Origin of the sequence: Agitococcus lubricus (assembly GCF_003051055.1) — a bacterium.
Taxonomy (GTDB): Bacteria; Pseudomonadota; Gammaproteobacteria; order Pseudomonadales; family Moraxellaceae; genus Agitococcus; species Agitococcus lubricus.
Map to the genome: position 1 here is coordinate 169,477 of NZ_QAON01000003.1, position 115,343 is coordinate 284,819.

Annotated in this window: 99 protein-coding genes, 1 tRNA gene and 1 pseudogene (2 of these 101 only partly in view); 66 read left to right on the forward strand and 35 right to left on the reverse strand. The window is 42.6% G+C overall.

All coding sequences use genetic code 11. From position 1 onward, the window contains the following. The 4 genes from C8N29_RS04590 to fabA all read right to left on the reverse strand — a co-directional run. Positions 1 to 588, reverse strand: the 5' portion of a protein-coding gene (locus C8N29_RS04590) for a putative solute-binding protein (protein WP_107864864.1). The gene continues 531 nt to the left of window position 1, outside the view; 588 of the gene's 1,119 nt are visible here — the first part of the coding sequence; the start codon lies at positions 586 to 588; its stop codon lies off the left edge, out of view. Between the two features lie 429 nt (positions 589 to 1,017). After that, on the reverse strand, positions 1,018 to 2,079 hold the full coding sequence (locus C8N29_RS04595) for a putative solute-binding protein (RefSeq protein WP_107864865.1): 1,062 nt from the start codon (positions 2,077 to 2,079) through the stop codon (positions 1,018 to 1,020). Positions 2,080 to 2,508: 429 nt separating this feature from the next. Continuing rightward, complete coding sequence (gene fabB / locus C8N29_RS04600; RefSeq protein ID WP_107864866.1) at positions 2,509 to 3,726, reverse strand: beta-ketoacyl-ACP synthase I; 1,218 nt, start codon at positions 3,724 to 3,726, stop codon at positions 2,509 to 2,511. Positions 3,727 to 3,793: 67 nt separating this feature from the next. Continuing rightward, positions 3,794 to 4,306, reverse strand: coding sequence for a bifunctional 3-hydroxydecanoyl-ACP dehydratase/trans-2-decenoyl-ACP isomerase (gene fabA, locus C8N29_RS04605; RefSeq protein ID WP_107864867.1), 513 nt, complete (start codon positions 4,304 to 4,306; stop codon positions 3,794 to 3,796). A gap of 496 nt (positions 4,307 to 4,802) precedes the next feature. Between fabA and C8N29_RS04610 the strand changes: the two genes are divergently transcribed. From C8N29_RS04610 to C8N29_RS04635, 6 genes are all read left to right on the forward strand, one after another. Next, positions 4,803 to 5,552, forward strand: coding sequence for an electron transfer flavoprotein subunit beta/FixA family protein (locus C8N29_RS04610; protein ID WP_107864868.1), 750 nt, complete (start codon positions 4,803 to 4,805; stop codon positions 5,550 to 5,552). Position 5,553: 1 nt separating this feature from the next. Continuing rightward, on the forward strand, positions 5,554 to 6,483 hold the full coding sequence (locus C8N29_RS04615; RefSeq protein ID WP_107864869.1) for an electron transfer flavoprotein subunit alpha/FixB family protein: 930 nt from the start codon (positions 5,554 to 5,556) through the stop codon (positions 6,481 to 6,483). A gap of 78 nt (positions 6,484 to 6,561) precedes the next feature. Continuing rightward, positions 6,562 to 7,365 carry an MOSC domain-containing protein gene (locus C8N29_RS04620; RefSeq protein ID WP_107864870.1) on the forward strand — a complete coding sequence of 268 codons (804 nt, stop codon included), beginning with the start codon at positions 6,562 to 6,564 and terminating at the stop codon, positions 7,363 to 7,365. Positions 7,366 to 7,484: 119 nt separating this feature from the next. Beyond that, positions 7,485 to 8,159, forward strand: a complete 675-nt coding sequence (locus tag C8N29_RS04625) for a DUF6901 family protein (RefSeq protein ID WP_107864871.1) — start codon at positions 7,485 to 7,487, stop codon at positions 8,157 to 8,159. A 262-nt stretch (positions 8,160 to 8,421) separates the two neighbouring features. After that, a complete protein-coding gene (locus C8N29_RS04630) occupies positions 8,422 to 9,102 on the forward strand; it encodes a DUF6901 family protein (RefSeq protein WP_107864872.1) in 681 nt (226 codons plus the stop codon). Positions 9,103 to 9,105: 3 nt separating this feature from the next. Continuing rightward, positions 9,106 to 9,546, forward strand: a complete 441-nt coding sequence (locus tag C8N29_RS04635) for a hypothetical protein (RefSeq protein WP_107864873.1) — start codon at positions 9,106 to 9,108, stop codon at positions 9,544 to 9,546. Here C8N29_RS04635 and C8N29_RS04640 read toward each other — a convergent pair. After that, on the reverse strand, positions 9,543 to 10,556 hold the full coding sequence (locus C8N29_RS04640) for a transporter (RefSeq protein WP_107864874.1): 1,014 nt from the start codon (positions 10,554 to 10,556) through the stop codon (positions 9,543 to 9,545). The two genes, C8N29_RS04635 and C8N29_RS04640, sit on opposite strands and share 4 nt — an antisense overlap. A 790-nt stretch (positions 10,557 to 11,346) precedes the next feature. Here C8N29_RS04640 and topA point away from each other — a divergent pair. The 4 genes and pseudogenes from topA to C8N29_RS04660 form a co-directional block, all read left to right on the forward strand. Beyond that, positions 11,347 to 13,950: pseudogene (gene topA / locus C8N29_RS04645) on the forward strand (type I DNA topoisomerase); the annotation flags it as partial. Positions 13,951 to 14,021: 71 nt separating this feature from the next. Further along, positions 14,022 to 14,525, forward strand: coding sequence for a DUF6586 family protein (locus C8N29_RS04650; RefSeq protein ID WP_107864876.1), 504 nt, complete (start codon positions 14,022 to 14,024; stop codon positions 14,523 to 14,525). A gap of 1 nt (position 14,526) precedes the next feature. Beyond that, positions 14,527 to 14,817, forward strand: a complete 291-nt coding sequence (locus tag C8N29_RS17150; protein ID WP_239986957.1) for a hypothetical protein — start codon at positions 14,527 to 14,529, stop codon at positions 14,815 to 14,817. A 236-nt stretch (positions 14,818 to 15,053) separates the two neighbouring features. Further along, entirely contained in the window at positions 15,054 to 16,313 is a 1,260-nt protein-coding gene (locus C8N29_RS04660; protein WP_107864877.1) for an FAD-dependent oxidoreductase, read from the forward strand. On the opposite strand, the gene C8N29_RS04665 is transcribed toward C8N29_RS04660, so the two are convergent. Then, on the reverse strand, positions 16,270 to 17,328 hold the full coding sequence (locus tag C8N29_RS04665; protein WP_107864878.1) for a transcriptional regulator CypR: 1,059 nt from the start codon (positions 17,326 to 17,328) through the stop codon (positions 16,270 to 16,272). The two genes, C8N29_RS04660 and C8N29_RS04665, sit on opposite strands and share 44 nt — an antisense overlap. Positions 17,329 to 17,462: 134 nt before the next feature. Here C8N29_RS04665 and C8N29_RS04670 point away from each other — a divergent pair, with 134 nt between their 5' ends. The 4 genes from C8N29_RS04670 (at position 17,463) to C8N29_RS04685 (ending at position 21,592) form a co-directional block, all read left to right on the forward strand. Beyond that, positions 17,463 to 17,783 (forward strand): 2Fe-2S iron-sulfur cluster-binding protein, encoded by a 321-nt coding sequence (locus C8N29_RS04670; protein WP_107864879.1) that lies wholly within the window; start codon positions 17,463 to 17,465, stop codon positions 17,781 to 17,783. Positions 17,784 to 17,878: 95 nt separating this feature from the next. After that, entirely contained in the window at positions 17,879 to 19,339 is a 1,461-nt protein-coding gene (locus C8N29_RS04675) for a cytochrome P450 (protein WP_107864880.1), read from the forward strand. Between the two features lie 142 nt (positions 19,340 to 19,481). Beyond that, on the forward strand, positions 19,482 to 20,702 hold the full coding sequence (locus tag C8N29_RS04680; protein ID WP_107864881.1) for an NAD(P)/FAD-dependent oxidoreductase: 1,221 nt from the start codon (positions 19,482 to 19,484) through the stop codon (positions 20,700 to 20,702). 65 nt (positions 20,703 to 20,767) lie between these two features. Beyond that, positions 20,768 to 21,592: a class I SAM-dependent methyltransferase gene (locus C8N29_RS04685; protein ID WP_107864882.1), complete on the forward strand. Its 825-nt coding sequence runs from the start codon at positions 20,768 to 20,770 to the stop codon at positions 21,590 to 21,592. Here the strand turns inward: C8N29_RS04685 and C8N29_RS04690 are convergent. The 6 genes from C8N29_RS04690 to C8N29_RS04715 form a co-directional block, all read right to left on the reverse strand. Beyond that, on the reverse strand, positions 21,560 to 22,951 hold the full coding sequence (locus C8N29_RS04690; protein WP_107864883.1) for an ATP-binding protein: 1,392 nt from the start codon (positions 22,949 to 22,951) through the stop codon (positions 21,560 to 21,562). The two genes, C8N29_RS04685 and C8N29_RS04690, sit on opposite strands and share 33 nt — an antisense overlap. 2 nt (positions 22,952 to 22,953) lie before the next feature. Next, positions 22,954 to 23,619 carry a response regulator gene (locus C8N29_RS04695; RefSeq protein ID WP_107864884.1) on the reverse strand — a complete coding sequence of 222 codons (666 nt, stop codon included), beginning with the start codon at positions 23,617 to 23,619 and terminating at the stop codon, positions 22,954 to 22,956. 33 nt (positions 23,620 to 23,652) lie between these two features. After that, positions 23,653 to 24,555, reverse strand: a complete 903-nt coding sequence (locus tag C8N29_RS04700) for an FAD:protein FMN transferase (protein ID WP_107864885.1) — start codon at positions 24,553 to 24,555, stop codon at positions 23,653 to 23,655. Between the two features lie 97 nt (positions 24,556 to 24,652). Continuing rightward, entirely contained in the window at positions 24,653 to 25,924 is a 1,272-nt protein-coding gene (locus C8N29_RS04705; RefSeq protein ID WP_107864886.1) for a DUF3570 domain-containing protein, read from the reverse strand. Continuing rightward, positions 25,915 to 26,142 (reverse strand): DUF4266 domain-containing protein, encoded by a 228-nt coding sequence (locus tag C8N29_RS04710; protein WP_107864887.1) that lies wholly within the window; start codon positions 26,140 to 26,142, stop codon positions 25,915 to 25,917. The genes C8N29_RS04705 and C8N29_RS04710 overlap by 10 nt, the downstream gene beginning before the upstream one ends. A 31-nt stretch (positions 26,143 to 26,173) precedes the next feature. After that, complete coding sequence (locus C8N29_RS04715; protein WP_107864888.1) at positions 26,174 to 26,620, reverse strand: TlpA disulfide reductase family protein; 447 nt, start codon at positions 26,618 to 26,620, stop codon at positions 26,174 to 26,176. A gap of 240 nt (positions 26,621 to 26,860) precedes the next feature. Between C8N29_RS04715 and dsbD the strand changes: the two genes are divergently transcribed. Then, positions 26,861 to 28,720, forward strand: a complete 1,860-nt coding sequence (gene dsbD / locus C8N29_RS04720; RefSeq protein ID WP_107864889.1) for a protein-disulfide reductase DsbD — start codon at positions 26,861 to 26,863, stop codon at positions 28,718 to 28,720. 42 nt (positions 28,721 to 28,762) lie between these two features. Here the strand turns inward: dsbD and C8N29_RS04725 are convergent, their stop codons facing one another. Both C8N29_RS04725 and C8N29_RS04730 read right to left on the reverse strand, forming a co-directional pair. Then, positions 28,763 to 29,839 carry an MBL fold metallo-hydrolase gene (locus tag C8N29_RS04725; RefSeq protein WP_107864890.1) on the reverse strand — a complete coding sequence of 359 codons (1,077 nt, stop codon included), beginning with the start codon at positions 29,837 to 29,839 and terminating at the stop codon, positions 28,763 to 28,765. Positions 29,840 to 29,843: 4 nt separating this feature from the next. Further along, a complete protein-coding gene (locus C8N29_RS04730) occupies positions 29,844 to 30,617 on the reverse strand; it encodes an SDR family oxidoreductase (protein WP_107864891.1) in 774 nt (257 codons plus the stop codon). A gap of 167 nt (positions 30,618 to 30,784) precedes the next feature. Here C8N29_RS04730 and C8N29_RS04735 point away from each other — a divergent pair, with 167 nt between their 5' ends. Both C8N29_RS04735 and C8N29_RS04740 read left to right on the forward strand, forming a co-directional pair. Then, positions 30,785 to 31,453: a TetR/AcrR family transcriptional regulator gene (locus C8N29_RS04735; RefSeq protein ID WP_107864892.1), complete on the forward strand. Its 669-nt coding sequence runs from the start codon at positions 30,785 to 30,787 to the stop codon at positions 31,451 to 31,453. Positions 31,454 to 31,535: 82 nt separating this feature from the next. Then, complete coding sequence (locus C8N29_RS04740; protein ID WP_107864893.1) at positions 31,536 to 31,871, forward strand: protein tyrosine phosphatase family protein; 336 nt, start codon at positions 31,536 to 31,538, stop codon at positions 31,869 to 31,871. An 8-nt stretch (positions 31,872 to 31,879) separates the two neighbouring features. Here C8N29_RS04740 and C8N29_RS04745 read toward each other — a convergent pair whose 3' ends face one another. Both C8N29_RS04745 and C8N29_RS04750 read right to left on the reverse strand, forming a co-directional pair. Continuing rightward, positions 31,880 to 32,590, reverse strand: coding sequence for an energy transducer TonB (locus C8N29_RS04745; protein WP_170106889.1), 711 nt, complete (start codon positions 32,588 to 32,590; stop codon positions 31,880 to 31,882). After that, complete coding sequence (locus tag C8N29_RS04750; RefSeq protein WP_107864895.1) at positions 32,590 to 34,686, reverse strand: TonB-dependent receptor; 2,097 nt, start codon at positions 34,684 to 34,686, stop codon at positions 32,590 to 32,592. The genes C8N29_RS04745 and C8N29_RS04750 overlap by 1 nt, the downstream gene beginning before the upstream one ends. A gap of 303 nt (positions 34,687 to 34,989) precedes the next feature. On the opposite strand from C8N29_RS04750, the gene C8N29_RS04755 reads away from it, so the two are divergent. The 6 genes from C8N29_RS04755 to C8N29_RS04780 all read left to right on the forward strand — a co-directional run bounded on the left by C8N29_RS04755 (position 34,990) and on the right by C8N29_RS04780 (position 40,410). After that, a complete protein-coding gene (locus tag C8N29_RS04755; protein WP_107864896.1) occupies positions 34,990 to 36,492 on the forward strand; it encodes a DUF4331 domain-containing protein in 1,503 nt (500 codons plus the stop codon). A gap of 13 nt (positions 36,493 to 36,505) precedes the next feature. Next, positions 36,506 to 36,733: a hypothetical protein gene (locus C8N29_RS04760; protein WP_107864897.1), complete on the forward strand. Its 228-nt coding sequence runs from the start codon at positions 36,506 to 36,508 to the stop codon at positions 36,731 to 36,733. Positions 36,734 to 36,839: 106 nt separating this feature from the next. Then, complete coding sequence (locus tag C8N29_RS04765) at positions 36,840 to 37,937, forward strand: tetratricopeptide repeat protein (RefSeq protein ID WP_107864898.1); 1,098 nt, start codon at positions 36,840 to 36,842, stop codon at positions 37,935 to 37,937. Beyond that, positions 37,934 to 39,034 (forward strand): HupE/UreJ family protein, encoded by a 1,101-nt coding sequence (locus C8N29_RS04770; protein WP_107864899.1) that lies wholly within the window; start codon positions 37,934 to 37,936, stop codon positions 39,032 to 39,034. The genes C8N29_RS04765 and C8N29_RS04770 overlap by 4 nt, the downstream gene beginning before the upstream one ends. A gap of 138 nt (positions 39,035 to 39,172) precedes the next feature. Further along, complete coding sequence (locus C8N29_RS04775) at positions 39,173 to 39,715, forward strand: sigma-70 family RNA polymerase sigma factor (RefSeq protein WP_107864900.1); 543 nt, start codon at positions 39,173 to 39,175, stop codon at positions 39,713 to 39,715. Then, entirely contained in the window at positions 39,712 to 40,410 is a 699-nt protein-coding gene (locus C8N29_RS04780) for an anti-sigma factor (RefSeq protein ID WP_107864901.1), read from the forward strand. Before C8N29_RS04775 ends, C8N29_RS04780 begins: the two co-directional genes overlap by 4 nt. A 96-nt stretch (positions 40,411 to 40,506) precedes the next feature. On the opposite strand, the gene C8N29_RS04785 is transcribed toward C8N29_RS04780, so the two are convergent. Genes C8N29_RS04785 through C8N29_RS04800 form a run of 4 tightly spaced genes read right to left on the reverse strand, consistent with a single transcriptional unit; the run spans position 40,507 to position 44,380 of the window. Continuing rightward, entirely contained in the window at positions 40,507 to 41,259 is a 753-nt protein-coding gene (locus tag C8N29_RS04785; protein ID WP_107864902.1) for a class II aldolase/adducin family protein, read from the reverse strand. A 16-nt stretch (positions 41,260 to 41,275) separates the two neighbouring features. Next, entirely contained in the window at positions 41,276 to 42,118 is an 843-nt protein-coding gene (locus C8N29_RS04790; RefSeq protein WP_170106890.1) for a CopD family protein, read from the reverse strand. Then, the gene (gene copC / locus C8N29_RS04795) at positions 42,111 to 42,464 is read right to left on the reverse strand and encodes a copper homeostasis periplasmic binding protein CopC (RefSeq protein ID WP_170106891.1); all 354 of its coding nucleotides are present in this window, start codon (positions 42,462 to 42,464) and stop codon (positions 42,111 to 42,113) included. Before copC ends, C8N29_RS04790 begins: the two co-directional genes overlap by 8 nt. 35 nt (positions 42,465 to 42,499) lie before the next feature. Then, positions 42,500 to 44,380, reverse strand: coding sequence for an MFS transporter (locus C8N29_RS04800; protein WP_107864905.1), 1,881 nt, complete (start codon positions 44,378 to 44,380; stop codon positions 42,500 to 42,502). Positions 44,381 to 44,565: 185 nt separating this feature from the next. Here C8N29_RS04800 and C8N29_RS04805 point away from each other — a divergent pair, with 185 nt between their 5' ends. The 24 genes from C8N29_RS04805 to C8N29_RS04910 all read left to right on the forward strand — a co-directional run bounded on the left by C8N29_RS04805 (position 44,566) and on the right by C8N29_RS04910 (position 71,714). Then, complete coding sequence (locus C8N29_RS04805) at positions 44,566 to 46,356, forward strand: autotransporter assembly complex protein TamA (RefSeq protein WP_107864906.1); 1,791 nt, start codon at positions 44,566 to 44,568, stop codon at positions 46,354 to 46,356. Next, positions 46,357 to 50,400, forward strand: coding sequence for a translocation/assembly module TamB domain-containing protein (locus tag C8N29_RS04810; protein WP_107864907.1), 4,044 nt, complete (start codon positions 46,357 to 46,359; stop codon positions 50,398 to 50,400). A gap of 213 nt (positions 50,401 to 50,613) precedes the next feature. Then, positions 50,614 to 52,194, forward strand: a complete 1,581-nt coding sequence (locus tag C8N29_RS04815) for a phosphoethanolamine transferase (protein WP_107864908.1) — start codon at positions 50,614 to 50,616, stop codon at positions 52,192 to 52,194. Between the two features lie 296 nt (positions 52,195 to 52,490). Beyond that, positions 52,491 to 54,404: a threonine--tRNA ligase gene (gene thrS / locus C8N29_RS04820; RefSeq protein ID WP_107864909.1), complete on the forward strand. Its 1,914-nt coding sequence runs from the start codon at positions 52,491 to 52,493 to the stop codon at positions 54,402 to 54,404. Positions 54,405 to 54,498: 94 nt separating this feature from the next. Beyond that, a complete protein-coding gene (gene infC, locus C8N29_RS04825) occupies positions 54,499 to 55,059 on the forward strand; it encodes a translation initiation factor IF-3 (protein WP_107864910.1) in 561 nt (186 codons plus the stop codon). A gap of 119 nt (positions 55,060 to 55,178) precedes the next feature. Continuing rightward, entirely contained in the window at positions 55,179 to 55,376 is a 198-nt protein-coding gene (rpmI, locus tag C8N29_RS04830) for a 50S ribosomal protein L35 (protein WP_107864911.1), read from the forward strand. An 18-nt stretch (positions 55,377 to 55,394) separates the two neighbouring features. Then, positions 55,395 to 55,751 carry a 50S ribosomal protein L20 gene (gene rplT / locus C8N29_RS04835; protein ID WP_107864912.1) on the forward strand — a complete coding sequence of 119 codons (357 nt, stop codon included), beginning with the start codon at positions 55,395 to 55,397 and terminating at the stop codon, positions 55,749 to 55,751. 195 nt (positions 55,752 to 55,946) lie between these two features. Next, on the forward strand, positions 55,947 to 56,963 hold the full coding sequence (gene pheS, locus C8N29_RS04840) for a phenylalanine--tRNA ligase subunit alpha (RefSeq protein WP_107864913.1): 1,017 nt from the start codon (positions 55,947 to 55,949) through the stop codon (positions 56,961 to 56,963). Positions 56,964 to 57,126: 163 nt separating this feature from the next. Further along, positions 57,127 to 57,552 carry a hypothetical protein gene (locus C8N29_RS04845; RefSeq protein ID WP_107864914.1) on the forward strand — a complete coding sequence of 142 codons (426 nt, stop codon included), beginning with the start codon at positions 57,127 to 57,129 and terminating at the stop codon, positions 57,550 to 57,552. 88 nt (positions 57,553 to 57,640) lie between these two features. Then, the gene (pheT, locus tag C8N29_RS04850) at positions 57,641 to 60,019 is read left to right on the forward strand and encodes a phenylalanine--tRNA ligase subunit beta (protein ID WP_107864915.1); all 2,379 of its coding nucleotides are present in this window, start codon (positions 57,641 to 57,643) and stop codon (positions 60,017 to 60,019) included. Positions 60,020 to 60,035: 16 nt separating this feature from the next. Then, on the forward strand, positions 60,036 to 60,338 hold the full coding sequence (locus tag C8N29_RS04855; protein WP_107864916.1) for an integration host factor subunit alpha: 303 nt from the start codon (positions 60,036 to 60,038) through the stop codon (positions 60,336 to 60,338). Beyond that, positions 60,319 to 60,780 (forward strand): MerR family transcriptional regulator, encoded by a 462-nt coding sequence (locus C8N29_RS17475; RefSeq protein ID WP_107864917.1) that lies wholly within the window; start codon positions 60,319 to 60,321, stop codon positions 60,778 to 60,780. Before C8N29_RS04855 ends, C8N29_RS17475 begins: the two co-directional genes overlap by 20 nt. A gap of 9 nt (positions 60,781 to 60,789) precedes the next feature. Continuing rightward, the gene (locus C8N29_RS04865) at positions 60,790 to 61,224 is read left to right on the forward strand and encodes an acyl-CoA thioesterase (RefSeq protein WP_239986958.1); all 435 of its coding nucleotides are present in this window, start codon (positions 60,790 to 60,792) and stop codon (positions 61,222 to 61,224) included. A gap of 45 nt (positions 61,225 to 61,269) precedes the next feature. Beyond that, positions 61,270 to 61,346 (forward strand) — tRNA-Pro (locus C8N29_RS04870). A 398-nt stretch (positions 61,347 to 61,744) separates the two neighbouring features. Continuing rightward, complete coding sequence (locus tag C8N29_RS04875) at positions 61,745 to 62,053, forward strand: IS1 family transposase (protein ID WP_170106892.1); 309 nt, start codon at positions 61,745 to 61,747, stop codon at positions 62,051 to 62,053. Between the two features lie 47 nt (positions 62,054 to 62,100). Then, the gene (locus C8N29_RS17285) at positions 62,101 to 62,229 is read left to right on the forward strand and encodes a hypothetical protein (protein ID WP_275656197.1); all 129 of its coding nucleotides are present in this window, start codon (positions 62,101 to 62,103) and stop codon (positions 62,227 to 62,229) included. Beyond that, positions 62,229 to 62,375 (forward strand): hypothetical protein, encoded by a 147-nt coding sequence (locus C8N29_RS16735; protein ID WP_170106893.1) that lies wholly within the window; start codon positions 62,229 to 62,231, stop codon positions 62,373 to 62,375. The genes C8N29_RS17285 and C8N29_RS16735 overlap by 1 nt, the downstream gene beginning before the upstream one ends. An 89-nt stretch (positions 62,376 to 62,464) precedes the next feature. Further along, the gene (locus C8N29_RS04880; protein ID WP_107864919.1) at positions 62,465 to 63,118 is read left to right on the forward strand and encodes a hypothetical protein; all 654 of its coding nucleotides are present in this window, start codon (positions 62,465 to 62,467) and stop codon (positions 63,116 to 63,118) included. 189 nt (positions 63,119 to 63,307) lie between these two features. After that, complete coding sequence (locus C8N29_RS04885; RefSeq protein ID WP_107864920.1) at positions 63,308 to 63,505, forward strand: helix-turn-helix domain-containing protein; 198 nt, start codon at positions 63,308 to 63,310, stop codon at positions 63,503 to 63,505. 63 nt (positions 63,506 to 63,568) lie between these two features. Then, positions 63,569 to 65,134, forward strand: coding sequence for a type I restriction-modification system subunit M (locus C8N29_RS04890; protein WP_107864921.1), 1,566 nt, complete (start codon positions 63,569 to 63,571; stop codon positions 65,132 to 65,134). Further along, positions 65,134 to 65,736: a protein adenylyltransferase Fic gene (gene fic / locus C8N29_RS04895; RefSeq protein ID WP_107864922.1), complete on the forward strand. Its 603-nt coding sequence runs from the start codon at positions 65,134 to 65,136 to the stop codon at positions 65,734 to 65,736. The genes C8N29_RS04890 and fic overlap by 1 nt, the downstream gene beginning before the upstream one ends. Positions 65,737 to 65,747: 11 nt before the next feature. Then, positions 65,748 to 66,893 (forward strand): restriction endonuclease subunit S, encoded by a 1,146-nt coding sequence (locus tag C8N29_RS04900; protein WP_204509279.1) that lies wholly within the window; start codon positions 65,748 to 65,750, stop codon positions 66,891 to 66,893. Next, on the forward strand, positions 66,890 to 68,548 hold the full coding sequence (locus C8N29_RS04905) for an RNA-binding domain-containing protein (RefSeq protein ID WP_107864924.1): 1,659 nt from the start codon (positions 66,890 to 66,892) through the stop codon (positions 68,546 to 68,548). Before C8N29_RS04900 ends, C8N29_RS04905 begins: the two co-directional genes overlap by 4 nt. A gap of 67 nt (positions 68,549 to 68,615) precedes the next feature. After that, positions 68,616 to 71,714, forward strand: a complete 3,099-nt coding sequence (locus tag C8N29_RS04910; protein ID WP_107864925.1) for an HsdR family type I site-specific deoxyribonuclease — start codon at positions 68,616 to 68,618, stop codon at positions 71,712 to 71,714. Positions 71,715 to 71,993: 279 nt separating this feature from the next. Here the strand turns inward: C8N29_RS04910 and C8N29_RS04915 are convergent, their stop codons facing one another. The 3 genes from C8N29_RS04915 to C8N29_RS04925 are packed head-to-tail and all read right to left on the reverse strand — an operon-like array spanning position 71,994 to position 73,284. Then, positions 71,994 to 72,449 (reverse strand): hypothetical protein, encoded by a 456-nt coding sequence (locus C8N29_RS04915; protein ID WP_107864969.1) that lies wholly within the window; start codon positions 72,447 to 72,449, stop codon positions 71,994 to 71,996. Then, positions 72,436 to 72,813 carry a type II secretion system protein gene (locus C8N29_RS04920; RefSeq protein WP_107864926.1) on the reverse strand — a complete coding sequence of 126 codons (378 nt, stop codon included), beginning with the start codon at positions 72,811 to 72,813 and terminating at the stop codon, positions 72,436 to 72,438. Before C8N29_RS04920 ends, C8N29_RS04915 begins: the two co-directional genes overlap by 14 nt. Next, positions 72,814 to 73,284 carry a type II secretion system protein gene (locus C8N29_RS04925; protein ID WP_107864927.1) on the reverse strand — a complete coding sequence of 157 codons (471 nt, stop codon included), beginning with the start codon at positions 73,282 to 73,284 and terminating at the stop codon, positions 72,814 to 72,816. A gap of 280 nt (positions 73,285 to 73,564) precedes the next feature. Here C8N29_RS04925 and C8N29_RS04930 point away from each other — a divergent pair, with 280 nt between their 5' ends. From C8N29_RS04930 to C8N29_RS04955, 6 genes are all read left to right on the forward strand, one after another. After that, positions 73,565 to 75,784 carry an FG-GAP-like repeat-containing protein gene (locus tag C8N29_RS04930; RefSeq protein ID WP_170106894.1) on the forward strand — a complete coding sequence of 740 codons (2,220 nt, stop codon included), beginning with the start codon at positions 73,565 to 73,567 and terminating at the stop codon, positions 75,782 to 75,784. A 12-nt stretch (positions 75,785 to 75,796) separates the two neighbouring features. Then, entirely contained in the window at positions 75,797 to 80,401 is a 4,605-nt protein-coding gene (locus C8N29_RS04935; RefSeq protein ID WP_107864929.1) for an RHS repeat-associated core domain-containing protein, read from the forward strand. An 11-nt stretch (positions 80,402 to 80,412) separates the two neighbouring features. Next, positions 80,413 to 80,595, forward strand: a complete 183-nt coding sequence (locus tag C8N29_RS04940) for a hypothetical protein (protein WP_107864930.1) — start codon at positions 80,413 to 80,415, stop codon at positions 80,593 to 80,595. A 721-nt stretch (positions 80,596 to 81,316) separates the two neighbouring features. Then, positions 81,317 to 81,592: a type II toxin-antitoxin system TacA family antitoxin gene (locus tag C8N29_RS04945; RefSeq protein ID WP_107864931.1), complete on the forward strand. Its 276-nt coding sequence runs from the start codon at positions 81,317 to 81,319 to the stop codon at positions 81,590 to 81,592. Continuing rightward, a complete protein-coding gene (locus tag C8N29_RS04950; protein ID WP_107864932.1) occupies positions 81,579 to 82,070 on the forward strand; it encodes a GNAT family N-acetyltransferase in 492 nt (163 codons plus the stop codon). The genes C8N29_RS04945 and C8N29_RS04950 overlap by 14 nt, the downstream gene beginning before the upstream one ends. A 275-nt stretch (positions 82,071 to 82,345) precedes the next feature. Beyond that, positions 82,346 to 82,687, forward strand: coding sequence for a hypothetical protein (locus C8N29_RS04955; RefSeq protein ID WP_107864933.1), 342 nt, complete (start codon positions 82,346 to 82,348; stop codon positions 82,685 to 82,687). Between the two features lie 108 nt (positions 82,688 to 82,795). Here C8N29_RS04955 and C8N29_RS04960 read toward each other — a convergent pair whose 3' ends face one another. Genes C8N29_RS04960 through gspG form a run of 8 tightly spaced genes read right to left on the reverse strand, consistent with a single transcriptional unit; the run spans position 82,796 to position 90,815 of the window. Further along, positions 82,796 to 85,195 carry a secretin and TonB N-terminal domain-containing protein gene (locus C8N29_RS04960; protein WP_107864934.1) on the reverse strand — a complete coding sequence of 800 codons (2,400 nt, stop codon included), beginning with the start codon at positions 85,193 to 85,195 and terminating at the stop codon, positions 82,796 to 82,798. Then, positions 85,192 to 85,818, reverse strand: coding sequence for a hypothetical protein (locus C8N29_RS04965; protein WP_107864935.1), 627 nt, complete (start codon positions 85,816 to 85,818; stop codon positions 85,192 to 85,194). The genes C8N29_RS04960 and C8N29_RS04965 overlap by 4 nt, the downstream gene beginning before the upstream one ends. Then, complete coding sequence (locus C8N29_RS04970; protein WP_107864936.1) at positions 85,818 to 86,399, reverse strand: hypothetical protein; 582 nt, start codon at positions 86,397 to 86,399, stop codon at positions 85,818 to 85,820. Before C8N29_RS04970 ends, C8N29_RS04965 begins: the two co-directional genes overlap by 1 nt. After that, positions 86,396 to 86,929, reverse strand: a complete 534-nt coding sequence (locus C8N29_RS04975; protein ID WP_107864937.1) for a hypothetical protein — start codon at positions 86,927 to 86,929, stop codon at positions 86,396 to 86,398. Before C8N29_RS04975 ends, C8N29_RS04970 begins: the two co-directional genes overlap by 4 nt. After that, the gene (locus tag C8N29_RS04980) at positions 86,929 to 87,693 is read right to left on the reverse strand and encodes a hypothetical protein (protein WP_107864938.1); all 765 of its coding nucleotides are present in this window, start codon (positions 87,691 to 87,693) and stop codon (positions 86,929 to 86,931) included. Before C8N29_RS04980 ends, C8N29_RS04975 begins: the two co-directional genes overlap by 1 nt. After that, positions 87,674 to 89,206: a GspE/PulE family protein gene (locus C8N29_RS04985; protein ID WP_107864939.1), complete on the reverse strand. Its 1,533-nt coding sequence runs from the start codon at positions 89,204 to 89,206 to the stop codon at positions 87,674 to 87,676. The genes C8N29_RS04980 and C8N29_RS04985 overlap by 20 nt, the downstream gene beginning before the upstream one ends. Next, complete coding sequence (locus C8N29_RS04990; RefSeq protein WP_107864940.1) at positions 89,203 to 90,399, reverse strand: type II secretion system F family protein; 1,197 nt, start codon at positions 90,397 to 90,399, stop codon at positions 89,203 to 89,205. The genes C8N29_RS04985 and C8N29_RS04990 overlap by 4 nt, the downstream gene beginning before the upstream one ends. Beyond that, entirely contained in the window at positions 90,399 to 90,815 is a 417-nt protein-coding gene (gspG, locus tag C8N29_RS04995) for a type II secretion system major pseudopilin GspG (protein WP_107864941.1), read from the reverse strand. The genes C8N29_RS04990 and gspG overlap by 1 nt, the downstream gene beginning before the upstream one ends. A gap of 413 nt (positions 90,816 to 91,228) precedes the next feature. Here gspG and C8N29_RS05000 point away from each other — a divergent pair, with 413 nt between their 5' ends. The 4 genes from C8N29_RS05000 to C8N29_RS05020 all read left to right on the forward strand — a co-directional run bounded on the left by C8N29_RS05000 (position 91,229) and on the right by C8N29_RS05020 (position 105,073). After that, on the forward strand, positions 91,229 to 100,549 hold the full coding sequence (locus C8N29_RS05000) for an FG-GAP-like repeat-containing protein (protein WP_107864942.1): 9,321 nt from the start codon (positions 91,229 to 91,231) through the stop codon (positions 100,547 to 100,549). Positions 100,550 to 100,620: 71 nt separating this feature from the next. Next, complete coding sequence (locus C8N29_RS05005) at positions 100,621 to 103,719, forward strand: transglutaminase-like domain-containing protein (protein WP_107864943.1); 3,099 nt, start codon at positions 100,621 to 100,623, stop codon at positions 103,717 to 103,719. Positions 103,720 to 104,466: 747 nt separating this feature from the next. Beyond that, on the forward strand, positions 104,467 to 104,883 hold the full coding sequence (locus C8N29_RS05015; protein WP_204509271.1) for a PIN domain-containing protein: 417 nt from the start codon (positions 104,467 to 104,469) through the stop codon (positions 104,881 to 104,883). Beyond that, entirely contained in the window at positions 104,873 to 105,073 is a 201-nt protein-coding gene (locus tag C8N29_RS05020; RefSeq protein WP_170106895.1) for a hypothetical protein, read from the forward strand. The genes C8N29_RS05015 and C8N29_RS05020 overlap by 11 nt, the downstream gene beginning before the upstream one ends. Before the next feature lie 307 nt (positions 105,074 to 105,380). On the opposite strand, the gene C8N29_RS05025 is transcribed toward C8N29_RS05020, so the two are convergent. From C8N29_RS05025 to C8N29_RS05030, 3 genes are all read right to left on the reverse strand, one after another. Then, complete coding sequence (locus C8N29_RS05025; protein ID WP_107864947.1) at positions 105,381 to 105,584, reverse strand: hypothetical protein; 204 nt, start codon at positions 105,582 to 105,584, stop codon at positions 105,381 to 105,383. 140 nt (positions 105,585 to 105,724) lie between these two features. Continuing rightward, a complete protein-coding gene (locus C8N29_RS17290; protein WP_275656198.1) occupies positions 105,725 to 105,847 on the reverse strand; it encodes a hypothetical protein in 123 nt (40 codons plus the stop codon). Between the two features lie 153 nt (positions 105,848 to 106,000). Then, positions 106,001 to 107,146 carry a GNAT family N-acetyltransferase gene (locus tag C8N29_RS05030; RefSeq protein WP_107864948.1) on the reverse strand — a complete coding sequence of 382 codons (1,146 nt, stop codon included), beginning with the start codon at positions 107,144 to 107,146 and terminating at the stop codon, positions 106,001 to 106,003. Between the two features lie 159 nt (positions 107,147 to 107,305). Here C8N29_RS05030 and modA point away from each other — a divergent pair, with 159 nt between their 5' ends. Genes modA through modC form a run of 3 tightly spaced genes read left to right on the forward strand, consistent with a single transcriptional unit; the run spans position 107,306 to position 109,409 of the window. Next, positions 107,306 to 108,076 (forward strand): molybdate ABC transporter substrate-binding protein, encoded by a 771-nt coding sequence (gene modA / locus C8N29_RS05035; RefSeq protein ID WP_107864949.1) that lies wholly within the window; start codon positions 107,306 to 107,308, stop codon positions 108,074 to 108,076. Then, positions 108,077 to 108,781 carry a molybdate ABC transporter permease subunit gene (modB, locus tag C8N29_RS05040; RefSeq protein WP_204509272.1) on the forward strand — a complete coding sequence of 235 codons (705 nt, stop codon included), beginning with the start codon at positions 108,077 to 108,079 and terminating at the stop codon, positions 108,779 to 108,781. Continuing rightward, the gene (gene modC / locus C8N29_RS05045; protein WP_107864950.1) at positions 108,774 to 109,409 is read left to right on the forward strand and encodes a molybdenum ABC transporter ATP-binding protein; all 636 of its coding nucleotides are present in this window, start codon (positions 108,774 to 108,776) and stop codon (positions 109,407 to 109,409) included. Before modB ends, modC begins: the two co-directional genes overlap by 8 nt. Here the strand turns inward: modC and C8N29_RS05050 are convergent. Next, positions 109,399 to 109,773, reverse strand: a complete 375-nt coding sequence (locus C8N29_RS05050) for a winged helix-turn-helix domain-containing protein (protein WP_107864951.1) — start codon at positions 109,771 to 109,773, stop codon at positions 109,399 to 109,401. The two genes, modC and C8N29_RS05050, sit on opposite strands and share 11 nt — an antisense overlap. Before the next feature lie 417 nt (positions 109,774 to 110,190). Here C8N29_RS05050 and C8N29_RS05055 point away from each other — a divergent pair, with 417 nt between their 5' ends. The 6 genes from C8N29_RS05055 to C8N29_RS05080 form a co-directional block, all read left to right on the forward strand. Further along, entirely contained in the window at positions 110,191 to 111,177 is a 987-nt protein-coding gene (locus C8N29_RS05055) for a sulfate ABC transporter substrate-binding protein (protein WP_107864952.1), read from the forward strand. A 154-nt stretch (positions 111,178 to 111,331) separates the two neighbouring features. Next, positions 111,332 to 112,354 carry a porin gene (locus C8N29_RS05060; RefSeq protein WP_107864953.1) on the forward strand — a complete coding sequence of 341 codons (1,023 nt, stop codon included), beginning with the start codon at positions 111,332 to 111,334 and terminating at the stop codon, positions 112,352 to 112,354. A gap of 107 nt (positions 112,355 to 112,461) precedes the next feature. Continuing rightward, the gene (locus C8N29_RS05065) at positions 112,462 to 113,022 is read left to right on the forward strand and encodes an RBBP9/YdeN family alpha/beta hydrolase (RefSeq protein WP_107864954.1); all 561 of its coding nucleotides are present in this window, start codon (positions 112,462 to 112,464) and stop codon (positions 113,020 to 113,022) included. A gap of 238 nt (positions 113,023 to 113,260) precedes the next feature. Next, the gene (cysT, locus tag C8N29_RS05070) at positions 113,261 to 114,082 is read left to right on the forward strand and encodes a sulfate ABC transporter permease subunit CysT (protein ID WP_107864955.1); all 822 of its coding nucleotides are present in this window, start codon (positions 113,261 to 113,263) and stop codon (positions 114,080 to 114,082) included. Between the two features lie 2 nt (positions 114,083 to 114,084). After that, positions 114,085 to 114,963 (forward strand): sulfate ABC transporter permease subunit CysW, encoded by an 879-nt coding sequence (gene cysW / locus C8N29_RS05075; protein ID WP_107864956.1) that lies wholly within the window; start codon positions 114,085 to 114,087, stop codon positions 114,961 to 114,963. A 3-nt stretch (positions 114,964 to 114,966) separates the two neighbouring features. Continuing rightward, positions 114,967 to 115,343, forward strand: partial view of a sulfate/molybdate ABC transporter ATP-binding protein gene (locus C8N29_RS05080; RefSeq protein WP_107864957.1) — the 5' end (the start) only. The gene runs 682 nt beyond the window's last position; 377 of the gene's 1,059 nt are visible here — the first part of the coding sequence; it begins with the start codon at positions 114,967 to 114,969; its stop codon lies beyond the right edge, outside the window.

Genomic DNA, 115,343 nt, shown 5'->3' on the forward strand with positions numbered 1-115,343 from the left:
CCAATCTAAAACGGCAATTTTTTTGCCTGCGGCTTTTTCGATGGAGTTAATTTGTTTGTCGCGTACATGCACATAGGTGCTGCCAATCGGTAGTACGCCGACAATTTGATACGGCTCGGTAATGGTGAGTGGTAAGAGCTTAGTATCAAGTAAGGTAATCAATAAAGTACGTAACTCTTGATAAGAGGTGACTGCGCCGAGCGCCTCTATACTGCCAATAAATAAATTAAATTGTCGTGCACGCATGGTCGATATGCCTGCAGCATCACATCGTCCCGCCTTAAAACTCTCAGCAGCGACCCGTTCATCACTGTAGACATCAATTCGAGGATGAATATTCCAACGTCGTGCAATGAGTGCTAAGTCTTTGGCTTTATTATAAATTTCACCATTTTTACCCTGCATATCAAATAAACATACGGAAATATATAGGGGTTTCTCTAAGGGGGGAGGTAACCCGTTTTCGTTAGGTTGTAAGTCTTGAGCCGCATCTAATAATGTCGAGGCGTAGACAGGGCAGGCGAGGCTTGCAACTAATAACAGTGGACTGAGTAGACGAGTAGCAAATTTGCTGAACGTAGCGAGCATTCAATCACTCCATGAGCGAATTAGACTAAGATTGGGCGGGTATCTGAGCCAGTTGTGCATGTCTGAGCTGGCAAGGAGTAGCGATGCGAAATCTAAGTCTGTTTGGCTAAAGGCACTAAGCAGAACAACAGTGCCGTGTTTATGAATGAACACACTAATGCAAAAACTGATGTTTGCTCTAAATTTTTGTTTTCAAGAAACTGGCAACGGTAAACATTGTTATTATAGGCCGTTGTGTGTTCTTAAGTATGACCTGAGACGGCCACGTGCGCATACTAGGACGAAGTCTTGATAAACACAAGCAACTCAACAGAAGGATTGCCTATTTACCGACGAATGAAAGTAAGATAAAAGGTGAGACTTAAAAACGCCTGTCCCTTTCTCGCTCAGCATGACGAAAAGGACAGACGATACGATACAATACACCCTTTAGTTAATACGGGTACATTCCGCTTCTTGTGGGCTGAGTTTACAGCGCACGCGTTTCATTAATGCCATCATACGCGGGTCATAAATACCCTCCTTGGTCAGTTGTTGTCTCGCGTCTTGCATCAGATTCAGATAACGTGTTTTTTCTGCCTCAGGTAAATCTAGCCAATATTGTGAGGGAATTTCTTGCTCACGCTTGTTAATAAAGCTAATCGCTTTATCCATTTCGGCTAAGGCATAAACGCGTATTTTAGCAATACGCTCATCTAAGTCAGGCACAGTTTGGCTTAAATGCTTACGATTAATCAAAATCGTGCCTGTCACTTGCGTGAGAGGAAAACGATAAATTCCCCCGTAATCTCCCAAACCTTTGGCCAGCTCCAAAGGCTTAAAGGCAACGGCAGGTGCAGCAATCACATCCACTTGGCCATTATTAAATAAGTTAGCAAAATTATAAAAGTCTGTGCTCACCGCTTGTGCCCCTAGATGTTGCACGATTTTGGCTTGCGCCTTATCCATATCAATCACGGCGACTTTTTTGCCTGCTGCTTTATCAATCGAGTCAATATGACGATTATTGACCATCACATAAGCCGCACCAAGCGGCATCACTGTCACGACCTGATAGTTGCCGTTAATCGTTAAGGGGGCAACTTGTGGATTATTAAATGTGGAAACTAAGGTTTTAATATGCTGATAAGACGGCGCAGAGCCAATAGAGTCTATACTGCCAATAAAGGGATTAAACTGTTTGGCGCGTAATGTGCTCAGTGCCACGCCATCACATTGTCCTGCTTTGAAATCTTCTGCAGCCACCCGCTCATCGGAATAGGCTTTGATGGTGGCATTCACATTCCACTTTTTAGCAGCTAATGCCATGTCTTTGGCATAACGGTATAAGTCACCACTGTTACCACCAATATCATAAACACAAAACTTAATGTTTAGGGGTTTTGCCAGTGGGTTGATAGATGCAGTAGCGGCTTGAGCGTTTACGATTAAGCCTAATGCCAGCGCAAGTCCTGTTACGCGTTTAGTACGGTTCAATAATGAATGTACCATGGTTCGTACCTCTTTCTCTTGGCTGAATGAGGACTGTGAGCGCAATACAGGCAATAGAGTATAAATACGACGACTAGAGTGAGTAGTTATACCATACTGCTCCGATTGTCGCTAAATCATGTCATGACCACCATTGGCCATGAGTGTGGAAATCAATTCGCACCAGCACTTCGGCGTTCCACGATCAATCATCATGATTTAGCCAGTCCTGTATGACGTCATTTGATAAAAGAATGGCGTTCTTTCATAAATGTACTCGTCATTACAGTGCAGGCTATCATCATCCAATGACATTTTTATCAATTTTGTTTGGTTGTTAGACAGAAAAGTGAGTGATTTTGCAAAAAATTCACAAAGTACAGCAAATTAACGTGATGATGGAGAGGGGCAGGTCGTGTAGTCGGCATGGTGCCAACTACACGGGAGATATCAGATGGACAGTTTTCTAAAAATGAGTGAAGCGTTCGTGCCACCAAAGCCAAAGCTATTGGACATCACCGCCGTGACCGCTTGATAACGTGTTTCACGAACAATAGGGAATGCCTCAGCCGCAGGGTCAAGCGCGTCAATATGTGCAGAGGCAGCCAAAAAGCCATCTTGCATCATCAGTAGACTATAGATGGCTTCTTGAACACCTGCCGCCCCTAAAGAGTGACCTGTTAAGGCTTTAGTTGAGCTGATATAAGGAATCTTGTCACCAAATACGCGTTGAATCGCTTTTAATTCAACACAATCGCCTGTAGGGGTAGCAGTGCCGTGTGCATTAATGTAGTCAACGGGACAAGTTGCCATGTCGAGGGCGAGTTGCATACAACGTGCCGCACCCTCACCACTGGGTGCAACCATATCGTGCCCGTCGGAGGTTGCGCCATAACCAACCAACTCCGCATATATTTTAGCGCCACGTTTTAGTGCATGTTCGTAGTCCTCAAGCACCAAAATACCACCACCCCCCGCAATGACAAAACCATCACGATTAGCCGAGAAGGGGCGAGAAGCAGATTCAGGGGTATCGTTGTAACGACTCGCCATAGCACCCATCGCATCAAATAAACACGATAAACTCCAATGCTCTTCTTCGCCACCCCCTGCAAACACCACATCTTGTTTACCTAATTGAATTTGCTCCATCGCATTACCAATACAATGGGCAGACGTGGCACAGGCCGAAGAAATGCCATAGTTGACTCCGTAAATTTCAAACGCGGTAGCCAACGATGCGACGACCGTACTGGTCATGGTACGAGGAACCATGTACGGGCCAACACGTTTAATGCCTTTTTCACGGGCAATATCAACAGCTTGTAATACGTTAGCGGTGGACGCTCCACCAGAACCCGCAATGACGCCTACACGTGGGTTTTGCGCATATTGTTCTTTGCTTAAACCCGCATCAGTAATCGCTTGTTGCATCGCTAAATAGGCATAGGCGGCTGCATCGCCCATAAAACGCTTGGTTTTGCGGTCAATGGCTGTTTCTAAATCAATGTCGGGACGACCACTGACTTGGCTTCTAAAACCCATTTCGGCATACGTTGGGTTAAAACGAATACCAGAGAGACTTTGTTGTAAGTGAGTGCTGACGGTTTTGGCATCATTGCCGATACAAGACACAATCCCTAAGCCTGTTACTACCACGCGACGCATAGTCGACCCTCTAAAAATACGATATACCCCGTAGTATGAGGTTATCTGCTTAAACTTTTATTAAATCTCAAAAGTTATCAGTGCGCGTAAATAAACCACATTTTAAGTCGCTAGCTGTGTAGATTTCGCGGCCATCAACCAAGACGCGGCCATCGGCAATACCCATGACGAGTTTACGTTCCACCACACGCTTGATTTGTAACTCATAACGTACCAATTGGTGCTGTGGCAAAATTTGACCAAAAAACTTGACTTCGCCTACACCTAATGCGCGACCACGACCTGCATTACCACGCCAGCCCAAATAGAAACCCAATAATTGCCACATCGCATCGAGTCCCAAGCAGCCAGGCATCACGGGGTCTGTGGGAAAGTGGCAGTTAAAAAACCAAAGTTCGGGGTGAATATCAAATTCGGCAATAATTTCGCCTTTACCATATTGACCATCATCGTCACTAATTTTCAGAATCCTATCCATCATTAACATTGGAGGTACAGGCAAACGCGCATTTTCAGTGCCAAATAATAAACCTTCGCCACAGGCAAGCAGTTGTTCTTTGTTAAATTGACCAGCAGGCATTGATAAAGTTCCTAGTTAATAGGCAAATATTAAGAGTTCTTACTTAAAGTTAGGACGAAGCTAAGCTAAGCTAAGCTAAGTAAAGTTAATGCACAAATTACACCAAACAAACGCGGCGATTCTAACAAGGGATTATGTCATATAACTGACACGTCTCGCTCAGTATGTTTCTAATTGTGTTTTTTAGCCTAAGTTTTGCCCATTTTTGAGCGGCCAAAGCGGTACATGTCATAAAAATGTAATGGCCTATCTGATGTGTTATTGACAATATTGTTAGGCGTAGCAACAGACTTAATTCACTATCTTAAGGCTCAAGTTATCATAAAAAAGTGAGAAAATTGTATGTCAATGGCCATAAAAACAGGTTAATCCGTCACTGTTCGCTTGACCTACAAGCAGCAATGTCCGAATATATTGCACCTTTTACAGGTTTGCTAATTTTAGCAAATATTGTAACCCTTAAAACTTCGTCAAATCGTCACCCTCCGAGGATTCCATGAAGGCTCTTGTTGCTGTCAAACGCGTTGTCGATTACAACGTAAAAGTTCGCGTCAAAGCGGATAAAACTGGCGTAGAACTCGCCAATGTTAAAATGGCTATTAACCCATTCTGTGAAATCGCTGTTGAAGAAGCCGTTCGCTTAAAAGAAAAAGGCATCGTTAGCGAAATCGTTGTTGTTTCTATTGGTCCAAAAGAAGCTCAAGAACAAATCCGTACTGCGATGGCTCTTGGTGCTGACCGTGGTATTTTGGTAGAAACAGGTGCTGAAGTACAACCTTTAGCCATTGCTAAATTATTAAAAGCGATTTGTGACCAAGAACAACCACAATTAGTGATTGTGGGTAAACAAGCGATTGATGACGATAACAACCAAACAGGCCAAATGTTGGCTGCGTTAGCAGGTTATGGTCAAGGTACATTTGCTTCTGTCGTTAAAGTTGAAGGCGGCAAAGCCATTGTCACTCGCGAAATCGACGGTGGTTTACAAACTGTTGAATTAAACTTGCCAGCTGTTGTGACAACAGACTTACGTTTGAATGAGCCACGTTATGCTGCTCTGCCAAACATCATGAAAGCAAAGAAAAAGCCTTTAGATACTAAGACACCTGCTGACTATGGTGTTGACGTAACGCCACGCGTGAAGACATTAAAAGTTGAGCCGCCAGCAGAGCGCAGTGCAGGTATCAAAGTGAAGTCCGTTGAAGAGTTGGTTGCTAAACTCAAGAACGAAGCAAAGGTGATTTAATATGGCAGTTTTAGTTTACGCAGAACACGATAATAGTTCTATTAAAGGTGCTACCCTTAACACTGTTGCGGCTGCTCAAGCCCTTGGTGGTGAAATCCACGTTTTAGTTGCAGGTTCTGGCTGTCAAGCGGCGGCTGCTGCTGCTGCACAAATCGCTGGCGTTAGCAAAGTATTGGTTGCTGACAATGCTGCTTATGCTAATCAATTAGCTGAAAACGTGAGCTTGTTAGTGACTGAAATTGGTAAAGGTTATAGCCACATTTTAGCGGCTGCTACTACCAACGGTAAAAACTTTGCACCACGCGTTGCTGCTTTGTTAGATGTGGCTCAAATTTCTGAAATCACTAAAGTAGTGAGTGCAGATACCTTTGAACGTCCAATCTACGCAGGTAACGCCATTGCGACTGTTCAGGCTTTAGACGCTATCAAAGTTATCACTGTACGTTCTACAGGTTTTGATGCGGTTGCTGCAACAGGTGGTTCTGCTGCTGTTGAAGCAGTTGGCTCTGCAACTGATGCTGCAACGTCTAAGTTTGTTGGCGAAGAATTAGCGAAGTCTGACCGTCCAGAATTAACCGCTGCTAAGATTGTGGTTTCTGGTGGTCGTGGTATGGGTAATGGCGATAACTTCAAAATCCTTTACAGCTTGGCTGATAAATTGGGTGCTGCTGTGGGTGCCTCTCGTGCTGCTGTTGACGCGGGCTTCGTACCAAACGACATGCAAGTGGGTCAAACAGGTAAAATCGTTGCCCCACAATTATATGTTGCCGTTGGTATCTCTGGCGCTATCCAACATTTAGCAGGTATGAAAGATTCTAAAGTGATTGTTGCAATCAACAAAGACGAAGAAGCGCCAATCTTCCAAGTAGCTGACTACGGTATCGTCGGTGACTTGTTTGATTTAGTGCCTCAATTAGAGAAATTAGTCTAAAGACTACTCTCTAGGATGCTGAGTCCTAAAAAGCCCTAGCCCTAAACTAGGGCTTTTTTATTTTGGAGCGTCTATTTTATGTCCGCATTTATCTCTCAATTAGCCATTTATCCGCTCAAATCAGCCGCTGCGGTGGCTTTAGAACAAGCGACATTAACTGAACTGGGGTTGGCATGGGATAGACGTTGGTTATTGGTTGATAGTCAGGGACAATTTATCACCCAACGACAATACCCCAGCATGGCGCAAATTCGTGCGAGGGTTGAAAGTGGTCGCCTGCTAGTGAGTGCACCCCATCAACTAGATTTATCGATTGAGCCGACCGTCTTAAATAGTCTGTACGTCACTATTTGGCAAGACCGTGTCTTGGCACATCGGGTAAGCCAACAAGCAGACCAATGGTTTAGTGACTATTTGAATATTGACGTACAACTGGTATTTTTTCCTGAATACGGACAGCGTGTGGTTGATGAGGCATGGGCAGGCGTAGGTCACCAAACGGCCTTTTCGGATGGTTTTCCTTTATTAGTGCTCACACAAGCGAGTTTGGATGCACTGAGTCAACATTGGCAACAAACGGTTGATTGGCGACGTTTTAGACCCAATATTGTCATTGGTGGCGATATGGCTGCCTATAGTGAAGACCAATGGACGGGATTAAAGGTAGGCGATATAGAGTTGGCCTTAGTCAAACCCTGTTCGCGCTGCGTTATCCCATCCATTGACCCTGATACCGCACAAAAAGACAGCAGTTTGAATAAAGTATTGGCGACATACCGTCGTCGTACCGATGGTAAAATTTATGTAGGGCAAAATGCAATTATACGGCAATTAGGGCGAGGGTTATTACGTGTGGGTATGCCAGTGGAGCTATTGTTTTAATTTGTGTTTGGATTGTGACAAAAACATAATAAATCATCTCATTTAATCGTCTATTATGCTGAGAGTGTGTAAGCTGATAAACGTATTACGCAACTCTGTTTATGTGGGAAAAAATAACAATGATGATTCATTACAATTTTGATTTTGAAAATGGCCAACAGCTTAAATTTCAAGTGGATTTAGACCGTCAGTATGACTTTAAGCAAGACCTATCAATGGCACCCGATTGGACAAAACTCGAAAATAATAAATGTCAAAATTGCCCCTTAAAAAGCCAACAATATAGTCATTGCCCCGCGGCCTTAGATTTAGACAAAGTCATGGCGGATTTTCAAAAAATCCCTGCATCGACCAAAGTTTATGTCAAAGTGACAACCACCGAGCGCGAATACGCCAAACGTGTGACCTTAGAAGAGGGTGTACGCGCTTTAATGGGCTTAATTATGGCGACTAGCGCATGTCCTATTTTTAGTACGCTCAAACCGAATGCTCGCCATCATTTGCCTTTTGCCAGCAAAGAAGAGTTTATTTTACGCTCTGCTTCCTTGTATCTAATGCATCAATATCTGATTGCCCGTGATGGTGGTGAGGCAGATTGGGAGTTAAAAGGGCTGATTAAAACGAATGAACAATTACAATTAGTCAATCATGCCTTTTGGCAGCGCACGATGACTGCTTTTCAAAGTGATGCCAACTCTAAAGCCTTACTCAGCTTTTTTACTTTATCATCCAACATGTCGGCCTCTTTACAAAGCCAACTCAGTAAAATGAAAAGTGTATTTTATAGTGGTTAATAGCGTTATCTTGGCACAGTGAACAACAACAGCTAAATATGAACTATCTTCTCAAGATGGCGATTAACATCAAGACAACTGAGGTGTATGTGTTGCTGAATGACGAGGGTCAAAACGTCAACAGAGTCTAAACAATGCCTTGGCGTGAACGAGGGTGTTGATAGGGAAAGTGTATGACTCATGGTATTTAGGGACAACCATGCTTTGTGAAAATGCCAACTAAAATAAACAGTAAATCAGCTATATAAGAGTCATCAATACTATGATTATTCAATACTTTTTCTCATTTGATGATGGTCTAGACTTGTCTTACGATGTGAACGTCAATCGTCGTTTTTCTATTCATGCCGACTACAGTCATGCACCCGAATGGACACGACTCACCAATAACCAATGCAAAAATTGCCCACTGGATAAAAAAGTCTATACCCATTGTCCTGCGGCCTTAGATTTAGATAAAGTGATTCAAGACTTTCAACGCTTTTCTGCACTAACCAAAGTGAATGTCAGGGTGGTGACGGCTGAACGTGAGTATGTTAAGCGTGTGACCTTAGAAGAAGGCGTGCGCGCGCTAATGGGTTTAATTATGGCGACCAGTGCCTGTCCTGTCTTTTGTGACCTTAAACCCAATGCCCGTAATCATTTACCCTTTGCCAGTCGTGAGGAGTCTATGTTACGGCTCGCTTCAGTGTACTTAATGAAGCAATATTTTATTTGGCGTGAGGGCGGTGTGCCTGATTGGGAGTTAAAAGGTTTAATTAAAGAGCATGCCGAGTTACAACTGGTGAATCATGCGTTTTGGCAACGGGTGATGGCAGCCTTTAAGAGTGATGCCAACTCTAAAGCCTTATTGAGCTTTTTTACGGTATCGGCCAGTATTTCAACGTCCTTGGATAGTCAATTAGCCAAGATGAAAAATGTTTTTTTTACCAGTGTTGAGTAAAACGTGGATAAATTTTGGTGGGTGATTTTATTAATTAGTGTGTTTATTGGTGGGCAATGGATGATGATGCGGCCTAGCCCACGCGAAAAACACCTCATGTTACTGCGTGAAGCGGCGCGTAAATTGGGGTTGCAACCTAAACTCATACCTCCCCCTGAGTGGTTGGTGTTGGAACATAAACAATTCATTGCCTGTTATAGCCTCATTATTCCTACTGCCAAGTTTGCCTATAGTCGGTGTCAACAACAACAAGGCCAATGGCGCTGTATGACGGGGACAGATTTGCTAGCAAAAACAGCCTTAATTCCACAAGCCAGTTATTTGTTGGCAATAGAGGCACAAGCAAACAGTATCAGTTTTTACTGGCAAGAAGAGGCAGGTATGGACGTATTAGAACCCATTAAAGCATGGTTAACGACTTTAGCCGAACCGACAAGGGTTTAGTCATTTTTATGACCAAAGGCAAACCACACAGCAATACAGGTTAAGGTCGCTACCAACAAGATAATGAGCCAAAACCCTGCATGATTGTTTGCTAAAGGAATACCGCCGACATTCATACCCAATAAGCTCGCCGTTAAATTAATCGGTAAAGCCAATACGGTGACGGTACTTAATACGAACAAGCTGCGATTATTCTGTTCGTTGATGTGGGCAGCAATTTCTTCTTGTAAAAGTTTAATGCGTTCTTGTAGGGCGCTCATGTCACGTAACACGGTAGAAAACTCTTCGGTCGATTGACGTAGGTTAACCGTATCATCTTCAATCATCCAACGCGGGGGACGGCTTAATAAACGAAATAAGGCCGAAGGTTCGGGGGCAAGCAGGCGTTGTAAACGTAACAATAAACGACGTAAATTACCTAAATTAGCCCGATGAATATCTAAACGATTACTTAATAACGTGTCTTCGATATGGTCAACATGACGCGCGACATCGCGCGCAATTTGCGTCATGACATCGGCTTGGTCGCGTAGCAAATGCACTAATAAATCGACGGTTGAACTTAATTGCTCGCCTTGTTTGACGGCAGCACGTAAACGGTCAATAGAAACTAAGGGTTTAACGCGGGCGCTGACGACAACGTGTTGACTGACACTCAAATACAGGGTGGCAACGTCTGTGGCATCGACACTAAAGTCAAAAACAACGTCGTTAATCACCGCAATCAACGAGTCGTCGACATATTCAATACGGCTAGAGCGTGTCCCTTCGTGGAGTGCCTCATAAAAAATAGGGGATAGGTTCAGATATTGATGTAACCACTTTTCACACGCACTATGACTCAAATTAAAATGCAGCCAAATAAAACTGTTGGTTTGATTATCCGTGTTTTGTAACCACAGACTAGCCGCGTTTGAGCTGAGTGGATGAATACCTTCGGGCGAAAATACATAACCACAAATCAGCCCAGTTTCATCAGAGCCATACAAGGTGTTTATTGGCTGGCGCATACATTAATTAAGATAAACAATCATAAAAACATCATCGTCTTACAGTTTGATGTCGATTTGATGACAAAGCCACTTTCGTTCACGGATTTGAGCGGCTTGTTGATTTTGTCGACAAAAACTAACAGTTTGTCAGACAAACTACATAAAAATTCCTATCTTGTTGGTGGTAAAAGCCATTATCTGTTGTATGCTTGCCAAATGTATTGCTTATCAGACTTCGAGTTTGATAATAACAACACAAAAAACAAACTTGAGACCTCATAGGCTTGGTAGAAGTTAAAGCGCACTTGGCTAGATGAATGACGATAAAAAGTACAAGTTTGCTAAACGCTTTCACCTAGGTTTTGTGATGACTTAAGAAGCCAAGTTGCCTGAGTCAGTTGCGTATCACATGGTATTGTCGTGCTGACGTAAAGCCTAGGGTCTGCTGATAGTTTGATTGTGGTTGCGAAAGAGACTATTTTTTAGAGGATACGCGGCGTGAATCACGTAGTTTGGTGATTCCAAATAAGTGCTCAGCAACAACGTAGCCTCAAAAAATAGTTCTTTCCCTGTGGGTTGCGTTAAAAGTTGATTCATTCTGCGTGACAAAACTGGCCAATAGAATCACTATTCGCTGCGTTTTGTGCCTTGCCTGAGTCCATTTTTATCAGCAACGCGGCTCACACGTAACATGTCAACAGACCCTATTTGCACCTCTGTCAGTTTGCGGCGAATGTGGCCTTACGGTGTCATATTCCATGAATAAATTTTTGTATTTTTTGAATAAAACTTTTAGGTTTTTATGGCTAAAGCATTAGTGATTGTTGAGTCGCCAGCGAAGGCGAAAACGATTAATAAATATTTGGGAAAGGATTTTATTGTCAAATCGAGTATTGGCCACGTCCGTGACTTGCCTGTCAGCGGTAATGCTCAAAAAGAGGACAAAGAAGTAAAGCCCACAACGAAAACCAAAACAACGGCCATAGAAAAAGCCCATAAAATGCAAGCGGCTCTGGTGGCGCGCATGGGCGTTGACCCCGAGCATGATTGGTTGGCCAATTATCAAATTTTACCTGGTAAAGAAAAAGTAGTGGCTGAGCTAAAGACCTTAGCCAATTCTGTAGAGACTATTTACCTCGCAACGGACTTGGATAGAGAAGGGGAGGCCATTGCTTGGCATTTGCAACAAGTGATTGGTGGTGACCCACAGCGTTATCAGCGAGTGGTCTTTAACGAAATTACCAAGTCGGCCATTACCGCTGCCTTCCAGCAGCCTGCACGGCTTAATATGCACCGTGTGAATGCCCAACAAGCACGACGTTTCTTAGACCGTGTGGTGGGGTATATGGTCTCGCCTTTGTTATGGGAAAAAATTGCGCGTGGTTTGTCGGCAGGCCGAGTACAGTCGGTGGCTGTGCGTTTGGTTGTCGAAAAAGAGCGTGAAATTCGTGCCTTTGTGCCTGAAGAATTTTGGGATGTACATGCGCACACCGATACCCCTCAGCAGCAAACGTTACGTTTACAGGTACATAAGTATCAAGACCATGCCTTTAAGCCCAAAAACGAAACGGATGCATTAAATGCAGTGGGTCAATTGGCCTCGGCGACTTATGTAGTGGCTAAACGTGAAGACAAACCGACACGCACGCGGCCACCTGCACCGTTTATTACCTCCACTTTGCAGCAAGCAGCGAGTACACGTTTAGGCTTTAGCGTTAAAAAAACGATGACCTTAGCCCAGCGTTTATATGAAGCGGGTCATATTACCTATATGCGTACAGACTCGACCAACTTGAGTCAAGATGCCTTGCATGCCGTGAGGGGGTTTATTGTCCAGCAATACGGGCAGTCATATTTACCTGCACAAGCAAATATCTACGCCAGTAAAAGTGGTGCTCAAGAAGCACACGAAGCCATTCGTCCCTCCGATGTCAACGCAACAGGTAGTCAATTAGGTGGCTTGGAGCGTGATGCCGAGCGTTTATACGATTTAATTTGGCGACAATTTGTAGCATGTCAAATGCCCGATGCAGAATACGTCAGTACCTCGTTAAGCGTACAGGCAGAAGACTATGAATTACGTACACGTGGTCGTATTTTGACCTTTGATGGCTTCACCAAAGTTTTAGCGCCTGTACAAAAAGACAATGAGGATGTGGTACTGCCAAACGTCAATGTGGGTGATGTATTAATCTTAAAAGAACTATTGCCAACCCAGCATTTTACCAAAGCGCCACCACGTTACACCGAAGCAACTTTAGTCCGCGAGTTAGAAAAGCGTGGCATTGGTCGTCCATCGACTTACGCTGCTATCATCTCGACGATTCAAGAGCGTGGCTACGTCAAATTAGACAGTAAACGTTTTTATGCCGAAAAAATGGGCGATATTGTTGCCGATAGATTATTAGAAAGTTTTGATAATCTGATGGATTATGCGTTTACGGCTAAATTAGAAGAAGAGCTGGACAAAGTTGCTGAAGGTGACGTTAACTGGAAAGATTTACTGAATGTATTCTATCGTGACTTTAAGGCCAAATTAGTTCATGCCGCAGGCGAGCAAGGTATGCGCCGTAATCAACCTGTGGCGATTGATTTGCCTTGTCAGTTATGTAGCCGTCCTATGCAAATTCGTACCGCAAGTACGGGCGTGTTTTTAGGGTGTAGTGGTTATGCTTTGCCGCCTAAAGAGCGTTGTAAAGGCACCATTAACTTAACACCTGTTGAACATCTGGCCTTAGCAGATAACGATGAGGAAGGGGAAACCAACGAGTTACGGGCTAAAAAACGCTGTCTAAAGTGTGGAACTGCGATGGACAGCTATTTGGTTGATAGTGAGCGTAAGTTACATGTTTGTGGTAATAACCCAGACTGTGATGGTTTTGAGCTAGAGCAGGGTACGTATAAGTTAAAAGGCTATGAAGGGCCAACGGTCGAGTGTGATAAGTGTGGTGGCTCGATGGAGCTAAAAAATGGCCGTTTTGGTGCTTATTTTGCCTGTGGTAGCTGCCCCAATACCCGTAAAGTCTTGAAAAATGGCGAAGCAGCCCCACCTAAATCAGACCCCATCCACACAACGATTCGTTGTGCCAAAGTGGACGATTATTTTGTGTTACGGGATGGCGCTGCTGGTTTATTTTTGGCAGCCAGTCAATTCCCTAAAAATCGTGAAACCCGCGCACCGAGTATCACCGAGTTACAACAACTGGCCGACCGACTAGACCCGAAATATCACTATTTGTTGTCAGCACCTGCGTGTGATGACTATGGTAACCCAAGCTTATTGCGCTTTAGCCGCAAAACGAAAGAGCAATATGTGACGACTGAAGAAGATGGTAAAGCCACAGGTTGGCAAGCCTTTTACCGTGACGGTGTGTGGCAAATTACTAAGGGGCGATTGTCTAAAGAGAAATAGTTTTAACCTGACGCCAGCTTTCTAATTTAAGGAGGGTGGTGTGAGAGAGTGACACAATAAGGTAATGATGTATGCGCGTAGCACGATATGGTGCAGGTCGAACCAATCAAAAATTTTATTTTGCAAAAATGGCGATGCAACAGCTAGAGTTAGCTGCTGATGAGGCGAATAAACAAGCGTACTATGAGACGGCTGTGTTTCATCTACACGGTGCGTTTTTGGCTTGTTTGCAAGAGCTGAGTCGTTTCTATAAGTTGTCGCCCCAATTAGCAACAACAGAAGCCATTCGACTTGCTTTAGATGCAAAAGGCCAAATATCTCCTGAAATTAGTCAGTTACAAGCTGTAGAAACAGAGGGATGGCTGGCTGAATTGCAACAAGCATTTGCTGACTGTCAACTAGCACCAGACCCTGTTGAGGTGCAACCTGAAGCGGAGTTAGCGGATAGTCTGATTTTGAAGGTGGCAGATGCCAGTTCATCGTCAGCGATTATTCCCTCAGTCCAACTTCAAGGCTGGTATAAAGCTTTACATGCTTTGATAAATGATTTTCGTCGCGAAATGGTCGAGTTTTGATATGCCAGAAGCCATCTTAGAAATCGTTGAGTTAGAAACAGGTGAAGTCGTATTGCGCCGTTCTGACTCTAGCGAAGGGTCAAGTGAGCCGTTTGTCAGTATTAAATTTTCCGAAGAAGCCAAAGTCTTAGTCAACCATCAAAGTGCCAATTTGGCGCGTTTTATGATTAGTGTCGGCTTACAAATGGTCGCCAAAATTCATGCCGAAGCCTTGCAAGAGGCAGGTGTCGAGCAAACGGCGACAGATGACACTGATGAATCCCCTGTCCCACCTAACAGTCGTTTGCATTAGGGGCTATCTCTGTCCGTGAGGTCATAGATAATCGTTTTGCTCATTCACGAGTACCTATTAGCGCTTGGGTCTTGTCAATGTCTATGGCTTATCGCCCTTAATCTGTCTCGCTGAAATATGTTGACAATGTAAACATCAATCTTCACTATGCATATTCACAACGTATCATGCTGAACAGTTTGGCTTGCAAACACCGATTGGGTGTTACTGCCTAAACCCTCCGAGGTAAATGGTTTATGAGCAAAAAAATTGCCATTATTGGTAGTGGTATTGCTGGCCTGACGGCCGCGTATCGTGCACGCCAAGCAGGTTTTGAAGTGACTGTTTTTGAAGCGCAGCATGGTCATGGTATGGATGCGCATTGTCTTGATGTCGATGGCGGGAGAGTCGATGTCCCGTTGCGGGTCATGAATCCTAAGCGCTGGCAGCATGTTTTACGTTTGGCGTCCGAAGTGGGGGTAAATACCTTTGCCGTGGATACTTATGTATCATGTAGCAACTTACAACAACAGACATGGTTTAGGTCAACCCGTTTGCCCCTTGTGCGTTGGCCGATGTTGGCATCTTGGCGATTTTTGCATCGCAACAGTGCCAAAATAGCCTATGGTTTGTATCAGCTAAGACAATTATTGGCGTATAGCCAACAAACACCTCAACAATCTATCGCCGAATTATTGGTGCATCATCCAATCGACCCTATTTTTTGGCGTGGTTTGGTATTGCCTTTATTGACCACCATTTGCACCTGTGATGAGGCACATTTATTAGCATGGCCAAGCCATCAATTATTAAGTTTATTAGATGATATTTTGCATGCACAAGGTAAGCGTTTATTACGTTTAGAGGGCGGAACGTCGGCGCTTGTCCGTGCTTTAGCTGTGGGTATCGCCTGTTGTCATGGCAGCCCCGTTGTACAGGTGATGGAGCAAGACACTCTCGTGTGGGTACAAAATCAGCGTGGCGAAGGCGGCTGGTTTGATAGGGTAATTATTGCCACGCAAGCCAATCAATTACACTTTTTGACAGGTGAGCATTACGCTCTTGAACGTGCCCTGTTAGCGGCTATTCCTTATGCACAGGGCGAGTTAGTTGTACATCAAGATTTGCGTTGTTTACCTCGCCATCGTCACGACTGGACAGCCTTAAATTTTCAGGCAGATACCCATTTTGAGCGATTTATGTTTAGTGTGTGGGTCAATGCAGTAGAACCCACACTCGCCAATCAAGCGCCTGTATTACAAACATGGAATCCTATGATTGATTTAGATGAGTCTAAGGTTATCTCTCGGACGCGGTTTCAGCGGGCGGTCGTGAATCAGCAAACGACAAGCATGTTAGCGCAACTTACGCGTTGGCATCGACAAGCGAATAGAAAGGTATTTTACATTGGTTCATGGGCGTATGAGGGCGTGCCTTTATTAGAAAGTGCGGTATGTTCTGCGGAGGCTGTGATTAGACTCTTACAAGAGTCAACAGACTCTCATGTTGTTGTCTAAAAGTTTGGGGCGACATATGAAACCAACGCTTAAACGCCCGCCGAAAATTCGCACTGTCATGGTAATTGAGTAAGGACGCAATAGCCTCTACCGACATTGTACTGTTGCGTAAATAATGGCTTGCTTGTTCGGCTAAGAACTTATCACGAATTTCCATGTAACTACTGCCTTCTTTCGCTAAGTGGCGAGCAAGCGTGCGTTTGCTAATAAATAAAGCCGCTGCTGCATTTTCTTCGCTCAAAGTGCCTAGGGGTTGAGAGAGCATCATTTTTTGTAGTTGATAGGTGGTGCTGCATTTATGTGATTTTAATTGTGACAACATGACTTCACATTGTCGCATAGCTAACACATAGTTCTCGTGATTTGCAGACGCATTAGGAATATGACAGATTTCTAATGGGAGTTTGATGCTAGAGTAAGACGCAGAAAACTGGTAACTGCCCGCAAAGTAGGCTTTATAAACCTCATGATATGCAGGTTTGGCAAAACTAAAATTCATTTGGGCATCATGTAGTGGCCGACCAATAATAAATTCGGCACAGGCGACAAAGACCATCAAACAACATTCTAATAAGCTACGGTAAACGTCTTCGTGTAATAGTGTTTCAAATCTAATTTCACATTCAACCCAATCTTCTTGCATCTTAAAGTTTAAGCGCGCAAAACTCATTCTTGTTGGCACAAAATTTTGAAAGGCTTGTAAAGCCATCAATAAATTGGGACTACTATTGACTAAAAATCCCATGGCACCATGTGTTGCGGGTGTTAAATGGCGGCCTAAACGTAAACCAAAATCAGGATAGGGTGACAGTTGTAAGGCGTTGTTTAGAATCTGAATTTGCTGACGTGTAGTTAGCAAAATATCTTCTTGTAAAAATTGCTCAGGACTCAGTTGGGTGAACTTTAAGAGTTTAGGTAGCTCTCGCATTTGTAAACCCAATTCACGGCCAATAATACGCGAATAATTAGACGGAATATTGGCAATATCCTCCGCCCAGTTGTTGATATCAGACATGATGGTTGTTCCCGATAAAGGGCTTAAGTGTCTTTTAATGACCCCTTATTGTCAATAAATAACCTCCTTAATCCATGCGTATCTCCCTATGCTAAAGCCATATTTATCAGTTTTTTCAACGCAGGAGAACATTCATGGGCACTATTACGTTTATCAATCATGAAGGAAAACAACATGTCGTTGAGCTTGAGGATGGTAAGTCATTAATGCAAATTGCGATGGATAACGGGGTTCAAGGAATAGATGCCGATTGTGGTGGCGAGTGTGCCTGTGGCACGTGTCATGTGATGGTTGGCAATAAATGGTTGGCTTTGGTCAATAGTGCCAAATCAGAAGAGTTGCAAATGTTAGAAATGACGCCTGAAAGACAAGATAACTCACGCTTAGCTTGTCAAATTCAAGTCACGAATGCAATGGATGGTATGGAAGTACATTTGCCAGAGTTTCAAATGTAATCCACATACAAAACAAACAAAAAGATAAAGACCACTGAGCGAAGTCGAAGTGGTTTCGATTTTGCTCAACCAACACAATTGTCAAGGTAAATATCATGAGTCTGTTAACCTCTGCTATGCAAAAAGCATCATCTGTCATCACTGAATTAGAAAAAGTGCCAGCCATCGAAAAAGCCTCTCAGTTGGTCGTTGAGAAAGTATCGGCTAATGTGCCCATTCCCATGTTAGTGAAAGGCGTACAAATTTTTCAAACGGTGAAACATAAAGTATTACAAACCAAGCCTTTTGATGAGTTTATAGAGCAACCGATTCCTGATGTCTCTACACTAAAAATCGAAGATATTGATGTCAGTAATCCGTTTTTATATCGCCAACATCAAGTCAATCCTTACTTTAAGCGTCTGCGTGATGAGTGTCCTGTTCATTACCAAAAAAGTAGTCCATTTGGTGCATTTTGGTCGGTGACACGTTATGAAGATATTGTCTTTGTTGATAAAAATCACGACATATTTTCTGCTGAGCCTGCAATTATTATTGGTCAAACGCCCGAAGGTTTACCTGCTGAAATGTTTATTGCGATGGATCCTCCCAAGCATGATAAACAGCGTCAAGCCGTACAAGAAGTGGTTGCTCCCAAAAACTTAAAAGAACTCGAAGGTTTAATTCGCACCCGCACCCAACAGGTATTAGATGAATTGCCTGTGAATACCCCGTTTGACTGGGTGCAAAACGTGTCTATTGAATTAACCACGCGTATGTTAGCGACGTTGTTTGATTTCCCTTATGAGCAACGTCATAAATTGGTGTATTGGTCAGATATTATTGCAGGTAGCCCACAAGCAACAGGCGGGCCGGGTAGTAGTAATGAGGAGTTTTACAATGCCGCTTATGAGATGACCAAACAATTTTCTGAACTTTGGTATCAAAAAGCGGCTGATAAAGCAGCTGGTAAACCTATGGGTTATGATGTGATGAGTATGTTGGTGTATTCCAAAGATACTGAAGACCTCATTAAAAAGCCAATGGAGTTTATGGGTAATTTAGCCTTGTTAATTGTCGGTGGTAATGACACGACACGTAATTCAATGTCGGGTGGGGTGTATGCGTTAAATTTATTCCCTAATGAGTTTACTAAGCTGAAAAATAATCCAAGTGTGATTCCAAACATGGTCTCTGAGATTATTCGTTGGCAAACGCCGTTAGCTTATATGCGTCGTATTGCTAAGCAAGATGTGGAGTTAAATGGCCAGTTAATTAAAAAGGGCGATAAGGTCGTCATGTGGTATGTGTCTGGGAATCGGGATGAACGCACAATTGACAATCCCGATGCCTTTATCATTGACCGTAAAGGTGCGCGTAACCATTTATCGTTTGGATTTGGTGTCCATCGTTGTATGGGTAATCGTTTAGCCGAATTGCAATTGCGTATTTTGTGGGAAGAGTTATTAAAACGTTTTGACAATATTGAAGTGTTGGCTGAGCCAGAAATTGTCCAGTCTAACTTTGTTAGAGGTTATGCCAAAATGATGGTGAAAGTCACACCTCAACATAGCTAAATGTACCCTGAGCGAAGTCGAAGGGTATGGGTAGTGCAGATTGAAAGTTGGTTTCGACTCCGCTCAACCAACATAACTCCGCTCAACCCTCACAAAAATGTACCCTGAGCGAAGTCGAAGGGTAATTTTTAGGATTAACACCATGTCAAATCAAGTTTGCCTGATTATTGGTGCTAGCCATGCGGCTGCACAGTTAGCCACCAGTTTGCGTCAGGAAGGTTGGCAAGGCCAAATTACCATGATCGGTGATGAAGCTTATTTGCCCTACCATCGTCCGCCTTTATCTAAAACCTTTTTAGCAGGCGATAAAGACATTGATGACTTGTTGATTCGCCCAGCAAGTTTTTATGAAAAGAGTGCTATTCAGTTTATACAAGGGCGAGTGACACACATTGATCGTCAACAACAGAAAATCACTCTTAACGATGGTTCACAGCTTCACTACGATAAACTAGCTTTATGTTTAGGGGCAAGAGTACGCACCGCAGGGCTAACAGGCGAAAATTTAGCTGGTGTGCATTATTTGCGTAACATCGCGGATATTCAGGCAATTAAACCTTATGTTGTACAAGGCAAACGTGCAGTGATTATGGGTGGCGGTTATATTGGCCTAGAAACAGCGGCTTCCTTAAAAAAATTAGGTATGGAGGTGGTGGTGCTAGAAATGGCCGAGCGCGTTTTACAACGCGTCACTGCGCCCGAAATGTCAGCATTTTATACCCGTATCCATCAACAACAAGGCGTAGCCATCTATACTCAAATGACGGTGAATGAGATTGTTGGTGAAGAGCAAGTGCGTGCCGTTAAATGTGCGGATGGACGAGAGTTTTTGGCAGACTTGGTGATTATTGGTATTGGAGTTGTGCCTAATGTGGAGTTGGCCGAGCAAGCAGGTTTAGAAGTCAATAATGGCATTGTGGTCGATGAGTTTGGCCAAACTAATGATGCGAATATTGTGGCCGCAGGCGATTGTGCCAATCATTTTAATGCCATTTATGGCCGTAGAATGCGTTTAGAGTCTGTACCTAATGCCAGCGACCAAGCCAAATCAGCGGCAGCAGCCATTTGTGGCGTGCATAAGCCGTATAAAAGTTTGCCGTGGTTTTGGTCTGACCAATACGACTTAAAGTTACAAATTGCTGGTTTAAGCCAAAGTTATGACCAAGTGGTGATTCGAGGTGATATTCAACATGGTCGCAGTTTTGCCGCGTTTTATTTACAGCAAGGCAAATTAATTGCTGCGGATTGTATTAATCGACCACAAGAATTTATGCTCAGTAAAAAAATTATTACCGAAAATTTACCAGTGAATGTTGACCGTTTGGCGGATGAGTCGATTCCTGTTAAGGAGTTGATAACTTAGGTCTAGGGGCTGTTGACGGTGTATTGTACGATAGCAACCTAAACGTAAATGAAACTCACTACCATATGGCACAGCATACACCGTTTGATATTAACACCCTCTTATTGACTGCAAATCCTGACGATTGGCGCTGGAGTAATTTGGGGTATTGGGCAAATGCTAGGGACTATGGTCAAGCCTGCCAGCAATTAGCCTTATTACACGGTCAAGCGGTAGACTTGCAAGCGGGTCAGCACTTATTGGAGTTAGGCTGTGGTTATGGTGCGGCCTTAGCCCTATGGCAACAACAATTTCAGGTCTCACAAATAGATGCTTTAGAATATAGACCTCACTGTGTCGAGCAGATACAAGCACAGCAATATCCCGCGTTAGCGCGTGTTTGCCAAGGTCGTTTTGATAGACCCTTAAAAGCGCCATTAGCGGGACAACACTATGATGCTGTCTTGTGTGTGGATGCCGCCTATCATGCGCAATCCTTAGAACAGTTTTTAGCCCTGATTGCCTCGGCATTAAAGCCCTCAGGGCAATTTGCCTTTTCGACCTTGTTGTTAGCGTCTACTTATTCTGATTATCCGTGGCAGCAACGGGCAGGCATACGCGCAGCGTTGGCTTTGGCGCGTGTCAATCGTATGGCGGTGCTCAGTGAAGTACAATTGCTAAAAATAGCACAAGAACAAGGCTTGACTGTTAAGCTACAGTCATTAACCGAGCATGTATTTAGTGGTTTTGCAGCATGGATAGCACTGCGCGAAAGCCAACTCAGTCAGCAGCAAAAACGAGGCGCAGATTGGCAAAAAATCTATTGGACAGCACGTTTTTGTCGTTATTTGAGCCAACACCCATTACTGGATTATGTCTTAGTGAGTGGGCAAGTAGACACACACTGCTAGGCCACCTGTTTGACGATTTTCAATCGTCAATCTCCCGTCATGCAGCTCAATAATCTTTTGTACAATAGATAAACCCAATCCACTACCGCGTGTATCAGCACTTTGCTCATGGCGATAAAAGCGTTCCATTAAACGGGGAATATCTTCTTCTGGTACGCCACAACCTGTATCTAAGACGTTTAAACGTATGCCATTTGACGCGATGTCGATGGCTAATTCAATATCACCATGGGGTGGCGTGTAATTAATGGCATTATCGAGCAAATTGCGTAATAAAATACTGAGTAAAATACGATTGCCAAGATAAAGATGCGTTGCTTGTACACACTGTAAGGCCAAATTTTGTTGTTTAGTTAATGCCAGAGGGAAAATACTGGCAATCACTTCTTGTCCTAATCCGACGATATCGAAAGGCTCACGTTGTACCGTGCCTTTTTCTGGTTCTAAACGGGCGAGTGTGAGTAGTTGCTCCACAACATGCGTGCTACGGTCTACCCCCAAGAGCGAGTTTTCGATGCCTTGGCGCATCTGTAAATTATCTTGTGCTTGTGCAGCGACTTGGAGTTGCAGTTTCAGAACGGTGAGGGGCGTCCTAAGTTCATGGGCGGCATCGGCCAAAAATCGACGTTCGCGTTCTATGCCTTCACCTAAACGGTCAAATAAATGGTTTAAGGCTTTAATCACGGTGGTGAGTTCTTCGGGGACTTGCTCCTGTAATTTAACAGGTTGTAGATGGTCAAGATTACGCAGTTTGATGGCATTTGATAAGCGTGTGAGCGGGGCTAAACCGCGTTTAATCACTACCCCAATTAAGACAATAATCATGACGATAGCCATGATGTTACCTGATAATAAACTGATGACTATTTTTTCAATCAGCTCTTCGCGGACATCGGAGCGTTCGGCAACAATAAGCCAGTGTTTGTTAGCAGGAATACGATGCGTATAAATAAACCAACTGTATTCGCCATCACGTTTACGAAAAAAACCCTGTTGTAAGGGAGACAGTGCGTAAGCAGGGGCACTGGGTGTACTGAGTAGTAAATTCCCCTCGCTATCCCATACTTGAATAGCCATTTTACGTTCATAAGCATGGCCTTCGGCTGAGTATTCTTCGCCATTAGTTAATTGAATTTTATCCGCATTGGCGAGGGCGGCATTGATGTGTCGCCAGTCGAGTTTATTAGAGCGTTGATTCAAAAATCCTTCAATAAACCGTGCATCCTCAACCAATTGTGCGTCGTAGAGTTCTTCAACTTCTTCGGCGGTAGAATAATAACCAATTAAGAATGAGACAAAAAACGCTAGTCCAAAGATAGCACAGAGGCTAAGTAGGAGGTATTGGCGTATAGATTTCATTGTCAGCTCTTGGCTTTTTCGACAATATAACCTACGCCGCGAATGGTTTTAATGAGCTCGGGATAAAACTTTTTGCGCAAGTGATGAATATGTACTTCTAAAGCATTACTTTCAATGTCATCACCCCATCCATAAAGACTTTGCTCTAATTGTTGGCGGGTCAATACTTTACCTGTATTTTCTAATAACTCATGTAACAACATAAACTCACGTCGGTGTAGCACCACGAGCGTATTTTGATAATGTACCGATTGACTATCAGGGTCTAAGCAAATAGCGCCATGTGTAATTTGACTATTCGCACGGCCATTCGCACGACGTGTGAGCGCGCGTAGACGAGCATTTAACTCTGCCAAATCAAAGGGTTTCAGTAAGTAGTCATCCGCACCTGCATCTAAACCTTTGACTTTGTCTTGTACGGTATCGCGGGCAGTCAAAATCAAAATCGGTGTGCTAACGCCTTTACGACGTACCGCATTTAACACCGTCATGCCGTCCATTTTGGGTAAACCTAAGTCTAAAATGACTAAGTCTATGTGCTGGTCAGAAATGGCTTGTAGTGCTTGTGCGCCATCGCGTAGCCAATCAACGGTATAGCCTTGAGGTTCTAAGGCACTTTTGAGTGTTGCCCCCAACATGGCATCGTCTTCAACTAATAAAATACGCATCTTTTTTCCTTGTACTTAAAGCGCCAATAGTGACTAACGTAGACACCAATAAGGAGCTTCCATCGCGTCTAAAAAGATTTCGGCATCTGTACCTTGTAAGCTGGCAAATGTAGCCATCATGCCCGCTTCAATACAGGTAGGTGCTGCCACCGTCACTGAATGCGGAGCATCGGTAATTGGCCAACCTGTTAGGGGATTCAAAATATGACTATAACGTACCCCGTCTTTGAGCAAAAAGCGTTTGCTGTCGCCACTGGTAGCCAGTGCGCCCTGACTCAGACTAAAAATACCTGTTTGGCTATCGGTATGTTCGGGGTTTTCTAAACCAATTTGCCATGCGCTACCATCACGACGGGGTGCCGTGACGCGCAAATCACCGCCAAAATTAATGAGTACACTGGCATCACAGTGCTCACTAATCAACTGCCAGACTTTATCAACGGCATATTCTTTGCCAATGCCGCCAAAATCTAACTCCATCCCAAAGGGGAGAGCAATCGTGGGTTTGTTCCATCGTACCTTGTCCCAGCCAATATGGGCTAAGAGGGCATCGACATCCTCAGGATTCGCCAGTAAGTCGCTACCATCAAAACGCCAAACCCGACGTAAAATACCCGAGGTGACATCAAACATACCGCCACTGAGGGTATAACATTGCGCAGCAAAGTCGAGTAATTCAGCTGTCTCATCATCTACCGTCACCGAGCCACCTTGGCATTGATTGATTTTATAGACAATATTGTCTTGGCGATAACGGCTAAATTTCTCTTCAATACGCCATGCTTCTTGAGAGGCAATACGCGCAATACGATGGACAAGATTTTCATCATCGGTGTCAACCAAGACTTCGCACAGGCTAGCCATGGCCTCAAAGTGAATTTGCCAATGTGTGGCGAGAGGACGGATATCGACGTGATAGCTGCGGTCGTGGGACATAAAGACTGTTCCGTATGTCTGTGGGTGACAGAGTGACAGACTCCCCGCATAACAGCAGCGCGGGGAGTCCATACATAATGTCAACAGACCCTAGAGGTTAAAACTTAAAGGAATAACCAAACTGTACCACTAAAGCATTCAAATCAGGAAAGAGATTTTGCGTTTTTAATTGGCCAATCGCCTCACTGGGGCTACTGTTGCCACTTTGACTGTATTGTTCAACACGCACGCTAAATTCGCGGTCTTTGCTGAGCTTTTTCCCGTATTTAATCCCAAACGTCGTGGCATCAAATTCACCCAAGCGTGGGTCTGCGGATGCAAACTCAGGCAAGGCTTGACCATGTACTAAAAAGTAACGGTAAAAATCAGCTGCAGATTGGGTATAGAAACGTAAGTGCGGTTCTAAATAACTGTCATTCCCTAATTCATAACGATAGCGTAAGTCGAGCGTGTGAGAGTTAATGCCCCAGTCATCGGTCATAAAACGATAGGACACATCAATCACATCTTCAGTCAAATGGTATTTGGTTTGCCAAAAAAGACTATGACGGGTACGGCTATCGGGTCTGTTTTCATATAAATAATCGGTGGCAAAACCTGTTGTACCATCGACTAAACTTAAGACTTTATAGGGGTCAGTATGATAACCACTGGAGGTACTTAAGGAGTAGTTCCATTGCATGATGGTTTTGCGGTTAATCACTTGCGTGACCCCGAATAAGGCATCAATCACCGTTTTATTGTCGTTACCTTCTTTGCTATTAGCGGTCATCGCGCTAAATGCCGTCGGTTTGCCCCCCACAGGATTCAGGCTATCTAACTCCAAATTTAACCCTGCACTTAAGGTGGTATTTTTGTTATTGATATCTTTAGAAATAGCCCCGTTTAAGGATAAGGACTTAAAGTCAAACTCAGAAGAAATACCCCCGCCAATACTGGCTTTATAGTCTTCACCCAGTGGTTGTTCCCAGTTGGCATGTACCGCAGCCCGTGTGTCTTTGAACTCGCCATCTAAAGGTTGGCTATTGGGCGCCGTAGTATAGGCTTTATTTCCAGAAGGGCCAGTAAAGGTTTGTGGCTGACTGCTGGACGTTGCACCGTTAGGTGATGCCCCTGTTAAAGAATCTAAGGTCACTTTGAGGTTAAGGATACGCTCATCGCCATAGTCTTTTTTGAAGTTGACAATCGGTTCAGCGGCACTGACACGGCCATTGTCTTCTTTATAATATAAAACGGCAGTATCGACTTGCCATGCTTTATCGCTGACAGTGTCTGCTGCGGACACTGCACCCGATAACCCTAAAAGGCCACAACTGGCCGCTGCCAAAGCAGCACGCATAGATTGCGCTTTTTTTGCTGTTAGTTGCATCCGCAGCCACCTCCACCAAAACCACGTCCACCACTAGACGCTTCTTTACTAAAATAAATATGGTCATCAATCGCACTGTCGAGTGGTGCGCTATTGAGTTGCATTGAGGGTTTAGCCAGTAAGTCACGTTCCCACGGTTTAACACCTAAGGAGCTACAGCCACTGACAGTACTCACTAGCACAGTGGCTAGTAGTAGAAGCGATATTTTTTTAGCCATGATGATTCTCAGAGCATGAAGTGAATAAAAATTATTTGCTAACTAACAGGTCATTAAGTTCGCTTTCGTATTGCGCCTGTTTAGCGCTATGAAAGCCTTTATGCTTAAAGCGAGGCTTGCCGTCGCGGTCGATAATAAAAGAGCTAGGCATGGTGCTGACTTTGAAGTCTTCGGCTAATTTTCCGTCTTTATCGTATAACACCTTAAACTCAGGTTGGAATTCGGCTAAAAAGGCATCAGCCAATTTTTTATCTTGGTCAACATTGACAGCAATAATCACTAAGCCGTCTTTGCCACGTTGTTGTTGCATCTTTTTCAACCACGGAAAAGATTCGCGACAGGGACCACACCAAGATGCCCAAAAATCAACATAGACGACTTTGCCTTTGTAGGCATCTAGGTTCAGCGTATCAGCAATACCGACATTGATATTCAGACCAACAACGGCAGCCAGTAAGCAACTGCGGATTATGTTCATGGGTTTAACCTCTACATGACTAGGCCGATACGTCAATTTGTCTATACGCAAAGTGAGGTATCAACGGGCTTGTCACCATTCTAAACAGCCTTAACTTAAGAGTTTCTTAACAACAAAAAATATTACATAGGCTTAAAAAGAAAGATTCTCTACAACAAATGTCACATTGACCTTGTTAAGACTGTCTTAATGAAAAGGCGTTACAGTGCAAAAAAAATATTGTCTCGTGGGTTGTAGCTTATGAAACGTTTTTTCTGGTTAATGTGGTTGGTGATATGGAGTGCTGTTGTACAAGCGGCAGTTCCAAGTTTTGATGATATTCCTGCGGAAGAAGAATATTTGCCCGTAGAGCAAGCCTTTAAGCCTATTATTTCGACGAATGCAGGCCAAGTGCATGTGGGTTTTACGATTGCAGACGGTTATTATTTATATAAAAAACGTGTTTTTGTCATAGAGCAAGGGACTGAGCCAGCCATTGTGACTGGTGAGCCGCAATTTAATGCCACTGCACAAATTAAAAATGACCCTAATTTTGGCCGAGTAGAAATTTTTCATCATGCGGTGGCGGTAGATTTGCCTGTGTATGCTAAACAACGTACACAGCTTGGCCAAGATGTGGCGGTCACTCTCAGTTATCAGGGCTGCTCGGAGCAGGGCTTGTGTTATCCCCCACAAAAAATCCATACACAATTGCGTTTAACGCAACTTGCACCGACGACTGTCGTCAATAAAACCGATGTTCAGCCCATACGTATTAGCGATAAGGTGGTCACAACCGCACCAAAAGCCCCACAAGATGCCAATGGTTTAGCATCATTTTTGGCAAATAGTAGTCTTTGGTTAGTATTGGCAACCTTTTTAGTCTTGGGCATTGGTCTGTCATTTACGCCCTGTGTATTACCGATGGTGCCCATTTTATCGGGCATTATTGCTGGTCAAGGCCAAGGCTTATCGGCTAAACGTGGCTTTTTATTATCATTATCGTATGTGATTGGTATGGCGACCACGTATGCCATTGCAGGTATGTTGGTGGGCTATTTTGGCGCAAGTGCCAATTTATCGACATGGATGCAAAGTCCTGTTGTCTTGTCGGTATTTGCGGCTATTTTTGTTTTATTAGCCTTAGCCATGTTTGGCTTTTACGAATTGCAACTGCCTGCATTCATCCAAGACCGTTTGACCCATCTGAACCAAAAACAACAAGGAGGCACTTATGTGGGTGTCTTACTGATGGGAATTTTATCGGCATTGGTGGTGTCGCCATGTGTGTCTGCCCCGTTGGCAGGTGCTTTGTTGTATATCAGTAGTACAGGCGATATGTTCTTAGGCGGTGCTGCGTTATTGGCCTTGGGCTTAGGCATGGGGACGCCCTTATTGTTGATTGGTTTAGGGGGAGGGAGTTTAATTCCCAAAGCGGGTCAGTGGATGGTGATCGTCAAATCTGTTTTTGGTGTGTTGTTATTGATGGTGGCAATTTGGTTGTTATCTCGCTTTTTAGCAGGGGTTGTCACCTTGGTATTATGGGGCTTTTTGTTAATTGTCTGTGGTATTTTGATGGGCGCATTAGACCATACCCAAACAGGTTGGCCTCGCTTTTGGAAGGGGCTAGGTGTCGGTTTATTGGTCTGGGGTGTCTTGTTGTTAGTTGGTGCAGCTAATGGTCAATCAAATCCCTTGCAACCCTTACAATTTAGTATGAGCAATGGCCAAGCTAACCCTGAAAGCAGCGAAGTAAATTTCCGTAAAGTCACGACAACTCAAGAGTTAAATCTGGCATTAGCCGAGGCCAAGCAACAGGGCAAAACCGCTTTGTTAGATTTTTACGCCGATTGGTGTATTGCCTGTGTAGAAATGGCGCATGATACATTTAGCTCGCCCAAAGTGGCACAAGCACTGAGCTCTGTGATGCTGATACAAGCCGACATTACCCAGAATGATGCTAATTCACAGGCGTTATTAACGCATTTTGATTTATTTGGCCCACCCAGCGTCTTGTTTTTTGATGCACAGGGACAAGAGTTAAAGACTATGCGTATTATGGGCAGTATGGGGGCTGAGGATTTTATTGACCACCTTAAACCCCTAGCCGCCACACACTAAATTGTGCAAATAACGGGATGCGTGATGTCATCCCGATGTCTCTTAACGCTGTAATTGGCCAAACTCGGCTTCGCCAATTAAAAAGCTGCTTTGTTGTTGAGGTACTAGCCAATAGGGAGTGGCTTCACTCGATGACGCACAATTAGGATAATCTGGATTAACCGATGCGCCCGCAATCGTTTTTTCCATCACCATCGAAATGTATTGGTCATTACTGCCTTCTAGGGTGTTCCCGTTTAAGATAACCTCTGCACCTGTCGCTTTGGCATAACGACGAATGGCGTTAATTCGGGAGTTTTTAGGTTCATAAGCATCTGCACCCACGCCATTTTCAGAAGATACCCGAATCCCATCACGCACGCGCGCCACTAAAGAGTGATTCCCATGCGTGTGACCTGCGGTATGTACTAAGGCGACACCACGGCCTAATTGAATACTGTCATCAAACATGACAATTTTGTCTAGGCTCACGCCCTTAATCCCATTCGGGCAATACCAATCGGCTTGGCAAGGCAAGAGCGCAGTGGTTGATAACCACTCTTTACGGTGTACGAGTAATTTTGCGTTAGGAAAATAACCTTGCTGCTGACCTATTCCTAACCATTTACGTAAGTCTTGAGTATGTAAATGGTCATAACTAATATAGTCGACTTTTTCTGGCGCAATGCCTGTACTGGCTAAGGCACTTTCGACACTGTGATAAATGGGAGCCATCACATCTTGTGCTTTTTTGGGTAAACGCATTTTATCAACTAAACGCTTAAAAAAAGGCGTTTCGCGATTGCCGTCAATGTCGGATGGCGAAAATAGCAGGGTTTTTATTGCCCCTTCAAAATCTTTGTATTGGACAATAAACAAACGGTTTAAGATGTGTATAAACGGAAAGCGATAGGTGCTTTGCGCATAAACTCCGCTATAACCATACCACGTGGGATAGGGTACACGAATTAAGTTAATACTTTTATAAAATAAGACTTCTGGCTCATCCATAAAGCGTTCTCTAAAGGCGAGTGCAGCTTTACGCGTTGCATTGAGTTGCTCTTGAGGCAAAGGCGATTGACGGCAAGTATCAAAATCAGTAATCGCTTTCATCGCGGGTGAGAGGGCAAACGTAGTCATGGGCTTATCCTTTACGGCTAATAAATTGATTGATGGTACGGCTAATAAAATCGGGGGCAGCGCCTGAAAGGGCATAAAAACCACGGGTAGGAAATCCTACTGTCCAATGCACTTTAGCCAAACGTTTTTGGTAATTAGCCGCTTGCCAAATGGTTTGTGCCACATCGATGGCTGTTAAACTGACCCCCATGTTTTTGATGCTGTTGGCATCCATATTTGTCACCATGCTGGTTTGAACAAAAAGAGGCAGAACATCCATTACCCGAATACCATCGCCAGCCCATTCAAGCTCTAAGGCTTCGGTTAAGCCACGTACGGCAAATTTCGTCGCAGAATAAACCGCTAACGACGGTTGGCCATACAATGCGGAGGCAGAACATAAATTGATAATACGAGCATTCGCCGTTTGTTTCAGATAGGGATAGGCCAAATAACAGCCATTTAAGACACCTTTTACATTGACATCTATCAATTGATGTAAACGTTTGAGGGGAATTTCGGTACATTTGCCAGACGCTAAAATGCCTGCATTGTTTAATAACACATCTAAACGGCCTGTTTTACTAAAAAAAGCGGTGAGTGCTTTTTGCCATTGTGCTTCATCGGCAACATTCAGTTGACCCGTCATGCACACGTGTTGACCCAGTTCCTGCTGTAGTTTGTGAAGACCTGTTTCATCAATATCAAATAGCCCGACAAACCAGCCATTTTGGGCAAATAGACGTGCGGTTTCTGCACCAATCCCTGCGGCTGCACCCGTGATAAAAATACATGGCATTGACATGATGATGTGACCCTCTTTTGACAAAGTAGCATTGTGCATCTTAGCTTGATTTGCAAGGTGCGGTTTAGCCCCTACATGGATAGATTTTTTTAGCCCATAATAGGTGTTTAGTTTGTTTAGGTTATTTTAGGAAAGATTTCTTTCCTAATTCAAGAGGGAATATGCAAGATTCCGACGAAATGAGTACGAAAGTACCCAAAAAAAGTACCAAACGCGGTTACGGTGGCCGTAGTGCTGAACAGTTGGCAGAGGAACGTTATCAGCGTTTAATGGCGAGTGCCTTAGAGTTATTTGGGACAGTAGGGTATTTACCAACCACCGTAGAGAAGTTATGTGCCCACGCCAAAGTAACACCCCGTCATTTTTATGAGCATTTTGCCGACCGTGAAGCCATATTAATTGCCGTGTTCAAGCTAATTTTACAGGAAACCCGTATGGCTGTTTTACACGCCATGTTGGATGAAAAGATAGCGTTAGAACAGCGCCTATTGGCGGGAATGAATGCATTTTTACAGGCTCATTTAGATGATATCAGACGGGTGCGTATTACCACGCAAGAAATATTAGGCGTCAGTCAACGCGTAGAAGCGGTTAGAAATGAAGCAATCACAGAATTTGCGGTGTTAATTGAAAACTATTTAGCCATTTGGGTGGCACAGCAAAAAATCCCTGCGCGTAATTATCGCGTATTAGCCTTTGGCCTAGTGGGTGCGATGCATGAGCTACAAATTGCATGGTTAAATCAGCAAGTGCCGCAAGAACGAGGCCTTTTGCTGGCAGAAATGGCGTTTATTTTACAAGCGATGATGCGTGGCGTGCAGTTTTCATGATAGATACTTTAAGATATAAGCAATTACCTAAACGTCAAACAACAACAGATTTTCGCGTATTCGCATAAACAGGAGACAGTCAATGACCCAACACATTGGTTTTGCTGGACAATTATATCCAGAACAAATGCAAGAAGTTGCCGCCCGTGGTTTTAAGACCGTGATTAACAATCGTCCCGATTATGAAGAAGGCGCACAACAACCCACAGCCGCTCAAATGCAAGAAGCAGCCCAAGCGCAGGGGTTAAGTTATGTACATCAGCCTGTGATTAGTGGCCAAATTACCCAAGAAAATGTTGAGCAATTTGCTAAATATGTCAATGAGTTACCCAAACCTGTTTTAGCATTTTGTCGCACAGGCAATCGTTGTAATAATCTTTATCAATTAGCTAAACAAATGGATTTATTAGACGACTAAAACACAAGCTAACTAAGCTGAAAGTGAATCGGGACAATCACCCATGCACTAATGGCCTCAGTACCCCGTTTAGCAGGCACAAAACGCCACAATTTGACGGTTTTTTGTGCTGATTCATCTAACAGTTTAAAGCCTGAGCTTTCGGCTAATTCTATGGCTTCGGCCAAGCCTTGTTCTGATACCTTAACGCGTAGTTTAACGATGCCTTGTTGTTGTAAGCGTCGGGCAAAACTTGGATAACTGGGTTTTGGGTTTTTTAAATAAGCGGCATCAAAAATTGGTTCTGCTATGTCCTCTGTGGTACTAGGATAGTCTGTCTTTGTGATGTCTTGTTTAGCCTGTTCTAAAGTAGCCGTGTCTATAGCCTTTGTGGTGTCAGTGCTCAGTTCGTGTGATGCTTCTGCTGCTGTATTCAATATTGCTTCAATGCTGGCTTGATGTGTTGTTGGGCTTGAGGTGTTAATTGTTTTAACAACATCAGATTTAGCCTTTGCTGGGCTTGTAGTATGAGGTTTTATAGGCTCAGAAATGGCTTGTGCCTGCGTGAGTTTGTGTGTGGTTACCTGTTGATAGACTAACGTCACTGTCACAGGCGGCGTGATTGTTTGCTCTGGACGATGCGGACTCAGATAAAGAAGAATGGCTAATACACCATGCAAAGCCAGTGAACATGACAAAGGTTTTGCATAGTCATAGCATGGAGTCCGCTTAGACCACATTACCATTGCCCTTGTAAGCTAACACGAAAGCTACGCGCTTCTGCAGGATGAACGTGTACATCTTCAATGCCTGTACGGTCTGGATTTTGTGGCGAGCATGCGCTGTCTTGCTGGTCGTAAGGTGTACAAGAGGCATAATAATAAGCAATATCTTGATTTTGTTGATTAAATACATTCAATACATCAAGTCTCAATGATAACTGCGGGTTGTAATGATAACTCAGTTTAAGGTTGGTGACAGTAGAAGACTCAGCACGAATTTGATTATCTTCGGTGAGTGGTCGGCTGCCTAAATAGCGTAAGCGTGCATCTAAAAACCAACGACTAGAAAATTGCATATTTATGCCAAGAGTGCCTGTTTTTTCGACAGCATTGGGAATATAAGACTCTGACGTATTGTCAGTTTTGAAGCGTGCTTTTGACCATGTAATATCCGCTTCTAGACTCAGCCAGTCATTGAGTGCATAGTGCTGACTTAATTCTACACCGTAACGTTTGCTAGGTTTGTTTTCTTCGGTGTTGCCTGCATCGCCAATAAATACCAGTTCTGAGTCGCTGTCTAATTGCCATATAGCCAGTGTACGGTCTAAGTTTTTTGCTAACTTAGTTCGTAAACCCAATTCTAAGGCGCGAGTTTTTACTAAGGCAGGGGAAGGGGCTGCGGCTTGTAAATAGTTGGCATCACGCGGGTCTGGATTGAGTCGTGTGCTAGTCCCACGCGCATCATTACTATGAAAGCCATAGCCCCAATTCGCATAGTATTCATCATGAGGCGTAGGGTTAAAACTGAGACCAAATTTAGGGCTAAACATATGAGCAGATTCCTGACCACTATTGGCATTTAAGTGCGCTTCTACCTCACTATAAAAAAAATCAGCGCGTAGTCCAATCAGACTGCGTAGGCTTGGTGTCCATTGGATTTGTTGTTGACCATATAAACCCACCAGTGCTTGCTGCACCTTATCTTCGCGAATGGTATCGGTGTTTTGTCTGGCTTGAGAGAGATAAAGACCAACTTCGTCAATGGCATCATAGCGGCCTTCAATGCCTAAACGATGTTGTATGGGTAAACCATCAAAGCTAGTTAATTGCGTTTGTTCATGCTCAAAGCCAAACACAGTGCGGTTATCAACTTGATGAAATTGGTCACCTTGTGAGGGATTATCTAAAAAATAACTAAAGTTTGAATACAGGTCTAATTCATAGTTGAGGACATAAAATGAGGATTGCGATTGTTGTTCGGCTTGGTTGTGACGATGTTGCCAAGACAAACTCAGCCGACGACTATTGCCACCATCGGTTTTGTCAATCGTGTCATAGCGGTCTAGTATGCCCGCCTGAATAAGCCGCTCAGGAATTTGGTCTGTGGCTTGCCATGAGGCATCGTAGGCCAATACATTGATTGCCCAACCATTATCTGGCTTGCCGTGGGTAAAACGTAACACAGCGTTGACTTTTTCGAGGTCTTCTTCGAGCTGCCAAGGGCCATTATTGCGTTGAAGCTCAAGGGCATACCAGAGTTTATTACTTGCTGAGAGTGTCTGAGGTTGAGCGAATACAAGCCGTTGATAATCATGTTCGCCCAGTGTGGTTAACAACATAGATTGTGGTAAAGACCATAGATAATCAATATCCGCACTGCCTGCACTGGCAAAATCCCCATCTTTGGCATCATAACTGCCTTTTCGGTAGTGAATAGAAGCAATTAACTCAGGAATAACAAAGTTCAAATCGCTGTAACCTTGACCATGACCGTGGGTTGGCATATTGACAGGCATATCAAGTACAGAAGTCGCAAAATCCGTACCGTGGTCTAAATTAAAACCCCGCAAAAAATATTGATTTGCTTTGCCATCGCTGCTGTGTTGTGTGACCACAAGGCCTGGTACGGTTTCTAAAATTTCACCTGTTCTGAGAATAGCGCGTTGTGTCAAGGATTGGCCTTCGATAATGCCTTCACTTGCTGTTGTGGCAATCCCTATGTGTTTTTCGGTTTGGCTATGTACGGTTACGGTACTCAGTACTGGCATATCACTGGCCACTGCAAAAGAGCTATAACAAAAACTGATGTAGATAAAAAATCGAGAGCTGCGCATGTAGAGTCCTTATTGTCGTCGCAAAAGTATTTTTGATACTTAGCTATACGAACCCAAACACAATTTAGATGCACCGCTCGCAATTTTTAAAGTCAAATAATAAAAAAGAATATATTGCATCCAAAAGCCAATTCACGACGTATAGCTTGTAGGAGAGTAAAAAATCTCCATAGCGCTTAGCGTGAATGTGCGCCTCAAACTACTGCCGCTATACACCAGCACACTGTGTTAGATGATGTGTGTTTTTAACCAAATAGCTCTACTTTATAAGCTATGCGTAATAAAAAAATTGAGGATGTATCAATGGCTACTTTACACCGTCGTTTTGCCTTAACCGCCTTAACAGGGGCATTATTGAGTTTGTCGATGACCACAGCCTTTGCGTCTAGTCATCGTGAAGCACCATCAATCACCAAATCACCGAAAGTGGATGCCACCGATTTTTATATGTTTAGAAGTTATGAAGCTAACAGAGCAGGCTTTGTAACGCTAATTGCCAATTATTTACCGCTACAAGATGCCTATGGTGGGCCTAATTATTTTAGCTTAGACCCAAACGCCTTATATGAAATTCATATTGATAATACAGGCGATGCAGTTGAAGATTTAACCTTTCAATTTCGATTTAAGAATAATTTAGCCGACCTGCAAGTGCCTGTGAATGGCGTTAACGTCTCTGTACCGCTTATTAATATTGGTCAAATTTCTGCGGCTAATAACAGTGCACTCAACGTCAGAGAAAGTTATTCACTGGATGTAGTGAAAGGTACACGTCGGGGTGGTGTGCGTATGGCGGTGACAGGCAGCAATGGCCAAACGTCCTTTACTAAGCCCGTAGATAATATTGGCAATAAATCCATTCCTAACTATGCTAGCTATGCTAATAATTTTATTCATACGATTAACATTCCTAATTGCGCCACACAAGGAAAAGTGTTTGTCGGGCAGCGCAAAGACCCCTTTGCTGTCAATTTGGGTGAAACCTTTGATTTGGTTAATATTAAAGCACCAGCGACGGCCTTCGACCCGAATGCTGAAGATAAAGGCTTAGATACCTTAAAAGATAAAAACGTCACTACGTTAGCTTTAGAATTGCCGATTAGTTGTTTAACAGCCGCTAATGAGCCTGTGATTGGTGCATGGACAACAGCCAGTTTACGCCAAGCACGTTTGTTAAATCCTGCACCTAAAAGTGGTCATAACAATGCCAGTAAAGAAGGTGGGGCATGGACACAGGTATCACGTTTAGGCATGCCATTAGTGAATGAAGTGGTGATTGGTCTCAAGGATAAAGATAAGTTTAATGCCAGTAAACCCAAAGATGACGCACAGTTTGCGACTTATGTGACCAATCCAACGTTGCCAGCCTTATTAGAAATCTTGTTTGGGAGTGCAGGCGTAAAAGCTCCCACTAAATTTCCGCGTCAAGATTTAGTCACCGCCTTTTTGACAGGCGTAGAAGGCTTAAATAAGCCAAAAACCGTGACACCATCCGAAATGTTACGTCTCAATACCACCATTGCCCCAGCCGCTAAAGACCAGCAAAAACGCTTAGCCGTATTAGCGGGTGATAATGCAGGCTTCCCGAATGGTCGTCGTCCAGGGGATGATGTGGTGGATATTGCTTTGCGTGTGGTGATGGGGCGTTTGTGTTTGTTAAATGTTGGCTGTACAGCAGCTGATGCACCGTCTGCGGCGATAGATTTTACCGATGGTGCGTTACAAAGCCCAAGCCAATTTGATGATAGCTTCCCCTATCTCAAACCTGCTTTAGCAGGCTCACCTAATGTTGCCTCAAGCAAATAAGAGAGAGTAAATCATGAAAAAAATACTTCTTCTTTGTGTTTTAGGGGGCTTGTTGGCTGCTTGTAATGATAACGATTCTGAGCCGATGACTAAGGGTAATGTGACCAAACCTGCACAGGATAGTTTTACGACAACGGTACAAGCGCAAGCCACCAGTAGTCCAGAAGATACTGAGCCTGTTGACATTGAAGCGATTGCATTAAGCAGCGCCGAAGATACAGAACCTGTCAGTATTCAATAATTCTTGGCAATCTGAGACTGCATGTCAGTCTCAGAGCTAAGGCAAATACTTGGTCTAGATTTGGTGAAGATATATGGGACGTTTATCTTGTCTGGTAATAGGAATTATGAGTGTGTCATTGACCTCTGTTGTCACTGCCGCGCCCAGAATTCCGCATGATATCAATGAGGTATTAGCCGTTTTACCTACCAAATTGACACAACAGCAAATCATGCCCAAGACAGCGTTAACGCAAGAGCAAACCATTAGCCAAGTTCAACACTTTCTAAAACTGGCGACAGAAAATGCCGACCCACGTTATCTGGGTTATGCACAAGCCTTATTACAACCGTGGTCAACGACACAACATAGAGATATTTTGTTGCTACGCGCACGAATAGCACAAATGAATCACGATTTTGATGCGGCATTAAAGGATTTAGATACCGTTTTAGCGCAATCACCTAATCATGCCGAAGCTTTATTATTAAAAACGGGTATTTATTTGGTTAAAGGCGAAATAAATCTAGCTCAGCAGAGTTGTCAGCCACTTCGACAGTTAGCTACCTTAGTATTTGGCTTAATTTGCCAAACACAAATTCAAGCATTGGGTAAAAATGCTGAGCAAGCCTATCAACAAATGTTAAAGCTCAGCACCCTCGTCGCGAGTTTAGAAGATGAGCAGCAAGCGTGGTTTTATTTGGCATTTGGCGATTTAGCCATGCGTTTGGGCAATTATCAACAAGCTGAGTTTTTATATAAAAAAATTCCACAGCGTCAGCCTGTGGTGTTGGCTGCGATTGCTGACCTTTGGTTGCTACAAAAGCGTTATGCAGACGTGCAAACCTTATTGATAGGGCATCAACAACAAGATGCCTTGTTACTGCGTTTAGCCATTGCCGAAAAGCAACTGGCCACTAAACAAGCAAATCTGTACCAACAAATCTTAGCGAATCGTTTTGCCGCCTTGCGACAACGTGGTGACGACAGTCATTTACGCGAAGAGGCAATATTTGCCCTGAAAGTACAAGCCCAACCGGCTGCCAGTTTGTTATTGGCAAGAAAAAATTGGCAACAACAACGTGAGCCAGCCGATGCCGTGATTTATTGGCAAGCGGCTTCTGCGCAACAATCGACGAGTGACCTTAAGTTGTTAAAAGAGTGGTATCAAAGCACAGGCTTAAAGGATAAAACGGTGATGATGGCACAAGGAGTGTCGCCATGAAATATCTAGTTATATTATGGCTTTGTTTATATAGCAGTATTGTCACTGCCCACAAAGCCAGCGACAGTTATTTGACCTTAAATGTTCAAGACGATGCGACGGTGCTAGGACGTTGGGATATTGCCTTACGCGACTTGGATTTATTATTAAATCTAGATGAAAACCAAGATAGACAACTGACATGGGGCGAGGTGTTACAGCAAAATCAGGCAATTGAACAATTAGCACGGAGCAACTTACTGCTACAACGTGGCGAACCGTGCCAAACATTTCAGTTTCAGCCTTTAGCCATAGACAGTCATGTGGATGGCCAATATGCGGTATTACAGTTTCAGACTCAGTGTGCCAGTGCAGGCGACTGGCAGCTTAAATATCAACTATTGGCAAATATAGATCAAACACATCGCGGCATTTTGCAATGGCAGCAAAATTATCAGGTACTAACGCCTGCTAATACATGGCAAACACTGGGGATAGCCACAACCAAAACACAAACATTTAGTCAATTTTGGCAACAAGGTGTGATTCATATTTGGTTGGGATATGACCATATTTTGTTCTTAATTTCCTTGTTATTGCCTGTGGTGTTAATACGGCAGCAACAAGGCTGGCGAGCGGTGACGGATTGGCGTGTTGCAATGATAGATGCCACATGGATTGTCACCGCCTTTACCGTAGCTCATTCCATCACCTTAGTCTTAGCCGCACAACAATGGCTTTATTTACCTTCACGGTGGGTGGAGTCGGTGATTGCTTTATCGGTGATGATAGCCGCCTTACATAATTTATGGCCAATATGGCATCGTTATCGTTGGTTAATGGCTTTTGTTTTTGGTTTGATTCATGGTTTTGGTTTTGCCAGCGTCTTAGCCGATATTCAGGTGGAAGGACAAATATCACTGACGGCATTATTAGGTTTTAATGTGGGAGTGGAAACAGGCCAATTAGCGATTGTGTTACTGCTGATTCCCATCCTGTATCGCTTCAGAGAATCTTCAAAATATCAATCGCTTATATTAAAAGGTGGCTCAGGTGTGATTTTGTTGATCGCTTGTTTATGGTTTGTTGAACGCGTATTTGCTATTCAATTTGGATGATAACTGATGACCTGACAAGAGAATTAGGGCATAGTTGTGAACCTATTGAGAAGTCATCATACTAATCAGTATTGATGGTATTACTTACTCGATGGTGTAAATAATAAGCTTTAAAACTCAACGATATTGGGGAAGGACATGGCGGAAGATTTAGCCGTCTTATTGTGCAAAACGGCCTTAGGCGATCAGCGTGCGTTTGAACGATTGTATCAATTATCCTCACCAAAATTATACGGTGTCGCCTTAGTGGTTCTGAAGCGCAAAGACTTAGCAGAGGAAGCCTTGCAAGATGCTTTTGTCAGTGTTTGGCATTCGGCGCACAGCTTTTCGATGGAGAAAGGCAGTGCGCAAACATGGTTAACCACAATTGTTCGTAATCGTTGTTTGGATAAGTTACGTCGCCAGCCGCAAGGCATTGTCGATTTACAACCCGAAGAATGGGAAAACATGATTTCTGACAAGGCAGAGCCTTTAGACGAAGTGATGGCCGATGCCGATGCAAAGCGCTTAAATAAATGTTTAGAACATTTGGATGAAAATCAGCGTAAATCGGTGGCTTTAGCCTACTTTCAAGGCTTATCGCACAGTCAATTAGCTACCCAACTCAGTGCGCCATTGGGGACAGTCAAAGCATGGGTCAGACGTGGCCTCGATAAATTGAAGGGGTGTTTGCAGTTATGAATTATCAGCAACCCGAATTACAACAACGCCTTGCCGCTGAGTATGTATTAGGTACCTTACATGGTCAGGCCAGAGTCCGTTTTGAAGCGCTCATGGTTGAACAACCTGCCTTACGGCGTTTAGTCATGGCATGGGAACAACGGCTCGCGCCTTTGTCCTCTCAAATTAAAGCCCAGCCTGTACCTGCAACGGTATGGCCTAAAGTCCGCCAGCGTTTAGGTTTTGAACCGATGCCTGCACCCAAAACAGGTTTAACTTTTTGGCATAAATGGTTGTGGAGTGGCAGTGTATTTGCCTCGGTCTTTGCAGGCATGTTGATTTGGAAAAACTTAATTTATCAAGCACCTGTCATACCCAGTTTTAAGGATGTGGCAGTCTTGAGTAGTGATAAAGCTGAACCTGTGTGGATTGTTAGAATTACCGATGATGGTCAGCAACTCAAACTCAGTAGTTTAGATTTACCCAATGTACCCACTGACCGAGATTTAGAATTATGGGCAATTGCTGATAGCGCACCCGAATCCTTGGGGGTGATGCGCGTTGTGAATGGCCAAGTCGAACTGATTTTTAGTGCCAAACAAAAACAACGCTTTGACCAAGGTAAAGTGTTAGCAATTAGTTTAGAGCCTAAAGGTGGCTCACCCACAGGCAGTCCAACAGGCGCAGTGTTATTTACAGGAAAGTTAAAAATTTAGGTGGTTTGGTTTCGACTTCGCTCAACCACCACGACTTCACTCAGCCACCTCGATTTCGCGATATTAGCGTTGGCTGAGCGGAGTCTAAGCCAAATATTACACGGCATAACCGCCATTTTTGCGGTCAAGTTTGCGTAATAAAGCAGGCCAAGCCAATGCGCCTCCCATACCCAAAGTCACTTGTGCCATTTGTTGTGAGGCCATTGCCAAGATATTGTCGGGAATATGGACTAATTCATGGCCACCTGACTGGGCGCGTACTTGCACCATACACGCGGCTTCAAAAATATACATCGCTAAAAATGCCTCAGCGACCGATTTTCCTACCGTTAATAAACCATGATTTCTGAGCATCAAAAAGTTTTTCGCCCCCAAATCAGCCAATAAGCGTGGCTTTTCATCTTCTAATAAGGCCACACCTTCATAATCGTGATAGGCCAAGGATGACAAAACAAAATAAGCCTGTTGCGAGAGAGGCAATACGCCATTTTTTTGCGCAGAAACGGCAACTCCGTTAATGGAGTGTGTGTGCATGACACACTGTGCATCTTCACGCGCCCCATGAATACAACTATGAATGGTAAAACCTGCGGGATTGATGGGATAGGGCGAGTCCATGACTTTTTCGCCAGCTAAGTTAATTTTGACTAAAGACGAGGCGGTGATTTCTTCAAACATCATGCCGTAAGGATTAATGAGAAAATGCTCGGTATTGGGAATTTTGACAGTAATATGGGTAAAAATTAAATCATCCCAACCATATAAAGCGACTAAACGATAGGCAGCAGCCAAATCAACACGGGCTTGCCATTCTTCGCTAGAAACAAGATTTTTAAGTGATTGCGTCATAGAAATTTCCTTAATTTTAAGAACTGGGGTCGGTATTGGCTAAGGTTGTTGCCACAATGAATATGCCAACTAATAAAAGACTTTCAATCAATAGGATATGATTAAAACCACGGTCTATCCTGCCGTGTTGCTGAATAATGCCTAAACGTAAAAAACGGTTATACGCGGCTAATACTAAGGCCAGTAGCAAAAAGCCCAATTTGAGACCGAGGAGTTGACTATAGTGTGTTGTCCAGTTGCCTTGACTCCATTGCCACATACGTATCCCGTCAGCAAAACCTGTTAAGAGAATTGCCAAGAAACAAATCAATGCCCATTCTGAGAGTTGTTGGCTAAAGTAAACAATCTGTACGTATGCTCGCGTTTGATAGTACAGATATAACCAAATCATGCCTAGCCATGTACACCCAGCCAGTAGATGAGTGGTATGAATAACAACGGCATAACTCCAGAGGCCTGCTTCGGCACTATGGCCATTGGCGGCTAAGCTATAGCTTATGATGAGACACGACAAAACCGTACAGCCTTGTCGCCATACGGCCGTCAACAAAAACTGACTCAGCACTAAGCACAGGCTAGCCAGTAGTTTAATAACCAGTAATAGACCAATTTGTGATTTAGTGATGACCAGTATCAGGCTATCACTCAACGCTGACCATGATTGCTCTGTTAAGAGTAAACTCGTAACAGCGAGGTCGATGACCATGGTCGATAGTAACAGGACACAGCTGGCCTTGAGCAGATTGCGTTGATAGTCAATATGGCATAAAAAAAGAAAAGCATGGCCAAACACAAATGCCAGTAATATCAAGCTGACGACGTGATTCAGTTGTGCTAACAGAGGCAACGACTCAGTCACGCGGTTTGACCGTAAAGGAATAACTGCTTTTAACCCGATGACCATCTTGAGAAACGACTGACCATTTCACCAAATATTCTCCAGCGGCTAACGGTGGCAGGGGAATGCTGAGGGTATTGGCAGGCTCTGACACAAACACAGGTTTAGCTAAGGGGATTTCTTTCTGCTGGGCATTAAATAAATGTATATGACAAAATGCAGGTTCGAGGGCTTCGTTAAAGCTCAGTGTGAGTTGAGTAGGGGCATTAACGGTGGCTTTGGCGGCTGGGCTTTGGCTTAAAAGTTTGGTGTGTGCTAAGCCAAATTGACTCAGCACCAGTAATCCTAAACACAATAAAAAACGCACAGTAAGACTCCAAATAACAAAGTAACAGGTGACGGCTAACGCCAGTCACCACGTAAGGTTTGTACACGACTTTGGAGCAGCTCAGGTGTCACGTCAGTTGGCATGACAGCATTCCCTACATGAACCTCAACGGGCGAGCGTAGACGACGAGGCAGTTTACTAAACGCGGCACCGTCTTTGCGGCTACTGATGCTGCCCCACATTCCGCGTAAAGCGATTGGAATAACGGGTACAGGTGTCGTTTCAATCATGCGCATAATACCATTTTTGAAAGGATACATCTCGCCATTGTCGGTAATTCGTCCTTCGGGAAATATACACACAATTTCGCCATCTTTAAGTGCTTGGGCAATATCGGCATAGGCTTGCTCTAAAAGAGCGGGGTCTTCTTTGGCAGGGGCAATAGGAATCGCTTTGGCTGTTCTAAAAATAAAACTCAGGATGGGTGTTTTGAAAATGGTGTGATACATCACAAAGCGGGGTGGCCGCCGAATAGCTGCCGACAGAATTAACGCATCATAAAAACTGACGTGATTACACACTAAAATACATGCGCCCTCATCGGGAATATGCTGCAAGTTGGTCTTTTTAATCTTGTAAAATAAACTTAAAAATATCCATACCAAAAAGCGCATAAAAAATTCGGGGACAACACTATAAATATATAGTGAAACAATCGCACTTAAAATTGCAGTAGTCAGGAATAAATCTGAAATCGTGAATTTCAATAGGCTTAATAAAATAACTGCCATAAGGGCAGAACACACCATAAAAAAGGCATTAATAATATTATTGCCCGCAATGGTACGGGCGCGATGACTGGCTTCTGAGCGTGTTTGTACAAGGGCATATAAGGGGACAATATAAAAACCACCAAATAAGCCAATACCAAATAAATCAAAAATAACCCGATAATGAATGGGGTTATCAATAAATACCCAAAATGTGCTGGTAGCCTCAGGTTGTAAGCCATGAGTAGCAAAATATAAATCGACGCCAAAACAGGTTAAACCAATAGAGCCAAACGGAACTAAACCCAATTCTACCCGCTTGTCAGAGAGTTTTTCACACAATAAGGAGCCAATACCAATGCCGACCGAAAAAATCGTCAATAAAAAGGTGACGACATGTTCATCACCCCCTAAGACTTGTTTGGTATAGCTTGGAATTTGCGTTAAAAAAGTTGCACCATAAAACCAAAACCAAGAAATCCCCAAAATAGACAGTAATACCGTACGATTTTGGCGAATAAACTGAATATTACGCCATGTTTCCGTTATCGGATTCCAGTTAATTTTCAGGTCTTTATTGGCCGATTCAGCGCGTGGAATCTGCCAACTCGACAAAAAACCCAGTGCCGCAATCGCTAATACCGTCCATGAAACCAATTCACGGCCATCGGGTTTAATCGCAATTAAAAAGCCACCTAACATAGAGCCTAATAAAATAGCCAGTGATGTGCCTGTTTCTACTAAGGCATTACCACCAACTAATTCATTTTTGGTGAGTGTTTGCGGTAAAATGGCATATTTAATCGGGCCAAATGCGGTTGAATGTGTGCCCATTAAAAATAACGCTAACAACAGTAACGCTAACTGCTGGAAATGAAAACCAATCGCGGCAATCAACATAATGGCAATTTCGCAGCCTTTAATAATTTTTATCAGAAATGTTTTTTCGTATTTATCGGCTAATTGGCCTGCGGTTGCTGAAAATAAGAAAAAAGGTAAAATAAATAAACCAGCACACAAATTAGTTAAAATGGTTGGGTTGAGTGTGGTCATGGTGGCAGCATTAAATGCTAATAAAATAATCAGACTTTGCTTAAAGACGTTATCATTAAATGCCCCTAAGAATTGTGTACAAAAAAAAGGTAAAAATCGTTTCGTTTTTAATAAATCAAATTGATTATGCATGGCATCCGCTCTTATTTAACGCTATGTTCCCCATGGCGTGTACTGTGGCTGTAACGAAGGCATCACGAGTCCTTGTCTCAAGAGGCTAACATTTCACAGGCTTTTTGTAACTAGCTGCGTCCAAGATGACTTTATTTTGTCAAAAAATCGTTATCATTTGACGCTTGTTATGTGTGAGTGGCTATATGCGTGTTGTTGCCCTTTGTTTGCTCTTGAGTATGACCTGTAATCAGCCTGTATTGGCCAAAGAGGACTCAGAGAAAGGATTATTGGAGACCTATGTCGCCAAAATTACCAAAAAAGAGGGGGCTAAAATTGACCTACAAATTGTAGGGGTAAATGCCGATATCAAAGCCAATATAGAGTCTTACGTTGGCGAGTTAAGCGAAGATGACCTCAAAAATTGGCGCGAAACCGTCAGTCGACTCAGAAAATCGACCCGTGACGCCTTAGAGTCCGTGGGCTATTATAAGCCAGATTTAGAGTTTAGCCGTCAAAATCAGCAAGTTGTTATCACGGTTAAGTTGAACGAGCCTGTTATTATCGAAAAAATCAACTTGAATTATCAGGGGGATGCCAGTAATGACATTGCATTTACGGCATTAAGAGAAACCTTACCCATCAAAGAGCAACAAATTTTACATCACGGTAAATATGAAGCCAGTAAAGCACAAATTCAAAATATGGCCTTAGAGCGTGGTTATTTTGATGCTAAATGGCAAAACCATGAGGTCATCGTCACTCAGCCAACCCAAGTGGCAACCATTAATCTGAATTATGACAGTGGCGTGCGTTACCGTTTTGGTACGGTGAGTTTTCATCAACCGCAAAAAACAGAACTTCCTTTAGAGCAGTCCTTATTAGAAAAATTAGTACCGTTCAACGAGGGCGACGCCTATGAAGCCGATAAAATTATTAAGTTTAATAAAACCTTGTTAGATAGTCGCTATTTTAATGATGTACGGGTACGCGCTAATCCAGAATTGGCGTTAGACCAAGAAGTCCCGATTGATGTGACCTTAGTCGTCGATAGACCGAATCAATTGGATGTCGGTGCGGGTTATGCAACCGATATTGGTGCGCGTTTGAGTTTTGCTTGGCGACGTTCGCTACTCAACGAGCAAGGGCATAGCATAGAAACCACCAGCGAAATTTCACAAGTCCGTCAGTCGATTGATTTTAAGTATGGCATTCCGTGGTCACACCCTGTCAACGACACCCTACAACTGATTGCGGGGGTAAAACGAGAGGATATTGACGATGGTACGATTACCAATAATGCGATTTTAGGGGTAGAGCGCCAACGTAAACGTGAGAGCGGTTGGCAAACCAATGAGTCTATTCGCTGGAGTCGAGAGTCTTTTCGCAAAGATAATGGCGAGTCGGGGCAGAGCGATTTACTATTACCTGGTTATAGTATTAGTCGTGTCCGCACGAAGGGCAGTAGCACTGACCCCACCAGTGGCGACCGTCAATATTATCAAGTGGAGTTTGCTTCACCCGATTTGTTGTCAGATGCAGACTTATTAGCCTTGCGTGCTGGTTGGCGCATGTTGCGTACCTATTTTGACCGTCATCAATTGGGCTTGCGTGCCGATATCGGTTCTATATTAAGTGCCGACTTTGACAGCGTCCCCTTAAATATGCGTTTTTATGCAGGCGGCGACCAAAGTGTACGTGGTTATGACTATAAAAGTTTATCGCCGCGTGATGAAACAAATACCGTCGTGGGTGCCAGTAATTTAGTGTCACTGAGTAGCGAATACACCTTCAAGCTAACCAGCAAGTGGCGGGTGGCGACCTTTGTCGATATGGGCAATGCCTTTGATGCGCTGAGTGCAGGCTTAAAAACAGGGACAGGCTTAGGTGTGCGCTGGATTTCACCCGTAGGGCCTGTGCGTCTTGATTTGGCATGGGGCATCTCAGAAGCCAATCCCACGCCGCGTATTCATTTTTTTATGGGACCTGCGTTGTAAATGATGACACGCTTACGCCACGCGCTCAAAACTATCGCCAAATTTTGTTGGCGTTTGCATGGCCATTTGTGGGTGGTCGTGGCGATTTTGCTACTTGTTATCTCGATGAGTGTGTGGCGGCTGGCTCATTCCGAGTCGGGCAGTCGTTGGTTACTCGAACAGTTGGTCGCCAAACAAAAGTTGGTTAAATTGCAGTGGGTTAGCGGTAGTTTAGCCAATGGGTTGGTGCTGAAAGATTTTCGCTTTACGGGTAAAACCTTCTATTTACATGCCGATAATTTGCGCTTACATATTTCATGGGCTGGGTTACTGACAGGTCATCTGTTTGTCGACTACTTATATGGCGATGGTGTGCGTTTAGTGATGATCGCACCACCCAACTCGCAACGGACTAAACTCAAACATATTCGCTTACCGTTTCATTTGCAATTGGCACACGGAGTGTTAACAAACGCACAGATTGATAAACGTGGTGTCATCACCCCCATTCAACGGTTGGAGCTGGTGAATAGTCAATGGCAAGGGACACAATTGGATATCGGCTTTGCCGTATTTCAGCATCCCAAATTATCTACTCAGCTACACGGTAAACTGGCGTTCACAGGGGATTATCCGTTACAGGCAACAGGCAAATTACAACTCGGTTTTTGGCAACAACAACGGCTGAAACCCTTATCTGTGACCCTAGGTGGCGATTTAGGCCGTTTAGCGGTGCATCTGACAACCGATGCTAATGACATACCGATAGCAGTAGATGGTACCTTACAAGTGATTGAACCTGCGCTAGGCTATCAAGCGACAGTGCGCTGGGGAAAATTACAAGTACCGTGGTTAGCAGAGCAGCAATTCCAAAGTCGTTATGGCCAATTAGTATTACAGGGTAATAAACAAGGTTTACAAGCCCGTATTACAACCGATTTAAGTGCTAAACAGTTACCGCGTGGTGATTATCGTGCGGTGATAGAAACCGACTGGCATCATCTCCGTTTATTACCATTGCAAGCCCGCACCACCTTAGGCGGTGTATTGTCATTAACGGGGCAAGTTTCATGGCAGCCAGAACTCAAATGGGACATTAATAGTCAATGGTTAAATGTAGACTTGGCTAAAAAGTGGCCACTGCTCAAGCCCTATTTACCCGCTTTAACAGGGCAACTCCGTACCGAAGGACATAGCTCGGCTCAAGCATCTGCACTAAATTTACAAGCACAATGGCAATCACAAGAACGTTGGCAAGCCAACTTAGTGAGTCAAGGCCGTTTTTGGCATTGGCAGCAAAATCAACAATTGGATTTTTCTTGGCAACAACTCAAACGACAGCTTCCCGCAATTGGCCTGTTAGAAGCGCGAGAGGGCAAACTACACTATCAGGGGACGCCAACGTCCTATCAACTCGCGGTAGATAGTGAGTTTGCAACGCCAAAAACGCCCTTAGGTCAGTGGCAACTCAGCGCGCAGGGCAAAACCCAACAGTTGACTATTGAAAAACTGGCTTATACAGGCGTGATGGGGCAGCTTAATACGAACGGATATGTGAATTGGGCGGCAGGTCTAACATGGCAAGCCGATGTGCAGATGCAGGACTTCAACATCAGTACATGGCTGCCAGCGCAATACCCCGCACAGGTGTCTGGCTATAGTCAAACGACTGGGCATTGGTCTGCACAAAAGCGCGATTTACAATTAGCGAATACCGAATTAACGGGTACGCTTAAGGGCTTAGCGTTTCGTTTGGTTGGCGATAGTCAATACACCTTATTAACCAATCAACGGCTACCCGAAGCTGACGTCCAACAATTAGCCCTGCAATGGGGTGATAATCAAATACGTTTAGATGGTCATCTGGGACAACAATGGGATTTAACCGCCGACAGTCAATTGGCTAATTTAGCACAGCTCGATGAGCGACTTGCAGGGCAACTATCAGGTGTTGTGGTATTACAAGGTGACCAACACAGCCCCAATATCACTCTTAACTTGTGGGCAGACAATCTAAAAGCAGGCAGTTTGGCCGCTAAATCCCTCAGCGTGAGTGGAACCTTGCCTGCCTTAGGTGAGCAAGTAGGCTTTTTACAGATAACAGCCCGTGATTTAGAAGCCGCTAATCGGGTGATTCCTGATTTGGGTATCATCATCGAAGGCACGCGCTCAGCACATCATCTCACATGGCAAGTATTGGCCGAGCCTGTGATTGCCGAAGGCACTTTAGCGGGTGGTTTAGACAGTCAGTTTAATTGGCAAGGGGTGAGTGACTCTAGTACGGTTAAAGTGGGCGAGTTTTTATGGGAGCTTAGCCAACCTTTTGCGACTGTATGGACACAAACTGATAAACAGCTCAGTCTTGCAGCCCATTGTTGGCAAGCTGAACAGGCCTCCTTGTGTAATCAAGACACCTTGATAGCCAGCCCCAGTCAGATAGAGGCTAAATTAAAGCTAGATGGACTAGAGATTAGTCGTCTACATGCCTTATTCCCTGAAGGCTTAGCATGGCAAGGCACGTTGGCAGGGCAAGCCGCATTAGATTGGCGGCCAAATCAAGCCCCTAAACTGGCTATGGAGTTAGTCACTAATAATGGTGCGCTAGGGCTAGCCCGTGAAGATGAAGACCCTCTCACCTTACCGTATCATCAATTAAAACTCGCTGCACAAAGTCAAGACGATGCCAGCATCAAATTCCGTTTTGATATGCAAGCACCCAACATGGGTCAGGGCTATGTGGAAGCACGTATTAACCCCGATGAAAAACCCTATCAAATCAACGGTGCGATGGTGTTGGAGCAAGTCAACTTAGCCATATTAAAACCCTTTATGCCCGCGATGAGCCATTTGGCAGGTGAAATGAATCTGGCAGGTGGTCTGAGTGGCCCCATCACAGGCCCTGATTTTTATGGTGAATTTAGTCTTAAAGAGGGGGAAATGACCGCTAAAAATGCTCCCATCGACCTGACAAAAACACAAGTGACCGCCAGTATTCGCGGTAAAGAGGCGACTATTATTGGTCAGCTTAACAGTGGCGAAGGGGTAGCTACGCTTAAAGGGAGTTTAGATTGGCAACAAGAACCCCATCTCAAATTGGCCTTTAATGGGGATAAACTGGAGTTAAAACAAAAACCATTATTTAGGGCGGAGTTAAGTCCGCAACTGGATATTATGGTCAAGCCCTATTATGTCGATATCAAAGGTACAGCCAAAGTCGAGAATGCTTTGCTCAGGCCACAAACCTTGTCCGATAAAGCCATTCCACTCTCCGCAGATGTCAGAGTCATCGATTTAGATGCCAAAGACCGTATCAAAATTGCGAAAGCCATGCGTCAGTGGGATATTAATGCCGATATTGAACTGTTGTTAGCCGACAATGTCTTATTTCAAGGTTTTGGTTTAACCAGCAAATTGACAGGTAATCTAAAACTACAACAGCAAAAACAACGTGGCATGCAGGCGATTGGTGAAATTCAACTAGATAAAGAAGCCAAATACGAAGCCTATGGCCAAAAACTGGCGATTCGTCGTGGACAAATTTTATTTGCAGGTTCTATGGCGCAACCTGCACTAGATATTGAGGCGGTTAAAGAAGTCGATAGTAAAGTGGTCGGTGTACGTGTGGATGGCCGTGCGAATGCGCCTACCTTAACCTTATTTGCAGATACCGCCATGACCCAAGACGAAATGTTGGGTTATTTATTATTAGGACGACCACTGTATCAAGACGGGCAATTAAATACCACCAGTACAGGCAATGACAGTGCGTTATTAACGTCTGCGGCTTTAAGTTTAGGTATTAAAGGCGGACAAGGCTTGGCCAATGATATTGGCAATGCCTTTGGTGTGAAAGATGTCACCTTAGATGCTGAAGGTTCAGGCGATGATACACGTTTTACCGTGTCGGGCTATTTAAGCCCACGGTTGTATTTACGTTATGGCGTGGGCGTATTTACGCCTGTCAACAAAGTGACCTTACGTTATAAGCTCAATCAAAGTTTATATTTAGAAGCAGTTTCTTCCCTCGAAAGTGCGCTGGATTTATTTTACAATTTCAAGTTTTAGATTTTGCAGACCTCATCAGTTTTCGTGTGTTTGCTTACTAAATCCTAGTGTTTACGATGACTTATCCTCGTCGATATAAACATTTTTTCAGCAAGCTCAGTCAGATTCAACACATGAGGGGCTGTTGACGTTGTGCGTGTGCAACCACCATCAAAACGTCAACAGACCCTAGTAAACGCGAAGTCTTGTCATTAGTTTTTGATAGGTGAACGGATGCTTAATACAGTTTGGCAACAGCACAAATTAGCCATCAGTACAGCGCTTTATTTGTTGGCAATTACCTTGCCATCTACGCTTATTTCTAGCGATGGTTTTAGCAAAGCACTCTATGGCTTACTCATCGTACTGGCTGTTGTAAATCGGGCGCGTGTCTATTTTTGGTTATTATTTCCTTTTTTCGTCCTATCACATGTCGCTTTGTACTATGCACTGTTTTATCAATTACCAACCGATATTAGCTTTTGGTTTCTGATGTTTGGTACTAGCACTGCTGAAGTTGCTGATTTTATAGCACGTGCCAATAAACCATTTGTGCTAATTGCCTATGTGGCTTATGCCATTATCGGATGGTTTTGTTATAAACAGATGACAGGTCAATATTTTAATCGCCCCAACGCGCGTGGACGTTGGGCGTTAATTGCCTTGATTTTGATTCCCTTATCCTATGCACCGCGCAACACCAATCTCCGTGATTATGCCTTAGATGTCTATCGACATTTTCGTAAAGCCTATCCACAAAATTTGGTATTGGGCTATATGGCTGCGGATTTAGAAGTGCAAAAGCTCAAAGATTTAGTCCGTCAGCCGCCTAATTTTGCCCCGAATTTAACGCCTAATATCGCACAATACCCTGCAACTTATGTGTTGGTGATTGGGGAAAGCGCCCGCCGTGACCGTTTAGGTTTGTATGGATATCAGCCAAATACCACACCGAATATGAGTGCTCAACCTGATTTATTAGTCTTTCAGGATATGGTGTCCTATGGTTATAACACCTCGACGTCGATTCCTTATTTAATGACTAAAGCCCCTGATACCGAGATGAAGCCTTCATTTTTAAGTGTATTCAAACAGGCAGGTTTCAAAGTCTATTGGTTGAGTAATCAGGCGAAATACGGTGAGTTTGACTCTCTCATTTCTTCTTACGCACAAAGTGCAGATGTGGTGCAGTTTTTGAATACCCATTCTTACACCATGACCACGCCCGATAATTTTGATGAAAAATTATTGCCACTTTATCAACAAGCACTCAACGATAAGGCCGATAAAAAACTGATTGTGCTACATTTATATGGTAGTCACCCTGATTTTGAAAAGCGTTATCCTGCTTCAGCCAATAAGTTTGCCAGTGCTTATGATAATAGTATTTATTATACCGATAGGGTACTTCAGCAAATCCTAAATGGCTTACAACAACATCAAGCGATGACAGGACTGGTCTATATCAGTGACCACGGCTTGGCATTGGGGGAGTGTGGTGAGGTTGATGGCCATATTGATGCTAAAAACTCTTATGAAGTCCCGTTTTTCATGTGGTTTAACCCCCTATGGCGAGACAAAAACCCAGAAAAATACCAGCACTTAATACAAGCACAGCCAAAAGCCGTCTACACAGGGGACTTATTTGACACTCTGACCGATATCGCAGGTATTCGTTTTGCTCAGCAAGCGCTGCATCGTTCCTTTGCCAGTGCCAGCTTTCAGCGTGTACCGCGTATGGTAAAAGCAGCAACGGCTGAAATGGATTACGATAACAGTCAAACAGGGGCAGGGTGTCATCTCGTTGCCAAGTAGACAGCACAGGAAAGGCGTTGACATCTAGACGAGTTCGTTTAGACTAGCCGCTCGCCCTGCCTTGTATATTCTCTGGCAGCACACATTAAGAAACTCCCACTGGTATGGGGGATAATGTTGATAATTGACCAGAGAACAGTCTTGTTGTTGGAGCGGTCTCGACGTTATGTGACTATTGGTATTAGTCACCACTGCTAACAGATAGCCAATGAACCTATGCCGATTTACCACCTTTGCTGACGATTAATTAATGTGTCGCAGCGTGGTATGGGTTCGAATCAAAGGAAAAATTAAAAATGCCTATTATTACATTGCCAGATGGGTCTCAACGCGCATTTGACCAAGCCATTACCATTGCCGATGTCGCCGCGAATATTGGAACAGGCTTAGCGAAAGCCGCTTTAGCGGGCAAAGTGAACGGACAATTGGTCGATACCTCGTATCTCATCACCGAAGATAGTCAGTTAAGTATTATCACCGATAAAGATGCCGATGGCTTAGAGGTGTTACGTCATTCCTGTGCGCATTTATTGGCGATGGCTGTTAAAGAGTTATTTCCCAGCGCGCAAGTGACTATCGGCCCTGTGATTGATGATGGCTTTTATTATGATTTTGCCTTTGAACGTGCTTTTACAACCGACGACTTGGCAAAAATCGAAAAACGCATGGAAGAATTAGCAGCTAAAGACACTCCAGTGATTCGCTCCCTGATGTCACGAGACGAAGCTGTTCAGTTATTCGAACAAATGGGTGAACAATATAAAGTCGAAATTATTAGCAGTATTGATAGCCAGCAAGATTTATCCTTTTATCGCCAAGCCGATTTTATTGACTTGTGTCGTGGCCCCCATGTCCCATCCCTAGGCAAACTCAAAGCCTTTAAGTTAATGAAAGTCGCAGGCGCGTACTGGCGAGGTGATAGCAACAACGCCATGTTGCAACGTATTTATGGCACATGTTGGGCAAACAAAAAAGACCTTCAAGCCTATGTCACCCGCTTAGAAGAAGCGGCCAAACGCGACCATCGCAAATTAGGTAAACAGCTTGGCTTATTCCACATGCAAGAAGAAGCACCAGGCATGGTGTTTTGGCATCCTAACGGTTGGACAACCTATCAAGTGCTTGAACAATATATGCGTCAAGTACAACGCGAAAACGGTTATCTAGAGGTAAAAACCCCGCAAGTGGTTGACCGTATTTTGTGGGAAAAGTCTGGCCACTGGGCAAACTATGCCGACAATATGTTTACCACGCATTCCGAAAACCGTGATTATGCGGTAAAGCCCATGAACTGTCCTTGTCACGTACAGATTTTTAACCAAGGCTTAAAGTCGTACCGAGATTTGCCGTTACGTTTAGCTGAGTTTGGCTCTTGTCATCGTAATGAGCCGTCTGGTTCTTTACATGGTTTAATGCGCGTGCGTGGCTTTACTCAAGATGATGCCCATATCTTTTGTACTGAAGAACAAATCGGTAGCGAAGCGGCTGCCTTTATTGCCTTAACTTTGCAAGTTTACAAAGACTTTGGTTTTGACGACGTCGCCTTAAAACTGTCTACCCGTCCCGCAAAACGCGTGGGTAGCGAAGAATTATGGGACAAAGCCGAAGCGGCAATGGCCAAAGCCTTAGATGATGCAGGCTTAGCATGGGAGCTACAAGCAGGTGAAGGTGCATTTTATGGGCCTAAAATAGAATTTTCTTTAAAAGACTGTTTAGGCCGAGTTTGGCAATGTGGTACACTACAGCTCGATTTTAACTTGCCAACCCGCTTAGAGGCCAGTTTTGTTGCTGAAGACAATGGCCGTCGTCCACCGGTGATGTTACACCGAGCCATTTTAGGCTCATTCGAGCGTTTTATTGGTATTTTAATCGAACATTATGCGGGCTTATTGCCGCCGTGGTTAGCTCCTGTACAAGCGGTTGTGATGAATATTACCGACCATCAAGCCGAAGCGACAAAAAAATTCGCAAATCAGTTACAGGGTCAAGGTTTTCGCGTCTTAACTGACTTGAGAAACGAAAAAATCGGCTTTAAAATCCGCGAACGAACTTTGGAGCGTATTCCTTACTTATTGGTGGTTGGGGATCGCGAAGTTGAGCAAAATACGGTATCCGTCCGCACACGGGATGGCAAAGACTTAGGCACGATGAGCCTAGATGACTTTGCCAACAAACTCCGTGCCGATATTGCCTTACGTGGCCGTGTTTAATCGCAAAACAACCAAGCCCTGTGTCTGTACACCTTGCCCCAACCTTGAATCGTTGGGGCAACTTAGGGCTGTCATGTTTTATTGAAGTGGAGAGATGACAATTAACAACAAGCCAGAAAAACCGCAGCAAACCAAAGACGCTAAGCAGCGCGCTGCGATTAATACAGAAATCCGTGCAAAAGAAGTCCGCTTAATTGACAAAGATGGTGGACAAGTCGGTGTGGTTTCATTACGCGAAGCCTTAGCAGCCGCCGAGGCAGTACAGCTAGACTTAGTCGAAATTGTGCCTAATGCCGAACCACCTGTCTGTCGTATTATGGATTACGGTAAGCATGTATTTGAGCAAAAGCAAAAATTAAAAGATGCTAAAAAGCGCCAGCATCAAGTACAGATTAAAGAAATTAAGCTGCGTCCTGGTACAGAAGAAGCGGATTATCAAGTCAAGCTAAAAGCGTTGGTTCGTTTCTTAGAAGACGGCGACAAAGCAAAAATCACCTTGCGTTTTCGTGGACGCGAAGTGGCTCACCAAGAACTCGGTATGAAAATGTTACAGCGTATCGAAGTTGACTTGAGTGAGTTCGGGGTTGTTGAACAACACCCGAAAATGGAAGGTCGGATGATGTCTATGCTCATCGGGCCTAAGAAAAAGAAATAATTCGAAAGAATTGATTTCTTACCCTCAGGCTGAATGTCCAATTCCTGAACGGCTTTGCTCGCAAAGCATATAGGAAAAGCGACGTTTACGCTAAAAGGGTTCATTTTAACGAGGTTATTATGTCTGCTAAAATCAAGACAGTGCGTGGTGCTGCAAAGCGCTTCAAAAAAACGGCCAATGGCTTTAAGCGTAAACAAGCGTTTAAACGTCACATTCTGACCAAAAAATCGGCTAAGCGTATTCGTCAGTTACGCGGTTGTACACAGGTTGCTGCTGTGGACGTACCCTCCGTACAACGTATGTTGCCTAACACCTAATTTTTTGGAGATTAAAGAATGGCTCGTGTAAAACGTGGTGTGATTGCTCATCGTCGTCACAAAAAAATCCTTGACCGTGCAAAAGGTTACTATGGTGCGCGTTCTCGTGTATATCGTGTTGCTTTCCAAGCTGTTATTAAAGCGGGTCAATACGCCTACCGTGACCGTCGCCAAAAGAAACGCCAATTCCGTGCGTTATGGATTGCCCGTATCAATGCAGCAGCTCGCTTAAATGGTTTGTCTTACAGCCGTTTAATCAATGGCTTAAAGAAAGCGGCGGTAGAAATCGACCGTCGCGTGTTAGCTGATATTGCGGTACATGATGCTGTTGCGTTTGCTGCTTTAGCTGAAAAAGCCAAAGCCGGTCTCGCCTAAGCGTTATTGAATCAAGAGCCTAAGTGGTGACACTAAAGCTCTGAAAAAGGGGGAGGGCTAATGGCCACTTCCCCTTTTTTTATAGGTGTTTTCAGTGCTCAGGTCGTTAGCGTTTATGCCAATTTTTTATCTGGAACTGGCATATATCCCAGTAAGTGCTAATAACTCTTAGGGCGAACGAAGTAGGAATATAGAATGACTGACTTAACTGTGCTAGTGAATGACGCACTGGCAATGATACATAGTGCTGCCGATGCCCAAGCCTTAGAACAAGCACGAGTACAGTTTTTAGGCAAAAAAAGTCAATTAACTGAATTATCTAAAGGTTTAGGTGGCTTAGACCCAGAAGCGCGTAAAGAGCAAGGTGCTAAATTAAATCAGGTACGTGATGCGATTAATCAGGCATTAGATGCACGTCGCCAAGCCTTTGCAGCTGAAGCCTTACAACGCCAATTAGAGTCTGAGCGGGTCGATGTGACCCTAGCAGGACGTGGTAATTTACCTGCGGGTTTACATCCTGTCACGCGTGTCATGAATCGTATTACTGAGTTTTTTACGCAGGCGGGTTTTCAGGTGGCGAGTGGTCCTGAAGTAGAGGATGACTTTCATAATTTTGAAGCCTTAAATATTCCCTCGCATCATCCTGCACGTGCGATGCATGATACCTTCTATTTTGATGCGCATCGTTTGTTGCGTACGCATACCTCGCCTGTACAAATTCGGGTGATGGAACAACAAAAACCACCGATTCGGATTGTCTGTCCTGGCCGTGTTTATCGTTGTGATTCCGATTTAACTCACTCGCCGATGTTTCATCAAGTAGAAGGCTTATTGATAGATGAGAATATCAGTTTTGCGCAACTCAAAAGTGTGATTCAAAATTTTCTGCGTGTGTTCTTCGAAAAAGACTTAGCGGTACGTTTTCGCCCGTCTTATTTTCCGTTTACCGAACCCTCTGCCGAAGTCGATATTCAATGTGTCATGTGTGACGGTCACGGTTGTCGTGTCTGTAAGCAAACAGGGTGGCTAGAAGTATTGGGTTGTGGCATGGTTCATCCCCAAGTGCTTAAAAACTGTGGGATTGATAGCGAAAAATACAGTGGTTTTGCCTTTGGCATGGGGGTAGAGCGTTTTGCCATGTTACGGTATGGTGTGAATGATTTACGTCTGTTTTTTGACAACGATTTGCGTTTTTTAGGCCAGTTTAACTAAGTAAACGATAGTTTTTAGTTAATACAGTACCTTAATGTTATATTTTAAGTGACTGATAGATAACTATAAATATTATCTGTAAGCCTTTTATCTAAGGGCTAAATACATCTGGGTCGAACAGGAATATAAACTCTAAAAGTCCCACTCTAATGAGGAGCTAAGCATGAGTGTTGCCTATTTTATTTGTGCCGATGTGCCAGAAAGTGACGAAAATCATGAGTTTGTGATGGATATGGATGGTCGGGCATTAGCGCGAGTAGATGAAGGGGTACTTGACCACCTCGCGGAGCAAGCGCACGTTACCCCACTTATGCAGTTTTTTAGTATGCCCCAAGGCGAGTGGGACGACTATGTTGACGACATTCAAGAGCTTCTAGACGAAGGTGAAACCTTTGACCCACAAGTATTGACATGGTTTTCTGCCGAAGATGGCTTAAAAACAGTATTAGCACTCATTGCCGAAATAGATAAGCACCCTGAGTTGTTAGCAGAGCCTGAAGCGGTGATTGATGACTTAGAAACGATGGCTGCCATCTTAACCCGCTTAGCGGAACATGGTATTCGTTGGCATCTTGCCATAGATATTTAACAGAGCACAGGCAGATTCGCTGCCGTCTCCACACGCTAAAGACCACGAGTGAGTGAATAACTCGTGGTCCTTTAACAAGGTAAATAGTATGCAGATTAGCGAAAATTGGCTCAGAGAGTGGGTCAACCCAACCCAATTAAGTACACAACAACTAGGCCATCAACTCACAATGGCAGGTTTAGAAGTCGACGCCTTACAAGCGATTGCACCGCCATTTACTGGTGTATTTGTTGGCCAAGTTTTATCGGTAGAACCACACCCTCAAGCTGACCGTTTACGCGTGACCCGTGTCACGGTCGGGCAAGCCGAAGATTTACAAATTGTCTGTGGTGCAGCCAATGTGCGCGTAGGCTTAAAAGTGGCTGTCGCCACCTTGGGCGCTGTTTTACCCAATGATTTTGCGATTAAACGCGCCAAATTACGCGGTGTAGAGTCTTTAGGTATGTTATGTGCCGCCCAAGAATTAGGTTTAAGTCCTGCAACCGATGGTTTATTAGAGTTAGCAGCAGATGCACCTGTGGGCATGGATATCCGAGATTATTTAGAACTCAACGATTACACGATGGAGTTTGGCATTACCCCTAATCGTGGTGACTGTTTGAGTGTATTAGGCATGGCGCGTGAAGTCAGTGCCTTTAATCGTTTGCCATTAACCACGCCTGCTATGTTGCCAGTTACCGCGACTATTGCCGATGTAGTGACTGTCGAGCTCCAGTCTGATGCCTGTCCTCGTTATGTTGGTCGTATTATTAAAGGCATCCGCCCGAATGCCACTAGCCCCGCATGGTTAGTTCGTAAACTGGCTCGTTCAGGTATCGCCAGTTTAGGGGCAATAGTCGATGTCACGAATTACGTGTTAATCGAATTAGGGCAGCCTATGCATGCCTTTGATTTGGCTAAGATTCAGGGGGGGATTGTCGTACGTCAAGCACAAGCAGGCGAACAGTTGACACTCTTAAATCAACAAACCATCGCATTACGTTCGGATAGTTTAGTGATTGCCGACCACCAACAAGCCCTTGCTTTAGCAGGTATTATGGGCGGTAATGACTCAGCCGTGAGTGATAGCACCGTTGATATCTTTTTAGAAAGTGCCTTTTTCCAGCCGCTAGCATTGGCTGGTAAAGCCCGTAGTTATGGCTTACATACGGATTCTTCGCACCGATTTGAGCGTGGTGTAGACTTTAATTTAGCACGACAAGCCATTGAACGGGCAACACAATTAATTTTAGAGATTGCGGGTGGCGACGCAGGCACAGTCATCGAAGTGACACGCGAGCATGCCTTACCTCAACGCTTAGCTATTATGTTACGCGCTGCAAAAGTGACGCAAGTCTTAGGTTTTCAGCTAAGCGCGGAGCAGGTAGTGGATATGCTAACGGCATTAGGAATGACTGTCGTTAGCCATGAACAAGGCTGGTTAGTTACCGCCCCGAGCTACCGCTTTGATATCAGTATTGAAGCCGATTTAATTGAGGAGTTGGCGCGAGTTTACGGATATGACAATTTACCTATACAACAACCGCACATGGCATTTAGTTTAGAACCACAAGCCGAAGCGGTATCGACTCAGCGTATCAAAGAGTTATTGGTTGCGCTCAACTACCAAGAAGCGATTACGTTTAGTTTTGTTGACCCTAAACTGCAACAGATTCTAGACCCACAAGCACCCACCTTGAGCTTGGCGAACCCCTTATCCAGTGAGTTGTCTACGATGCGCACAACCCTGTGGGCGGGTTTACTAAGTGCCGTCGCGCATAATCAAAATCGACAACAAGCACGGGTACGTTTATTTGAAATAGGTAGTCGATTCTTACCACAAGCGGACGGTTCTTTGCAGCAAGAACAAATGTTAGCAGGGGTTATTACTGGTGATTTACTCACCGAAGCATGGAGCAATAAAAGTCAAGCAATAGACTTTTTTGATATTAAAGGAAATGTTGAATCAATTCTTGCACTTACGGGTACATCTGATACAGTTAGATTCAAGGCAGCACAACATCCTGCTTTACACACAGGACAAACAGCCGCATTAGTGGATAGCCAAAATCAAACTTTGGGCTATGTTGGCAAATTACATCCACAAGTGCAGCAAAAGCTGGATTTACAAGGCGCGGTTTATGTTTTTGAGGTCGCCTTAGCCTCTTTATTAAATGCAAAACTCCCTAAATTTAGAGAGTTATCGCGGTTTCCTAATCTGCGTCGTGATATCGCAGTTGTCTTAGATGCCGCAATACCTGCTGCGGATGTGCTGCAAACGGCGCGTCAAGCAGGTAGTGAATTGTTACAAAATGTGTGGTTATTTGATGTTTATCAAGGAACTGGCATTTCTGAAGGCAAACGTAGTTTGGCAATAGGGACATTATGGCAACATCAAGAACGGACATTACAAGATGAAGAAGTAAAGGCGGGCGTGCAAGCCATCGTCGATGCTTTAGAACGTCAACATCAAGCAGTCCTACGTTAGGACTAAGAGGGTAGGCATGAGCGCACTCACCAAGGCCGAAATGGTAGAGCATCTATTTAATGAGTTAGGTCTCAATAAACGAGAAGCCAAAGAGCTAGTCGATATCTTTTTTGAAGAGATTCGTTTGGCCTTGGAGGATAACCAACCTGTCAAGTTGTCGGGTTTTGGTAATTTTGATTTGCGAAATAAACGTCAGCGTCCAGGCCGTAATCCTAAAACAGGCGAAGAAATTCCTATCACTGCACGTCGGGTAGTGACTTTCAAAGCAGGACAAAAGCTAAGACAACGAGTAGACGCTTATGCTAGAACCCAGTCATAACGCGCTCCTGCCGCCGATTCCCAACAAACGCTACTTCACCATTGGTGAAGTAGGCGAGTTGTGTAATGTCAAACCCCATGTTTTGCGTTATTGGGAACAAGAGTTTGAACAACTAAGCCCTGTCAAACGACGTGGCAACAGACGTTATTACCAACGTGAAGATGTGTTGATTGTTCGGCAGATTCGTAGCTTATTATACGAGCAAGGTTTTACCATCAGCGGTGCGCGTTTGCAGCTCCAACAAGAATATAGCAAGGCCAAAGCAAGCCCGACGATTAGTCCACAAACTATCGTCACCGATGCAATTGATAATGCCGTACAAGAGTCTACAGCGTTACTTGCCTATCAGGCGCAGTTAAGTCAAAACATGCTGAACGTGGTCATTAAAGACATGATTCGCGAATTGGAAGCGGTGGTGACACTGTTGGCGCGCCCAAAATAAGAGGCTAGCATGCGTTTGATGTGGACAGTACAACCCGCGTATATTCATCAAGTCATCGTCAATAGTACGCATCAAGATGAGTTTGGCCACACTAATAATGTGGCGTATCTACAATGGTTAGAGCAAGCGGCATGGGGGCATTCTAACGCGTTGGGTTTAGATATTGCCGCTTATTATCGTTTGGGTTGTGGCTGTGTGGTGCGTAAGCATGAGCTAAATTATAGATTGCCAACTTATGCAGGTGATGAGTTACAGATTGGGACATGGATTAGCGCCAACGACGGTAAACTGTCTACAACCCGTGACTATCAAATTATTCGTGTTGCAGATGGTAAAACAGTATTGACTGGTCAAACGCAGTTTGTCACGGTAGATATGAAAACGGGTAAACCTAAACGTATGCCTGATGAATTTATCAGCGCTTATCAGGTGCTAAGTGCGTAAATAGACTAGACAATTTTGATATTTTCGTTAATATAGTCGCCTCTTCGGGGCGTAGCGCAGCCTGGTAGCGCACTTGCATGGGGTGCAAGGGGTCGAAGGTTCAAATCCTTCCGTTCCGACCAATAAAATCAAAGGGTTATGTTTAACGACATAACCCTTTTTTATTGGGTGGTTGAAAAATGGCCGCTCTGGTTGCCAACTGAGATTGACAGTGTTTTTTAATGCGTCTATGTAATAATTTACCCAACATGCTCATGTAGGTAAAAAGTCCGTGCATAATTGTGCATCACTTCGTATTGCAGTGGTATGCGTACTATTTAGATAAGATGCTTGCGAGTGTTCTTATCTAGCGTTTGTCGGACTAATAACTGCAAAATGGTTAAGTCTCTTAAATTGCAGGCTTTTTGCGTATGGAAGGCGGGTATTATCGTTTCTCCCGTGGATACTCTTATGGCTACTATTACTAAATTTTAGCGGTGAATATCGTAGTGAAAAGTATTTTAGTTATTTATTTACATCTTTGAATAACAGCCTTGTTGAGCAAGGTAAAGCACAAAAATTTTCAGCTAAAAATATTCGAGTTACTTGTAGTGATTACTGGTCAAGTTATGCAGAGGTATTTGATCCTGACACTCATCAATCTGTCGGTAAGCATACAGGCTTAACCAATCATGTGGAGGGATTTAATGCCACTGCACGTCATGGACTGGGTCGGTTAACTCGTCAGACGTTGAGCTTTTCAAAAAACAAGGAAAACCACGAGGCCGTCTTACATGCCTTTATATTGCAGTACAATCAGGAAATGATGCAAAAATATCAAACACGTTAAGTTTTGACACTACCGAGCGTTTTAAGACTGAATTTGGTGAAGGTTCGTTGGCTTTGGTGATTACCCGTGAACAAAAGCTGAATATGGACTTATCAGCTAATAATGCCAAGGTGATGTTTATTGAAGGGTGTAAGGGCTTAGAGTTTCCGATTATCTTTTTAATTGGTTTAGATTAATGCCACGCCAAGAACGTGATATAGAAGCAGAGCATTGTTTGGCTTATGTGGGCATGACTCGCGCTCAAGACCATTTGATTATGCTGCATGAAGAAAAGAAGGGCTATGCCTCTGATGTGTATGAGATTTTGGGCGATAAATTATAAGATTGAATTTGCCATATTTAAAAATTGTATTGTCTAGTTAATAGCAATCACAGATTTTTAACTTGACTGTATTGAAGCGAGTTTTATTGATGTCTAATCGAATTGATTATCCATTTAAAAGTGTGGAAAAGATTTTTGAACAAGATGCGCCACTTAGCAATTCTATAGCATTGTACCATGCTCAATTAGACTCTTTGAAATTACATGAGGGAGTCCCTGCTCCTATACGTCAATTGTTTGAAACTGCAAAAAACATTTCACTATATGCTTTCTATGCCTATAGATTACATCAGCCAGCTGAGCTAGTAGCTTATTCTGCATTTGAGATGGCTTTAAGAGAGAGAGCTAAGAATGAGTCACCTGAACTGTTTACTGAGAAGACAGTCCCTATGTTTAAGAAATTATGTGACTTAGCAATTAGTAAGAGTTGGTTTCAGCCTGAAAGTTTTTTGCATCTAGAAAATCGAGCATATCGCCATGCTAGACAAGCTAAAGAATTGGATTTAATTAAACGTATGGAGGCAGAGGGATTATCTGAGGCTGAGTTAGATGAGCCAACGGATGAAGACGTACTTAATGCTTTAAAAGAGTTTAAAGATTTTGCAAGTCCTTTATTAGAGTCATTTCGACACTTACGTAATAATTTAGCTCATGGCTCTTCGATGTTAATGCCATCTTCAATCAGAACGTTGCGAGTATTGGCAGAGGCAATTAATCAACTCTTTAATATGCCGCATACATGATATTCTTTTTAAAAAATTAGATTGCCATAGTGTGAACCTAGCCAAAGGCTTGCTTGTATCTTTTAAAATCCTATCCCTTTTTTGACACAATTTATTTAAATTTATCTATAAAAATTAGAGCTAATCTTTAATTTTTATAGATGATTAGCGTATTATCCATTTTTATCTTGTACATCTTAGAGCCTAGCTATGATACGTTGCCATCTTGCTCGCCTGATGGGTGAGCGAAAAATGAAAATTTCTGATGTTTTACGAGAGACTGGTCTTAGTCGCAATACTGTGACGTTAATGTACAAAGAAACAGCACAAAAGATTGATATTGAGGCTTTAGATAAACTCTGTCGTCTTTTTGAGTGTCAGGTAGGGGATTTGTTGGAGCTGACCTAGTCATAAAAAGATTACTCTTAAACGCAATTAACACCCAATCATTGAAGAAATAGGAATAACTGAATGACAAGTATGCAACAACGCGCCGCCCTGCAACGTCAAATCTGGGCGATTGCCAATGAGGTACGTGGCGCAGTCGATGGCTGGGATTTTAAGCAATATGTACTGGGTACTTTATTCTATCGTTTTATTAGTGAAAATTTTGCCAGTTATATTGAAGGTGGGGATGACAGTGTCAATTATGCACAATTACCCGATAATGTGATTACACCTGAGCTTAAAGACGACTCCATTAAAACCAAAGGCTACTTTATTTATCCAAGTCAACTCTTTGCTAATGTGGTCAAAAATGCCCATATTAATGAAAGTTTAAATACCGATTTGGCTGCCATTTTTACGGCTATTGAAGCCTCTGCCAATGGTTATCCCTCTCAAGACGACATCAAGGGTTTATTTGCCGATTTTGATACTACCAGCAACCGCTTGGGTAATACCGTTAAAGACAAAAATAGCCGTTTGTCTGCTGTGTTAAAAGGCGTAGCAGGGCTAGATTTTGGTCATTTTGATGCGGCTCATATTGACTTGTTTGGTGATGCTTACGAATTTTTAATTTCTAACTATGCGGCCAATGCAGGCAAGTCGGGTGGCGAGTTTTTTACACCGCAACATGTGTCTAAGTTGATTGCACAACTTGCTATGCACAAGCAAACCACGGTCAATAAAATTTATGACCCAGCCGCAGGCTCTGGCTCTTTGTTGCTGCAAGCCAAAAAACATTTTGACGCGCACATCATTGAAGATGGTTTTTTTGGTCAAGAAATTAACCACACCACCTATAACCTTGCGCGTATGAATATGTTTTTGCACAACATCAACTACGACAAGTTTAATATTCAACTCGGCAATACTTTGCTTAATCCACATTTTGGTGATGACAAACCCTTTGATGCCATTGTGTCCAATCCGCCGTATTCGGTCAATTGGATTGGCAGTGACGACCCTACCTTAATCAATGATGAACGTTTTGCGCCAGCAGGCGTGCTTGCGCCTAAGTCTAAGGCCGATTTTGCCTTTGTGTTGCATTGTCTGAGTTATTTGTCTAGCAAAGGCCGTGCGGCAATTGTGTGCTTTCCGGGTATATTTTATCGAGGTGGCGCAGAGCAAAAAATCCGTCAATATTTGGTGGACAATAATTATGTTGAAACCATTATTTCGCTTGCACCCAATTTGTTTTATGGCACAAGCATTGCCGTGACAATTTTGGTGCTATCCAAGCATAAAGCGGATAGCACAATTCAATTTGTTGATGCCAGTGGCTTTTTTAAAAAAGAAACCAACAATAACGTAATGACGGATGAACACATTGACCAGATTATGGCTATTTTTGACCATAAGCAAAATGTGGAGTATGTCGCCAAGTCGGTGGACATGGCTGATATTGCCGCCAATGATTACAATTTGTCGGTGAGCAGTTATGTAGAAGCTAAAGACAAGCGCGAAGTGATTAATATTGCCAAGCTGAATGCCGAGCTAAAAACCACCGTTGCCAAGATTGACCAATTAAGGGCAGAGATTGATGCGATTGTGGCGGAGATTGAAGGGGCAGCGACTGAAGGAGAAATCGCATAATGTTGAAAAATAAGCTCAACATTAGCCATCAGGTAGAGTTAGCCAAAGCCGAAGAAAAAATCAGTAAACAAAAGGCAAGGCAACTGTTTGACTCTGGCGATATTAATAAGGTTGATGTTGGCAAGTTTGCAGGACTCGCCTTTATTCATGCGTATTTATTTGGTGATATTTATGAATTTGCAGGAAAAATCCGCGATGTCAATATGGCTAAGGGCAATTTTAGATTTGCACCTTTAATGTATTTAGAGATGTCGTTAAAGCATATTGATGCGATGCCGCAGCAAAATTTTGATGAAATTATTGAAAAATATGTTGAGATGAATATTGCCCATCCTTTTAGAGAAGGGAATGGTCGGGCAACGCGTATTTGGCTTGATGTGATGTTGAAGCAAGAAATTAGACAGGTTATTGATTGGAATTTGGTGGATAAGGATGAGTATTTGTCGGCGATGGAGCGTAGTGTGGTGAAAGATGTCGAAATTAAGGTGTTATTAAGGCAAGCATTAACCCATAAAGTTGATGACCGTGCATTGTTTATGAAGGGTATTGATGTGAGCTATTACTACGAAGGCTATAGCGAATTTAAGACAGAGGAGTTATAGACATGAGTAGTATGAGTTTTATGGAAAAGTTGTTTGCTTCTGCTTCGCTTGGCTCAGGAGATAGGGCAGTGGTGGAGTGGAAGACGTTGGGGGAGGTTACGGAAATTCAACGAGGTAGAAGACTCGTTAAAAGTCAATTAGAAGAGTATGGAAGATATGCGGTTTTTCAAAATAGTATGATTCCTCTTGGCTATTACCACGAAAGTAACGTATGTGCGAATACTTGTTTTATTATTAGTGCAGGTTCTGCTGGTGAAATTGGTTATAGTAATGTAGATTTTTGGGCTGCTGATGATGTTTACTATTTTGTCACTCCCGAAAATCTGCAAAGTAAGTTTTTGTATTATTATTTGCTAACGCAACAAATAAAAATAATGGGGCTAGTGCGTCGCTCAAGTGTACCTCGTTTATCCAAAACTAGCTTTGAAAAAATGACCATTCCCATCCCACCCTTACCCATTCAAGCCGAAATCGTCCGAATTTTGGACGCATTTACCGCCCTTACCGCCGAGCTTACCGCCGAGCTTACCGCCGAGCTTACCGCACGCAAAAAACAATACAACTATTATCGGGATAAATTGTTGAGTTTTGACGAGGGGGATGTGGAGTGGAAAACGTTGGGGGAACTTGCGGAAAATCTCGATTACATGCGGAAGCCTATCACAAGTAGTTTAAGAGATTCTGGCGAGATTCCTTATTATGGTGCATCGGGAATTGTTGATTATGTAAAAGACTATATTTTTGATGGTGATTTCTTACTTGTTTCGGAAGACGGCGCAAATTTGGTTGCAAGAAGTACACCTATCGCATTTAGTGTCAGTGGAAAAAGCTGGGTAAACAATCACGCCCATGTATTAAAATTTAATACTTATGCTGAACGTAGATACGTTGAGTTTTATCTAAACAATATCGACTTAACGCCATATATTTCGGGTGCAGCCCAACCAAAGTTAAATCAGAAAAACTTAAATAGTATTAGAGTCCCCAATCCATCACCGTCTGAAAAAAACCGAATCGTCGCCATTCTCGACAAATTTGATGCCCTCACCAACTCCATTACCCAAGGCTTACCGCGTGAAATTGAACTAAGACAACAGCAATATGAATATTATCGGGATTTGTTGTTGAGTTTTGCTAAGCCAGAGGAGCATCTATGACTCCTCAAGAATTGACGAGTCTGCTTGAGCAACTCATTGCCACTGGCGAAAATGAAGTCGTAGAGTTTAAGCAAGCCGACAATAACTACAGTACCGACAAAATAGGGGAGTATTTTTCTGCCCTTAGCAACGAAGCAAATTTGCGTATGGCCGAGCGTGGGTGGCTAGTATTTGGTGTTTGTGACAAACCGCGTATGGTGGTAGGTAGCGATTATCGTATCAAAACCGAACAATTACACAGTTTAAAAAATCAAATTGCCCAAGCCACCGAACCCAGTATCACGCTACGTGAAATACATGTGCTTAATCATCCCAAAGGACGTGTGATTTTATTTGAAATTCCAGCCGCACCACGCGGTATCCCGATTGCTTGGAAAGGTCATTATTACGCCCGTGCAGGCGAAAGTCGCGTTTCATTAGGCTTAGATAAACTAGATGAAATTCGCCAACAGACACTGCAACAAGATTGGACAGCTCAAGTTATTAGCAGTGCAACACTCATGGATTTAGATGAGATGGCAGTCCGCAAAGCACGAGAATCATTTGCGCAAAAATATGCAAATCGTATCAGCTCAGAAGAAGTCATGAATTGGCCGCTTGCCACATTTTTAGACCGAGCGCGCCTCACGCAACATGGCAAAATTACACGCACAACACTCTTGTTATTAGGTAAAGCAGAAGCAGCTCATTTTTTGTCGCCTCACCCTGCACAAATGACGTGGAAGTTAGAAGGCCAAGAGCGTGCTTACGAACACTTTGGATTGCCATTTTTTTTAAATACCACTGCACTTTACCAGCGTATTCGCAATATCCAACTTCGTATCTTGCCGCAAGATGAATTAATTCCTATTGAGGTCTCTAAATACAACCAAAAAATAGTATTAGAAGCCTTGCATAACTGTATAGCACATCAAGACTATGTGCGTAATGGCCGTATTATTGTCACAGAGCAGCCTAATTTTTTAAAATTTGAAAATGAAGGTGATTTTTTTGAAGGAAAACCCGATGAGTATATTCAAGGTGATAAAACGCCACGCCGTTATCGTAATCCATTTTTGACACAAGCAATGGCTGAGTTAAATATGATTGATACCATGGGATATGGTATTCATTTAATGTATAAGGGGCAGGTAAAGCGTTATTTTCCGTTGCCCGATTATGACCTAAAGCAACCAAATGCGGTAAGTATGACGCTGTATGGCGGAGTTGTTGACCCTGCTTACAGTCGTATGCTAATGCAAAAAACAGATTTACCTTTAATTGATATATTGGCACTAGACCGCATACAAAAAAAGTTATCTATTCCCGATGACATGGTAGCACGCTTACGCAAAGCAGGCTTAATTGAGGGGCGAAAACCAAATTTTCATGTCTCTGCCTTAATCGCTAAAGTATCAGCAAGCAAAATTGACTATATTCGTACTCGCGCTCAAGATGATGCCTTTTATGCTAAGTTAGTCGTTGATTATCTTAAAAATTTTGGTCAGGCTAGTCGTACCGAGATAAATAACTTACTAATGAATAAGTTGAGCGATGCACTCAATGATGGACAAAAAGAGGACAAAATTAGTAATTTATTAACCAATATGCGTCGTAGTGGCAAAATTATCAATACAGGATCTCGTAAATCTCCTACATGGCAGCTTGCAGAATAAATGCAGAATAAATGCAGAATAAATGCAGAATAAATGCAGAATAAAAAAGGAAAAATTGGAGTAACACATGATCGACTACAAAACCATCATCGAATCCAACAATTTTATTGTGCTAGATAAATACACCAAAGAATGGAAAGTTAGCGAAGGCTATCAAAGCGAATATGACTTAGAGCGTGAGTTTATTCAAGATTTAGTCAATCAAGGCTATGAATATCTGCCAACCCTTAATAACTCACAAGCCATGCTTGCCAATGTACGCGAGCAATTACAAACCCTGAATAATGTGGTGTTTTTGGAGAGTGAATGGCAACGTTTTGTTGAGGAGTATTTAGATAAAGCCAACGAAAATATTATCGACAAAACACGCAAGCTACACGATGACCATATTTACGACTTTGTGTTTGATAATGGCCGTATTCAAAACATCTATTTGCTCGACAAAAAAAATATCGTTCGTAACAAAGTGCAAGTGATTAAGCAGTTTGAGCAAACTGGCTCTCATGCCAATCGTTATGATGTCACTGTGTTAGTTAATGGTTTGCCACTGGTGCAAATTGAGCTAAAAAAACGCGGCATTGCCATTCGTGAAGCCTTTAATCAAATTCATCGCTATAGTAAAGAAAGCTTTAACAGCCAACATTCCTTGTATAAGTATTTACAACTGTTTGTCATTTCTAACGGCACAGACAGTCGCTATTTTGCCAATACCACGCAACGCAACAAAAACAGCTTTGACTTTACCATGAATTGGGCGAAAGCCGATAACAGCCTAATTAAAGACTTAAAAGATTTTACCGCCACGTTTTTTCAAAAAAATACCTTGCTCAATGTTTTATTACATTATTCGGTATTTGATGTTAGCAATACTTTGTTGGTGATGCGCCCTTATCAAATTGCCGCTACAGAGCGTATTTTGTGGAAAATAAAAAGTAGCTTTGAAGCCAAAAACTGGAGCAAACCCGAAAGTGGTGGTTTTATTTGGCATACCACAGGGTCAGGTAAAACGCTAACCAGTTTTAAAGCAGCACGTTTGGCCACAGAATTGGACTTTATCGATAAGGTGTTTTTTGTGGTAGATAGAAAAGATTTAGACTATCAAACCATGAAGGAGTATCAACGTTTTTCGCCCGATAGTGTTAATGGCTCCGACAGCACCGCAGGACTCAAGCAAAATTTAGAGAAAGATGATAATAAGATTATTGTCACGACTATTCAGAAACTTAATAATCTGATGAAAAGTGATGAGCCTCTGCCAATTTATCATAAACAGGTCGTATTTATTTTTGATGAGTGTCACCGTAGCCAGTTTGGTGAAGCACAAAAAAATCTAAAAAAGAAATTTAAAAAATTTTGTCAGTTTGGTTTTACGGGTACGCCTATATTTCCGCAAAATGCCCTTGGTGCAGAAACCACCGCCAGCGTCTTTGGTCGTGAGTTGCATTCCTACGTGATTACTGATGCGATTCGTGATGAAAAAGTGCTCAAATTCAAGGTCGATTACAACGATGTGCGCCCACATTTTAAGGCAATTGAAACCGAGCAAGATGAGAAAAAACTAAGCGCAGCAGAAAACAGACAAGCCTTGTTGCACCCTCAACGTATCCGCGAAATTTCGCAATATATCTTAAATAGCTTTAGGCAAAAGACGCATCGTTTGCACATAAATGCCAAAGGCTTTAATGCCATGTTTGCCGTGAGTAGTGTCGAAGCAGCTACCCTGTATTATGAGGCACTGAATGAGCTACAAAAGGGTCAGGATAAAACCTTAAAAATAGCGACTATTTTTTCGTTTGCAGCGAATGAAGAACAAGATGCTATAGGCGATATTCAGGACGAGAGTTTTGATGTTTCCGCCATGAACATGACTTCTAAAGAGTTTTTAAGTAAAGCGATTGCTGATTATAACGGACTCTTTAAAACTAACTTTAGTGTCGATGCCAACGGCTTTCAAAACTATTATCGTGATTTAGCTCAACGCGTTAAATCCAAAGAAATAGATTTATTGATTGTCGTGGGTATGTTTTTGACAGGCTTTGATGCACCTACGCTAAACACCTTATTTGTGGATAAAAATTTACGTTATCACGGCTTAATGCAAGCGTATTCACGTACCAATCGTATTTACGATGCTACTAAAACCTTTGGTAATATCGTTACTTTTAGAGATTTGGAACAGGCCACCGTTGATGCTATTACGCTTTTTGGTGATAAAAATACTAAAAACGTCGTATTAGAAAAAAGCTATCAGGAATACATGGATGGCTTTGCCGATATAGTCACGGGTGAAGCTCGACGTGGTTTTATGGATGTTGTGACTGAATTGGAACAACGCTTTCCAGATCCAACGGCTATTGAAAAAGAGTCTGATAAAAAAGACTTTGCCAAACTATTTGGCGAGTATTTGCGTGTAGAAAACGTGTTGCAAAATTATGATGAATTTGCCTGTTTAAAAGCCCTACAACAGTTAGATATAAATGATGCCTCAGCCGTTGAAATATTTAAGGCAGAGCATTATTTAGACGATACAAAGTTTGCTGAGTTACAGGCTATACGCCTACCTTCTGAGCGTCAAATTCAAGATTATCGTTCTACCTACAACGATATTCGTGATTGGCAGCGTTGTCAAAAATTAGCTGAGGAAAAAGAAAAGTCTCCCATTGACTGGGGAGATGTTGTGTTTGAAGTGGATTTGCTGAAATCGCAAGAAATCAATCTAGATTATATTTTGGAATTGATTTTTGAGCACAATAAGAAAAGCAAAAACAAAGCTGAGTTAGTCGATGAAGTACGCCGCCTGATTCGATCTAGTTTGGGTAATCGTGCAAAAGAAAGCCTGATGGTTGATTTTATTAATCAAACTGATCTTGACCAAATTGGTGAAAAGGCGAATGTGATTGCAGCATTCTTTTCTTTTGCTCAAGTTGAACAGCAAAGAGAAGCGGATGAGCTAATTGCGTCAGAGCATCTGAATGTTGAAGCAGCACGTCGTTATATAATTAACTCCTTAAAAAAAGAATATGCCAGTGATGCAGGTACAGAGCTTAATGCCATCCTACCCAAGATGAGTCCATTAAATCCGCAATACTTGACTAAAAAACAAAGTGTTTTTCAAAAAATTGCTTTATTTGTAGAGAAATATAAAGGTGTGAGTACGAAGCTATAACGTAAGCTAATATTCCGCTAAATGCTAATTATGCAACAGCTGTTGCACAATTAGCAGAACCTCCAAAATGATAAATTGGGTCATCTTTTGATTAGTTATTTTTATGTTGATTGAGCTTGTAAATGCTCACCGAGTTTTTGCTTTAAAACTCCATTAGCTGTTTTTACGTTAATATTATTTGGGTTAATTTCCGTTTGCGGTTAGATTATGCCAACATGATTTGAAGCTATAACTGCTTTGGCTCAGGGATATGCTTGTTTTATGATATTCAACTCATCTTCAAGGCATCACCCTAAACCCCCAGTCTTTATAGTGCTGAGCCTGATTAAAATGACTTTCATCAGGCATAAAACCGCGTTGTTTTAACGGTGTACGTGTAGACGGACTATATACCCCCATAATCCCCCCTTGAGGCGCATAAATTGGCATGAAGGCTTGTTGGGTGATCGGGTCAAGATATAGTTTTCTTAAATAACGACGCGTGGTTAAATAACGTGGGTCTTTCAGTAAATCACTTAACTGGGTAGGAAATTTCTTTTCATAGCCCGGTGAGCTAAGGTAGTAATTATAAATCGCTTGTTTGTATAAACGACCTACGTCTAATAGCTCTTGTTCTTTGTCTCGTTGCAGGGTAGTGGAGTACACCTCTAAGCTTTTGCCTAAACCCAAGCCTAATAAAAACACTAAAAATAACGCCCACAAATAGACCATGCCTTGTTGTTTACCACGAGCCATAATCACTACCATCTAGGCTTTGGCCTGTTGCGCCACTGTGTATATCGTAAATGACTTTTTTACCTTCTTCATCAAGCGTCTCGACTTGCCATGAGTCAGGACGGTTGGTTATCGGGTCTACAGGAATTTTGCGTAAATAGCGTTTGCTCACCAGTAACGATAATTGTTCAGGATACTGCCCTTGGTCGGCATAATAACGGTCAATGGCTATGCGTAAACTATTTAAATTTTCTTTGAGGGCGGCTTCTTTGGCTTTATCGGTTTGATCTAAAAAACGCGGGGTAATAATGCTGAGCAGGGTAGCGACAATGGTTAATACCACCAGTAACTCAATCAAGGTAAAGCCTAAACGATGACGACGCATTTACCACTCCTTGTAAGCAAGACCATTCAGCCCTGTTTTGGGACTGAGTGAATAAACATCATAGACATCATCGCCCTCAGCAGGGGCATTGGCTTCACTGCGATAAGTGCGTTTACCCCATGTTGACTCGGCAGCGAGATGGGTGTCTTTATTCAAGGGGTCACGCGGAATACGCCGTAAAAAAAATAACTTACGACCACGCGGATCTTTTAAATCAGCGACACCATCAACCAATACCGCTAAATTGGGAGGATAACCTGTGGTATCGGCACTGCGATAAACACGCCCTTGATCCGCTGCTTGTTTATAAGCATCTATCGCACTGCGAATCTCTCGTAAGGCGAGTTTTAACTCTTGTTCTTGTTGGCGTTGGTTATTTAATTGGGCAATCGGTAATACCACTGAGGCTAAAATAGCAATCAGGCTTAAGGTGACTAGCATTTCAATGAGGGTAAAACCGCGTAAATACATAGTAAAAATCTAGTAAGTAACAGCTAAGGATAAATTTATCTAACATAAACTTATTATAAATCAGTGGTTTATGTTTTTTAAAATGAAACAAGGCTATGTATCTATGTATATAGTATAGCTAAAATGAAATTAACAAATGTTTTTTGGAAAAAAATTGTATCTGTAAAGTTTTATTTGCCATTGTATTTTTTTGTTAGACTTTTATAAAATTTTGTGTAAAATCTGATCGCTTTGTGCTGTCCCTCATAGAAAGTGTTAAGGAAAAAAGATGTCTTCAAGAATGACAATTCTGATTGGTTTAAGTGCTTGGTCGATTATAGCAAGCACAGCAGAAATTCCTGCTAGCAAATTACAGGGTAATTTTTCTGTATCACCTATGGGGGCAGCAACCTATAGCATTCCTTTATCATTACCAGCAGGGGTTAATGGGGCTACACCCAAACTTAGCTTAGAGTATAACAGTCAAGCGGGTATGGGGATTGCAGGTATGGGCTGGAATATTGGTGGTTTATCAGCAATTACCCGTTGTCCACAAAGTAAAGCCGTAGATGGTGTACAAAAAGCTTTAACCTTCAGTCCCGATGACCGCTTTTGTATGGATGGTCAACGTCTAATTTTAACGTCAGGAACTTATGGCGCAGCAGGGTCAACCTATCAAACACAAATCAATAATTTTGCTCGTGTTACCGCATTAGCTCATCCTAATAATACCAGTCTTATTTATTTTAAAGTTGACACTAAAGATGGCAAGGTATTGGAATATGGCAGCCGTTTAGATGCGGTTTTACAACCTAATGCCAGTGGCAAAGCCAATTTTCCTTTGGTATGGATGATTAGTCGTAGTGAGGATAGAGACCAAAAAGGGCAGTTAGTTGAATATGATTACACCAATGATAATGTCAATGGTCAACAAACGTTGTCGCGTGTGCGTTATGCTTTTGATGAGAGTGATATCAATAATTTAGTTGAGGTTGTTTTTAGTTATCATACAATTCCAGAAATACCCACAACCGAGTATCCATTACCTGCAATAAAAAGATACATCGCAGGTGGTGCAACCACTAAACTAAATAGCCAGCTTGCAAAAATTACTATACGTAGTGCATCTTCATCTGGTCAGTCTTTAAATGAAGTCATTAATTACCAACTTAGATACGAAGTAGCCTCTTATACACGACGTCAGCGTTTGAAGGAGATAGAGCTTTGTACATCTTTAGCAAATTGTATGCCTCCCTTAAAATTTCAGTCATCTAATCCACTCAACTCGATAGAGTTAGCGTTTAGTCTACCTGCAAATAAATTAAATTATTTTGGGCAAGTGGCAGGGGGATGGACAGACAATAGTAGCTATCCACGCCAGCTAGTTGATGTCAATGGTGATGGTTTGCCAGATATCGTCGGTTTTGCGAGTAGTGGTGTGATGGTTGCGCTAAATAATGGCCAAGGCGGTTTTAATAATGCAGAAAATAAACTCGCATACTTCGGTATTACTTCAGGGGGATGGACAGACAATAATAGCTATCCACGCCAGCTAGTTGATGTCAATGGTGATGGTTTGCCAGATATCGTCGGTTTTGCGAGTAGTGGTGTGATGGTTGCGCTAAATAATGGCCAAGGCGGTTTTAATAATGCAGAAAATAAACTCGCATACTTCGGTATCAATGCAGGGGGATGGACAGATAATAGTAGCTATCCACGCCAGCTAGTTGATGTCAATGGTGATGGTTTGCCAGATATCGTCGGTTTTGCGAGTAGTGGTGTGATGGTTGCGCTAAATAAAGCAACTGGATTCGAAAGTTCTATTCTCGTGCTATCAGAGTTTGGGATTAATCAAGGTTGGACTAGTGATTATAGTCGTTCATTAATCGATTTAAATGGTGATGGAAAGATTGATATTTTAGGCTTTTCAGCACAAGGAGTCATTATTTCAAATTATAAAGATGGTTTTCAATTTGATTTAATAACACAGTTTGATAAAACAGCATTATTGGGTACTCCATATAATATTACCTATCTACCAATTACAAATAATCAAATTTATGTTGGTGGAGGTCAATCAGCATATCCCAATTATAACCTCAGATTTCCTATGTATGTTGTAAGTAGTGTGAGTACATCAAATGGTGTCAACGGTGATAATCATAATGATTATTTTTATAGGGGTTTAACGGCTAATCAAACGCGAGGCTGGCAAGGTTTTTTAGGTACCGCAGTGGTAAATAGAGAACAAAAGACGCGTAGAGAGACTATTTACAATCAGAGCTTTCCTTATACAGGGATGGTTAAAGAGCAACGAACTGTTTACTGTACTGCTAATTGCTTAACCAGTCATACAACTTATCCTTTTGTTAATCAAACGGGTTTTGACGTGCTTTCTACTTTAATCAATACCTTTGAATATACGACCATCAATGGTATTAGTTCGAGCCAAAAAATATACTTTCCTTATGTTAAGTCTTCAACGGTGAAGACTTACGAAGCCCCTATTGTTAGCCAATAATCAAGGAAGAGTATGATGAGCAGTACAAATACTTCATTCAGAATAGCTGGTAAGCGCAAAAGTCTTAACGTATTGAGTTTGTTGACTATCATATTGTTCTTAGTAAACATTAGTGTTGTCCACGCCGCGGCAGGTGATGTGGTGCAAACTACGGTGATTAGTAATACTTACGATAGTTACGGTAATTTAACCCTTAGCGAGAGTACAATCACAGTCACCGAACCATCGGGTAGCAAAGTATATAATCAAAAAAATATTAATACCTATAATAATATTGATGTCACTAACTGGCGTTTAGGCTTATTAAGTTGTCAGTTAATATGGTCAGATATGCCAAGTGATACCCAGTTAGGGGCTGGTGATCTAGTAGCAGCAACCGCAATAAGTTATAGTTATTTTACCGATAGTATTAAATACGGGCTATTACAAGCACAAAATAGTGGCATTATTTCTGCGAGTAGTACAGCACCAACAACGTGTACAGCACCAACAACATTTGTAACAAATACTTATAGTTATGATAATTTTGGGAATTTACTAAGTACTTCCGTTTCTGGAAGTGATTTTACCTCGCGTAGCACGAGTCAAACTTACGATGCTAGCAACCGTTTTGTTAAAACTAAAACTAATGAGCTAGGTCAGACTGAAACCATTACCTATGACTTTGAAGAAGGTAATTTACCAGCACGTGGTTTGGTTACCCGTCAGAAAGGTCCTAATTTATTAGAGACCAAATGGGAATATGATGAAATAGGTCGTCGTACGAAAGAAACTCGTCCTGATGGTACTTACACCATATTGACTTATGCTAATTGTAGTACCGACTGTGAAGCGAGTGAAATATATAAAATCACTAGCACTAATTATCGCGCCAATGGTTCGCTAATTGATGCCGCTGATATCACCTATTATGACCGTTTTGATAGAGCAGTCCGTAGCAAAACCACCAGTTTTGATAATAAAACACTGATTACAGGCAAAAAAGTTTATAATAATTTAGGCCAAGTGGTTGAAACTTATAGTTCTCACATTTTGCCATTGGCTGCTAACGACAGTTTAAATAACTACAAAACGACGATTAGCTATGATGCTTTAGGTCGTCCCTTACAAACTACCGAGCCAAGTGGCCTTACCTCTAAAGTGAGTTATACCAACAGTTTTGAAACCACTACTACGATTTATCCAACCACAAATACCAATGGGATAGGGCAAAAGAAAACAGAGCGTAAAAATGGTTTAGGCCGTTTGGTTGAAGTGATTGATAATGCCAATAATAGTCTAAAGTATGTGTATGATCTGAAGGGGAATTTGCGTAAAACGATTGATGCAGTGGGTAATGTCACCGAAATACAGTATAACGGATTAGGCCAAAAAACCAAGATGATTGACCCTAATTTAGGGGAAGTGGCATATAGTTATAATTTATTGGGTGAATTACTGACAGTAACGGATGCTATTGCAAAAGATAAAGGGGGAGCTACGCCTACGCCCACCATGACGATGACCTACGACAAATTAGGCCGTATGCTCACCCGTACCGAAGCGGATTTAAGCAGCACATGGACTTATGATACAGCCAGTAAAGGTATTGGTAAAATTGCATCCGAATCCTCCACTAATGGTTATAGTCGTACCTACAGTTATGACAGTTTAGGTCGTAATCATACTGTTACCACTACTTTAGATAATACTAGCTATACTACGACTAACACCTATGACGATGCAGGTCGTGCCAATAGTTTTATTTACCCCACTAATGTTAGCTATAAAAACATCTATGATGCGAATGGTTATTTAAGTGAAGTGCGTGATGCCAATAGCCAAGCTTTATACTGGAGAGCCATTAAACGTGATGCCGATGGCCATGTGCTTGAGGAGCAATTAGGCAACGGGTTAACGACTAAACGCAGCTATAAAGCAACGACTGGTTATGTTGACACTATTCAAACAGGTGCAACAGCAAGTTTTACAGCCAGTGTGCAAAATGACACCTATACCTTTGATAATTATGGCAACTTAACTTTCCGTAATGAGGCATTAAATAATGTCGCAGAGGCTTATGGCTATGATGGACTAAATCGACTAACCAGTGCGACCCGTGGTGGAGATATTCGAACGGTTAGTTATGATGCGTTAGGTCGTATTTATTATAAATCAGACGTTGGCGTTTATGCTTATGGACAAGCGATTACAGAGCCTAACATTTATTACAATCCAAATTGGATTTCTTATGGCACATGGGTACCCATCGGTTCAGTTAATGGTGTGCTGACTTTAAAAAAATTACCGAATAAGCCACCTATTGGTAATCCCTTATCACCAACAACTACTCTAGTTACAAATCTAAATTGTGGCGGTATTCATCGTGTTTGTGGTATTGGAGGCACTTTAAATACGACATTTACCTACGATGCCAATGGCAATATGATGACAGGCAATGGTCGTACCTACACATGGACGAGCTTTAATATGCCTGCCAGTATTACGCAAGGCAGCAATAGTGAAACCTTTATTTATAATGCAAACTACGAGCGTGTTAAACGTACCAGTGTGGATAATGGCCAAACTACAACAACTTATTATTTAAACCCACGTTTGGATTTAGGTGGTACGTTTGAAAAGAATATGAAGCCTGATAACAGTATTGAATATGTGCATCATATTTATGCAGGGGGGCAAGCGATAGGTTCGGTGGTGACAACAGATGTTTATACTGCACCTGTGACACAGTGGGCAACAGATTTAAGTGTATCGCCTAGTACAGCGAATCCGAACAGTGTCGGTATTAGTTTAGCCACAGATCCGAATGGGCTAATAACTTGGGATAATAGTACAGGTAATGGGCGCTTAGCGATTACGACTAAACCAACGACAAGCAGTGTGACGGTAACAGCAACAGCACAACGTAGTTATTTATCAGATAATGTGATTTTCAAGGCAGAGATAACGACATCGACCAATACAGGCAATGGTCGTTATTTGATTATGGATGTATTTAATAATGGAACGAATGCGGCAGCCAGTAAAACCTTACGTCGTCACGCGCTGTATTTAAGAAGTGGGACGGTATATGCGTCTGTGGTTGACGGCAGTGCAACGGACGTTAATGGGAACTTAATTAATATACTCAAAAATTTGGGTGCTCTCCAAGATAACACAACCTATGTGGCAGAAATAGAAACGACACCCACAACGAGCGTATTGTACTTTTATCCACAAGGTCAAACACGTGCAAATGGTTATAGTCATCGTGTTGAGTTGGATTGGCGAGGTGCAAATGGGACGGGTTCATTGGTGCGTCGTTTGCGACTGAATGTCAATACCAACGCTAATGAAAGTGTGAATCCCACCTATGTTGATAATCTGAGTGAAAGCAAGTTTATTGCCCAAGGTACACGTTATTTTCATACCGACCATTTGGGCAGTATTAGCTCTGTGACCAATGCCACAGGCACGGTATTAGAGCGTTTTAGCTATGATGCGTGGGGTAAACGCCGTGCGATTGATGGCTTAGATGCGAGTGGTATTAAAAGTACCAGTACTAAGCATGGGTTTACAGGCCATGAGGCTTTAGACAGCATTGGTTTGGTACACATGAATGGTCGTGTGTATGACCCTGTAGTCGGACGTTTTGTGAGTGCAGACCCATTTATTGATGGTGTAAAAAACTTACAAGGTTTTAACCGCTATAGTTATGTCAAAAATAATCCATTGAGTTTTATAGATTTAACAGGATTTAATACTCAGATTCTTGATTTGGATGCAGGTGGTTCAACTGTTATTGTAACAACACGTCCAGACAAGACAGGACCTGCACCCGAACCACAAACAGGTGGGTTTGTTGTAGATAAAAAAGGGCAAAGTTATACCATTCCTACTGAGACAGCCAAAGCGATTAACAATTATTATCAAGCACAAGCACAGTATCGGAGTTTTGTGCAAGATTTTGTGCAGACGTATATGCCAAATTGTTCGGGGCCGCATTGTTATAGTGCGGCAGATGCTGCAATTAGATATATGACATTGGCTGATGGCAGGACGTTGAATGATGAGAGTTTAGGGGATGTTTTTGGGTTCGGGACAATGCAGGAGGTTTTAAATAATGCTGCAAGAGATCAGTATGGTAATATTGATCTGCGTAGAGGACAAGTTGGTACTCCAGCAGATGTGATGTTTTTGTTAAATTTTGTTCAACCTGAATTAGGTATAGCAAAATTAGCAGCATCGTTAGGGATGGTTGGTAAGGTTGCAAACGGGGGACGCGGTTTGAGTAGCCATGGTGGAAGTTTTTCTTCTTCCGTCAACCAAGCAGGTGGAGAGGTTTGGACAGCTACTGGACAAATATCTCAAAATGATTTTGCCACTTATGTAAATAGTGGCCTCTATAAAGGAGATGTAAACATCATAAGCGGTGTGCATGGTACTCCAGCAGGAGTAACGATTCCTGATCTAAGCCTCTTTAAGGCTGACGTATCGAGATTTGGCAATATTCCAGGAGTGAACGTGTACGATTTTACTAAATTATCGCCTCAACAATTGACTGATCTACTTCGTGGTCCAGGAACGACTATTGGCGGGTTCTGTGACAGTGGTGTTTGCTTGGCCCCTTTCAAGTGATGGAGATAAAAATGGAGAGAGAAAAACACCAGTATCAAGCGACTGTTTGGGTGCAGGATAATCGTCAGCCAGGTGAAAGGACAACGATTGTTGCTTTTGACCTAGAGGATGCAGAGCGACAACTCAAGCAAAAATATGGAGAAAACATCATCTACAGTTTGTATAGTGAAGATGATGCAAATCGGACTAGATAAATGACCAAAATTGCAATGAATTGAGCTAGGTAGATACCGTCTCTCCCGTCAACCAATTTTATGCGGTTTTTGCTAAAAAATTGGCTTTGTAAGGCGTTTGGTTTTTCCAAACGCCAAAACACAAATGAGTGCCGTAGCAAGCGTAGCCCGTATGGAGCATCGCGAAATACGGGATAAATGATTGCCAAAACAAGGGCTTATTAACTTAAAACAGCCGTAATCCCGTGTTACGTTGTACTTCACATGGGCTACAACTGCTTAAAACACCATGATACTTGTTGATAACGTCAAATAAGCAAGCGTAGCCCGTATGGAGCATCGCGAAATACGGGATAAATGCCTCTAAAACAGGGGGTTATTAACTTAAAACGGTTTTAACCCCGTGTTACGTTGTACTGCACACGGGCTACTTTTGGGCAAGAATGGGTTGAGGCACGAAACCCATCACATTGATTTGGTTAAAAATTGTGGGTTTCCTACGTCAACCCACACTACGGTGCTGCTGCTAAAGCCGCAGCAAGCGTAGCCCGTATGGAGCATCGCGAAATACGGGATAAATGTTTTTAAAACAAGGGCTTATTAACTTAAAACGGTCTTAACCCCGTGTTACGTTGCACTTCACACGGGCTACCACTGCTTAAAACACCATGATACTTGTTGATAACGTCAAATAAGCCTAAAATGTACAACAAGTAGATGTACATTTTAGAGGTGTATCATAATGCCAAATTTAGCAACTGAACGTATTAACTTACGCGCCCCCACCGAAGCAAAAAAAGTCATTGAGCAGGCCGCCAGTTTGTCAGCAATTAGTGTAAGTGCGTTTATTTTGGAACACGCCTACCAAGCTGCCAAACAGTTAATTAGCGAGCATGAACGTATTGTTTTAACAAATACCGAGCGTGATAAATTTCTTGCTGTTTTAGATAATCCACCATCACCTAATACCGAAATGCGTGAATTACTAGAGTTAGGAGAACAGCTTGTATCGCATTGAGCAGCTATCTAAACATCATCAACGGGGCAAGTTTGATTGTGGTGAACCTGCATTAAATACGTTCTTGCAAAAGTATGCTAACCAACAACAAAAACGTCATTTAAGCCGTGTGTATGTTGCCTTAGATGATCAAGCGCAGGTTGTTGGATTTTACAGTTTAAGTGCAACCAGTATTGAGTTTGAAAGCGCACCCCAACATCTAAAGCGCAATCTTGCTCCGTATCCTATTCCAGCCGTTTTAATAGGGCGTTTAGCCATAGATAAAGGACAGCAAGGTCAAGGGGTAGGCCGTTATTTATTAGCTCATGCTTTGGCAAAAACAAAACAAGCAATGGGGATTGTGGGGATGGTGGCCATTGTTGTTGATGCCAAAAACATAGAGGCAGTTAGTTTTTATAGACGCTTTGGCTTTGAGCTTTTTCGTGAGGATGGATTACGACTTTTTTATCCAACCATTGCATTAACAGAAAGTCATTAAGCTAGCGTAGGCTTGGCATTTTGCCAAGCTAATTGAATGATAAAGCAAGCCCGTATGGAGCATCGCGAAATACGGGGTAAATGACTGCCAAAACAAAGGCTTATTAACTTAAAACGGTCGTAACTCCGTGTTACGTTGCACTTCACACGGGCTACAACTGCTGCTAAAGCCGCAGCCTAAATATTATTTTTACCCCGTGGCTTAATGCACAAAAGCCACGGTAAATCATGGTAGGTTTATTAGGTTAACCTAACCGCCAATTTTAAGGAGTTATAATGAAAAAGTTATTGTTTATATTAGCCGCATTATCTTCTGTGTCCGCATATGCGGGTACCAGTACAGGTGGGACTATTACAGGATTTAGTCCGTATTCTTCTGGCACGGTAGAAATTTTAATATTTAAAACCTCTACACTGACGGGTACACCAGCATGTAATACAACCCAACGTTTTGCAATAAATAGCAATAATATTCGTTATAGCAATACCACAGCCGCCGTCATGACAGCGTATTCTGCAAATAAAATTGTGCAAGTAAAAGGACTAGGAACATGTAATGTGTGGGGCAATGCAGAAGACGTAGATGTGATTTGTGTGGGTGATATGCCCTGTTGGTAATATTTGAGTCAATATCATGTAGTGTTTTTAGCTAGTATAGATACCAATCTCAACCTTATGGTTTATTTAGTGTGGTTTTACATCAAGCCACACTAAATAAACACTCACTTAAGGCGTAATCATTAACGAACGCGGCTCACCTGTCGTTAACAGTTTTTGTTGTTGACTATTCACTGCCTGACTCTGACTTAAACGAAACACCAAAGGCGTATCACTTAATTGAGTAGCTTTGAGTGTGAGCATAATCAATGGCCCACTGTGATTGGGGGTTGCCCCTAAATCAACATGTATGCCTGTATTGGTGGGTCTATAGTTAAAGGTGCTACTGGGTGCAACCAAATTGGCATTAATAATCTCTAAACCTTGATAGGCTGTTTCAATGTCAAACGACCATTTATCAAACGCCACTCCTTGACTCATTAACGCCACGGTAAATTCTTTGTTTACAGGAATTTGTGCAGGGGCAACAATATCTAACTGTAAGGCTGCTTGTTGGCCTTGTAACACGCTGTCATTGCCTAAACTCAGTGGTATTTCACTACTGTCAACCCCACTTTCAGGCGCAGTGATGGCTGAGCTATTGGGTGTTGCGCTAGTTTCAGTTGTGGTGACAGCGGGTATTGGTGCATTCGCTGTTGGTGTGGGCGTATCGACCTTATTGAGTGTATTGCTCACATTAGCGTTTTTAGCTGCTCCTAAGCCTTTATTAGAACGTGGATTATATTGGCCACCGCTGGTTAAGCGTAAAGGTTTGGTGGACACTTCCGCGCCTGTGCCTGAGGCAAATTCTAAGCCGTCAATGCTGGGTGTATTTAACGGGCGCACCACATGAGGGGTAATTAATAAAATAATTTCTGATTTGGTATTGCTGTTACTGTCATTAGAAAAAAGTTTACCTAATAATGGTAGTTTACCTAAACCGGGAAAGTGGGATGCACTTTCACGCTGTTCATCTTTAATCAAACCTGCCAGCATTTGTGTTTCACCGTCTTTAAGGCGTAACACGGTATTGGCATTACGTGTACCAATTTGATAGGTTAATAAACCTGTACTGGATTTTACCTCTTTAACAATACTACTGACTTCTAATGCCACGTTAATTGACACATCTTGATTGACATGGACTTCGGGTTCAACTTCGAGTTTTAAGCCAACATCTAAATAACTCACTGACTCCGAAATCGAGCTAGAGGTTTGATTACTGGTGGTGGTGACAACAGGCACTTTATCGCCAATTAAGATTTTCGCCTTTTCGCGGTTACGCACCCGAATTTTTGGATTGGCTAAAATATTTGCCGAACCACTGGTTTGTTTAAAATTGACACTGGCAATCGGGTCGGGCACGGTTAAGCTAAAATTATCACGATTGAGATCTTTTAATTCATCAATGGTCAATTGACCTGCTTTTTTGGCCGCGCCTGACACACTGGCCGAAATTTGATTAGGATATTGAATGCCTAAGTTTAATAAACTGTCCGAACTCACTTCTAAGACTTCAACGTCTAAATTAACTTCAGGTTCAGGAATGTCATAGGTAGCAATCAGCTTTTCAACCGTGCTAATAATCTCTAGGCTATCGCGAATCACTAATAAACGTAATTTATCATCAATGTACATCGCTTTGGGATTGACCATAATCCGCAGCATGTCTTGCATTTTTTTCGGGTCAGCCGCACCCAAATAAAAACTTCTCACCACTAATTCTTCATACTGTTTGGTTTTTTCGGGATTATCAGGATAAATCAGCAAGGTACTATCGTTTAAGACTTTTTTATTGAGTTGATTGGTTTTTAAAATCAGATTGAGGGCATCTTCAATACTGGTATGACGTGCATAAATCGTGGTTTTTAAATCGGCTTTCACTTCTTTATCAAATAAAAAATTAATGCCTGCGCTTTGTGCCAGTACATCTAAAATGGCTTGTAAGCTGGCATTTTTAAACTCTAAAGACACAGGTTTACGTAAGCTTTGTTTGAGTAATGGCTCGTGTAACCATTGGCGTTGCTGTTGCAAGTCTAGTTGTTGTTTGTGTTGTTTAGCAGCTACGTGTTGGGGATTCTCACTGAGAATGGTATTTAAAGCGCGTAAGGCCTCTTCGGTTTGCCCATCGGCTAAGGCTTGTTCGGCCTCTTTGAGTAACTGTTGATGACGTTGCTCACGATAAATCAATTCCACACCGCGTAAGGCGGCAGCATGTTGTGGGTCAATGCTTAAAATAGTGTTGTAACGATTTAAGGCCTCATCGGTTTGTTGTTGACGTTGGGCTTTATACGCTTCATTTAACAACTTGCTTAATACTTCATCACGGGTATGAATGTATTTTAAACGATGACTTTGTGGATGTTGTTCACTCAAGGTTTGCCATAAACGCATCGCTTCAACCGCGTGTCCTTGTTGTAACAGTTTATTGGCACGTTGTTCTTGAAAGTGTGAAGCACAACCTTGCAGGCTGAGCAACAAGATCAGGGGTGGGGTATAACGGCAAAAAGATAAAATGTGTAACGTCATTCTGAGTCACTCAGGGATAAAGATTGTAAGCTGTTGTTGGGCAGATAACGAATAAATGCGGTATTGTCCGTGACTCGTTCGAGTTGCCAATTTTTTTCAAAGATTTCACCTTCTTTAACCGCAAGGTGTTGCTCTTGGTAATCAAAGAATAAAGTCGTTTTATCGTCACGCACTAAACGGCCTAAATAAGCAAAGGGCATGGTTGGGGTATAGGCGGATACGGTATTGCTTTCGCCACTGTTTGCGGTTGATAGCACTGGATTGCTGACTATTTGGTTAACAGGTGGTATGACCACAGGCGGAGGTGAAGTCACTTTGGCCACGTTGACAGTTTTCACCGCTTTAAACTGAAATAGTTGTCGTTGCCAAGGGGCAAGCGCTGGTGAGGGATGTTGTCCAGTCTTAGCAAGGTCTTGTTGTGAGGTATTGTCTGCCTTGATGGTGCTGTTGTTTATTGAGCTATTCGGTGGCTGATTGCTTACGCTTTGTTGGCTGTGATCACTGAGTAAATCATCGGCAGAGTTTTCTTCATCAACGCGTGGTTCAAGCATCATCACCACACTAACCACCCCTGTGATTAATAGCAGGCTAAATAAAGGTTTAGATAACAAGGCTTGGCTCATTACACGCCCTCCGTTTTAAACCACAATTGTGCTTCGAGGGTCAGTTGTTGGTTGTGCGCTAGGGCATCTGTTTGTTCTACGCTTAAACGGCTGATGGCCAAATTGGGATGTTGTGCGAGTAACAAGGCAATAAAGGTCATTAGCTGTGTTTCTGAACCTGTGAGGCTAAAACGTAGTTGCGTTTGTGTTAAGGCTAATACTGAAGTGCTTTGATATTGGTAATCGATTTGGCCAATACTCAGTTGTTGTTGTTTGGCTAATTGCTGAATCTTGAGCAGTTGGCCATTGCGCTGCGTTAAGGGCGGTAAAAAAGCCTTAAATTGTTGCTCAAGAGTAGCTAGGGGCTGAATAGGCGTGTTTACGGTTAAGGTAGCAGACTTTGCTGTTGAGGCTTGAGCCGTTTGTTGTTGTAATTGTTTAACCGCAAGTTGCTGTGTCATCACCTGTTGTTGTAAGGGCTGTAGCACACGCCACTGCAAACCAATAGCCAACAACAATAAAGCCGCTATGGCTAACTGCGTATAAGATAGCCGTTGACCCCATTCACGCAACGTCCATTTCATCAAGGCGAATAACTTCATGGCTGACCTCGCCATTGTGCGCTAAGCTGAAAATACAGGGGTTTATCAGGCAGGGTGGTGGTTTGTTCTTGACGTTGGGGTAACACGGCTTGCCAATCCGTGTGATTTTCGATACGACTGATAAAGGCAAATAAGGCTTGTTGTTGTGGTGCATAGCCTTGAATCAGCACCTCGTTTGAGCCAGCTTTAGGTTCTATTTTACTGAGGTGGATGTCATTGCCGCGTAGCTCGTGTAAAGAGCTGAGTATCGTTAACCACGGAAAGGTGAGTTGTGTAGCAATATTATTGACTTCTTGTTCGGCTTTAACATCACTGACTGGGGCTTTAACAAAGCCTTGTTGTAAACGTAATTGACGTTCAAGGCGAGACTGCTGTGTGTCTATGTCACTCATTTGAGTTATTAAACGGTCACGCTCCATCACTTGCCACACGCATAACAACAGTAATGCGCCGCCCACAGCTAAATTAACTAATCGAAGCGTTGTATTGTGGGGTGTTGATTTAGCAAAGTTAATGTGGAGTTTGGCCATCAAAACACCCCACACAAGGTAAAGGCGTGATAAGGGTCAGCGCAATCGTTAGGTAATTGATAGGGCTTTAAGCGTAATAAGCAGTTGTTGCTAAGGGTGTCTGTTGTTGATGCAGTACGGTTGAAATACACCACTTGTTCAAGCGCAAGGGGCAAGCTACTGGGTTGTACAGTCACTTGTTGTAAATGACCTTGGTCTTGGTGAATGACATAAAGCCGATGATATTCTTCAATCGCCAAGGTCTGTTGTCCCGTCAGTTGACGATAAAAACGATTCCATACCACCACTAAACTCGGTTGTAACAACTTAAACGCATGGCCTTTAACAATAGCCAATTGCTCAATGGCTGTTAATAAAGACGACTTGATGGCAACCACCAGTTGTGTTTGACCAAAACGGCAGTTATCTGCCATGAATTGATAATCTAAGGCTTGTTCAGGCGCGTATTGTTGGTTAAACAAGGCCTTGCTTAGTTGCTCACGGCCTTGTGAGTCTAATGAATCATGCCACGGCACAACGACAAAACGGCAATAGTAGTTGGCAAGAATCATTTCAATAGAGGAGCCTTTTGGCAGATGACTAAGTGCTTGCTCAAGCGTTGCCAGTAATAATTCAGCGGTTGGCTGTTTTGATGTGTGGGTGGAAGGTGAAAACACCTGATAGTCGATAATGGTCGGCTGTGGCCAACCGCGCAGTTGAGCAACACTGATTTGTTCAGGATGTAGGTAAATACGCACGCGAGGTTTAGTCAACAAAGGTAACACGATTAATTTCCTGTAAGCTGGTTTCACCGCGCTTCACGGCTGCAATCGCTTGCTCACGCATAAAGATCGTTCCCCCTTGTTGCGCAAGGGCTTTTAAGTGGCTAATTGGTTGTTGTTGCAAAATCGCTTCACGTAATTCATCGGTCATCACTAAAATTTCAGCCAAGGCTTTTCGGCCTTTATAACCTGTGCCTCGACACTGCGGGCAACCTTTGCCACGTTTAAAATTCACCCCTTGATAATCGGCAGCACTGAGTTTAGAGACAGCTAATTGTTCAGCAGAAGGAAAATCGTCAACCGTGCAGTGCGGACATAATAACCGCACTAAACGTTGGGCAACAATGCCATTTAAGGCGGCAACAAAACTGTAATTATCAATACCCATGTGCCGAAAACGACTAATGACATCAAAGACATTATTAGCGTGGACTGAGGTAAACACTAAATGACCTGTTAAGGCTGCTTGAATGGCAATCTCGGCGGTGTCACTGTCACGAATTTCACCGACTAAAATTTTATCGGGGTCATGGCGTAAAATAGAGCGTAAGCCTTTGGCAAAGGTAAGTCCTTTACGCTCATTGACCGGAATTTGTAACACGCCTGACAGTTGATATTCGACAGGGTCTTCAATGGTAATGATTTTATCATCACCGTGATTCACTTCACTGAGGGTGGCATACAAGGTCGTGGTTTTACCCGAACCTGTTGGCCCTGTGACCAGTAACAGGCCATACGGTTGTTGGGCTAAACGGCGAATAGTGAGTTGGGTTTGCCCATCAAAGCCTAATAATTCTAAACTCAGTTGTTGATTGCTTTGGCTGAGTTGCTGTTTATCTAAAATCCGTAAGACCGCATCTTCACCAAATAAACCCGGCATCATCGACACCCGAAAATCAATCTCTCGGCCTTGTAACGTCACGGCAAAACGGCCATCTTGCGGAATACGTTTTTCACCAATATCTAATTCGGCCATCACTTTTAAGCGTGAAATCACCTGTTCGGCTAATAACACATTGGCTAGTTGACGAATCGGGATTAATACGCCATCAATACGGTATTTAATCACCAGTCCTTGAACAGTGTTTTCTAAATGAATATCACTGGCACTACTATGATGGGCTTCATACAGCGTGGAGTTGACTAATCTCACTACCTGATTGGCATCTTGGGCAATACTCGATAAAGAAATTTCTGCTTGTTGACGTTCGTTTAAGCTTTGTTGATTCACATCGAGTAATTGATTAACCGCTTGTTGTTCATTCTGTAATTGGCTGAGATGATTTTCTAAAAGATTAGCTTCAATCAAGGCAATACTAAAATCACCTTGTAGCCTGTAACTTGCCCACGTCACTAACTCTGCTGAGGCTTGACTGACTAACAGGATAAGTTCGTGATTAACAACACCGACCATACATCCTTTTTGTAAACAGTCGCTATAGCTAATCTGACTAAAGTCGCCTTGCAGTGTGTCCAGCAAGGCGGTATCAAAAGAGGGGAGCTTAACGAGACTCATTGCACACTACTCGCCAATTCAAAGATCGGTAAGTACAGCAAAATGACAATGCCACCAATCAATAAGCCAATAAACAACATCAATAACGGCTCAAACAAACGAGTAAAGCTATCAATCCAACGACTAAGTTCATGTTCATGGAAACTGGCGGTTTGCTCTAACATCTCAGGTAATTGACCGTTACGTTCCCCTGCACGAATCAAACGTAAGGCCACAGGCGTACTGAGTTTAGCTTGTTCTAAGGCAATACTTAGCCGTTGCCCGACACTAATCGCTTCAATCGCTTGTTTGACTTGTTGTTGTAAGTTAAGGGGTAATAAACCTTGAGTCATGTCTAGGGCTTTGAGAATCGGAATACCCCCACGTAATAATAAACTTAAAGACCGATAAAAACGGGCTAGTTGCATCAGTTGTAAATTAGCCCCTAACCAACGATTGTTGTATAAGGCTTGACTGAGATAAGCGCGCACCGCCGTTTGTTGGCTGGCAAAGGCTAACAAGCTGACTAACGATAACAAGGATAAACTTACTGCTAAAGGATGTTGACTGGCAAATAAGCCCCAGTCCATTAATAACTTTGAGGCTAAGGGTAATTCGGTATCTAAGTTTTCATACACGCTGCTAAAACGTGGCACTAAATAACATAATAAAAACATCGCCACTAAACTACCCACACCAAGTAGTAGGGCAGGGTAGATGGCGGCACTGACAATTTTATCTTTTAAAATGCCTAATTGCTGTTGGTAAGCTAAATAACGAGATAAAGCATCAACCATTTCACCTGTTTGTTCACTGGCGGCAATGGTTGCGATAAATAAGGCAGGAAAAATATCGGGAAATTGATTTAAAGCCGCCGAAAACGATAGCCCTTGATACATGTGTTTAATCAAGGGTTGTAAGATGGCTTGCTCTTGAGCATGATTTTCACGCTCGCTTAAAGTTTCTAAGGCTTCGATTAACGACAGTCCTGCACCTAATAAGGCCATCAGTTCATGGCTAAATAAAATCACATCAAAACGGTTTTTTTGCCACGAGGGAAATAGCAAAAAGCGCTTGTCTGCGGCTTGACAAGCCAATACCGTTAAGCCTTCTTGTTGCAACAGGTTTTTAGCATCGGCCTCTGAGTTAGCCGTCACCTCACGTTGACAGACTTGACCTTGAGGGCTGAGGGCTTGTAGGTGATACAACGGCATTACCAGTTGCCTAAGTCGCTATTTTGTTGTTCTCCACCTAGCGTTTTATCAGCCCCTAAAGAATACAAATCATAGTCAGGGTTATGCTCACCGGGGCTTTTATATTGATAAGGCATACCCCAAGGGTCTAAAGGTGCAGCTTTTTTTAAGTACGGACCATTCCAGTTAGCGACGTTATTGGGACGTGTGGTGAGGACTTGTAATCCTTCTTGTGTGCTAGGGAATTTACCTGTGTCTAGACGATAAGTATCAATGGCTTTTGATAAGGATTCAATTTGGGCTTTGGCGGTGGTGACTTCGGATTTACCGACATTTTTAAATAAGCTCGGGCCAATGATGCCTGCTAACAAGCCAATAATCACTAAGACAACTAACAGTTCGAGTAGGGTGAAGCCTTGATTGTTACGGGTAATCATAATCCTATCACTTGATTTAAAAATTTTGGCTCAGAGCAGAGTCTACATGTCTTTTAAGTTTTGCAAATAGTTGAGCGGAGCTATTTAATTCTGTATTAAATCAAATCCTAACATAACTAACTGAGCGATGAAAATTTTATAAAAACAGTCCCAATTTTTAAGTTTTTGATTTTTATAAAAAAAATAAAGTCAATTTTTTTTGATATTATTTTGATGCCATATGTTTCAATTTTTATCGGTATAATTCTACCGTTTGTCGCCAATAACATGTGATTTATAGTGTTGGTTTTTATAGTGCATTCCCTAACAACTAAGTCTTTTTTTATAGACGGTTAACACGCTGGTTGTAGTTGTGAAAAAAGCTATTTTGGGGCTGATACAGTAAGTGCCTAGGTGCAATCAAGGATATAAATATGAAAAAAGTGACTGGACACAGTATGTTTGTGTGGTTGTTTGCATCAAATCTGTTGCAGGCATCTGAACAGCAAGGAGTCGATTGGTTAACACAAGAAACACAAACTCAACCAGTATCATCAATTGCCACAGAGTTTCAGTCCTACACTGAACGCTTGATGACATTAATAACGTTAAATGAATCATCAGCTCAACATATATCAATACCTGAATTAGTAGATCAGAGCACGGAATCGTTGAGCCGTCTGATACTACTGCAACAGAAAAAACAATTACTAGATCCTATATCTTTCAGTCAATTATTACAGAGGCAGAATAGTGATGGTGGTTTTGGGCATTTGGAAGGATGGCAGAGTACTATTTTAGATACTGCCATTGTTTTATTGTTGGTAGACAATTTACCCCCAGATGTCATCAAAAAAGCCATCCAATTTATAAAAAACACGCAATCAATAAATGGGGGATATTATGCAGCGGGCTACCAAGATATCGAACTTTTATACATCAATGCGTATGTGCTTTTAGCGATAAATAAGCTAATTGCTACCTATCCTGAGCTAACCGACAATCTCAAAAGACATATTAGTTTTTTAGAAGGTAAAAAGTTGTCTAATGGTCAGTGGAGTCTAGATAATCAGGATTTATTTATTGAGGCATTATTAAATCAAGCCTTACATAACTATCGTCAAAATATGGAAAGTGCTACGGTCTTTTCTCAGAAAGCGATTGATTTGCAATTAGAAAATGGTAGTTGGGAAAACGATACTTACATTACGTCTATCCTCTTGAAATCATTATTTGAGCAGAGTAAACCACGTACGAGTACAGATATTACACCTATTACATCTAAAATCTCTTTTTCTGTGATTGATACAGAAACAGGTATAGCTATTCCTACAGTCAGTGTCGCTTCAATCGTGAACGGCAAGACAACTTCAACAACTAGTAGCCCTATTGGTGAAGTAAATATTAGCAATTTAGCAGAAGGCGCATATCAATTTATAATTGAAAAAGCGGGATATACGCCTTTAACCTTAGATATAAATGTTAAACAGGGACAAGTAGTCTCTTTAGGGCAACTGAAGTTGAGTCGCGCCACAGCAAACGGATTGATGCAAATTCAGGGCAAGGTAATTGATAGTGCTACTGGCGTTGGTATAGCAGGTGCAGTGATAAAAATTGTTGGTACAACAAAAGTTGCTATCACAGGAGAAGATGGAAGTTATCAGCTTGGCTTAGAGCAAGAAGGTGATTTTACAATTGAGATATCTAAAGAAGGATATGCAGTACAGCAAGGATTTGCAACAGCCGAATTTGGAACTACGTTTAACTACTCGCCAAAATTAATCCAAGAGCAAGCCTATATTGGCACGATTACTGGAAAAGTGAGTTCATCCACTGCCAATCTTTCAGGTGTTCAAATTATTAAAGATGGAGTGGTGATTGGCACTACTAATAATAGTGGTGATTTTACTATTCAAACAAGTGCAGGGCAGCAGAAAATTACCCTAAAAAAGGCAAACTATATTGATTTAGACGTTAACATTGCCCTACCGAGCGGTAAAACGGCCAGTTTAGGAAATATTAAGTTACAAGCAATTCCTGTGACAAGTGGTGGTGGTACGGGGTCTGGAACGGGCGGAGAAACGCCTCCACCAGTGGTAGAGTATGGTCAAATTACATTGAGTGCTTACGATGCCGTGACTGGTAAGATGTTGATATCGCCTATATTTAAGGCTGAAATGTTAAACGATAGTGGCCAAGTCATTCAGACACAACTATTTCAAGCTCCAGTATCAGACAGTGTCAATGTTCAACAAACAGTACTCCAGTTGGCTGTTGGACGTTGGAAAATTTCAGTTACGCACCCAGATTACAATAATCCACCGACAGGCCCAGCGAACATTACAAAAACCATCACGACGCAACAAGCTGAAAATGCCTCTTTTACTTTAAAACTGGCGCCCTATTTTTTATCAGGTAAAGTCATTGATTCAATTACAAGAAATCCCTTGCCTGATGTGACTGTACGTATTTTAAGTGCAGAAACTGGAGCCGAGCTGTATACACTAGAAACTAACAGCCAAGGCGTTTTTGATACATATTCAGCCAAAAGCTTTTCAGAGCATTTACTCAAGGTTGAAGTGAGTCCTGCTGCACATTTAGGGGCGACTTATTATTTTGAGAAAAAACTGACTGCCCAAGCAAATAACCGAGCCGATATTGGGGTTATTAGTATTCGCCCAATTTCTGCTGATAGAGTACTGCCTGATTTACGTATTGAGAGCTTAGATTTTGCATTACTGAATACAGACCAGCAAAGCCTAGCCATAAGTGGGGTGCTTAAAGCCAACATAGCGAATAAGGGCAACTTGGCTATTCCTGATACCCAAGAAATTCGTCTCAGTGCGTTTGTGGACAGCAATAATAATCAGTTATTAGATGAGGACGAAACAGTACTCGGTGTCTCAAGTTGGCTGAATGGCCTTGGCAGTAAAACCACGCAATGGTTAGATATTCCTATTCAAGGTCAGACCGCCTTTAAAGACGAGCCTATTAGAGTTTGGGTAGATAACCCGCAACGTATTGCTGAAAAGCTAGAGACAAATAATTATCGCAGTACCAGTGATGATCGAACCATTCGTCCACCTGAGAGTTCACTAGACTACGTCACTGTCTGGCATTATGGTAAAACAGCTCAAAAACCGATGGGTGACAGTACGCTATTTAATAGTTACGTTCCTATCGTAGCGGCTCCACTCACAGATACAAATGGTGATGGCCAGATTGGTAAAAATGATGTCGCGCATGTTATCTCAATAACACACAATCGTGTTGAAGCAATTAATGCTAAAACTGGTCAATTAGCTTGGCGTTCTCCACAATTAAGTGTTTCAGGTTTGTATGCCCCTGCTATTGCGGATATTGATAAAGATGGCTCGCCAGAAATACTTGTCAGTTCAAGTGGAGGGCCCAATAAAGAGCAGTTGACTATTTTATCAGCGAATGGTCAAGTTAAGAAAAATATCCTACGTACTGATGACGCTAGCCATATGCAACATGTAGAAGTCGCAGATTTGGATGCAGATGGCACGCCTGAGATATTAGTGGGTGATGCCGTGATTAGTGCACAAGGATATGTTGTGAGAAATAGTCCTTTATGGGAAGTATTGGCAATTGCCGACTTAAATGGTGATGGTAAGTCGGAGGTTATTCGTAAGTTAGGGGTAGAAACGCATTCAGGTGAAGAGTTATTTCGCTTTTCATCTAATGATGTTTTTGATACGGGGCGATGGCCACCCAGTTTTGCGGCTGTAGCCGATGTGACTGGTGATGGCAAACCAGAAATAATCCTCACGGGAAAGGGGGTAGTAGCACTTTATAGCGCACAAGGGCAATTCTTGGCACGTTATACGATTACTGGTGGTGGCAATGGTGGAACCCCTACCATTGCCGATTTTGATGGTGACGGTTTGGCTGATATAGGCGTAGCGGGTGCTAGAAATTACGTTGTGTATAGGGGGGATGGTAGTATCATTTGGTCGGCGCAAATTCAAGATACCTCTTCATCCTATACGGGTTCTACCGTGTTTGATTTTGATGGGGATGGTCAACAAGAAGTTGTTTATGCCGACGAAGAGTATTTATGGGTCTTTGATGCAGCTACAGGTGCAGTAAGGATAAAAGAGTTACACAGTAGCGGTACTGCGTACGAACGCCCAATTGTGTTAGATGCGGATGCAGACAATCATGCCGATATTATTTTTATTTCGCGTGGTGGAGGAAGTAGGACACATCCTGATAATGTTACATATTATGGTATTCGCATGCTATCGAGTGCCAATAAAACATGGGCTAATACGCGTAATATTTGGAACCAATACAGTTATCATGTCACCAATGTCAATGATGATTTAACTATTCCGCAACATGAGCCAAAAAGTTGGGAGGTACATAATACCTACCGTGCTAATTTATTAATTAACGAAAGCTCGACCGCAGCGATTGACCCCTCAGCCTCATACATTCGCATCACTGACAATGGCTTAACACAACCTTCTGTATTTACCGTACGCATTGGTAATGCAGGCGGTAAGACTATTAATACAGGGTTACCTGTGAGTTTTTATCGAGGAAATCCTGCCCAAGGTGGTGTATTCATTGGGACAAGTTTAACCAGTAAGGTCTTAAACTCTGGTGAATACGAAGATGTGACCTTAAGTTATAACGGCACATTAGCTAACTTTGGCGAGCTATATATTGTTGCAAATGATAAAGGAATCAGTACAGCGTCGACGCTTGAAGAATATACTGGTGTTAATAATATTGCGCATTTACCTGTACAAGGCGGTTATCAACAACTCAATTTACACAGTAGCTTAGATAAAGCCAGTTATCAGTCTACCGAATCACTCAGCATTAACAGTGTGATTAATAACTTAGGGAGTTTTGATGCCTTAGCGGATTTACGTTTTAGCTTGATTGATAGCGAAGGTCAAATCATTGGTAGTTTACCGTTTGTCCCTGTGTCTTTAGCGGTACAAGCGACCCTTAATCATGCCAATACATGGGCAGTGAATGGCTTACGCAAAGGTGACTACACGGTAAAAGCCGAGCTATATCGCGACAATCAACGTGTTGCACAACAATTATTACCTTTTAGTGTGCTAAGTGACGCCGCTGCCACAGGACTCATTACGCCCTCTTTAACCAGTAATAAAAAATCGTATAGCAGTGCGGATACTGTCACGTTAACGCAACAACTGCGTAATAGTTCTACGAATGAAGTCGCTACGAATGTCCAAACAACCTTAGTGCTACAAAAAGCGGATGGTACGGTGATTTGGCAACAAAGCCGTGATTATGGCCAAATTGCGCCACAAGTATTACGTGAACAAAGCTTCCAAGTTCCCTTACTAAATGCGGATGCAGGCGATTACACCGTACGTTTAACCGTCACTGCTGACAATCTACCTACCGTCACCAGAGAAGCGCATTTTAATGTCTTGCCAACGGCTATGACAGGTGTTGGTTTAACTGGACAATTACAAGGTGCAAATACCGCCGTTTGGACTCAGCAGCTTGATTATACGTGGCAACTTGAAAATATGGGTAATAGCACGGTTATCAGCTTGCCAGTTCGATTATTAGTGATTAACCCAGAAACAGAGCAAATTGTTACGACGATTAATACAAGTGTCGATATTGAACAAAATGCTAAGTTAGCAAAACAAAGTGGTGTGATAGCACCAAATATTACTCAACCATTGCTGGTATTGTTACAAACACAAATCGGTGATGACTGGAAAACGTTAGCGCAACAACCGTTAACCGTTAGCAAACCTGTTCTCACCACACAAATCACGGCAGATAAAACGCAATATGGCCTTAACGACTCTATTGTGATTAATGAAGTGATTCATAATCAAAGTGTGGTGAATTTACAACAAGTCAAAGTCACCACCCTGATTAGTCAACCCAATGGTCAAGTCGTATCCGAATCTAGTCAAGTGCTTGACATTACTGCCCAAAGTCAATTACCTCAGACAGTTAATTATACCTTAAACCGTGCCGCGGCAGGTCAATGGCAAATCATCACCATCATTCAAGATAAAAATGGTATTGAATTAAATCGTCAAATGTCCGCTTTTGAGGTGTTATCCAGTGCCTTAACAGGCGAAGGCTTAACTGGTCATGTGCTATTAGCCGCACAAGCGGTAAAAGGACAAGATATTGCCATTAATTGGGATTTAAAAAACCTAGGCAATGCGCCACTTAGTGATGTAGAAACACGAATAGATTTTATTGACGAACAGCAGCAGACTATAGCTAGCCTAAACAATGCAACCGTTAATGTGGCTTTAGATAACGTAGTAGACCAACAAACGCCATGGACAGTCGTGGGTAATTACAATCAGGTTTTACAAGTACGCTTGTCTGCAAAAGTGGGTGGTCAATGGAAAAATATCGCCAGTACGCCAATACATGTACTTGCACCACAAGTTAACACAACCGTAGAGAGCAACAAAACCAGTTATCGTTTTAATGACCTTGTTGAGATTCAACAATACATTAAAAACGAGAGTCCTGTGTCGTTAACTAATCTGAATGTAACCACCTTGATTAGCCGTCCTGATGGTGTGGTGGTTGATACACAACAAGCTATCGTGAATATCTTGGCACAGAATACGATTGAACAACCCGTCAGCTATCAGTTTAATAAAGCCAATGCAGGCCAATGGACAATTACCAGCATTGTTAAAGATGAGCAAGGCATAGAGTTGACCCGTCAAGTGAAAACGGTTGATGTACAGTCTACCGCGATGACAGGTGACGGTTTAACAGGCATTTTACAAGGGGCAAGCGAAGCAGTTTGGGGACAAGAACTTAATTACACATGGCAGTTAGATAACCAAGGTAATAGTGATTTGATGGCTTTACCTGTCCGTGTGGTGGTGATGAATCCACAAACACAACAAGTGGTATATGCGGTCAATACCCGTACGGATATCAGCAAAGATAATCAAGTACAACAACAAAGCCTTGTTAACTTAGTTGATATTAAAGATTCGGTACAAGTCTTACTCCAAGTACAAATCGGCAATGACTGGAAAACGCTAGCACAACAACCGTTAACCGTTAGCAAACCTGTTGTCACCACGCAAATTACGGCAGATAAAACGCAATATGGCCTTAACGACTCTATTGTGATTAATGAGGTGATTCATAATCAAAGTGTGGTGAATTTACAACAAGTCAAAGTCACCACCCTGATTAGTCAACCCAATGGCCAAGTGGTATCCGAATCTAGCCAAGTGCTTGATATTAACGCCCAAAGCCAATTACCTCAGACGGTTAATTATACCTTAAATCGTGCCGCCGCAGGTCAATGGCAAATCACCACCATCATTCAAGAAAAAACAGGCATTGAATTACATCGTCAAGTGTCCACTTTTGAGGTCTTATCTAGCACCTTAACAGGTGAGGGTTTAACAGGCCGTTTATCCTTAGCAACACAAGCGGTAAAAGGTCAAGAAATTACCCTTGATTGGGGTTTAAGCAATGTCGGTAATAGTGCTTATACTGACTTAGCCACTCGCATAGAACTCTTGGATGAGCAACAACACGTGCTTGCTACCCTCAGCTATCCCGTGACCAATTTAGCGGTTGATACGCCACTCAATCAACAAACACTATGGACAGTGGTTGGCAACTACAATCAAGTATTACAAGCGCGTTTATCGGCTAATGTGGCTAATCAATGGAAAGCGTTGGCCAATGCCACCATTCAAGTGCTTGCACCACAAGTCACTGAAACCCTTGTGACCAACAAAACCAGTTATGGCTTTAATGACAAACTAGACATTAAACAGCAGCTTAGAAACGATAGCCCTGTGGTGTTAAACCATATCAAAGTGACAACCTTAATTAGCCGTCCCGATGGTATGGTCGTGGACACCCAGCAAACTACGCTCAACTTAGCCGCGCAAAGTGGGGTAGAACAACCCGTCAGCTATCAATTTAATAAAGCCGATGCAGGTCAATGGACAATCACTAGCATTGTTCAAGATGAACAAGGCATTGAATTAACCCGCCAAGTGAAAACGGTTGATGTGCAATCGACCGCGATGACAGGTGAAGGCATTAGTGGCACGTTAAGTGCCGCTCCTGTTGAGGTGACGGTTGGTCAAGATGTCACCTTAGCTTTAGCTCTCAGTAATCAAGGCAATGCGGCTTTAACCCAACAAGCCATTACCTTAACCATTAGTAAAGTGGGTAGCAACACACCTGTTAAAGTCATTACCGTGACTGTCGATAGTTTAGCCAAAGGCAGCACGGTGAGCAAAAGTGCCAACTGGACAGTGACAGGTCAAGCAGGGGATGTGTTTAGTATTGTGGCAACGACTAGCTTCAATGGTCAAGTAAAAACCTTAGCCTCTGCCAGCTTTATGGCTAAAGCCCCACAAGTAGCGATTGAGTTAACGCCTGAATTGGCCGCACAATCTCGCGTGTTGGTGTATTACAGTTGTGGCCATGATTGGTATAAAGGCATTAAAGGCTGGAGTTTTGGTGATTGTCATTACAGTTGTTTTGACCAACGTAGTGCCACCTTACGCGCTTATTTAGATAGCCTAAAAGTCAATTATAGCTTAGTGACCAAAGAAAGCGACTTTGTGAAAGCCTTCCGTAGTGGTCGTTATAATCAAACATGGTTATTAGGTGCGATTGAAAAGCTTCCTAAAGACATGGATGAAGAGTTGCATGAAGCGGTACACCGTGGTGATGCCTTAGTCACCGATGGTGGCGTACAAACATGGTACAACCACGAAATTTATGACATTGTTGGTGTGCAATACCGTGGTCGCTTAAACTTTAGCAACAGCGAAATGAGCTTAACTGCACCAGTTTTTAGCCAACCGCAAAGCATTGGCAAAGTCAAAAGTGCAGGTTGGCCACTGTACTTAAAACCAACTACAGGCACCGTCACGGCCACCTATGGCGCAAATTACTGTACATCGGTGAATAAAGATTGGATTCGTGACAAAGAAGACGAAGACAAAACGTTTTATGGCCGTCACCAAACCAGCTATGCAGCGATGGTCAGTAACCAGTATGGTTATGGTAAAGGCTTAAGCATGGCCTTTGATTTAATTGCCAGTTTAGACCAACCGACTGAAAAAACCAAATGGCTATCGTTATTAGACCAAAGCTTGTCGTGGTCAAATCCAACGGTTAATCATCGTGTCGATTATGTGCCGCAAGAATTAGTGGCGGTACGTAGCCAACTCAAAAATGCAGGCGCAACGGCGCAAACCATTCGTTTGCAAGTGACTTTACCTTCAGGCGCGGTGTGGATGGGTACAGGTACAGTCGATGCTAACCGTACTGTTACCCAAACCATTACCCTTGCCGCCAATAGTCAACAACAGGTGTGGTTGCCGATTTTATTACCGTCTTTGGCAGGCACGCACCAATTAACTATCAAAACCTTATCGGCAGATGGTCAACAAATTCTCAGTGAAAAACAACAACCATTTACCGTCAAGAGTATTGATAGTCGTTTTGCCGAAGTACGCATTGCCTTTGAGCAATTAGCCTTCAATAAACAAGACGATAAATTACGTGATAAAGCAGTGGATGAGATAAAAGATGCTCAGTATTTATGGAGTAAAGGCCGTTATCAAGAGGCCTTATCGGAGTTAGGCGATGCCTCAGTCTATATCAGAGAAATTGAAGGGCGTGACGTGAGCAAAGAACGTTTAGCCCTTGATATTTTAATGAAAGGCTTAAGCATCCAATGGTTTAACAACCCACGATAGGTTTTTATGTCCCCTGCGGGGGACAAGATAATCACGCGACTTGATAAGACTGAAAAAATAAGGACACCCCCATGTTAAGCAACCATAAACTCTTAAAACACATTAGCTTAGTCGTTTTAACCTGTTATATCTCTTTAATTACCCAACCTGTGCAAGCGGCCATTCAACAAGAAGTATTTGCCCGTCCTAAACCCAAAACCGATAACAGCACGCCCATTAGCCAACTTGAGCAAATGCGCGAATTGGTCAAAAAATTACAGCTACAAAATAGCTTAGATGCCAAACCCAACCGCACCACGGCTTTAGTGCAATGGCAAACACGTCAACAACAACGTGCCAAACTCAGTACTGAGCAAGTTTTAGCCTTACAACAAGGCTTTGAGAAAGAACAGCAAGCCCAACAGGCGCAATTTGCTCAAGTTGAACAGCATATTATGGCTAAAAAACTGCCTGCCGAGATATTGCAACGTCATCAAGACACCGTAAAACAAGTACAAGCGCGTCATCAACAATTACAAAACAGCTTGCAAGCCTTAGCCAAAGCGCAACAACAAAATAATGCTCTAGAACGAGACAAAGCCTTAGACACCTTAAACAAACAACTGGACGATTGGGCAGGCGAAAGAGCGCAATACACCGATAGCAAACACTTACCGTGGAGCAGTCCGTCTAACAAAGTCCGTGCCCCTTTAGACAGCAAACAAGCCTACCTCCAGCATCTGCACGATGTTTTAGGCGTTAAGCCTTTACAAGTGGCCAGTGTTGGGGCAACGCTGCCCACAGGCACCGTTTGGCCTGTCTTACCTAAATTGCCGTTTGAGGTACAAGCTACCGATACCGCCGCAAATGAAGACGTGCAACTTACGCCTGCCATTCAAGCCAAAGCCGCTGAGTTAGACCACAACCCTGCTAAAATTTATAAATGGGTGTATGACAACATCGACTTTGTTCCCACTTATGGCTCCATTCAAGGGGCAGACTTTACCTTACAAAGCAAACGTGGTAATGCCTTTGACACCAGCTCCTTACTCATTGCCTTATTACGCGCATCTAATATTCCAGCCCGTTATGTCTATGGCACGATTGACGTCCCCACACCCCAATTATTAAATTGGGTGGGCGGCGTGCAAAATGTAGATGCTGCCCAAAACTTAATGGGACAAGGCGGTATTCCTAATGTTGCTTTAACCAAAGGTGGTGTAGATGTCGCGGTGCGTATGGAACACGTATGGGTCGAAGCCTATGTTGACTATGTGCCCAGTCGTGGCGTGGTCAACAAAACACCTGATACATGGATAGCTTTAGATGCGGCGTATAAAATTAACCAATACACCGCAGCCACCAACGTACAACAAGCCGTTCCCTTTGATGCTCAAGCCTTAATCACCGCCGCACAACAAGGCGCAACCGTCAATGAGCAAGGGGGTTATGTCCAAAATCTCAATCAACAAGCGGTACAAAGCGCATTAACCGATTATCAAGCCCGATTACAAAGCTATATTCAACAAAATCCCACGGCAACGGTGGGCGATATCTTAGGCACAAAAACCATTAAACAATACGCCAGTCGCAGTTTAAGTGCAGGCTTACCCTATAAATTAGTGGCCGTGGCAGGCGATTATCACACCTTGCCCGACACCATGCGTCATTATTTCAGCATCAAGCTGTATCAAAACGCCAGCGAAGCCCGACTGAACGAAGCCAGTACCGACCTTAAAATCAGTACCGTCAAATTAGCAGGCCAACCCTTTGCCATTTCGTTTAAGCCAGCCACAGCCGCCGATGAGCAAACCATTAACAGTTATTTACCCAAACCGCATGCCGACGGCACACCGATTCAACCCAGTGAATTACCGCAAGCCATGACGGGCTATTTAATTAAATTAAGCCCCGAAATTACGCTAAATGGCCAACTACTCAATAACCCCAGTACCGCCAGTTTTATGATGGGAGAACAAATATACAGCCAACTGGGCTTTATCAGTCCCAATCAATCGCCTGTCTTAACAGAAAAAATGATTGAAGCAGGCGAATATCATGCACTAGGCATTGACTTACAGGGGTTAAGCCAGCAACAACTCACGAGCCTTAAAACGCAATTAGAAAGCACCAAAACCAAGTTAGAAAGCCAAGACCCAACCCAATTAGCCACCTTGACGAAACACGACTTAACAGGCGCGTTGTTACAAGTGGGGGTACAAAGTTATTTTGCGCTCAATGATGTGCAAGATAAGATAGCCAGTAGTCAGGCCAATGTCATTACCAATCGCTTTTTATCGTTTGGGACGTTTAGTAGCAATTTACAACCCAACCTTAAATACGGCTTTCCATTAAATGTACGCTTTGCAGGCATGATGATGGATATAGACCGTTTAATGCGTCAAGCGGTGGCTAAAAATAACGACAAACAAGAGCTGATAGCCTTTGTTGCCAGTCAAGGGCCACGACAAAGCGCGAATGAGCATTTGATTCCTGAGCAGTTGTTTGATGACCCGACTACGAACATTACAGATGCGGAAGCGGTGAGTGCGGTGAAAGCCTTGCAGTTGGCGGCTGAGGCAGGGCAAAAGATATTTACCGTGACTCAAGCGAACATCAATACCGTGTTGCCTCAACTCAACCATAAAGCGGTGATTATGGAAGATGTGAGAAATGCAGTAAATGCAGGTAAGGTGGTGACGATTAGTCAACGTGCGATTAGTTATAATGGGTGGACAGGGGCTGGGTATAGTATTGTGGATACACAGACGGGTGCAGGTGCGTACCTTATTGGTGGGGGGGCGGATGGGGCTATTATGACAGCATTTATTCAAAGTATGATTAGGATGGCCGAAGTTATGCCTCCTTACATAATGATTGGAATGGGAGTCGGATTAGTAGGTATGACTGCTTATTTGAGCAGAATTATTAACAATGGTGAAATAGTGGCTGCAATCACTCTTGTAGGCGTAGGTCTAACTTTAGTGGGTACTGGAAAGATTATAAACAATAAAACAACTTGTAGGTTGGGTACAGGTTTAATGATGTCTGGATTGAGTACACTGATGAGGCTGGCTGGAATTTTTGGTACTCCTGTGGGGTCAGCGGCAGCAAGATTGAGAATGGCCGCTTCTGGGGCAACAGCAGCTTTAATATTTAGTTATTTTCATTGTGAGGGTTTAGGTGACTAGATCATAATAAATGACTCATGATTATATACAGAGATAAACAATATGGAATCATTGAAAAATATTTCGAATTCTTGTGATGAAGTTTCAAATGTCATTAAGCTTTATTATATATTGACGATGGTTATTTGGTATATTAATGATTATATAAACTTTGATTTATATGATTTTTTCTTTAGAGGTTTTGTAATTTTTTTACTATCAGCTTTTATTTTTTTAGCTAAAATACCAGTTTCTTCATATGTTTTATTTAAGAAAAATAGAATTTATATTTTTGATCTTTTGGGATTAACGGTATTTCTATTTTCACTGTTAGATTTACTTTCATAGCAAGCGTAGCCCGCATGATAATGCGGGTTAACTCTCCACCCACTCAACTAAATGGCCAAAAAATCACCGCCCCAACCCTCACGGCACAAGGCGGTATTGTGTCACCTTAACCCAATCGGCTGTTACACCAACCCCTGCTGCTTAATCCTCTGTGCCGCTTGCTCGTAACTTTCGCCTGCACGGGCAAGGCGTTCAATATCCGCTTTTAACACCCTATGAATCATCTCACCTACAGGTACAGACTTCTTTTTACCAGTGGCAGGTTTTGGCGTTTTAGGGTTAAAAATAAAGGTAACGTGGCGGCATAGATTTTGTTTGATACACCTAAAATCGTTTTAGGAATAGTATTTTTGTGGTATGTTGCCATCAATCCATAAAAATTAACACATTAAACCTATGAAAGTTTATCTTGATAATTGTATGTTTAATCGGCCTTTTGACAATCAAACAAATTTGCGAGTACGCATTGAGACAGAGGCAAAGTTATATATTCAAGAGAAAATTAAATTAGGTGATTTTTTCTTGATTTGGTCTTACATCTTGGACTTTGAAAATTTTCAGAACCCATTTGCAGAACGTAAGCAAGCCATTGCTAAATGGCGAAATCTTGCGAGCGTTGATATTGAAGAAACCGCGTTGTTATTGGCAAATGCCCAGTTTTTTGTTTCGTTAGGTATTAAAGCTAAAGACGCATTACATGTTGCTTGTGCAATAGAGGGCAAAGCAGATTATTTTTTATCAACAGACGATAAACTACTTAAAAAATTAGCAACACAAGCTCAAATAATAGCAATCAATCCCGTAGATTTTATCAAGGTGCTTGAACATGATTACTGATACCGAAATCAAACTAAAAGGTGTAGAGGCGTTGATTATCGCTTTGGGAGAAGTACAAGCAGAGCGTTTTATTAGCCTAATTCTGCGAGAGCCATTTGACTACACAATATGGCAACAAAAGTTATGGTTAAATCAATCCGTTGAAAGTATTAGCAGTATGGCAATGGCGCATCGCCAAGCTGAAAAGTAAAGTACCGATACCGCCGCAAATGAAGACGTGCAACTTACGCCTGCGATTCAAGCTAAAGCCGCTGAGTTAGTAAACGTAGCCCGCATGATAATGCGGGTTAACTCTCCCTTCAACTACATGGCCAAAAAATCACCGCCCCAACCCTCACGGCACAAGGCGTTTTGAGCTTTTAAACACCCTAAAATTAGCTCACCTGTCGCTTGTTTTTCTGACGGCTCGGTTTGGCCTCTATCGCCACTGTAAGGCTAAATTCAAAGCTAAAATATTGTTAAAACCAGTACTTGTTGCTTTTATGTTGGCATAATCTTTAATCTTCTTTTAACAACGCAAGCACCACAGATTCTGTCAACGATAACGACTTAGCAATTAACTCAACTGACAAGCCTGCCTTGTGCATACCCATTGCAGCAATCGCAATGCCTTCGGCTTTACCTTCCTCTTTACCAATTTCCTTACCAATCTCAATGCCTTGCGCATACTCAGCTTGCTTTTTGTCCCATGCATAATCCAACGTATTCCAATAATCTCTATAACCCTTAAGGCTATATTGCTAAGCTTGGTACTCCTTATAAGTCATGTTATCTATTTCAGTATCAGACCTAAGCATATGTTCAAAAGGATTTTTATATAAATGACGTGGCGCAGGCATGCTTAATCCTCTTTTAAGAAATGAGCCACAACGGACTCTTCTAACAACACAATGTTGGCAATCGCCTCAATACTCATACCGCTGTTGTAAATAAATACCTTTATCCATAATACACTGGGCAACATGCCCATCCTTGTATCTTAAACCATAACTAAAACTAAACATGAACAGAGGGTGATTGCTGACATGATTGACGTTAAGATAAAAACCGACAATAAAAGACAGCTCTTAGTGGGACCTTATAAAAAAATGCAGTGATTGCATAATCGTATTGACAACTATTGCTCACCAACCTGTCTAAACGGTAACGCTTGACTCATCTCATCACGGTAACGCTGAATCGCGACCGATTCTTCGACTAAAAAACGTTTAACCGCTTGTTGAAACCCTGTGTGTTTAAGCCAATGTATGGAGTAGGTGAGTGTCGGTCTAAAACCACGCGGTACTTTATGCTCACCTTGTGCACCAGAGTCAAACCGCTGAATACCCTGTTCGATACAATACTCAATGCCTTGATAATAACACGTCTCAAAATGTAGAAATTCTATCTCACGAATACAACCCCAATAACGGCCATACAAAGTATTTGTGCCTAAAAAATATAATGCCCCTGCAATCGCTTCATCGCCCTCAAACGCCACAACTAACAACAAACTATCGCGCATAGTGTGATAAATACGCTCAAAAAAGTCAGGTGTTAAATAACCGTGATGGCGGTTATATTTGAGATTGGTTAATTGATAAAAAGCCTGAAAGCGTTGCCAAAGCGTTGGGGTAATGGCATCACCTGTTAGTCGTTTAAACTCAATGCCTTGAGCGATTAAACTGTTACGCTCCTTACGCAGCGTACGGCGTTTTTTAGAATTCATTGCCGCTAAAAAGCTATCAAAATCAGTGTAACTGTCGTTATACCAATGAAACTGACAGCCTAAACGCATATCAGCGCCAGTCTTTAGCCATTGTGCTAATTCTTGCTCATCAACAAATAAGATATGCCAGCCTGATGCTCCTAGTTGTTGGGCTTTGTCTTGTAATGACTGTGCGACAACAGCGGTAACTTCATGCGAGTAGTCGGTTGCTTGCACTAAACGTTGTCCCGTGGCGGGGGTAAAGGGAATAGCGGCCAATAACTTTGGATAATACGCTAAACCATGATTTTCGTAGGCTTCTGCCCAAGACCAATCAAAAACATATTCGCCGTAGGAATGACTTTTTAAGTACAAGGGCATAGCGGCTAATAAACGGCCATCTTCCGATTCCACCAACAAGTGCATGACTTGCCAACCACTCTCACCACCGACACTTTGACTGTCTTCTAAAGCCGCTAAAAACTCATAACGTAAAAAAGGGTAGTCTGAACCAACTAGGCTATGCCATGTCTCAGCAGAAATTTGGTGAATATCGTTAATAAAACGCACGTTCATAAAGTAGCTACGAATGAAGTGGAAAACTGAGAAACAGTATAGGGGGTTAGCCTATGGCTGACTATTTGCTTTTGCTTAAACAATCAATGACGATTGACAGTTTAGGCGTTATATACAATCATACATAACGATTTTTAACCAAAATATAAGAGATAACCGATGTTCGATGTCAAACCATCACTGCGTTCGTTAATGTTGTTAAGTGGCGTGTTATATGCACAAGCCAGTTTAGCCACTGAGCAAATTACCTTATATGCGGCTGCCAGTTTGACTAATGCCTTAACTGAAATTACTAAGCATTATCAAACAAACCATGATGTTGTTATTAAAACGTCCTTTGCAGGTTCATCAACCTTAGCCAAACAAATTGAAGCAGGCGCACCAGCACAAGTCTTTGCCTCTGCCGATGTGCAATGGATGGATTATTTGCAAAAACGCAATAAATTACAGTCCAATAGTCGCAAAGAGTTGTTAGGTAACAGTTTGGTGTTAATTACCCCTAAAAATAAAACTATCAGCGTTAACATGGACAAATCCTTTGATTTAGCCAACGCCTTTACTGGCAAAATTTGTACAGGCGACACCGCTAGTGTACCTGTGGGTATTTATGCCAAACAAGCCTTACAAAACTTGGGTTGGTGGCGTAATTTAGAAAAACGCTTAGTCGCTACGGAAGATGTGCGTACTGCCTTAGCTTTTGTTGAACGTGGTGAGTGTGCGCTAGGTATTGTGTATGAAACAGACGCTAAAATCAGCGATAAAGTGACGATAGTTGGTCGTTTTGCCAGTCAAAGTCATCAAAAAATTGTCTATCCTTTTGCTTTAGTTGCAGGCGCGTCTGCCACCAGTGCCGAATTTTTTCACTATTTACAAAGTGATACCGCTCAAGCCGTGTTTAGCAAATATGGCTTTGTGGTGTTGAAGCCGTAAATGATGTATTTATCTCCCGAAGAATGGTCGGCATTAAAACTGTCATTCAAAGTGGCCAGTTTTTGTACCTTAGTGGGTATTGTGCCTGCGATTGCCTTAGCATGGTTGTTGGCGCGTAAACAGTTTTGGGGCAAAGCCTTGTTGGATGCCACCATTCATTTACCGATGGTATTGCCGCCTGTTGTTCCCGGTTATTTGTTGTTATTGGCTTTTGGGCATAATGGCGTAATTGGTCATTGGTTATTTAATACTTTTGGTTGGTCATTTGCCTTTAATTGGAAAGGTGCGGTATTAGCTTCATTGGTGATGAGTTTGCCGTTAATGGTGCAGTCGATACGCTTAGCGATTCAATTAGTTGATACGCGTTTGGAAGATGCAGCACGTACTTTAGGAGCAAATAATTGGTCGGTATTGTTTAGTATTACCTTACCACTGGCTTTACCAGGTATTTTAGTCGGTGCGTTGTTGGGTTTTAGTCGTAGTTTAGGTGAGTTTGGCGCAACCATTACTTTTGTGGGTAATATTGCAGACGAAACTCGAACTTTGCCTTTAGCCATTTATAGTGTGATTCATCAACCCGATGGCGAGGCAATGGCCACGCGTTTAATCATCATTTCGTTGTTATTAGCGTTTGCAGCGTTATTGTTGAGTAATTATTGGTCACAACGGATGCAGCAACGTTTAGGTTATCAATCCCATGCTTGAGTTGGATATTGTCATACAACGTGGTGATTTTGTATTACCGATACAAGCGCAATTAAATAGCACCGTCACAGGTATTTTTGGTGCTTCGGGTTGTGGCAAAAGTAGCTTGTTAAGTGCCATTGCAGGTTTATTACGGCCACAACAAGGACAGATCATTTTAGATGGGCAAACATTATTTGATAGTCGTAAAAAAATCAACCTAGCACCACAACAACGTCATATTGGCTTGATGTTTCAAGACGGCCAACTCTTTCCTCACTTATCAGTTAAAGATAATTTATTGTATGGTTATCAACGCTTAAGCCGCTCAGAACAGCATTTTCATTTAGCCGAAATTTGCCAACTATTAGAAATTAGTCATTTATTCAGCCGTTTGCCAAGACAATTATCGGGTGGTGAAAAACAACGGGTGGCTTTAGGCCGAGCAGTTTTATATTCCCCTCGATTATTATTATTAGATGAGCCGTTGTCGTCTTTGGATGAAACCCGCAAAGCACAAATTTTACCGTTTTTGGCGCGAGTCCGTGATGAGGTAAAAATTCCGATGCTCTATGTCAGTCATGCGTTGAGTGAAATTGATTATTTGACCAAGGATATTATCTATTTGAATAGCCAAACTAAGGATTAACTTGCGTTAATAAGCCACATAACTGTTGTTCATAACTCTTTAATTGCTGTTGTACTTGTTGTTGCATGGTTTGATAAATATGCAACACTTCTACACCTAACTCGGTCAGTTGTGCGCCACCCCCATGTTTGCCGCCTTTAGTCGAAACCACTAAAGGCGAAACAAAACAGGTGTTCATGGTTTCTACTAATAACCACGCACGGCGATAACTCATGCCTAATTGCCGCCCTGCGGCCGAAATAGAACCTGTGTCCATAATCGCCGCAAGTAAATCTACCTTACCAGGCCCTAAGGCAATGTCTGAACCTTTCATCAGTCGAATCTGTGTTTTTAGATAGTTGAGGGGAGTGGTGTCTGAAGGCATAAAAGTATCAGGGGGATGGGTATTAACGGTGCTTTAGTGTATGGGATGAAACGCAGAAAAGTCTATATTTCCATAAACTTTTCAATAGCTTACTTAGTAGGTAACGAGGACAAATAGGCCGGTAATATATTGGTTTTATTTTGTTTTATGTGATTGAAAAATACTGTTGCTGAGTCTGTTTTACTAATAAAAATGCTAAGAGTTTTTTGAGGTGAATATAAAGCCTGTCAAATAGGCTTTCATGACACCGTCATATGTGAAGAAAATTTTTCGCGGTAAACGAGTTAGCATGATTAAGCCTCTTTTGTATTTATATTCAAAAAAGAAATAAATATATATTTATATATTCTTTTTGGTTGTTAAAAAATACGGGTTATCATGCTCTCAAGTTAACAAACTGTAGCTTGAGAGTGAGTCATGACTAAAAAATTATTAACTGTGTTATTAGCGTTTGGTATTAGCAATGCTGCTGTTGCCAAAGACTTCTTGAATGTCTCTTATGACCCGACCCGTGAGTTATACCAAGAATATAATGTTGCCTTTGCCAAACATTGGAAAGCCAAAGGTGGCGAGGAAATTAGTTTTAAACAATCTCATGGTGGCTCGGGCAAACAAGGCCGTTCGGTCATTGATGGACTAGAAGCCGATGTAGTGACCTTAGCCTTAGCTTATGACATTGATGCCATTGCGCAACGTGGCTTAATTGCCGAAAATTGGCAAACTCGCTTACCCAATAATGCTTCCCCTTATACCTCAACCATTGTCTTTTTAGTGCGTAAAGGCAATCCGAAAAAAATCAAAGACTGGAATGATTTGGTCAAAGCAGGCGTAGAAGTGGTTACACCAAATCCTAAAACATCAGGTGGCGCACGTTGGAACTATTTAGCTGCTTGGGGTTATGCCTTACGTCAACCCAAAGCCAATGCCGATAGTGCACAAAAGTTTGTTAAACAATTATTTCAAAACGTCAAAGTCTTAGATTCGGGCGCGCGTGGTTCGTTAACCACCTTTGCCGAGCGTGGTATTGGTGATGTGTTGTTGGCATGGGAAAACGAAGCCTATTTAGCGGTTAAAGAATTAGGGCCAGAGAAATTTGAGATTGTCACCCCCAGTGTCTCTATTTTAGCCGAGCCACCCGTTGCTGTGGTTGATAAATATGCCAAAAAGCATGGCACTACCCAAATCGCCAATGCTTATTTGCAGTATTTGTATTCGCCTGAAGGTCAAGACATTGCAGGACGTAATTATTACCGCCCGACAGACCCCAAAATTGCGGCTAAATACGCTAGCCAATTTGCACCTGTCAAATTATTTACCATTAAAGATTTTGGCGGTTGGTCTACTGCCCAACAGGCACACTTTGCCGATGGTGGAGTGTTTGATCAAATTTATAGCAAACGTTAAATCCATTTTTGGGACTTAGATTCTCTGTTTTTTCCCTCTCCTAACTTAGGGGAGGGTGAGGGTGGGGTTATAAAATACAACCCTCTCCCTGCCTTCTCCTTGTCAGGAGGAGGGATGCTTTTTCACTTTTATTTTACATTTTTTGGAGTTCATTATGAAGCTTCATGCTTTAGCTTTGTCTGTTGTTTCGGTATTAGTGGCTAGCCAAGTGCAAGCTAATCCTAAAGTCTATGGACAGTTCAATATTTCTGCCGAAAGTTATCAAAAAGATAATCAAGATCCTGCCTCAGCCGATGAAGACTTTACCCGTTTACAAAGTAATGCCTCGCGTTTTGGGGTGCGCGGTGAAAATGAGTTATCAACTAATTTAGCGGTGGTTTATGGCATTGAATGGAGTATTGATAGTAGTGGTGATGGTACAGGTGGCAATGCTGACTTACAGCAACGTAACCGTTTTGTTGGCATTAAACACAACAACTTAGGTACAGTCAAAGCAGGACGTTTTGATACCTACCTAAAAACGGCACAAGGTAAAACGGATTTGTTTAACGACTTTTTGGGGGATATCGAATTTACCATTGCAGGGGAAGACCGTGCCAATAATGCGGTTGCTTATGAGTCGCCTAGCTTTAAAAAGTTTCAATTTAATATCTTAAGCCAAACCCAAGATGTGGCTACTAAAGCGACTAATGGCTCATCAGCCTCCATTGTTTATGACAATCAAGAATTAGGTTTATATGCCGCTTTAGGGGTGAATGACAATATTGTCGGTCGTTCTGCCTTGTTTGGGAATACTCGTGAAGGCGATGGCTACCGTCTAGTCTTGTCCTATAACTTCGCTGATTTAACCGTAAATGGCATCTATACAACCAATGAAAAATACGACGGTAAAGATGGTGAAAAAGCCTATTTATTAGGTGCTGCCTACAAAATTGATGACTTTGTCCTAAAAGCACAATATAGCACTGTCGAAGCCGATGATGTCAATAAAATTGCCGCAGGTAATAGCATCGAAAAAACCGTATTTAACGTCGGTGCGGATTATAACCTAACCTCAAAAACCCGCGCTTTTGTGTGGTACACCAACCGTGAAGATGTGAAAAAAGATGCGGTGATTGTGGTGCCAAATGATATCGAAGAAACCTCTTTGGCATTAGGTGTGGAACATAAGTTTTAACGATATAGCCCTCACCTAAATCCTTTCACATGGGGGTTCACTCTCCCTTTGGGAAAGCGTTAGGGTGAGGGTAAAAAGTGTTTAAGTTGTTCTTGAGGAGAATGAGTATGAAAACCTCTCGTTTGATTGTACCTGGTTTACATGGCAGTGAGGCTGACCATTGGCAATCGTGGTGGGAACGGCAAGACCCTCAAGCACAACGTGTTCAACAAGACGACTGGCATCATCCAGACTTACATACATGGACAGCCTGTTTACAACAAAGCATTGCTGCTTCTACCAGCGAAAAAGTTTGGCTAGTCGCACACAGTTTTGGTTGTTTAATCAGTGTTAAAGCGGCACAACTCAATCCAGATAAAATTGCAGGCTTATTTTTAGTTGCCCCTGCTGACCCGCAACGTTTTGCGATTTCCAATGGTGAGCTAGCTGTCACCTTAACGGTACCGAGTTTGGTCGTGGCGAGTACGACGGACCCGTACTTATCACTGGAAAAAGCTAAAACATGGGCGACGATTTGGGGAAGTCAGTTGGTTAACTTGGGGGATGTGGGACATATCAATGTTGCTTCTGGCTTTGGTGCATGGCCACGAGGCTTGAAGTTATTTGAATATTTTTGTTCGCAATTTAGCGAACAAGAGTTAGTCGATTTTTGGCGATTATCGGCCTGATTGGGCTTCGACACCGCTCAGCCACCACGACTAAGCTCAGCTAACATCAACATGTTTCCCAAGCGAAGCCGAAATATTTATTCTTTTAAGTTATAAGAATCTTCTAATAAATTATTTATTGTTATCAGAGGCTTTTTATTACACTGGCCAGCGTTTTTGATGGCTTTAGTCATCATTTATCTATTTAGCCTTAGCAAAACTCATCAAATGAGTTGTTTATTGTGGAGTACAGAGCATCATGGCGCAGCATCGTGTGCTATCTGGCTTTCATTTATCACTGGGTTATACCTTAGTGTATTTATCGTTAATTGTGCTTATTCCTTTGTCAGCGGTATTTATTAAAACCTTTAGCCTGAGTTTTACCGAGTTTTGGGAGATTATTAGCTCACCACGTATGGTCGCCTCGTACAAATTAACCTTTGGTGCGTCTTTAGGCGCAGCGTTAATTAATGCGGTTTTTGGGTTAATTTTTGCGTGGGTGCTAGTGCGTTATGAGTTTTTTGGCAAAAAAGTCGTTGATGCAATGGTCGATTTACCCTTTGCCTTACCTACAGCGGTGGCAGGTATTGCCTTAACTGCGATTTATGCAGGTAATGGTTGGTTGGGACAATATTTAGAACCTTTAGGCATTAAAGTTGCGTTTACCCCATTAGGTGTATTGGTTGCCTTAGTGTTTATTGGTTTACCGTTTGTGGTACGTACCGTTCAGCCTGTGTTACAAGACTTAGAAACCGAACTCGAAGAAGCCGCCGCCAGTTTAGGGGCTAATCGTTGGCAAACCTTTAGATATGTGGTGTTACCAATTTTAACCCCTGCGTTATTAACAGGTTTTGCCTTAGCCTTTGCGCGTGCGGTAGGTGAATATGGCTCAGTGATTTTTATTGCTGGCAATATTCCCATGGTGTCAGAAATTACCCCGTTAATGATTATTACCAAGTTAGAACAATATGATTATGAAGGCGCAACCGCGATTGCGTTGGTGATGTTGGTCATCAGTTTTATCTTGTTATTGGCCATTAATTTGTTGCAAGCATGGACAACACGTCGTGGGAGTCGTTAATCATGGCAGGATATGTGGGAAAAAGTTTAAATAAACCGCGTTATCAAAGTTCTTCAGCCACGCGTGAACCAACATGGGTGCGTTGGACTTTATTAAGCTTAGCCTTGGGCTTTTTTGTCTTATTTTTAGTGTTGCCCTTAGCAACGGTATTTATCGAAGCATTTCGTAAAGGTTGGGATGTCTATTTAGCCGCCTTAGTCGAATCGGACGCTAAATCGGCGATCTTTTTAACCTTAACCATTGCCGCGATTTCTGTCCCCTTAAATTTAGTGTTTGGGGTATCGGCAGCATGGGCAATTACCAAATTTGAATTTAGAGGCAAACAATTATTAATCACCCTCATTGACTTACCGTTTTCGGTGTCACCTGTGGTTGCAGGTTTAATTTATGTATTAATTTTTGGCGCACAAGGTTGGTTTGGTGATTGGTTATTTGAAAACGATATTAAAGTTATTTTTGCTATCCCTGGGATGGTCTTGGCTACGGTATTTGTCACTTTTCCCTTTGTTGCCCGTGAGTTAATTCCCTTAATGCAGGCACAAGGCAAAGAAGAAGAAGAGGCAGCGGTGGTCTTGGGTGCATCGGGTTGGCAAACCTTCTGGCATATCACTTTACCCAACATTAAATGGGCATTGTTGTATGGTGTGATTTTATCCAATGCGCGGGCAATGGGGGAGTTTGGTGCGGTGTCGGTGGTGTCTGGCCATATTCGTGGTATGACCAATACCATGCCCTTACATGTCGAGATTTTATATAACGAATATAGCTTTGCCGCTGCCTTTGCCGTGGCCTCGTTATTGGCCTTATTAGCCTTAGTGACCTTAGTCATTAAAACTTTTGTCGAATGGCGTTTACAACGTGATACCGTTATTGAGTCATAAATCATGAGTATTGAAGTTAAAAATATCAACAAACGTTTTGGTGACTTTGTTGCTTTAGATAATGTGAGCTTAGAGTTTCCTACTGGTGAATTAGTGGCTTTATTAGGCCCATCGGGTTGTGGCAAAACCACTTTATTACGGATTATTGCAGGTTTAGAAAGTGCCGATAGTGGTTCGGTATTTTTAGAAGGTGAAGATGCGTCTTTAGCTCATGTCCGCGAACGCCAAGTCGGTTTTGTCTTTCAACATTATGCCTTATTTAAACACATGACCGTGTTTGATAATGTCGCCTTTGGTTTACGCATGAAGCCCAAAGCACAACGGCCATCAGAGTCAGAAATCAAAAAGAAAGTCCATGAGCTATTAAACTTAGTGCAACT

Coding starts and splice junctions, on each gene's coding strand:
- C8N29_RS04595 (WP_107864865.1), bottom strand. CDS start 2,079: ATGGTACATTCATTATTGAACCGTACTAAACGCGTAACAGGACTTGCG.
- fabB (WP_107864866.1), bottom strand. CDS start 3,726: ATGCGTCGCGTGGTAGTAACAGGCTTAGGGATTGTGTCTTGTATCGGC.
- fabA (WP_107864867.1), bottom strand. CDS start 4,306: ATGCCTGCTGGTCAATTTAACAAAGAACAACTGCTTGCCTGTGGCGAA.
- C8N29_RS04610 (WP_107864868.1), top strand. CDS start 4,803: ATGAAGGCTCTTGTTGCTGTCAAACGCGTTGTCGATTACAACGTAAAA.
- C8N29_RS04615 (WP_107864869.1), top strand. CDS start 5,554: ATGGCAGTTTTAGTTTACGCAGAACACGATAATAGTTCTATTAAAGGT.
- C8N29_RS04620 (WP_107864870.1), top strand. CDS start 6,562: ATGTCCGCATTTATCTCTCAATTAGCCATTTATCCGCTCAAATCAGCC.
- C8N29_RS04625 (WP_107864871.1), top strand. CDS start 7,485: ATGATGATTCATTACAATTTTGATTTTGAAAATGGCCAACAGCTTAAA.
- C8N29_RS04630 (WP_107864872.1), top strand. CDS start 8,422: ATGATTATTCAATACTTTTTCTCATTTGATGATGGTCTAGACTTGTCT.
- C8N29_RS04640 (WP_107864874.1), bottom strand. CDS start 10,556: ATGCGCCAGCCAATAAACACCTTGTATGGCTCTGATGAAACTGGGCTG.
- C8N29_RS04650 (WP_107864876.1), top strand. CDS start 14,022: ATGCGCGTAGCACGATATGGTGCAGGTCGAACCAATCAAAAATTTTAT.
- C8N29_RS17150 (WP_239986957.1), top strand. CDS start 14,527: ATGCCAGAAGCCATCTTAGAAATCGTTGAGTTAGAAACAGGTGAAGTC.
- C8N29_RS04660 (WP_107864877.1), top strand. CDS start 15,054: ATGAGCAAAAAAATTGCCATTATTGGTAGTGGTATTGCTGGCCTGACG.
- C8N29_RS04665 (WP_107864878.1), bottom strand. CDS start 17,328: ATGTCTGATATCAACAACTGGGCGGAGGATATTGCCAATATTCCGTCT.
- C8N29_RS04670 (WP_107864879.1), top strand. CDS start 17,463: ATGGGCACTATTACGTTTATCAATCATGAAGGAAAACAACATGTCGTT.
- C8N29_RS04675 (WP_107864880.1), top strand. CDS start 17,879: ATGAGTCTGTTAACCTCTGCTATGCAAAAAGCATCATCTGTCATCACT.
- C8N29_RS04680 (WP_107864881.1), top strand. CDS start 19,482: ATGTCAAATCAAGTTTGCCTGATTATTGGTGCTAGCCATGCGGCTGCA.
- C8N29_RS04685 (WP_107864882.1), top strand. CDS start 20,768: ATGGCACAGCATACACCGTTTGATATTAACACCCTCTTATTGACTGCA.
- C8N29_RS04690 (WP_107864883.1), bottom strand. CDS start 22,951: ATGAAATCTATACGCCAATACCTCCTACTTAGCCTCTGTGCTATCTTT.
- C8N29_RS04695 (WP_107864884.1), bottom strand. CDS start 23,619: ATGCGTATTTTATTAGTTGAAGACGATGCCATGTTGGGGGCAACACTC.
- C8N29_RS04700 (WP_107864885.1), bottom strand. CDS start 24,555: ATGTCCCACGACCGCAGCTATCACGTCGATATCCGTCCTCTCGCCACA.
- C8N29_RS04705 (WP_107864886.1), bottom strand. CDS start 25,924: ATGCAACTAACAGCAAAAAAAGCGCAATCTATGCGTGCTGCTTTGGCA.
- C8N29_RS04710 (WP_107864887.1), bottom strand. CDS start 26,142: ATGGCTAAAAAAATATCGCTTCTACTACTAGCCACTGTGCTAGTGAGT.
- C8N29_RS04715 (WP_107864888.1), bottom strand. CDS start 26,620: ATGAACATAATCCGCAGTTGCTTACTGGCTGCCGTTGTTGGTCTGAAT.
- dsbD (WP_107864889.1), top strand. CDS start 26,861: ATGAAACGTTTTTTCTGGTTAATGTGGTTGGTGATATGGAGTGCTGTT.
- C8N29_RS04725 (WP_107864890.1), bottom strand. CDS start 29,839: ATGACTACGTTTGCCCTCTCACCCGCGATGAAAGCGATTACTGATTTT.
- C8N29_RS04730 (WP_107864891.1), bottom strand. CDS start 30,617: ATGCCATGTATTTTTATCACGGGTGCAGCCGCAGGGATTGGTGCAGAA.
- C8N29_RS04735 (WP_107864892.1), top strand. CDS start 30,785: ATGCAAGATTCCGACGAAATGAGTACGAAAGTACCCAAAAAAAGTACC.
- C8N29_RS04740 (WP_107864893.1), top strand. CDS start 31,536: ATGACCCAACACATTGGTTTTGCTGGACAATTATATCCAGAACAAATG.
- C8N29_RS04745 (WP_170106889.1), bottom strand. CDS start 32,590: ATGTGGTCTAAGCGGACTCCATGCTATGACTATGCAAAACCTTTGTCA.
- C8N29_RS04750 (WP_107864895.1), bottom strand. CDS start 34,686: ATGCGCAGCTCTCGATTTTTTATCTACATCAGTTTTTGTTATAGCTCT.
- C8N29_RS04755 (WP_107864896.1), top strand. CDS start 34,990: ATGGCTACTTTACACCGTCGTTTTGCCTTAACCGCCTTAACAGGGGCA.
- C8N29_RS04760 (WP_107864897.1), top strand. CDS start 36,506: ATGAAAAAAATACTTCTTCTTTGTGTTTTAGGGGGCTTGTTGGCTGCT.
- C8N29_RS04765 (WP_107864898.1), top strand. CDS start 36,840: ATGAGTGTGTCATTGACCTCTGTTGTCACTGCCGCGCCCAGAATTCCG.
- C8N29_RS04770 (WP_107864899.1), top strand. CDS start 37,934: ATGAAATATCTAGTTATATTATGGCTTTGTTTATATAGCAGTATTGTC.
- C8N29_RS04775 (WP_107864900.1), top strand. CDS start 39,173: ATGGCGGAAGATTTAGCCGTCTTATTGTGCAAAACGGCCTTAGGCGAT.
- C8N29_RS04780 (WP_107864901.1), top strand. CDS start 39,712: ATGAATTATCAGCAACCCGAATTACAACAACGCCTTGCCGCTGAGTAT.
- C8N29_RS04785 (WP_107864902.1), bottom strand. CDS start 41,259: ATGACGCAATCACTTAAAAATCTTGTTTCTAGCGAAGAATGGCAAGCC.
- C8N29_RS04800 (WP_107864905.1), bottom strand. CDS start 44,380: ATGCATAATCAATTTGATTTATTAAAAACGAAACGATTTTTACCTTTT.
- C8N29_RS04805 (WP_107864906.1), top strand. CDS start 44,566: ATGCGTGTTGTTGCCCTTTGTTTGCTCTTGAGTATGACCTGTAATCAG.
- C8N29_RS04810 (WP_107864907.1), top strand. CDS start 46,357: ATGATGACACGCTTACGCCACGCGCTCAAAACTATCGCCAAATTTTGT.
- C8N29_RS04815 (WP_107864908.1), top strand. CDS start 50,614: ATGCTTAATACAGTTTGGCAACAGCACAAATTAGCCATCAGTACAGCG.
- thrS (WP_107864909.1), top strand. CDS start 52,491: ATGCCTATTATTACATTGCCAGATGGGTCTCAACGCGCATTTGACCAA.
- infC (WP_107864910.1), top strand. CDS start 54,499: ATGACAATTAACAACAAGCCAGAAAAACCGCAGCAAACCAAAGACGCT.
- rpmI (WP_107864911.1), top strand. CDS start 55,179: ATGTCTGCTAAAATCAAGACAGTGCGTGGTGCTGCAAAGCGCTTCAAA.
- rplT (WP_107864912.1), top strand. CDS start 55,395: ATGGCTCGTGTAAAACGTGGTGTGATTGCTCATCGTCGTCACAAAAAA.
- pheS (WP_107864913.1), top strand. CDS start 55,947: ATGACTGACTTAACTGTGCTAGTGAATGACGCACTGGCAATGATACAT.
- C8N29_RS04845 (WP_107864914.1), top strand. CDS start 57,127: ATGAGTGTTGCCTATTTTATTTGTGCCGATGTGCCAGAAAGTGACGAA.
- pheT (WP_107864915.1), top strand. CDS start 57,641: ATGCAGATTAGCGAAAATTGGCTCAGAGAGTGGGTCAACCCAACCCAA.
- C8N29_RS04855 (WP_107864916.1), top strand. CDS start 60,036: ATGAGCGCACTCACCAAGGCCGAAATGGTAGAGCATCTATTTAATGAG.
- C8N29_RS17475 (WP_107864917.1), top strand. CDS start 60,319: ATGCTAGAACCCAGTCATAACGCGCTCCTGCCGCCGATTCCCAACAAA.
- C8N29_RS04865 (WP_239986958.1), top strand. CDS start 60,790: ATGCGTTTGATGTGGACAGTACAACCCGCGTATATTCATCAAGTCATC.
- C8N29_RS16735 (WP_170106893.1), top strand. CDS start 62,229: ATGCCACGCCAAGAACGTGATATAGAAGCAGAGCATTGTTTGGCTTAT.
- C8N29_RS04880 (WP_107864919.1), top strand. CDS start 62,465: ATGTCTAATCGAATTGATTATCCATTTAAAAGTGTGGAAAAGATTTTT.
- C8N29_RS04885 (WP_107864920.1), top strand. CDS start 63,308: ATGATACGTTGCCATCTTGCTCGCCTGATGGGTGAGCGAAAAATGAAA.
- C8N29_RS04890 (WP_107864921.1), top strand. CDS start 63,569: ATGACAAGTATGCAACAACGCGCCGCCCTGCAACGTCAAATCTGGGCG.
- fic (WP_107864922.1), top strand. CDS start 65,134: ATGTTGAAAAATAAGCTCAACATTAGCCATCAGGTAGAGTTAGCCAAA.
- C8N29_RS04900 (WP_204509279.1), top strand. CDS start 65,748: ATGAGTTTTATGGAAAAGTTGTTTGCTTCTGCTTCGCTTGGCTCAGGA.
- C8N29_RS04905 (WP_107864924.1), top strand. CDS start 66,890: ATGACTCCTCAAGAATTGACGAGTCTGCTTGAGCAACTCATTGCCACT.
- C8N29_RS04910 (WP_107864925.1), top strand. CDS start 68,616: ATGATCGACTACAAAACCATCATCGAATCCAACAATTTTATTGTGCTA.
- C8N29_RS04915 (WP_107864969.1), bottom strand. CDS start 72,449: ATGGCTCGTGGTAAACAACAAGGCATGGTCTATTTGTGGGCGTTATTT.
- C8N29_RS04920 (WP_107864926.1), bottom strand. CDS start 72,813: ATGCGTCGTCATCGTTTAGGCTTTACCTTGATTGAGTTACTGGTGGTA.
- C8N29_RS04925 (WP_107864927.1), bottom strand. CDS start 73,284: ATGTATTTACGCGGTTTTACCCTCATTGAAATGCTAGTCACCTTAAGC.
- C8N29_RS04930 (WP_170106894.1), top strand. CDS start 73,565: ATGACAATTCTGATTGGTTTAAGTGCTTGGTCGATTATAGCAAGCACA.
- C8N29_RS04935 (WP_107864929.1), top strand. CDS start 75,797: ATGATGAGCAGTACAAATACTTCATTCAGAATAGCTGGTAAGCGCAAA.
- C8N29_RS04940 (WP_107864930.1), top strand. CDS start 80,413: ATGGAGAGAGAAAAACACCAGTATCAAGCGACTGTTTGGGTGCAGGAT.
- C8N29_RS04945 (WP_107864931.1), top strand. CDS start 81,317: ATGCCAAATTTAGCAACTGAACGTATTAACTTACGCGCCCCCACCGAA.
- C8N29_RS04955 (WP_107864933.1), top strand. CDS start 82,346: ATGAAAAAGTTATTGTTTATATTAGCCGCATTATCTTCTGTGTCCGCA.
- C8N29_RS04960 (WP_107864934.1), bottom strand. CDS start 85,195: ATGACGTTACACATTTTATCTTTTTGCCGTTATACCCCACCCCTGATC.
- C8N29_RS04965 (WP_107864935.1), bottom strand. CDS start 85,818: ATGAGCCAAGCCTTGTTATCTAAACCTTTATTTAGCCTGCTATTAATC.
- C8N29_RS04970 (WP_107864936.1), bottom strand. CDS start 86,399: ATGAAGTTATTCGCCTTGATGAAATGGACGTTGCGTGAATGGGGTCAA.
- C8N29_RS04975 (WP_107864937.1), bottom strand. CDS start 86,929: ATGGCCAAACTCCACATTAACTTTGCTAAATCAACACCCCACAATACA.
- C8N29_RS04985 (WP_107864939.1), bottom strand. CDS start 89,206: ATGAGTCTCGTTAAGCTCCCCTCTTTTGATACCGCCTTGCTGGACACA.
- C8N29_RS04990 (WP_107864940.1), bottom strand. CDS start 90,399: ATGCCGTTGTATCACCTACAAGCCCTCAGCCCTCAAGGTCAAGTCTGT.
- gspG (WP_107864941.1), bottom strand. CDS start 90,815: ATGATTACCCGTAACAATCAAGGCTTCACCCTACTCGAACTGTTAGTT.
- C8N29_RS05000 (WP_107864942.1), top strand. CDS start 91,229: ATGAAAAAAGTGACTGGACACAGTATGTTTGTGTGGTTGTTTGCATCA.
- C8N29_RS05005 (WP_107864943.1), top strand. CDS start 100,621: ATGTTAAGCAACCATAAACTCTTAAAACACATTAGCTTAGTCGTTTTA.
- C8N29_RS05015 (WP_204509271.1), top strand. CDS start 104,467: ATGTTTAATCGGCCTTTTGACAATCAAACAAATTTGCGAGTACGCATT.
- C8N29_RS05020 (WP_170106895.1), top strand. CDS start 104,873: ATGATTACTGATACCGAAATCAAACTAAAAGGTGTAGAGGCGTTGATT.
- C8N29_RS17290 (WP_275656198.1), bottom strand. CDS start 105,847: ATGTTGCCCAGTGTATTATGGATAAAGGTATTTATTTACAACAGCGGT.
- C8N29_RS05030 (WP_107864948.1), bottom strand. CDS start 107,146: ATGAACGTGCGTTTTATTAACGATATTCACCAAATTTCTGCTGAGACA.
- modA (WP_107864949.1), top strand. CDS start 107,306: ATGTTCGATGTCAAACCATCACTGCGTTCGTTAATGTTGTTAAGTGGC.
- modB (WP_204509272.1), top strand. CDS start 108,077: ATGATGTATTTATCTCCCGAAGAATGGTCGGCATTAAAACTGTCATTC.
- modC (WP_107864950.1), top strand. CDS start 108,774: ATGCTTGAGTTGGATATTGTCATACAACGTGGTGATTTTGTATTACCG.
- C8N29_RS05050 (WP_107864951.1), bottom strand. CDS start 109,773: ATGCCTTCAGACACCACTCCCCTCAACTATCTAAAAACACAGATTCGA.
- C8N29_RS05055 (WP_107864952.1), top strand. CDS start 110,191: ATGACTAAAAAATTATTAACTGTGTTATTAGCGTTTGGTATTAGCAAT.
- C8N29_RS05060 (WP_107864953.1), top strand. CDS start 111,332: ATGAAGCTTCATGCTTTAGCTTTGTCTGTTGTTTCGGTATTAGTGGCT.
- C8N29_RS05065 (WP_107864954.1), top strand. CDS start 112,462: ATGAAAACCTCTCGTTTGATTGTACCTGGTTTACATGGCAGTGAGGCT.
- cysT (WP_107864955.1), top strand. CDS start 113,261: ATGGCGCAGCATCGTGTGCTATCTGGCTTTCATTTATCACTGGGTTAT.
- cysW (WP_107864956.1), top strand. CDS start 114,085: ATGGCAGGATATGTGGGAAAAAGTTTAAATAAACCGCGTTATCAAAGT.